Genomic DNA, 115,343 nt, shown 5'->3' on the forward strand with positions numbered 1-115,343 from the left:
TTAAGTAGCCTTTGTAGCCCTCTTCTTGTGGAGTATAGTGTACTTTACCATCCTTATCGGCATAAACGACCTCATCATAAATGCCCCAAAAACCAAGGAAGAACATACGCAAATCGTCAAGTTTAACGGAAGTAAGCGGAATTTCATCCTTTTTCCCGTTACCGTTCGGATCTTCATCTTTAACTCGCTTTAGAAAGGCATAAAGCTCATCTGTTGTCTTAGGCAGTTCGGTTACCCCAAGGGCTTTCAAGAATTTACCGTTATACCACATCGGGCCGCGATACCAGACCGCTGCTAAATCGATGTTGGGTAGCGCATACATATGACCGTCGGGTGTTGTAAACGACTTACGAATATCTGGATTCTCGTCAAAAATCTTTTTCAGGTTAGGTGCGTAACCGTTATCAATATAACCTTCAAGAGGGATAAGAACACCCTGACTGCCGTAGGTTACTTGTTCGGCAGGCTTAAGATCCGCAGCATAGAACACGTTCGGCAAATCGCCGCTGGCAAATACCAGATTTTTCTTAGTTGCGAAGCTGTCGCTCGGTGAATTTTGATATTCCAACTTGATTCCTGTCAATTTCTCCATCTCTTGAAGAACAGGCATTTTATTCCAATCCGCTATACCGACATCTTGTGACATCATGGTCAATGTAAGCGGCTTATTAACAATTGGAAAACCTTCTTTCGTGACACCCTCAGCCGTCTTGGAGGCAGCCGTGTCATTTGTACCGCTAGCAGCACCTTCGTCTTTGGATGATCCGCAAGCTGCCAATAATGACATGAGCAATGTGAAACATAATAACAATACTGAAGATTTCCGAAGCTTTCTCATTATAAATTCTCCCCTTTAGATTAATAAATGTATGAGCAAGATCAGCCCTTAACGGAACCAATCATGACACCTTGCACAAAATAACGCTGAAGGAACGGATAAATAGCAATAATGGGTACTGTTGCCACGATAATGACTGCGTATTTAACCAGCGAGGCGATCTCCGCTTTGTTGTTAAGTGCCGCTGCTGATGACGCATCCATGGCTCCCCCACCCTGTGCCGACATTTCTTGCAGAACAAGAATTTGGCGCAGGACGAGCTGCAGCGGGTATTTATCAGCATCATTCAAATAGATAAGTGCCGAGAAGTAGCTATTCCAGTTGCCTACACCGTAGAACAACCCCATAACAGCGATGATTGGCATTGATAACGGCAGAATGATTTTGATGAACAACCGCATGTTCGTGCACCCGTCGATTTGAGCAGCCTCTTGCAGTTCTCTCGGAATCGAGGACTGAAAGAACGTCCGGGATACAATGATGTTCCAGATCGAAGCGGCTGAAGGAATAACAAGTGCCCACATCGTGTTTACCATGCCTAATTCCTTGACGAGCAAGTAAGTTGGCACTAGGCCGCCGCCGAAGAACATAGTCACCATGAACATGCCCATAAAAAAGTTTCGTCCCACAAAGTCTTTGCGGCTCAAGGCATACGCCGCAGGCAGCGTAACGAATAAATTGATCAACGTTCCTACCACCGTATAGAGGATGGTATTCCCATATCCGATCCAAATACTCTCATTCTCGAAAACTCTCTTATAGCCTTCAAAGGTAATACCTTTAGGCCACAGCCACATCTCACCCGAACCGACTAACTTCGGATCACTTATTGAAGCACTGATTATATACACTAAAGGATAAGCCACGATCAGAAAAGCTAGGAATACATAAATATAGTTACAAATAACGAATACTTTATCCCTACCGGTTTCTTTAACAGCAGAAATCATCTGCCTCACCCCCTTCTATTACCACAAACTGTTACTATCATTGGTACGGCGCACAACCTGGTTCACGACAATTAACAGGATCGCGTTGACTACAGAATTGAACAAACCGATCGCCGTTGAGAAACTGTATTGGGCATCTATTAATCCCGCACGATATACGAAAGTCGAAATGACATCCGACGAGCTCATGTTCAATGAATTTTGCAGCAATAGTATTTTCTCAAATCCTACCCCAAGCATACTGCCCATATTCAGAATTAATAGTATCGTTATTGTTGGAGCAATCGTCGGAATGTTAATGTGGCGAACTCGTTGGAAACGTGAGGCGCCATCGATAATCGCTGCTTCATGCAGTCCTGGATCAACACTTGATAACGCTGCCAAATAAATAATGGTACCCCAGCCTGCGCTCTGCCAGACGCCTGAGAGCACATACATCGTCTTGAACCATCTCGGATCCGTTAAGAAGTCAGGAGCGTTAAATCCAAACCATTCAATAATGTTAATAACAACTCCCGATGAGGGAGACAAGAACGTAATGATCATACCTGCCATAACCACCACAGAAATAAAGTGAGGCGCATACGTAACGGTCTGAGCTGTCCTTTTGAAGAACCCGTCCTTTATCTCATTGAATGCCAACGCTAGTATAATTGGAATCGGAAAGCCGATGGCCAGTTCATACAAGCTGATACTTAATGTGTTCCATATCAAGTCCCAGAAATAATAGGAATTGAAGAAACGGATAAAATGGTCGAACCCAACCCAATCGCTTCCGAATATCCCTTTTGTTGGAACGAAGTTCTTAAAAGCGATTTGTATGCCGTACATCGGTCCATAAGAAAAAATGAGAAAGTATAAAACCGCTGGTGCTATAAATATATATAGTTCCCAGTTTTGCAGGACTCTCTTCCATACTTTACTCTCTTCCTTCTTCTGCTTGGGAAGCGCGCTGCCCGATAAGATACTTTTGGTATCCTGCATAATATCTCCCCCTCCTACTTCTGTTATTGTTCTTCTAGATGCGGTATCAAGGTCAGGATTAATTGTTGATAACGCTTACAAAAAGAATAGCCGAAATCAGAGAGCTTCGTATATATGTCATTTTCGATTAGCCCAACAACCGCATCACAGCGGGGAAACCACGATAATTGACAGCTGAAATAGATCTATATAAGATGTGTAATTTTTGATCAAAACCCTCTATCTTTCCCCCTTGCGCAATTTTGACCTATCCCCCATATCAGGTTAACTATCCCTTCATCATGGACTTTTCATGAGAAATCAAGAATAACATGTATGCATTAATAATCAGGAATGTAGAAGTGTTCACCATTCGATTACTGGATATCGCCCTGGCAAAAAAAGAATCCTGATCAGTTTGCAAGAGGCAGTAATAGCTTCTCACCTGATCGGGATTCTTTTCACCAAAGTTGTTACGATTTCGAAGTTGTGCTTATACCCAATGTAATAATTTCATACGGCTTCACAGGCAACGATAAATTACTCTCAGCATTAACATTTAACGCCATATCAGAGCCTTCAGTCTCCAAAATATTGCTGGTGTAAATACGCGGGGACTTGAGTCCGTGATTCAAAGATAGTTCTGTCTCCTGCGCACTCATATTGTACCAACGAAGCATCATGTCGTTGCTCTCATGATTTAGCTTCATTGAAGAGAACGCAAGCTCCTTGCTCTCCCACTTAATTAGTGAGTAGCAAGCTGGTAAAGCACCCTCATGAACGCCAGTCTGCTTCGTCATCCAAGGAATTTGGAACTGGTAAGCCTCGGCATAAGCGCCGCTGCTAATGCCATTTCCTCTGTGAGGAATTATCTCCATACGTACGGTGCTCTCTCCTAGGCATTGTGCTTCAGGAGTAGGGAAGTAACCCCAATCGCCAAGCTCGCCTGTTGAACGAAGAAGAGTAATCGCGATCGTATTCCGTCCATCGCGCAATACTTCGTATTCATTCAATCCGAAGTTTGCAACGGTAAGTCCAGCTCCAGCTTCACTTACATCGACAAATGCTTGCTGATGTTGGGCATTGCTTGGATTCGTCCACTCCGCCGCAGGCTCATTGCCGCGCTGAGCCACTTCAAACATAGAGTCCACTTGATGCACAGATGCATTCAGATCACTTGGGAACAATGCCCGTAGACGATGATCTTTAGCTTGGTTATTAAATGTTGCCTCGATCTCAACACCCTTACCGGCGCGATTCAATGTGATCACTGTTCTGATTGTCATCGGCACAGTCTCACTTACCCGCTGCGCTTTGCGATCTGGGAAGTAGATTAGCTCATGCTGTTCTTCATCCAGCTTGCTGTCAGCTGACGCTGGTACCGACCAATTATGAATAACCTCGATGGATGCACGGTAAGGAGTATCTTCAAGCACTTGAATAGCCGCTTTGAAACCTTTGGTAGTGCGTGCAGCTTCCCCATCAGGCTGCTTATACATATATTCATTTCCGATATCACCTGTGTCCTCATAAACACCAAGGTCACTGTATGTTCTACCGATTGTTTTGTCTGTTAGCTGGAAGGAGCCATCTTCTGCAACCGAAACCTTCAACAGCTCGTTCTCCATCACATGTTCACCTGTCAACAGTGAGGATCCCGATGCAAGGTTGGACCCAGCCGATGCTGCCAACGCTTCATTACGCACCAGTGCATAGGTCTTCAGTCCAAGTGCCGGAACATTCTCCGCCTCAAACGTAAGTTTCACTTTACGGCACATGTATGGCTGACGGAACTTGTCGTCCGGCAAGTCATAACCAAATTGCAGGCCAAGATCATCCATTGTACATGGAATGACATGACCTTCAGCATCCACCAATACAAGTCCTGAAAGGTCTACTTCCTTGCTAGATTTAGTACCAGCATCCAACGTAGGAGCATTGTTGAAGTAATGACGCTCAGCGTCAACTTCTACCGTCAAGCTGCCAGTCCGCTCCCAGCCTGTTGTATTAAATACAACTACAGGCAGTGGATTTTCTCCAAACTTAGCAAATGGAGTCGTATCGACGGCATCAGCAATTGCCGCTTTACTATCATCGATGATGCTCTCTGCTACATGACGGCTCTTGTCAAAACGAGTGACCATCTCGCGATGCACTTCGTCAACACTACAGCCGCAAATGCTGTCATGAGGATGATTCTGCATTAACGTTTTCCAAGCATAAGTGAACAAATGATGCGGATAGTCCTGACCAAGAGAGTGAGCAAGCGCTGCAAGCGGCTCAGCTACCTTCTCCAGCATAACCTGACCCTGCTGATTCATTTGTTTCAAGTAGACACGAGCAGACGCGGTATTAACCAGCGTTCCCCATCCATCAGTCCGTTGGCTTCGCAGTTCACCCTTGACGGAAGATAGCTGTTGTCCCATTGATTTCTCAACGGCAACTAAATAGTCTTCAAACGTAGAATGAATAAATTCGGTATCTGGATAAAGTTTGCGAGCCGTCTCCAGAGCTTCCGGCAGATCCAGCTGAATAGGCTGGTGATCGCAGCCATTCATGAATAGCAACTGATCTGTCGACGCATACTTCTCAGCATCCGCCAGCTTGCGCTCCCAGAACTCTTTCGCTTGCTCTTCATTCACAGGGATCTCATTACCATTCGAATACCAGTTCGCAAACAAAATGCCCAGCACTTTGGAGCCGTCTGGTCCTTCCCATACCAACTCAGAGAAAGAAGACTCATAACCGCCTTCAGACACCATATTATTAAACCCAGTTGGCTTCACTCCGCGTCCAAAGAAAGCATTCGTGATACCCGACTGCAGCATAAGCTGAGGGGTTTGTCCAACCAATCCAAATGTATCAGGGAAATAACCGATCTTCGCAGGACTTCCGTACTTCAATGAATCCTGATGACCAATCTGCATATTACGTACATTCGCTTCACCGCTAGTTAGAAAAGCATCTTGCAAAATATACCAAGGACCGATAATAATACGGCCTTCTTGGATATATTTCTCCAACCGCTCCTTCTGCTCCGGGCGAACCTGAAGATAATCATCTAAAATAATCGTTTGTCCGTCCATATAAAAGCTTTTATATTCAGGGCCAGCATCAAGCTTCTCAAGCAAGGAATCAACCAGCTTAACAAGGTTTACGTGGTGCTTTTCATAGGGCAAATACCATTCTCTATCCCAATGAGTATGGGAAATGATGTGGGCTGTTCTTTTTGTCATGATACTGATTTGCCTCCTTTTCATTGTATAACTATTTTAGTTATATAGAATGTATAAGCTTCACGCTTATACATTTCTATATAACCATCGCGAAACGAGCTTTGCCACCAGGACGGCGACAGTCGTTTACGCTTGTTCAATCGTAACCTCATGCGGACGGTATACGGACAGAATATTTCCTTTACGATCTGCAGCAAACATAACTGTGCGCTCTTGTTCCAAGCGGAAGCTGTACGATACTTCTGTATCCGTATCTTTCACGGCAATATCAGCATCCCAAGCAAATTCAGATACAAAGATATATAGGAACCCATCCTTGTAGCTAAGCTTACGTCCATAAACGCCGGAAAGTTCGCCGCCCGAAAGCCACTCTATACCGCTTTTCACATCTGTCGCATCAACTGCATAGCTGTACAATTTCACCAACGGCAAAATTCGTTCATTTAATTCAATCGGAAGTGGACTCCAAATGATACGGCCTTTTCCAAAAGGTACATCAACAACACTCGAACCTTTAGCTGCATTACTAGCTTGCTCCGTCGTAGCGACATTTACTTCTTTCACAAGCTCAGCGATTCGACGGTGTCCATAAGAGACGGATAGCGCTTCGCCAGCAAGGACAAGCATTTCTTCCCTTTGAACATTACGAAGCTCAGTCTTGCCAAGGATAGGATGAAGACGATCTGTCACATGCCAGTAAGCATCCAGATTAAGCGCACCCGTTGCAAGCAATGTAGCACCCGTATGTTCTACAATATCCAGAAGCTGCTTCATCGCTTTGTCATCTACATTATGAGCGCTCGGCAGTATGATAAGCTTCGCTGGCTGCGCTTCAAGGTCTGTTAGATGGTACTCTGAAACTGCTCTGAACGGTACATTCATCTCATAAGCTAATGCCCGAGTCAGCTTAGTTGTCGCATCAAAGGCTAGCTTTCTATTTGAAAAATCATTGGAATACGGGAAAACAACAGCCACTTCTTCCAGCTTGCGGTCACTAAAGACGCTTCCGATCTCACGCATAAAGCTTCCAAAATCATAGGATACGTCAGCCTCCGGCTTCTCCGTTCCATCCGCGCGCAGCGCGCCAATTTGTGATTCATTGGCATTGTCCATGTAGAAGTTCGTATTCCAAATCCACTGAACAGCTCCAGCTCCACCAGTTGAAAAGGCATATGCGTATTTACGCTCTAATAGATTGCGAAGCTCGAACTCCGAACGCTTTGCTCTACCGTCAGGCGTCTCAACGTACATAATACCCGTTTCCTGAATGAGATTCGGTTTGTTCGCTGTTTTAGCGAAGATGCCATCCCATAGCAAATAGTCGTTAAACCACCAAGAGTGAACAGTCGTATAATCAACCGCTTCTTCATAGAAGAACGGTGACGGTCTTTGGGCGCCTAGCCCTTCATCCTGCCCGACTGTAACCATATGGTCTGGACATTGCTCTTTAATGGTTGCATAGAGCTGTTTGGCCCAAACATTGTGCATATCCATGGAAAATAGTACATAATCCAGCCAACGGGTACCTTTCTTCCCGGAGTGGATGTCCTGAATATTAAAGTTGATCTCTTCAGCTTTCGGCGGCTTGGCTGAGGCGAAGTCAGGCACCTGCATAGCAGACATATTCCAGTGCTCCTGCAGCTTCTCAATGGATCCATGACGCTCCTCTAACCACTGCGAGAACATAGCCAGCTCGTAAGGATCGTTGCATGATCTTGGTCCATCGGAGAAAATCTGAACGGGATCGAACATCGAAGGCTCGTTAATCAAATCCCAATCAATATTCTTCGTATTCTTATGACGTGATACGATAGAACGAATGAACCGCTTCTGCGCTTCAACACTGCGTGGATCGAGGTAAGGGTTTACACCTTCCCAAGTCTCAGGGGTGAAGGAGAAGAAAGTAAATGTAAGCTGCAAATCATGGCGCTTCGCTGTAAGCACAAACGCATCAATCGCCCGCAGCACTTCCTCTGATGCATGGCCGTCGACTTGCATAATGTTGCGGTAAGCCGTCCAAATACCAGTACGAATCCAGTTGATACCCGCTTTTTTCATTTGCGCCATATCGCGATCCCATACGTCTGCATTAGGTAGGAATAAAAACTTACGCGCCACATCGGATGTCATATACGTCATGCCAACAACCGGAAGAGAAGCTCCATCTTTGATAAAATAATCACGTCCAGCGCTTATCGGCGTTCCTTGCTTCAACAGCTCAGCATCAAAGCCCCAGAAGCCTTGCTTCAGCACACGGATTTCTCCGTCAGGTCCTTCAGCTCTACATATGATTCTATATAATCCGTTTTGGATGTCTATTGGAAGCGAAATACGAACAAAGTTCAGTTCTCTTGTTACATCTTCTTGAAATTCTTTCGTCCAAACAGGTGATGATTCGCCATCACGTTCAACGGAAAGAGCAAATGACCATTTATCCGAAGAAGCGCTATTCGTTGAACGGCTCAAAAGCTGGGTTTGCAGCGTCAACTGCACGCGCTCTCCTGCTTCATAGGAAGCGTAGTTAGGCTTGATCCACAGGTCGGTCATTCCTTTTCCGCTAAAGCCTGCCCACTCAGCAATTGAGCTGGCACCGCCGCGACTCCAGAAATCGGTTGGCAATGATTGGCCTACAAACAACCAACGACCGCCCCCAAAAGGACCGCCGATATGCTCCCATAGAACGACCGGAGCAGAGACTTCCCGGCCCTCGGTTGTAACTCCCTTAAGCAGCGGATATACACGAGTGTCCATCGGTCCTGATGATCCCATTTGATGCGGAAGGTCACTGCTTTTCGTTACATGCGGTACCAAATTCCATGTATCCGAAACGTCTAGCAGTGTCTCTTTTCCAGCAAATAACGGAATGTTTTGCGCAGCCTGATACCCAGCAACACGCGCTCCATCCACCCGCAACGCTTCATGTATATGAAGCTCCTGGTGATAAGCCGTTTGCTCCGCTTCTACAATCCACTCTCCGCCTTCCTGGCGAACAGGGTGTTTAAACGGCGCTCCGCCAATACTGAGCAAACCGCCGCCCCTCTTCAAATAATCCAGTATAGCCGGCCAAGCCGACTTTGGAAAGTATGGAGCATGCATATTAATAAAGCTGCCGCCTTCGGCATGCTGCAAAGAAGCGGCTAGCTCAGCCGCTCCAACAACAGTACCAATCTTCGACAATGCGTCCGATGCCGCTTGAGCATTCAAAGCACCGCTTACCGGAAACCCAGGATCAATAAAAATAATCATTTGGCTCATAGCAAACCATCCTTCATAGCCCGGTATACGAGCTGAGAGAATAAGCTGTTCGACCACGCGAACCAACTTCTTGTGAATACTGCCGGATCATCGGAGTGGAAGCCTTCATGCATGAAGCCAGTATCCGCGTCAGTTGCTTCCAGCAGAGCGATCATTTCGAGCTTTTCCTCGGCTGTCGTTGCTGTAATTCCCTGCATGGATAGAGCCATATGCCAGATATAGCCTGGAGGCGTATGCGGACTGCCAATGCCCTTCGCTGCTTTTCCTTCATAATAGAAAGGATTATGTTTACTAAGCGCAAATCTTCTCGTATTTTGATAAATCTCATCATCCGCCGATACATAGCCAAGATAAGGGATGGAGATTAGTCCAGGTGTACCCGCATCATCCATCAAGCAATGATTGCCGAAACCATCTGTCTCATAAGCATAGATCGGTCCAAATTCCGGATGACGATAAATGCCGTACAATTGAATACCATGATCGATATCCGCTTCTAAATCTTTAAGCTCTTTCAGGAAATCCATGTCACGGAATACCCACTCTGCAAATTCCTGCATTTGGCGTAGTGTAACTACTGCGAACATGTTACCTGGAATATTGTAATGGAAATCACAAGCATCATCGCTTGAACGGAAGCCCGACCAAACCATACCTGTATAATTGACAGGCATTCCGAGTCCGCTATTGCGCAGTGAATCTTCCGGGATACCGTTATCTCTTGTGAAACGGTAAGGCGATTGCTCGAAATGACGCTGTTCCGTCTTGAATAGTTCCAGAATTGTGCGCATCGCTTCTTTGAAGCCCGCATCAAAAATATCCGTTAGCTCTGTTTCTTTCCAATACTGATACGCGAGTCTCATGACAAAGCATAGGGAATCGATTTCGAATTTGCGTTCCCATACCCATGGGGACATCTCCGTCTCATCCGTTGTATTCCAATGCCAATCATTTGCCGTTTCATTGAAAGCATTCGCATAAGGATCAATTCCAATATACATAATATGCCGTTTGATCAGACCGCTTATGATTCTTTGTAGGTCCTTATCATTTTTCGCCAAAGGCACATATTGAATAACTTGCTCAACGGAATCACGAAGCCATAGAGCCGGGATATCACCTGTTATGATAAAGGTAGTACCGTCATCCATCAGCTTCGTCGTCGTTTCCAATGTGTTAGGAAAGCAATTTTTGAAGAGTTGAAGAAGCTTCGGCCGATGCGCCAGCTTCTGCTCTGCTTCCTCTATGATCTCCTGAATGGCCTTAGGCATATCGAGCTTAGGCATTGGTATTTTGGGAAGTCTGAATTGTTCCAAGGCGTTTCACTCCTCTATTTGGTTAAATGATTTAGTTTAATGGTTTTAATCTCAAATGGGGCAAATCGCAGCTCGATGCGGCCTTCTGCGGCTCCCGAGTCCACATTCTCAAGCTCTGCTTCCATTGCGTTCGATAGGAAGATTTCTGATACGGGCTGAGGCCAGCCGATACTCACTTGTTCGCGGCCGCCTGACGATTCGTAAAGACGAATGATCGTACCACGTCCGTCTTCCGAAGGTTTGACCGTATCCAAAATGACATGCTCTCCAGAGAAATGGATCAGTGATGCTGCTGCTGGTCGTTTACCTGGTTTTGCTGTAACTGCCTTATAAATAGGTAGATGGTTTAATTCCGCTGCTTTCCGTAAAGTATGCGCACTTTGCCAATCACCCTCGTGAGGATATAAAGAATAAGTAAATGTATGATCACCCAGGTCGGCCGTAACATCCGGCCATTTGGGTGCTCGAAGCAGCGACAAACGGATTGTACTGCCCAGAACATCATAACCATATTTGCTGTCGTTCAACAGACTAACGCCGTACCCTCGTTCCGATACATCCGCAAAACGGTGTCCGCAAACCTCATATTGCGCTTGCTCCCAGCTCGTATTGCGATGTGTTGGACGCTCTAAAGCGCCGAATGGAATCTCATAGGTCGCCTTGTCTGTAATGACGTTGATCGGAAATGCAACCTTGAGCAATTTATGCGCTTCATTCCAAGACACGGATGTCTCAAAATCAATTCGACGATCCTCATGATAAAAAATAATATCCTGACTGATCTCCGATTTATTCAGCTTCCAGCGGAATTGAAGCACATCCTTGACCTTGCCAGCGAGCAGCACTTTTTTCTCTAACAATACAGCATCTCCTGCAGGCTGCTCCTCGTAGCGGTCGTCGATGTCCCATGCATCCCATAACGTGGGACGATCATGGAAAAATTGAAAATGATTGCCCCGCTCGCCCTCTTGCAGCACTTCACGGCATGCCACTTTATCAAACAAGCTTACCATTTCACCGTTTGGATTAAAACGAATACGATAATGCTCGGTTTCCCACAAATCCTCAAACGGTACCGAGGATGTTGGAGCATCGGAGCGCTTATCAGTGGAAACCGCCTGCTTCAGCCATATCGTCTTGTATCCCAATGCCGGAACTTCTGAAACCTTAATCACCGCTTGCTTTGTGCCGTCAGCCACATCGTTTATTATGTCTAGAACAAGCAGCTTGCCATCCGTATCGCGTGCCTCCACCTGATGTTGCTCTGCCTCTAGTTCTACCTGCAAGACAACATCTCGATTCCATCCGAGACTATTAAATACAATATAAGGCTTGCCTTCGCCTTCTGTTGAAATTGTAGCGGCTAGAGCTTCAATGCCTTGCTTTAAGCTGGAGCCGCCTTTATCGAATATTTCCGTGTATTCCTTCTCAGATGTTTCATATGCTTCCGTTATTGCCGAACCCGGGATAATATCGTGAAATTGGTTGAGCAAAATAAGCTTCCAGCCTTCATGGAGCTTCTTGTTCGTATCCGCCATCTGATCCGCGTTCATAACCTCGGCGGCAAGCGCATTCCACAATTCCGCTTCCCGGTATAATATTTCGGCTTTGCGATTCTTCAGCTTATTGCGCGCATGCGTCGTATAGGTTCCGCGATGAAGCTCCAAATACAAATCACCGCGCCACTTAGGAAGCGCAGGCTGTTCCTTCTCGATATTGCCAAAAAACTCAGCCGCCGTGCTATATTTACTTTCCGGCTGACCAACCATTAAATGAGCGCGGTCAATATATTCAAGCATTTCACGGGTAACTCCGCCGCCGCCATCGCCATGTCCGTAAAGCAGCATCTGTTCGTTATGCTTCTCTTTCTCGCGATAGGATTGCCAGTGATCATGTACATCTTTGGGCAGCGTATTCTCGTTCACACCATGATTGAGGTAGGAGAGCATCGGCGTACCGTCAATGCCAACCCAATGAAATAGATCATAAGGGAACACATTCGTATCATTCCAGCCAAGCTTCGTTGTCATAAAATATTGAATTCCGCCATGCTTCAAAATTTGTGGAAGCGACGCACAATACCCAAACGTATCCGGCAGCCACTCGATTTCCGAGGTTTTGCCGAATTCTTCTTGGTAAAAGCGTTGTCCGTACAGCATTTGACGCATCAACGATTCGCCGCTTGGTATATTTAGATCCGGTTCTACCCACATACCGCCTACCAATTCCCAGCGCCCTTCCTTGATTCTCTCTTTTACTCTCCCATACAGCTCCGGATCGTTATTTTTGAGATATTCAAATAGTAGAGGCTGGCTTTGAGCAAACTTATAATTCGGGTATTCGTCCATGAGCGCATCTACTGTTGAGAACGTCCGGCTTGTTTTCCGAACCGTCTCGCGCGCCGGCCACAGCCAAGCGATGTCAATATGCGACTGGCCGACCATATGAATCGTTCCTTCGGCATTACCGCCAATCTCGCCAGCCTTTTGAACTAATTGTTCTTCAATTCCCTTTAGAGCGCTACCTTCGTCAACCGCATCCTTGTCCAACTGAACAAAGCTATCCATTGCTTCATACAATACCGCCATAAGCCTAGTTCGGCGAAAATCCTGATCCGGCAGCAGCAGCATGCTGTCCCGAATAATCGTTACCGTGTACATCAAGCTTTGCACAGCACGATTCACCTGCACTAGCAAGCTTCGAACGGAGGTGATAGGCGGTTGAATAACCGCTTGCTGGTTAAGTGGATCCACCGGTTCCGGAATCGGGTCGTACAGTTCGATTTCCAGCTCCAAAGGCCAGTTTGATCTGACTGAATCAAGTGTAACGAATGTATGATTGCGATCTAATCCTTGAACAGAGGCTCCATTTACATGAAGCAGTCCTTCCCCTCCGGATTGAAACGAAAGGCCGAAGTGCCCATCGGTCCAAGAAGAGGGCAGATCTATGCTTTTTCTAAAAAAGTATGTCGTCCCCTGCTTGCTAGGAAAGTGATCTAAATCTTTTCCTTCAGTAAATTCGGCAAATTGCTCGTACTTTCCTGGAACCATATACGTGGAGCGGATAATTTCCCAATCGTCTAGCTCTTGGTGCTGCAGCCATTGTCGCTCGGACAGCTCTCTTATAAAACGTCTAATACGTTCCATCACTATTTATCCTCCCGCACTACAAGCTCCGCGCTAAGCGTGTCGTTCACATGCTTGCCTACTAGGATGCGGAACAAGCCTGGCTCAACAACCGGCTTTAAATCTTTTCCTATATATTGAAGCTGTTCTGAACCAACCTTAAATTCCACGGTACGGCTCTCTCCAGCCATAAGCTCTATCTTACGGAATCCCTTCAGCTCTTTGGCCGGCCTTGTAACTACACTTGCTACATCTGAAACATATAGCTGAACAACCTCGGCACCTTTACGGTCACCGATATTTTTCACTTCCACCGACACGACTGCTTCTTCTCCCGGGGTCAAATGATCGGGAGTAACCTTCAGTTCGGAATAGGTGAATTCCGTGTAGCTCAAGCCGTATCCGAACGGATAACGCGGCTGGGAATCCTCCTCGAGGTAACGTTTCCCGCGTGAGCGCTTGCCGTAGTAATAGACCGGAAGCTGACCGACATGCTTCGGAATCGATATCGTCAGCCGACCAGACGGATTTTCATCGCCGAACAAAATGTCCGCAACCGCGTTTCCGCCCTCCTGCCCCGGATACCAAGCTTCTAAAATAGCATGCGCATGCTCATCAACCCATGGCTCAGAAATCGGTCTGCCATTGATATATACAATGACAACAGGCTTGCCCAGCTTGTGTATTTCTTGAATCAATTCAAGCTGTACGCCGGACAGACTGAGCGTCATGCGGTCAATCCCTTCTCCGCAATCCATATCGCTCCAGGAGTGCTCCGTTACTTTGGAGGCACCTGTTTTCAAATCGATACTGCCTTCTCCGAAGTCACGAGCGCTCGAGCCGCCGACGACCATTATGACTGTATCCGCTTGCTCGGCGCATGCCAAAGCAGCTTCAAAGCCTTCTTTCGAATCACCTTTAATCCGGCATCCTGGCACATATTGCACGAGATCAGGCTCGTCCATAAATTTATTGCGAATACCATCCAGCACGGTTACCACTTTGGATTTAGGCTGCGGTGAAGTATAGTCGCCAAGCTGATTATAGCCAACATCCGCATTCGGTCCGATTACCGCTATTTTGCCAGAGGATGTTTTCGATAATGGCAGCAGTCCTTGGTCGTTTTTCAGCAATACCATTCCTTCTGCGGCAATCTTACGAGCAAGAGCAGTATGCTCTTCGCTTCCGATTAACTGCTCGGCTTTTTGTGAATCAGCAAAAGGTCGCTCGAACAAACCAAGCTTGAACTTAAGCTCCAGCACGCGCGACACTGCTGCGTCAACGACTGAAACGCTCAACTTCCCTTCCAAGACGGCCTGGGACAAATATTTTCCGAACATTTCGCCGGACATTTCCATATCAATACCCGATGAAATGGCCTGAACAGCTGCATCCAAGCCATCTTCCGCTACATCATGGCCAGACGCGAGCATATCAATCGCACCGCAATCCGTTATAATCATGCCGTCAAAACCCCACTCCGTACGGAGTAGATCGTGAAGCAATTGCTTGTTCGTTGTGCAAGGAATACCATCAATTTCGTTATATGCGGGCATAATCGACTGTGCCCCGGCCTCAACTGCTTTCTTGAAAGGAAGCAGATCAACTTCAAGCAATTCACGCATCCCCATATGCACAGGGCCGGCATTTCTACCGCCCTCCGAGCTGCCGTATCCGACAAAATGCTTCAATGTAGCGACAACGCTATCCTCATTATCCAGCGAAGTACCTTGAAGTCCTTCCACAGAAGCTACGGCATATTCGCTAATCAGATAAGGGTCTTCGCCGAAGCACTCCTCGGTTCGCCCCCAGCGCGGGTCACGAACGACATCAAGCACTGGCGAATAGGTGACGGCGCCGCCTTGGCTTCGCGTCTCCCTTGCTACAGCGCTGCACATCTCGCGATACAAATCCACATTCCAAGTGCTCCCGAGCGATAGTGGTACCGGGAAGACGGTTGCCCCGATCGCCATATGTCCATGCGAGCATTCCTCTCCGATTAAAATCGGAATACCCAATCTGGAATGCTGCATAGCATAGCGCTGAATTTCATTAACCGCCTCAGCACCTTCTCTCGGAGAGAGTCCCGACTCCAGCGTAACCCCCGTCCATGGATCCGCGCGCAACACTCCGTATAGAGAACCAACACTCCCGTTTTCAATCTGTTTCTTGAACGAATCTGAAATTGTCACTTTTCCATCTATATAGTCATAGGCCTGCCAACCGAACGGCTGAAGCAATTGGCCAACCTTTTCTTCCAAAGTCATAAGCCCGAGCAGATGCTCTACTCTTTCTTTAACCGGCTTACCGCTTTCTTTATAGATCATTCGTTCTACACTCCTCTACGATGCATTTATTCTTTAACAGCCCCTATAGTAAGGCCCTGAATGAAGTAACGCTGGAAGAACGGGTATGCGAATATGATTGGTCCTGTAGCCAGAACGACCATCGCCATACGCGAAGTATCCTGCGGCATATTTCTTAGAGCATCTATACCAAGCGAGCTGTTCTGTGAATTTTGCAAAATGAATTGCAGATTGGTTTCGATCCGCATGAGCATAGACTGCAACGGTACCAGATTAGGGTCTTCAATATAGAGCAGGGCATTAAACCAGTCATTCCAATAGCCAAGCGTACTAAACAAGCCGATCGTCGCGAGACCCGGCAATGAAAGTGGAAGCACTAAACGAATAAATGTCCCAAACTCTCCTGCTCCATCAATTTTACCGGATTCAATAATAGCGTCCGGAACACTTGTGCTATAGAAGGTACGCAATATCATAATATAAAAAGCGTTGACCGCCAGCGGCAAAATCAAGGCCCAGATTGTATCCTTAAGGTGGAGAAGCTGTGTCGCGACGATATAGGTCGGAACAAGACCGCCATTGAACAGCATGGTGAAAAAAGCGAGAAAGGAGAAGAAATTACGGTACTTAAAGCTCTTTCTAGAAACGGCATAAGCATAAAACGCTATCATCAGCAGGCTTATAATCGTACCAACTACCGTTACAAATATAGTGACGCCATAAGCGCGAAGCAGTGTATCCCCGGTCTGAAAAACATATTTATAGGCTTCCAAACTCCATTCGGACGGGATCAATCTATATCCGTCTCTCGCTAGAGCGCCTTCATCGGTAAATGAAATAATAACCACAAACAAAAAAGGGAAAATACATAAAAAAGCGAAAATTCCAGCAAATAAGTTGAACAAGACATTCCATGTCCTAGACAGCTGATGGAAATCGCGTGCTTTCTTTATTCTTTGAGACACTATTCTTCACTCCCTTCAGCAATTTAGAACAAGGCGTTATCCTTGTTGAATTTGCGCACGATGTAATTAGAGAACATAACAAGGGCAAAACCGACAACCGATTGATAAAGTCCCGCTGCCGTACTCATGCCAATTTCGCCGGTTGTTTTAAGACCGCGGTATACATAAGTATCGATAACGTTCGTTACTGAATACAACGTTCCCGAATCTCTAGGCACTTGATAGAACAAGCCAAAGTCCGCATAGAAAATTTTACCGATAGCAAGCAACGTCATAATGGTAATAATCGGACTTAGCATCGGAAGCGTAATGCTGCGAATCTGCTGCCATTTATTAGCGCCGTCAATCATAGCCGCTTCATAGAGTGATTTATCGATCCCCATGATCGAAGCCAAATATACCACACTGCTATAGCCGACCGCTTTCCATAAATAAACGAGTATCAATATATACGGCCAAAATGTAGGATCAGAGTACCATTGAATCGCATCCCAACCAAAATATTCAAAAATCTGGTTTAGCAGGCCGCGCTCTGAGCTCAGAAAACTAAATGCGAAATAGCCGACAATAACCCAGGATAAGAAGTAAGGAAGGAACATACCTGTTTGATAAAACTTGGCCAGCTTCTTATTCGCAATCTCAGACAGCACCACAGCCATTATGACCGAAAGCACCAGCCCGAGTATTATAAAAGCAATATTATAAAGAATTGTATTTCGTGTAATAATGTAGGCATCATCTGTACTGAACAAAAACTTAAAATTATCGAGCCCGACCCATTCACTATTCACAATACTTGCCCAGAAGCCATCTTTACTGAAACGGTATTCCTTAAAAGCGATAACCGTACCAACCATAGGGAGATACGAAAACAAGAGGAACCACAGCGCACCTGGTAAAACCATAAAGAGCATTACTTTATTTTTAACGACGTCTTTGAAAAAATCGCCGAACTTTTTCACGATTATCCCTCCTTTGAAAAAATCAAAAAGATCGGGCAAGGCATTTAACCTGCCCGATCTACACGACTACAATTATTTATTATTTGCTGCTCTCCACGCATCAAGCTGTGCTTGTACTTCAGCCATGACTGCATCTAGTCCAGCTGCCTTAAATTTCTCGTTTGCTCTTGGCAAATATGTTGCTGGATCAACCGTTCCCGTCATAAGAGAAGGCCAGTACTCAGCCCTAACGTTTTGTATAGCTGCAATTTCTTTGGATACTTTAGTAGCATCAAAGTTGAAGCCTAGCAGCGGTGAATTTTTAGCAGAAGCATTAAACTCTTTAAACAAGTCCCACTTGTTTGCTGGATCATTTTCGTTCAAGTAAGTAATCAACATATTACCAAGAGAGAATGTTGGCATATCGTAGTTTTTTGATTCCGGCAAGTTTTTCATAACATTTTCGCTGACTTTCTCATAATGTACACCCTCAATACCGGAGTCCACCATGTTGCGAAGCACTGGATCTGTGTTCAAGAGATTAAGGAATTCCATCGCTTTTTCTGGATGATCAGAGTTAGCGGAAATCGCTTGCATTGAACCCATTACTGACCAGTTAAATGTGATTGCATCGCCAGCCGGAGTTGACGTTACAGGGTAGCCATAACTTGCGGACCATGAATTCTCTGCAAGAGGCTGGGTAGCTGCACGATCTGTAAACCATTTACCGGATTTGTAAAGATCCTCTGCCGAAGTCGTTGTTGCAGCCTCTGGCGAAATATAGCCGGCTTTATAGTATTTATGCATAGTGTCAAGAGCCGACTTCAATTCTGGCGTTTCAAAAATATTAACAACTTTATAGTCCTTAGTATCCAAGTAAACCGCCATTGGCAGTTTTTCGATAACGTAGTCAAACGGCATGAGCGGAGTGAAATCCTTCGTGATCGCTAATGGTACAATTCCTGGTTCGTTTTCCTTGATTGTTTTAAGAAGCGGCTCAAGACTTTCCATCGATTTCACGCTGGAAATATCCAAGTTATGCTTCTTCACAAGCTCATCATTGAAACGCCATACCTCTTGAGCAGGAAGTTCTTTATTAGCAGGCACACCGTAATTGTGTCCGTCAACCTTGGAGCCTTCAAGGAACGCAGGATCAAGTGTTTCTACGATTCCTTTACCTTGGTTCTTAAGCAAATCATCAATTTGCATGAATGCTCCTTTACGTGCGTTTTGCACATAGTCGAACGCCCATGAGCTTGTAAAGACGATATCCATCGGATCGCCAGAAGCAGCCATTACTTGCATCTTCTGTGAATAGTCACCGAAGTCAATCATTTTAATATCAACCGTTGCGTTGATCTTTTCCTTTGTATACTTGTTTATTTCTTCTGTAACACGACTCAAATCCTTTTGAGGCACTCCAATTGTGTACCAGATCAATTCAGTCGTTTTTTCTGAAGTCTTCCCACCATTTGCCGCGCCGTCCGTAACGTTGTTTGTTTTGCCTCCGCCGCATGCGCTGACAACAAGTGTAAGAGCCAGTAGCGTTGTCAACACAAGAGAAAAGCTTTTTCTTTTTCTACTCATTTCTGTGTAGCCTCCCCGATGATTGTGGTCCCTGTACTTACTAAATTGTTGTTTTGATAACCCTTACAAGGACTATCTTTACTTTAATTCATGAAAGCATTTACAAATAGGACATAAACTAAATAAATCATGTTCAAAATAAAGAAAACTGCCTCGCGATTATCGCTTAAGCAGTCCTTTGTATTCTGTAGGGGATATCCCTACATGCTTTTTAAACTGCTTATTAAAATATCCCGTTTCCCAATACCCTACGTTTTTGGAAATTTCATGGACCTTAAGCGCGGTGTTTTGTAATTGAATCTTAGCTTGCTCAACTCGGTACTTATTCATGTATTCGGTAAAGGATTCATTCAATTCCTTTTGAAACAATTGCCCTAAATAAACAGGATGGATGTTATATAGGCTGCCCAACATCTTAAGAGACAAATCCTCGTTGTAAGCACCATGTATGTGATTAAGCACTTGTTGAACAACAGGACTCTTTACATCTTGAATTAAAGAATCAACTGTGATCTCCGCAGCCATTTTAATCGTCGTAATCCAGTCATCGATCTTATCCATGCTTCGCATTCTGCTAAGCGTTCCTTTGTAAAACTCAGGCTCCTCGTCGTACCGGATTTCCTTGAGCAACATTTTAAAACGAATGATCGTTTCCAGTCCAATATCTTTAATATCACTCGGCGTAATTCCATCCTGTTTCTGTAAGTTTGCAAAATCCTCGTCAATTCTACTCAATAATGAGTCCTTATCCTTAATCATAATCATCTTTGTGTATTCAGGCCAATCTAACGGAAATCCCTGCTGCTTCTGACCTACTCCACTTGGCAAATCACTATAAACGATCATGGTCTGGTCCTGAAGGATCATGAAATACTCCTGTGCTTTTCTGGCGTTTTCGTAGCTTGTGAAGGCCTCATGCACATTCTCAACGCTGCCAAGTGAAAAACGAAGCGATTCATAATTAGAGAGCATATGCTTATAGCTGTGTAAGACAGCTTCTGCTTCATGCAGGCCGCTGCTTTGATCTTTGATTTTAAATACAATGACGATATCGCCGTCTATATCACGGAATGATACCATAGACTGGTTATAGACCTGTTGCCTTGAAACGAATTCAAACACTGCTATAGTCTCATGCTCCTGACGCAGAATGGCAATCGCTACATATGGTGTATCCAACTGAATACCTAGAAATGTGGCACGTTCATTAAATGACTCAACATCAATTTGGTGCGTCATCCACCTATACATCACGTTATCTTTTAAAATCTGCTTGTTTTGTTCATTAAAGGTGGATCTTGCTTTCGAAACACTCAACTTGCCTAGCGTGTTCGTTAGCGTAGACTTAAGCTCCTCGAGATTAATCGGTTTGAGCAAGTAATTTTCGATACCAAGCTTCATCGCTTCCTTCAAATAATCAAACTCATTGAATCCACTTAGAACAATGACTTTAAGATCTGTATGAAATATTTCCCTAGCTTTGCGAATGAGGGTAAGCCCGTCCATAATCGGCATAGAAATATCTGTTATCAAAATATCAACCGGAGTCACTTTGATCAGATCCAGCGCATCTTGTCCATTCTCGGCATTTCCGACAATCTCCATTCCCATTGCCGCCCAATCCACAATATCGTAAAGCCCTTCAATAATAAAGGGCTCATCATCAGCAATAAACACTTTATACATAACTTATTTAACCTCCCCTAAATCCGGAAATCTAACCGTAACCGTTGTCCCTTTCCCTAGCTCGCTCTGAAGCGCAATGCCGTATCGGTCCCCGTAAAGCAACCGGAGCCGCTCATGTATGCTTCGGAGTCCAAAAGATTCTGAACTGATGTCGGAATTCTCGAGCCCTTGTTTAATCTCAATGATCCTCTCGGAACTTATGCCCTTACCGTTATCGGTTACAGCCACAACAATATCGGTCCCATCTAGCGTTACTTCAATTACAATAAGATTGTCTGAACTATTTGTACGAAGCCCATGTAGAATATAATTCTCTATAATAGGCTGCAGCGACATCTTCACTATTTCCCTGCCTCTTAGAGCCTGTTCGCAATTCACTGTGTAAGAAACTCTATCTTTATACCTGATCCGAAACAGCTCCAAATATAATCGACAGGCTTCCAACTCATCCTGCATCGTATAATTTGCTTTATTTTTCACATAGCTTTTGAACAGTACGGACAAGCTATATATCATCTCTCCAACGTCGCTAGCGCCCTGCGAGACGGCTCTCATTCGAATAACCTCTAACGTATTGTATAGGAAATGGGGATTAACTCTAGCTTCCAAAGCAGCTAGCTCAGTATGCTTTTGCTTAATTTCCGCCTTATATACCCGTCCAATATACTGATTAAGCTCTTCCAGCATTTCGTTAAAGCTTTGAGAAATTTGACCAAGCTCATCTTCTTTAACATCCTCAATACGAACCGTTAAGTCGCCCTGTCTTACTTTGCGAGTAAAACGGATAATTTTTTGTGTCCTCTTGGCAAAATTACTGATGAATAGTGTTGGTATTAATATGGCAAATGCAATACAAATTAAACTGATTGTCAGAATGGTCGTTCTCAAACCCTTGTACGAGGCGTTCAATTCACTTTTCGTAACCGCGCTAAGAACCGTGAACCCTCCTTGGCTGTGAGTTTGCTTGTTAAAGATCATATCATGATCATTTTTCTCTCCATTGTAGAGCGAATTGACCTGATCGAGATAAGGATACTTCTCGCCATAGTATCTATTCGTAGAATCAAATATGACATTACCGTCTGCGGAAAGCACAACGATCGAGCCCATAATGCTATCTTCATAATTGGAAAGGCTTCCACGAATTTTATCAGTATCGAAAAACACGAGCAGCTGTCCTATATTCCGGAGTGACTGCTTATTGTTAATGGGCACCTGTACGGAGAAAAGCCGCGAATCCGGAATTTGCAGCGCTTTCATTAACCATACATTAGGAATAGATACATGCGAGTCATTCTCCAAATACATCGCATCGGGAATAAAAGACCTTGCTGCATTGGCTGATGTAATTTTAAACTGCTTGTAATGATTGTAGGTATAAAGTTGCTGCTGATCCGCACTGTATAGCATTAAACTGCGTATATCTTGATCATCCTCCTGCTGGTTTTTGAAATATTGAACCGCATCGGCGGAAGAACTATTTTCGCTGTAATATTTATTCAATCTATATTTGACATAATCGGGATAAGGATTCTCCATCAAATAAGCCATATTAAACGACAATTCTTCATCCCTGTATATATTCATCATCATCGTTTGCACAGAATCATATTTATTGCCTATATAAGTGCTTACACTATCGATTGCCCGCCTCTGAATATCTAGCTGTCTCTGGAGAGCCGCTTCTGACATAGACAGGTACATCAGATAGGAAAATGTAATAATCGTAACAATAGTGATAGCAGAAAATAGTAAAATAATCTTCATAAACAAATTATTTTTTATATACTTTACGTAAAATTTATCATATATCATAGTATCCCTCCTCTACCGGCTCCATTATACCATGACTTTTCAGGATGCTAAACTGAATGATCTGAACAGCTCCCACATTTTCGGACAACCGTGAGCTTGCAGCCTTTTTCTTCATACTGATGAGTTTATCTTCTAATGCCGCATGCGTCTATCCAATTAAGCGCGATGAGCACAAGATATTAAGGCCAAATTTAACCCATAATAAAACAAGCTGACATCAGTCTAGACTGATGTCAGCTTGTTTTATTATGCTTTATTTGATGTCATTCAAGTTGCTTTGCGGTGTTTCATTATTTTGTATTTTTAATATATTTTCAACAAAGAAACGATACCTTGTTTCATGAAACTTCGTACCATCCGGCATACCTGCTGTATGAGGAGTTAGTATAACATTTTTCAATTGTCGCAGCTCACTGTCCACGCTTAAAGGCTCTACCGTGAATACGTCCAGACAAGCTCCGCCGATAACGTTATTCTTTAAGGCTTCGATTAAATCCGCTTCACATACAAGAGGTCCTCTCGCCGTATTCACAAGCAGCGCATTCGGTTTCATTTTAGATAAAAAGGTTTTATCTACTAGATTTCTTGTAGACTCGTTCAGAAAAATATTGATTGCAATAACATCGGAATTTTTAATTAGCGTGTCCAAATCAACTAACTCAACGTCATCACTCTGAATATTTTTGTTCGTGTCATACGCCAGCACATTCATCTTAAACGCTTTGGCCAGTTCAGCAACTCGGGTTCCAATCGCACCAAAGCCTATTGTTCCGATCGTCTTCCCTAGCAGCTCGCCGCCAACGTACTCCAGCTTCGTTTCATCTTCCCCATTCTTCAGAGATCGATCCAGAAACGGGATGTTCTTATAGTAGCTCAGAATGAACGCCATAATATGTTCGGCTACCGCATTAGCATTGACGCCAGCCGCGTTGCTTACCCAGATATTCCTTGTGGTGCAGGCTTCAATATCCACATTGTCATAACCTGCGCCTGTCTGAACAAATTTTAGCTTATGCGCTTTATTCAATAGGGCCTCGTTTACTTCGATATGCTCTGGGATCAATACATCCGCATCGACAATGAACGCATCGATGTGCTGAGGCTCAATGATCTGAATCGTCCAGCTCTCCGGGAACGATTGAATGACTCTTTGTTTAGAATAGTCGTTAAAGTAACCTGTTATTAAAACATTCATTATACCCAAACCTCCTGCTTACCCGTTTATTATGCATTGGCCCATGCTTCATAGAAAGTGCGTTTTATATTGGCAAGAACCAGCCCTACCGGTTCATTATCCAGACGCCCTACCTCAAATGTAATCACTGGCCTTCTTGTTGGTTTTGGACTTTTAAAAAAATTAATATCATTCAACGTTGTTAGGAAGCTTGTAAGCTCAGCAACGCCTACTTCAGAATCCTTGACTCCAAACGGGATATGCTTATCGCCGAAATAATTGGCTTGCCTGTCTTTGATATAACTATTTCCGATATGGATATGCGTCAAATAATCTTTGGCAAGCCATAAAGATTTGTTCGGATCTTCTCCCATGATCGGTAGATGGCTTTGATCGAGCAGAAGACCAAAGTTGTTGTATTCGCCTTGGATAATCCGGGCTGCTTTTACCGCTTCATGGGTAGGTCCAAGCAAGTAGTGGCGGTCAACATACCGATCCCCGATCTCCAGAGAGATACAAAGCTCATACGTATCAGCTTTCTCCTTCGCATACTTGCATAGCTGCATGGTTGAATCAATAAACGCGTTGATGTTTTGTTGTTTGTTCTCTTCTCCTTCAAATTTTCCGGTTACAATATGCATCACCTTTGCATCCATCTCATAACAATGGTCAATCAGCATATGACATTGTTGAATAGAATGGCTTCTAATATCCGGATCAAGAGAGCTTAAATTAATGTTTAATTGTCTAAAGGCATCTCCGCCGTTAAACAGAATTTCTACACCGCTGTACTGCATATAGGACTTGGCAAGCTCCCTTGCTCCCTTATCGGCAATATAAGAAACTTCAACAGCCGTAAAGAAAGGGTCTTCCAATATGGTGATGAGACTTGAAATCATTTGTTCAGGCTTGTTTTGCGGAAATGGAAATAACTTAGGCAGCACAATACCGATACTGGCCGTTTTCTCCAGTTGATCCATTAGACAACTTTCCCTGACATGATAAGCTCAGGAAGCTCCTTCACAGTATGGATTACATGCGTATGATAATATTTGCCCCATACTTCAATTGGAGTCGATCCCTGGGTCACGCCAATGATCGCCCTGCAGCCCGCATTGTAACCTTCGAGCATGTCAGCAGGCGTATCGCCGATTTTAATAACATGTCTAACATTTTGTACGTTCAAATATTCCATCGCTTTGAAAACCATGAACGGCGCAGGGCGGCCTTTGCCCTCTGGAACCATATCCAGATCTACCGCATAATCAATCAACCCATCCTTCACCCAGCCAAGCGACTCCATAATGACATTATTGATCTCCTTATGAAAGCCTGTTCCTGTCGCTACTTTGATGCCCTTCTCCTTGCACCATTTCAACGTTTCCGTAGCGCCTTCGATTTCCCGGCAATTTTCTTTGTAGTAGGCAATCATATATTCCGTATACTTATGATAGATTTGGATCGCTTCATCATGAGTCGAAGCATCGATATCAACCTCGAAATTTTTGAAGTCAATTATGTTTCCTTTTGTTCTTGCAATCAAAAATTGGTATAAATGAATTTTGTTTGTTCCCATATGAGTACTAATTTCATCTCTTGTCACGTTCAATCCAAATTCGATAGCTGCTTTGTAAAGACAGTCTCTAACTCCGTTATTATCCTCTACAAGTGTTCCTGCCAGATCAAAAATAGCTAATTCAATATTGTTATACATAATTTATCTCTCCTATTTGTTATTATTTTTTATTCAGAACTTTATCAAGCTCTTCTTGCGCTTTTGCCTTCGCTTCTTTCAGCGCTTCTGCCGCAGGCATATTTTGAATAAGAACTTTATCTTTAGCCAGCTCGATTTCAGCGTAAATTTTGCCGCCTGTCGGGTCTACATAAGGTGCAATTCCATTCGTTTTCGCTTGTTCCAACGGTACCGATAGATAAGGATTTTCTTTTAATTTATTCTGGTAGATTTCTGTATCCACAGCACTGTTCCGAATCGGAATATAACCTGTTTCAACAGCCCAATACGCCGTATGATCAGCTTCCGAGAAGAACTTCACAAACTCCCAAGCACCCTGCTGCTGCTCGATCGGGGAATCTTTAAACAGATTAAACATGACAGAAACAGCTACAGGTCTCGGCTTGCTTCCGTTAAAACCCTTTTGAATCCCTGTTGCTACTTTGGTGAAGTCCAAATCTCCGCCATCACCTGAAGAGCCCGTGTATCCTGCAGATTTTCCATTCATGACATTGTCAATCGTTTTGTACCACCATTCCCAGCCATTTCCGCCATAGATGGTTTCCATCGATTTATCCTCATGAATCAATTTCCGAATAAGATCCCAAGCATAAATCCATTCTTCCGAGTCAATCGTAATCGTCTTGCCATCTTCGCTGACGATATCACCGCCGGCTGAACGCGCGTAATCGATCATATGCTCCGCGTACCACATAACGGACCAACCGTAAATGCCTTCCTTTTCTTTAATCAGCTTCGCTGCTTCAGCAAATTGCTCGAAGCTCTCCAAAGCATCGTAATCAATATTGTATTTCTTGAAAATATCACTTCTGTAATACATCATTTGCGTCGAAACAAAAGCCGGGACACCTAAGGTTGCCTCTTTATATTTGCCCTGCTCCAGCAGAAGAATATCATCCTTGTTATACTCCGGCTTATTAATTTGATCGTCCAATGGAAGCAATACATTGTTATTGGCCAGCTTCATAAATTCAGGGTAGCCATTAATAGCTAAAGCGGGCGGCGCACCTGCCGCAAGTGAAGCTTGCAGTGCCTGCAAAGTTTCACTGTAGCTCCCTTGGACGATCGGCACAATTTCATATTTTTCATTGCTGCTGTTAAAATCTGTAATGATTTTGCTCATCGTTTCCCCAAGCTTGCCGCCAAGGCCATAGTAGAACTCCAGTTTGGTTTTCTCTGAGGTTTTGGATGCTGTATTCGTTTCTTTTACCGGTGAAGCGTTATTCGAGCAGCCAATTACCCCCGTCAAAATGATTGCAAAACACATCAGGGACAAAATTGCGCTTTTGACGTTTCTTTTCCGATTATTCACTGTATACTTCCTCCCAGAAAGATGTTGTGTGGGTCTCATGACGAATAAATATTTCTTAAAATATAGGAAAGTATAAGTTTCGCACTTATACCAATGCCTATATTTCACCGCGAAACGAACTATTACCGCCTGAGGACGGCGACAGCCGTTTACGCTTGATCTCTGGAATAAGCTAAGCTACATCACCACCTTATTTGTTAACATAAAGACTTGCCATTGACTTAATTATTTTTTTATTAAAGACCGCCAATATAATAAACAAGGGCAGCAACGACACAGCACATGCAGCCATGGCTAGAGGGAAGTCCATTCCGTAACCTGCCTGACTCATAAATAATCTTCGCAAGCCGATCGTGACGAACATATTTTCTTCTGTCTTGATTAACAAGGAAGGCCACATATAGTTGTTGTAGCTATAAATAAATGTAATCAATACTAATGAAGCAATGGCATTTTTGGAATAAGGGATATACACGGTGAAGATCAACCGCAAATGCCCTGCCCCATCCAATTTAGCCGCTTGAATCACATCATTGGGCACCTGAACGAAGGTTTGTCGCAAGAAAAATATCGCAAAGATACTTATAAACTCGCTGAAAATATAACCTAAATGAGTATCCAAGAGATTCATTTTGGAGATCAGAATAAATGAAGGAATGTAAGTTACGGCTGCTGGCAGCATGTAGGTTGCCAATATAAGCACGAAACAAAATTGCACCCATTTCTTCTTAATCGCCGTGAATACATAAGCCGCAAAAATAGCTGATAATATTTGAAAAACAATAATGATTATGCTGACATACATACTGTTCCATAAATAAAGCAGCATCTTCGTTTCTGTAAATACTCTGATGTAATTCTCGAAATGAAAGGTTGTCGGTAAAATATGACCGCTATAAATCTCAGTTTTCGGTTTGATAGAAATCATGAACATCCAAATAAACGGAAACACCATGATGATGCTTAACAAAGTTAACGCTGCATAATTGATGACTGTTTTTAATCTTGCCCAGTACAAGTCCTCACCTCATTTCTTAACTAGTAATTTGGATATGAAGTAAAATAAGGCACTGATCAGAAGACAAATACCTAGGAAAATAATTGCCAAAGCAGAAGCTGGTCCTGTTTCATACCACTGAAAAGCTAATACATAGAAGTAGTAGAGAATGGTCGAGGTCGCACCCGCTGGCCCGCCTTGCGTTAAAATATAAATCTGATCATAGGCTTTAAGCGAATCCAAGGTAAACAACATAATCAAAAATATAAGAATCGGAGATATAGCCGGCAAGGTAATTTTAAATAACTTTCTTAGCCCTCTTCCCCCATCCAAATCATTCGCTTTCTCTACTTCCGGATCTAATTTGGCGAGTGCAGAGGTAAGCAACAAGATAGCAAGCCCTAAATACTGCCAAACCGTTACGACGATAACTACGATCATAGCGGTAGTTTCACCACCCAGCCATTCAATAGGCGCTATGCCTACAACTTTCAAAATGGCATTAATAATGCCTGTATTTTTATCAAATATGCTGACCCACACCATTGAAACGACGACAGTCGGTGTGATCCATGATGAAAACATAGTAGCTACAAATAAGGTACGAAGTGCTTTTATTTTGCTCAACATGGTAGCCACGAACAGTCCTATAACGATTGGCGGGACCACTGTAAAGAGAGTAAACACCAGCGTATTCTTTAATACTTTTATAAAAAATGAATCGTCCATAAAATCCTGATAATTGCCCAACTTCACATATTCAAATGTAGGTGAAATGTAGTTCCAATCCGTAAAACTAATTTGGAACGTCTTAACCATCGGATATATCCAGAAAACAACTAATGGAATTAGTGTTGGCAATAGCAGCGCAAGCGACCATAGGTTGTCCTTCACATTTCTGCTGTTTAACCTGACCATCTACTCATGCTCCCTAATGATGTCTTTGATTTCCGTGCTGTCACAATGGTGAGGAATCTGAAACAACTTCGCTATCGTAGGCGCAATGTTCTCTATGCCATGTTGTTCCATCATTTCAGCTTGCTTGATCTGGTCACCGATACAAACCATAAAGCCATTCATTTCATCGACATTGGCGGGATGATACCCGTGCAAGCTTTTCATATCCTTGTATTTCGGCTGCTCCGGCGCAATGATATCCTCTCCGCATACCGTATGATTCAGATCCAATATGCCGACAGGTTTAAATTCTGAACTATACTCATCTTCTACCTCATGAAAGTAATTCACTTGAGCCAAACGATTAAAATAGTCCATAATTTCTTTGTTTTGCTCCTGCCTAAGCGAGCTGTAAAACAACATAGATCCGCTCCCATCGCCGACAAACCTTATTTGCTTGTTAAACAAATGTTCTCGCCAGCGGCTTTGCGCCAAAATCTCATTCGGATAAAAGAAGGACTGAACATCACTTTGTCCATGATCTGAAAATACAAACAAGTTGTATGGGAGTTCAGAATCTTTTAACGCAACAGCAATTTGATCGATATATTCAAGCAGCCTGCCCAGACAACGTTCTGCCTCTGTAGAGTCCTTCCCATATTGATGAGAAAGGGCATCATAACCGACAAACCTTGCAGCGATAAAATCATACGCTCTGGATGCAATCGCCTGCATCGTTTCACGCTGTGCGGAGTTATCGATTTCATCCACAGAAGCGATTCCTTCAATCTTTTTTTTACTGCTTGATTCCGTAACTAAATGATCAATATATGGGTTGCCGGATGTTAACGGCCAATGGATGCAGCAGCTCTTCAATGTATGCCTTGCCAAAGAATAAAATAAGGTTTGGCTGTGTAAGGCTTCATTGCAAATGAGCTCATGGTCGTCGTACAACGATATTCTTTCCATTGTCTTAGAACGAGCCACAATATTATCAAATACGAAATGCTTATTGTGATTGCTTCCCGTTATAGCTGTAGCATGAGCATTAAATGTAACGGAAGGAAAGGTTGTGATCATTTTCTTGCAGTACGAAAATCCATTATTTACAAACTGCTGCGCGTAGCGTTCAAAAATTTTATAACTTAAACCATCTAACGAGATCAGAACATTCATTGGATGCTCCTTACATTTTTTTGCGTACTTTTGTCGAACACCTTAACATGGTTTGCATGTATCCCCACGTTTAACTTTTGGCCCCTTGCATAAGTTTCAGTAAAGCTTTTTTTCACAAGAAAGTTGATCGTCTTATACTTCAGGTGCACTAACACATCCGTACCGATAATTTCAGTGAACAAAACATCCATGACTAATGCATTATTGGTGTCTTCCGTAATGTAGCAATGCTCAGGTCTAATCCCCGCTACAATCCTGGGATGGTTATGAATGGTTTCTGTGGGCAGGTTTGTTTCCAGCAGGACGCCGTCTATATCCACAGCAATTTGTCCATTTCGTTCAACCAGAACAGCATCTAAGTAATTGATTGGAGGTGAACTGATGAAATTAGCGACGAACATATCCACGGGGCTATCGATTATTTCCATGGGAGTCCCAATTTGCCGAAACCTTCCTTCTGCCATAATCGCGATTCGATCGCCAAGGGTAACAGCCTCTACCTGATCATGTGTCACATAAATAAAAGTGGCGTTTAAGCGCTCATGCAGTTTTTTAATTTCAATTCTCATTTCATTTCTTAGCATCGCATCCAGGTTGGATAACGGCTCGTCCATCAAAAAGACTTTCGGTTCTTTCACAATAGCTCTGCCGATTGCAACCCGCTGTTTTTGTCCGCCTGACAATTGGCTAGGCAGCCGTTTCAACAACGGATTGATTTGCAAAATATCCGATGCCGCCTTAATTCGTTGTTCTCTTTCGGCTTTTTTCACCTTTTTTATTTTCAAACCGTAAGCCATATTTTCAAATACCGTCATATGAGGATATAGTGCATAGTTTTGAAAAACCATCGCTACCCCTCGATCCTTAGGCTCTACATCATTTACACAAACATCCCCAATACATATTTGACCTTTTGTAATGTCTTCAATGCCGGCGATCATTCTTAGCAAAGTCGATTTTCCGCACCCAGATGGTCCAAGCAACACCAAAAACTCTTTATCTTTGATATCCAGACTGATATTATCTAGTGTGTGTTTATCATTCGTATATTGTTTTGACAGTGACTTCAAAGTTATACTCGACATAATGAAAACCTCCTATCCAATTTACATAGGCGCAGTTGCGCATTTCCCATTCAATTTTTCTTTTACGTTTGACTAAAATGTCATATTAAGGATTTGTAATTGCCTTTTGTACAAAATTTATTGTACACTCAATGTAACCTTTAATTGTTAACTAACCATCAACCTCATTTTAAGATGTTGTAAATTGACACACACATGCGGGATATTTTTATAAAAAGGAGTGTTAAGAAGCAGATGATTACGAAGACTCAAGATGGGGATTCCCCTCGCCGAAGTGAACTGCGTGCCCAAATCATAGAAGCCATAGCGCAAACAATGGATTTGTACGGCGCTAACCATTCGTTCGGCAAGTTGTACGGCATTATGTTTTTCGAGGATAAGCCAATGACGCTTGAAGACATGAAGGAATATATGAATATGAGCAAAAGTAATATGAGCTACGCGATCCGGTCGCTGCTGGATTCCAAAATGGTCACTAAGCTGAAGGAGAAGAAGGACCGGAAGGATCAATATTTAGCGGAAACCGATTTTTTCTTAGCGTTTCATAACTTTTTCACTATGAAACTGCAGCGGGAGATCGATGTCATGCTAAGCTCGATCAATGAGGTAATTCCTGAGCTTTCGGAAATTATACTTGCGGAGGATACCCCCGATGAGGAGAGGCAGGAATGCCTGAGGGATCTACATAAGCTACGCCACGGCTTCAGTTATTACACCTGGCTTCAGCAGTTCGTGAATCGGATGCGTAACGGGGATTTTATAGATGATCAATTTACCGACCAGAAATAGGGCGCTAGTCCATACCTTTTAAAATTTTATATAAATGATCGACGGATCGCATCGCGTATTCGTATCGCACCGGTTCACCATTCTTCAGCAATACGAGGCATGGAACACTCGTAATTTTCCAAGCATTACGCAGCTTCGGGGCATAATTTATATTTATTTTGTACATGGTTACGGGAACATCGGCAGCAGCAACGACCTCCAGCATCCGTTCCGCGACCTTGCATGTGCCGCAGAGCGGAGTAGTAAATAATAATGCGTCCTGACCATTTCCAATTCGATTCAATTTTAGCCATTCATCTTCTTGTATTTCTGGTATGCCCATAGTTCCTGTATCGTTCCTCTCATTCCATATCGGCGTTCTATTTAGAATATATTTAACATCATAACATCATTAGTTATGTTAAATGTTAAATTTCAGGCTAAATATTAAAACCAATGCTTGAATAATTTATTATATAAATTTGAATAATTAGATCCTAAGGTTAGAGGTTAGTGAGGTGAGGTGAGGTCCCTTTGAGATTAAGGGACAGATAGACAATTAGAATGGATATTGTCCAATCAAACGTTCACTTATTCCCTTTATTTAGTGTTTGAATGGAAAAGATCCAATCTAATAGGCAGATAGGAGCCATTTAAGTGCAAAACGGACGATTAGCCTGTATAAAATACAGCCTAACTCGAACACAACGTTTTGGATGGAGTGCTGATTGGATGGAATACAGTCAAATCAAGTGCACCTTCACTTCCCTCTATACGCTAATCACGTATTTCGACCTTGAGCCACATTTCAATGCACAATTTATTAGGAGTGAGCAGTTCCAGCTCTGCTCCTAAATGAATCAAATCCAAAAAATAACCCAGCACCGCTAAGGGGTGCTGGGCTATCGTGATGCTGAGTATATTGGCCATCATAAATGGCTCGCTTCTCCGTCTCTCCTATTCGTACCAATAGCCTTTATGTCCTTTTTCGAGTCGCATTAACGCCTCTAAATAATAGTAATCGCCCCATATTACGAAGTCATCAGGAGATGAATCGCCTCTAACATGATAGGAGCCATGCTTCAGCAGTCCTTCTACATCGTTGTCATTTATGGTTGAATAATGATTAACTAATCCGCTCATCGAATTTTGCAATCCCATTTCCAACTGTTCACGGGCACTGTCATCCGTATTCAAATGGCTGAGCAATTCGATAATACCGCAAGCAACAATTGCTGAAGCTGAGCTATCCCTTGGAGTATTTGATTCAACAGGCACATTAAAATCCCAATAAGCGACCTGATCCTCGGGAAGCTGTTCCAGAAAATAGAGAGCTAAGCGCTTGGACGTTTCCAAGTATGCGGCGTTTCTCGTATAGCGGTAGGATAAAGCAAATCCATAAATGCCCCATGCTTGTCCACGAGTCCATGTCGATCCATCCAAATAGCCTTGGTGGGTGCCTCCGCGAATAGAGTCTCCTGTTTCTTGATTGAAATAAAAGGTATGGTAGGAGGAGTTATCACCACGTACCAAGTAACGTTGGCTTTTATTGGCTTGGCTTATCGCCACTTGCAGGTATTCGTCATTCCCCGTCTGTTCATAAGCCCAATAGAGCAAAGGTAGATTTAGCAAGCAGTCAATAATGATTCGCCCGCCGTTCACTTCATCGCCTTCAGGACCCCATGCCTGAATAATCCCACTTTTTGGACGCCAACGCGTCATAAGATGATCGGCGGCCTGCAGCGTTAATTGACGCGCAGGCTCATCCTTCTCAATCATCCACTGCGCTTTTGACGACAATGAGTACAGGAAGCCGATATCATGATGATCAAGCTCCACCTTTTGCTCGAGCCTTTTTTTGAAGCTCTCGACTGTGCGACGCGCGGCATTCCGAAATTGATCGTCTCCCGTATATTCGTAACAAAGCCATAGTATTCCTGACCAAAAACCGTCCGTCCAATCTGTATTTGCATTTAATTCATACTTATTTCCACCATCGGTACTGACATGGGGAAAAAGATCACCATACCGCTCTATATTTCTTGCCGTTTTGTTCACAGCATCCTCAATGGCTTGCTTCCATATCATGACTGTATCCCCCTGCTTATTATTAATGAATTATATTGGATTTCAAAATAAAAACGGATCATTTGTTTTTGTTAACCAATTCATGAGTTCTGCCTCAAGCTGCTTCGCCAGATCATGCTCCGCTGCATTAATTATGCGGATAGGATGAACTTGATAGGGATCTTCCTCATTATCATACAATAGTCGCTCTATAGGCTCATCCGGAGCATAGCCTTTATGAATGACATAAGTGTAACGCAGCGTCCGCACGCCTCTCCAACCATATCGTTTATTATCAAGCCCTAAACTCGCAAAATGCTCAATGACTTCCTTTCGTCCAGGGAATGCTGAAATAAAAGCAGATGTCACCTCAACATCCGCTTCCTCAAGCAAAGCGGGAGAATAGTCAGTGCCTTCTACCGTCGCGGGAACCGTAAGCCTCATCAGCCCTAATAGCGTAGGCATAATATCCACACTATTAAATAACAAATCAGTTCTCCCGCTAGCAAGGTGACCCTTCCAGCGCATCACACATGGAATGCCGATCGATTCCTCATGCCAGGAATGCTTGGCCATAAGACCGTGCGAGCCAAGTAATTCACCATGGTCAGCAGATAAAACGACAATCGTATCTTCTTCTAAGCCCATCTCTTTCAGGTCATTCATAATACGAGCGAACTGATCATCCATGCCCGTTATCGCGGCCCAGTAATCCCGAGTATAACGCTGAAGATTATCCATACCACCTGCAATCGGCTCGCCGGTATGCGCCATCAAATGCTCTGCCTTTACATTCGGCCTTAGAATAACTTCTCTATTTTCGTACAGCTTCTTATACTTATCTGGAACGAGCTCGAATGGACTATGCGGAGGATTCCAAGATAGGAACAACGCAAAAGGCCGATCTTTATTATGATTGCGCAAGTAATCTAAAGCTACATCTGTCTCATGCTCTAGCGACCACTGGCTGACTTTAATTTGCTCGTGACTGTCCTTCCAATAATGAGGAGTGAGATGATTGTCATCGGCTCCGTAAGAATACCAGAAATCGAAGCCATGCCGCTTCGGTCCCGGTGGTGTATACGCATCCCAGTCTTTCGCACCGGATAACGGTTCAGATGTTATGTTCTGTTCAGGCAAATCCAGATGCCATTTGCCAATATATCCTGTATCGTAACCCGACTGCTTCAGAACGTCCCCTATGCAAATTTCCTCAGGGCCCAGCATGATGTCAGCACCAATCTTACAATTGGTATAGACACCGGTAGACTGCGGATATTTCCCCGTCAAAAGTGCGGCACGATGTGGAGAGCAAAGGGGGGTACAACTGATCGCATGATCGAATATCAGATTATTGCTAGCAAACTCATCTATATTCGGGGTAAGAACGGGATCCTCGTTGCTGTAGCCAACAGCTTGTTTTCTCCATTGATCGGCGAATATATAAAGCAAATTGGGTTGTTTGCTGCTCATGATCCATCCCCCTTTCTAGCCCTTTACAGCACCGGCAGCGATTCCTTCAATGAAATGATCCTGCGCAATAAAATAAATGATAATCGTAGGAACAATTGCAGACACGGCTGCCGCCATCAGTGGTCCGTAATCGGTACTGAATTCAGATTGAAAATGCTGCATGCCGAGCTGCAGTGTAAATAGCTTGTCATCACTTAAATAGATTAGCGGTGCAAGAAAGTCATTCCAAGCATGCATAAAAGTAAAAATAACAAGGCTTGCGATTGCCGGTCGTGTCAGTGGAAGGATGATGCGCATATAGATTCCAAACTCATTAAGACCATCAATTCGGGCCGCTTCAGATAGCTCTTCCGGTATAGCCATAAAAAACTGACGGAACAAGAAAACGCCGAATGGACTAAATGCTCCTAACAAAATGATCGCCCAATGTGAGTTCATCAATCCAATTTCCTTAATAAGCATGAATTGTGGGATCATCATCACTTGATAAGGAATCATCATTGTTGCGATATAGAGGAAAAACAATTTATCTCTCTCCGGGAACTTCACCTTCGCAAAGGCGTATGCCGCCGATGAACATGTTATAATTTGCAGCACCGTAGTTATTACGGCGATTTTTATCGTATTGAAATAATACACAGGGAAGGGAATCTCACTCCATACCTTCACATAATTCGACCAGTGAAAAGTACTGGGAATCCACTGAATGGGAAAGCTGAATATTTCTGCTTCAGATTTCAATGATGCCGATACCATCCATAAGAGCGGAATAACCATCGAAAGGCTTGCAACAATTAGAACGGCATATAGCAATACTCTTGAAGCGATTTTCAAAATATGATTCTGTTTCTTGGGCAGAGACAATGTTGATGCTTGTGCAATTCTATTCATAGTATGTCTCCTTTCTATCAAAAATCAATAATTGACCCATTTTTTCTGGCCTCTAAACTGAATGATCGTGATCAGCATAATAATCGCGAACAATACATAAGCCATCGATGATGCATATCCGTACTCGTAGCTTTTGAAAGCGGTATTGTAAATGTCAAATACAAGCACGTGGGTAGAGCGTCCAGGCCCGCCCTGCGTTAAGACATAGATCAGATCGAACACTTTGAATGAATTGATAATGGCAATAATAATAGTAAAAAATATAATAGGTGACAGCATAGGCAACGTTACATTTTTGAATTGGGACAGCTTGCCCGCTCCATCAATTTCAGCAGCTTCATACAGATCTCTCGGAATGCCTTGCAATCCAGCTAGAAATAAAACCATATAATAGCCAATCCCATGCCAGATGCTTACGATAATGACAGAGAAAAGCGCCCATTCCGTAGATGCCAGCCAAGTAGGAGGATTATCAATGCCGATACTGCGGAGCAAGCCGTTAATCGGCCCCATTGACGGATTGAATAGCAGCTGCCAAATGACAGCAACCGCGATTGTCGCTGTAATATGGGGCAGAAACATCGCTGTACGAAATAGCTTTAGTCCTCTAACTCCTCTGTTTAATATCGAAGCGAACACAATAGCCAGCAAGATCGTCACTGGAACAAATACAATCGTCATAATTAAACTATTGGCTAGAGAAATACCAAACGTTTCATCGGTCAACAGCCTTTTATAATTATCCAAACCTATGAACTTAATGTCTCCAAAACCGTTCCATTCGGTAAAGCTCATATAAAACGATGCAAACACCGGAAAACAAATAAAAATAAGAAACCCTATTATATTTGGTAATAAAAATGTATAACCCACGAGCCGATTTCGCCTCACGACTGCCTTGGCTGTTTTCATTATTTCAGCTCCTTTATTGATAGCAGAACGTCACTTGGTGCAAGTGACGTTCTGCTATCAAAATTTCCATGATCAAAACATGATTATTTGCTAGATTGGTACTCCTTTTCGTACTTATCTACCCATTCCTTCTGCACACGTTCAGCAATTTTTTGAATAGCTTCTTCAGCAGTTTGCTTGCCCACTAACGCAAGCTCACCTTCTTGCTTATAAGCTCCTTCTACAACAATGTTCTTCACGCCTGGCAGGAACGGATATTCCGGGTATTCTTTTTGCTCAACGAAATATTTAATATGCTCAGGCTTGCGGCTTCCGTCGCCAATATACGTTTTCTTAATCTCATCGTTCGTATAGCCCGTCAAGTAGCCTTTCGAAGCAAACAATTTTGCGCCTTTCGGACCGGTCATGTATTCGATAACCTTGAACGCTTCTTCTTTATTTTTCGAGTTTTTATTAATCATTAGTGAAGTAGGCGCAGCCACACTTGTATTAGCGGGCACTCCTTCAGGATGCGGAATAGGTACGACATCCCAGTCAAAATCTATTTTCTTCTCATCTTCCGCTTCTCTCAATTGAGCCACATGCCAGTCCCCAATAAGATTCATCGCTACATTGCCCTTTTGGAATGCTGAATTGTAGTGTGCTGAAGTTGTAATCTGTTCCATCCATGGCATAATTGAACCGTCTTTCTCCATGTCCATTCTGAACTGAAGCCCTTTTGCAAACGGTGTCAAATCTTTATCGATAATGGATGAGCCGCTTTGCACAGTTTGCAAATACCAGGTTTGAGCCCATGGCTGCAAGAACGCTCCATATATTTTGTCCGCGCCTTCACCCTTTGTCATCTTCTTAGCAAGCTCACGGAATTCATCCCATGTCATATCCGCTTTCGGATAGTCCACTTTCATTTGATCGAACAGCGTCTTATTGTAATAAAGCATCCAGTTCGATTTACGGTAAGGAAGGCCGTAGGATTCATTTTTTATTTTCAACGAATCATAAAGGGGGCCAAAACCAGATACATCTACTTTATTTTCTTTGATGAAACCATCAAGCGGCTCTAGAATACCAGTATCGAGAAGAACATCCATGTTCCCTCCGAAAATATCGATGTCATCGCCAGAGGAAAGCTGCAGCCGAAGCTTCTCATAATATTGTTTTTGCGGAATCGTATCTATCGTTACCGTAATGTTTGGGTTTTCTTTGTGGAAGTCTTCGTATGCCTCTTTGAATGTATCCAGATCAGCTGGCAATACCGTCATTTTTAATGCAACCTGCTTTGCTTCTGTCTTTCCTGAGGCTTCTCCATTCTTGTCTTTATTGGACGTATCCGAGCCGCAGCCGGATAGAAGCCCGATAGCGAGAGTACTCACTGCTAGAAGCGAAAATATTTTTCTCATTTTACAATCCCCCTGATCTTTAGTATTATGTGTGCATTACTTAAGGCACACTTTGATTATAGGGATCATCCTAACATCACATAAGGTGAATGTTTTATACCCCTATTAATTAAATCCCTCTTATCTGTCAAACACTTCACTGCTGGGGGGTTGTCCAAATGATCTACTTAACACTTTTGTTGCTCGTCTTAGCGATATTCTTTACCTACAAAAAATTGAATAATGTTTCTACCCGATTTATGTATGGCATTATTTTGGCGTGGGGACTGTCATTCACATCGTTTATTTTGTATTTAAGCAAGTTTAATTATTATCAAAATATCATCAGCTCATTTTTCAGTTTTAGTCCAGGAACTTGGAACTATCTTGTACTCACCAGTTTCAATCCGAATCTTCTTATCCGTCTGCTCAACGGTGGGGTGATTCTGTTTAACTTCTCACTTCTATGCTTCGCCGTATCCTTTACACGAACGTCAAAAAAGCTGCGTAATACTCGCATTTACACAATCATCACCGCTATTTCGGTTACACAGCTTTTATTTTTCGACCCATCCATACAAATATGGCTGCAGAAGAGTATTGGAGATATGCCAACTGATTTATCTGCTTTTTTCAGAGAAGCTGTGATACTATTGAACCAGCTATTTAAATACGTCAACTACGCGTATTTAATCGTTGCGTTTTTGCTTATGCTTAATTTTTACATTAATTATCCGAAAATCAAATTTATAAAAAATTATGCGCTCTACCATATTCTCATCCTTGCTCCCGTAGCTATTATTCATTTGCTTATTTTCTCTTGGGCACCAAAAAATCTAGTTATAGCAACGGTATTAACCGGATACTACAATTACCTTCAGCCTAATGTTGGTTCTTATCCATTTGTCTTTCGCATTTTTCCTTACTTGGTTATTCTCGCGCTTACCTTTATGATCTATATCATGTACCGATACAGCTCTATTGAAGCTTACAATAGGAGTCATGATATTCAAATCAAGAATAGTATTGATACCGCTTCACTCGGCGTCAAAGCTTTTACTCATTCGTTAAAAAATCATTTGCTGGCTATTCAATTCGAAGCAGAATATCTTAAAGGTATTCATACTGATAAAGAGTCAGCCTACAGTCTTGACCTGATGCTCGCATCCTGCAGCAAAGGAATGGAGAGTATCACTTACGCCGCGAATAAGTTGCAAGATATCAGCCTTAATTTGCAGCCTCAACTGCTCAATGTGCCTGTCAATGAAGCTATGGCAAGACTGAATGTGGGTAATACTAACTTGAAGCTTACTTTAAACTCTGATGAGGAGCTTCCGCTATGCTATGTAGACACCCATTATATGAGCGAGGTTATTTATAATCTATTAGAAAATGCGGTAGAGTCTCTCTCTCAACAAGACACAGGACAGATCGTCGTTACCCTCTCGGAAAGCAATAACTGGGCTATTATTGCCATCAAAGATGATGGACCCGGCATTGCTGAAGAAAATTTAGAACACATTTTCAGCCCTTTCTTCACAACAAAAGCTTCCGTTAATAATTGGGGCATCGGACTTTCTTATTGTCATAAAATTGTTATCGGACATGACGGAAAAATCATTGTTGAAAGTGACCCTGATCAAGGAACCACGTTTAAAATTTTTCTTCCAGTGATTTAATCAGATCTTAAATGAGGTGATTGATTTGGATCAAAACATACAAATATTAGTCGTGGATGATATCGAATCACATCGGCGGCGATTGGAGCGTATTATCGCTGCTTGTGATGATATGGAGGTCATATCATCCGTGGAATCCGGTCATGATGCCATTGAAGCTGCAATCGAGTATCAGCCTTATATTATTTTAATGGATGTAGAGATGGAAGAGCCGCTTGCTGGCATTAACGCTGCCAGACAAATTCACGAGCTGTTTCCGCATATTAAAATCATTATTGTAACCGTTCACAAAGACGATAATATTATTTTTGCCGCCTTCCAGACCGGTATTGTTGATTATCTTCTTAAATCCGCCGCTCAAGAGGAGGTCATAGAAGCAATAAGATCGGCATATCGTGATAGCTCTCCCATTCGGCCGATGATCGCGAAGAGCATTCGTTCCGAATTCGTTCGAATTAAAAGAACGGAAAGCAGCATTCTTTTTGTCATACAAATTATTTCCGAATTGACGCCTAGTGAGCTGCAGGTATTAAAGCTGCTTTGTGAGAAAAAAACGAGGAAACAAATTGCAGAGGAGCGCTGCGTTGAATATGAGACTGTCAAAAAACAAATGACAAGCATATTGAAAAAATTCAATATGGCTAGCTCCGCTGACATTATTAGAACAGTGAATGATCTGAAAATCTTTGAGCTCTTAAAAAAGATATAGAAGTGTTTCCTGTCAGATATTCCTGCCCTTTACTGAGCGTATTTGCTTCGGGGAATGGCCGAAATATTGGCCGAAGGCGCGAGTGAAGGACGCCGCATCGGAATAACCCAAGTGTGTGGGCGGAATTAGGCAAGGAAGCCATGCCTATGCCGCGGGTCTCACACGCCTGAGTCATTCTCAAACTCAAACTAACCAAAAAAGAGACTTTAAACACCGAAAATGTGCTTAAAGTCTCTAGAAAATCGGGGTCCCACTCCGTCAACTTCGATACGAGTCACCCAATGCAGATGGTTTAGCCCTACAAACTCCTTAACTCCTGCTTTTATAACGCCTTACTTCTTCGCCACATATTTGCGAATATCAAATGCTACAGCAACGACGATGATTAGGCCTTTAATGATCAATTGCCAGTTCGGATTAATTCCGATGTAAGTCAGACCATAGTTGATGACGGTGAAAATGAGGACACCTGCGATGATTCCCTTCACTCTACCTACGCCCCCGGTCGTCGAAACGCCCCCAACTACACAGGCTGCAATGGCATCCAGCTCATACATATTACCGTAGTTGTTCGACGCTCCCCCTGTACGCGCTGCTTCAAGCACACCAGCTAGTCCGTACAAAGCGCCAGCAATTGCATAAATCCACATCAAGTTACGCGCTACATTTATACCAGATACATTAGCAGCTTGAATGTTGCCGCCAATCGCGTACATATTTTTACCAAGGCGTGTCTTATTGAATACAACCCAGACCATGAATGCCACGAAAATCGCGATAAGAACGATATAAGGGATTGAGAATTGACCACCACCAATAGCTCCTGATCCTAGCTCTGTAAAGTCCTTGCGCAAGCCGCCGATCGGCTGTGAATTGTTCGGTGGCATGTCGAAATACAGGGAATTCGCGCCATAAACCGCGACCATCGTCCCGAGTGTAGCAATAAACGGCGGTACGCTAAACTTCGATACGATCAACCCGTTCAGAAGCCCGACTAGCAAGCCAACCGTAATAGCAATTATGATCGGAACAATCATCCAGAGCTCCGGCATGTTCGGAAAAAATTTACTTCCGTAATCAGGCATTTGCAGCATGGATGCGGACACGACCGCACTCAAGCCAACTACGCGTCCAGCGGATAAGTCCGTACCAGCAGTAATGAGTACAAAAGCTGCACCAAGCGCAATAATAAGCCTTGTTGAGGATTGCACCATCATATCTCTAAGCGTAGTAATAGACAAAAAGTTTGCATCGATAATGGCGATTCCTAAAATCAATGCGACAAGCACAATCCAAATTGCGTTCTGCGAAAATACATTTTTTATTCTTAAGCCTTTAGCTTCGCCCATTGTCATAAACCTCCTTAAATCCTCATCATTAGCCCGTCTGTGCCGCAAGCCTCATAATACTTTGTTCGGTCGCCTCAATGCTATCTAAAATTCCAGTTGAACGCCCTTCCGACATGACCATTATGCGATCCGACATACCAATCAGCTCCGGCATTTCCGACGAAATCATAATAATGCTCTTTCCTTGCTTCGCAAGTTCAATAATAATGTTATAAATCTCGTACTTAGCGCCGATATCGATACCTCGTGTCGGTTCGTCCAGCAGTAATATATCGGGATCAGTCAGCAGCCAACGTGCCAGCAGCACCTTCTGCTGATTACCGCCCGATAAATTACGAATAAGCTGATCGACAGACGGTGTCTTCGTTTTGAATTTCTCGACGCCTTTGGCTGCCTCTTTTCTCATTTTCGACTCATTCAGAAATCCGAAGCGATTCTGGTACATGTCAAGGTTAGCGATCGCTGTATTCTCCGTCACTGACAATACGGGAAAAATACCAGTTACCCGCCGCTCTTCTGTTAGAAGCGCAATTTTATGTTGTTTTGCATCAATTGGCGATTTAATAGTGATTAGCTTGCCGTCCTTGTAAATCACACCTGATTTCACAGCACGCAGACCGAACAACGCTTCAATCATCTCCGTACGCTGCGCGCCGACAAGACCGCCTACTCCCAGTATTTCTCCCTTACGCAATTCAAACGATACGTCTTTAAAGGAATGCAAGTGTGTCGAAGTTAAACCTTCCACTCGCAGCATGACATCGCCGGGTTTATTTATCCGCTCTGGAAAGCGGTCGGATAAATCACGACCTACCATGCGGGTAATAATCGTATCGATTGTCAATTCAGGAGCCGGCCATGTACCGATGTATTTGCCATCACGCATAATGGTTACATCGTCAGATATCCGTAGTATTTCTTCCATTTTATGTGAAATATAAATGATCGAGACGCCGCGTGCCCGCAGTTTATTAATAATAGCGAATAGATGCTCCACCTCATTGCCTGTAAGCGAAGAAGTCGGCTCATCCATTACGATGATTTTCGAGTTGAAAGATACCGCTTTAGCAATCTCTAGCGATTGAATTTTGGAAACCGATAATTCCCCAACAAGCTGGTTCGGATCAATTGCCATATTTAAATCTTCGAATAGCTCTACCGTGTCACGATACATCTTTTTATGATCTATAAATCGAAAAGGAGGTATGCCTTTCAACGGAAATCTGCCAAGCCAAATGTTCTCCATCACACTTCGCTGCGGTACCGGATGAAGCTCCTGGTGAATCATAGAGACGCCGTAGTTCAACGCATCCTTCGAGTTCTGAATGACGATTTTCTGTTGATCTAGAAAGATTTCTCCGTCATCCGGATTGTAAATTCCAAATAAGCATTTCATCAATGTAGATTTGCCTGCACCATTCTCGCCCATTAGAGCATGAACCGTACCGGGACGCACTTTAAGCGTGACATTGTCTAGAGCTTTAACACCCGGAAATGTCTTCGTAATCCCATTCATTTCAAGCATATAAGGATGCTGCTTTACCATCATATAGCCTCCTATTCTTCATCCCACCAAGTAATTGGGCGAAAAAAAACAGGGGCAACGCATTTGCCGTTAATCCCTGTTTTTTATTCCATTTCTCTACTTGTACTATTTGCTTTCTTGCGTTACTTTTTGATAAGGAATCCAGACATATTTACCATCCGTAATTTCAAAGCCAGTGTTTTCTTTCGTCGGCGTTTCTCCTGCTGCAAGTACACGCATGAGCTCAACCGTTGCTTTACCTTGATTTGTCGCATCGTTGAGAACCGTGCCAAGCAATGTACCTTCTTTTAGTGCCTGCTGCGCGGGATCAGTTGCATCTACACCGACAACTGGCATAAATTTATCATTTTTAAAGTAACCCGCAGCTTTCAATGCTTCAATTGCGCCAAGCGCCATATCATCGTTGTTAGCTATAACTGCTTCGATTTTGTCACCTTTAGAAGAAAGGAATGCCGCCATTTTTTCTTGACCTTTTACGCGATCCCACATAGCCGTATCTTCTGCTACCTTCTCTACTTTAATGCCAGCCTCTTCAATCGCAAGGATGGAGTATTTCGTCCGCAGCTCCGCATCTTGGTGGCCTGGTTCACCTTTTAGCATAACGTATTGCAATACGCCGTCACCGTTCTTATCGGCTTCCGGATGAGCCTTCCAGTATTCCGCAATAATTTCGCCTTCCATCGTACCTGACTCTTCAGCTTTAGCTCCTACAAAAAACGCCTTGTCCCATTTCGCCAAGTCATCTGCAAGCGGCTCGCGATTAATGAATACAACAGGAATATTTGCCTTTTGTGCTTTGTCTATAATAGTGCCTGCAGCCGTACGGTCAACAGGATTAACGGACATCGCCTTCACTTTTTTTGTAATAAACAAATCAACTTTATCATTTTGCGTTGGCTGTGAGTTTTGGCTATCTACGATGTCTACTGCCAATTTCCCTTCTGCAGCTGTTTTGATCGAGCTCCGTACACTACTCATGAAAGTATCGTCAAATTTATAAATCGCGACGCCTGTCTTGGGTAAGCTGCTTGTGCTTCCTTCTCCGTTCGAGCTTCCACAACCTGCAGCCGTAACTGCTAATGCTCCAATAATAAGCCCTGCCGTCCATTTTTTCATGTTGTAATCCCCCCTGATTAGTTAATTATTTATAACCTCATTATGTCGTAATTAGCTATTGATTCACATATATTATCCTCATCACTTTTATTAAAATTCTCATTTATTTATGATTATTGAACGACAGGGAACATTAGCTTTTGATTTTTTAACCAAAACATATTTTGTTCCGTAATGCGCTCCATACTCATTTCCACCCTTGAAGGAACATCATGGCCATACGCTGCTTCAAGCGCATGTTTGACGGCGAGATAGCCCATACTAAACGAATTTTGTACAAATAAAGTCTGCAGTTGATTTTCTTGAAGCAGCTCTAGAAGCTCAGGCGAGCTATCGAAACCTACCAACTTGATCTTGCCGCTAGCCTGTCTACGCTTAATCTCAAGCGCCGCTCCGATCGACGTTTCCGAATTAAGTGACAGAATACCGTCTACCTTCCTCTTGTCTAATATTTCGCTAACCATTTGTTGGCATGCGCCATATTCTTCCGAACAGAGCTCAGTGTCTTCGAGTCGAATGCCCTGATATTCCTCAGCGGCATCTCGAATACCCTGTTCCCGCAGTTCACCGTTTATACCTCCTTTGGTGTATGCAAGTATAGCTATATTACCTTCTCCTCCAAGCTGGTCAGCCATCTCTCGAAAAGCCTCTTTCCCAGCCAAGTAATTGTCAGTACCAATATAAGTTGCTGTCTCGCCCGACGTTAGCATACTATCAATCGCAATTACAGGAATACGCCGCTTTCGGGCTTCCTCCAGAAACGGTTCAAATGCTGCGTCGGCATTCGCACCAAGCACGATTGCATCGGGCTGCGTCTCTAATGAATGCATCGCCATTTGCAACTGGCCATCCACATCTCCTTCATCCTTTGGCTCTGATACGTAAAGATCAATATCGAATTCCTTGACGGCTGCCTGTGCGCCCTTCGCCACGTTCTGCCAGTAGTCTCCCCCGCTTGTTCGAGGAATAAATTGAATCGTCTTCCCTTTATTCTCCCGCTTCGGTTCACCAGCACCCGGATAAAGCGCGGAGTAGAGCAGGAAAGAAGCCAATAGAAGGAGCAGCCCGTTCATTATAAGTCCTTTCTTTCCAATCATTAAGGCCGATCCCCTCCTTCAATTTGCTCTGGCACCAAGGCGGGGAAAGAAATCGTAACGGTTGTGCCGACTTCCAGCTCGCTTTCAAAATGAAGCCCATACGCTTCGCCGAAATAAAGTCGAATTCTTTCCTGTACGTTCGTAATACCTACGCCTGAACCTTTGGAGCTTAGAACTGTTCCTGTACGAATGCGGTTAAGCTGTTCCTCCGACATTCCAAGACCATCATCAATAACCTGAATGACTATCTCACCGCCATCAAGCCGTACGGAAACGGTAATATGCCCTTTGTCGACGGATGGCTCGATACCATGCATCAGTGCATTCTCGATTAATGGTTGTATGATAAGCTTCAAGGTTACATAAGACAGAGCTTCTTCCTGTATATCAAACGAAAAATCGAATTTATTTTTGAAACGCATTTGCTGAATGATTAAATAATTTCTTGCATGTTCTATCTCTTCCGTGAGCATAATCAAGCTCTTCCCTTTGCCAATACTAATTCGGAACAGCTTAGACAACGAGGTAATCGTCTTAATGACCTCTTCATTCTTATTCATGCCAACCATTCGCACGACCGTATTTAATGTGTTATACAAAAAATGTGGATTGATTTGCGCCTGCAGCGCTTCCAGCTCATATTTCCTTTTGCTCTCCTGCTCCGTTACGATCCGGTTCATTAATTGCTTGATAGTCCCGATCATAAGGTTAAACCTATTCGCAAGATTTTTGATTTCAAGTGGCCCCTCACCACTTGCAATCAGATCAAAATCTCCTCTCTCCACACTTTTCATGGATAGCTCCAACCGCTTTATTGGTCTTGAAATACGGCTAGATACCATGCTGGAAAGTATGAAGACAATGAGTACCAAAGCAATAATCAATTGAGACATCGAACGGTTGAACTCTGAGCTTGTCATCATGACCTCGTCTATATAGGATACGCCAACCACCTTCCAGCCAACATTGCCGATGGTTTGAACGCTAATCATTTTCTCCTCCTCATCAGATTCATCAATAAAGCTGCCATAAGTATGCTTGAGTGCAAGCTCGACGTTTTCTCCCTTCAAGTTGGCGTAGATAAGCTCAAGCTGCGGATGAAACACAATGTTCCCCGCCGATTCGTCTAGGATATATATGTATCCTTTTTGTCCAAGACTGATTCGCTCAGACAGCTCATCAATTCGGTTGAAGTTGACATCCATCATCAGAACACCTTGCACGGCCTTGCCATTATGCTGAACTGTTATGCTTTTACTAAACGTTACGACCCACCGGAACTGCTGCTTGTACAAATTTTGTACATGGGGAAGGGAAATGGATAAATGACCGGATGTATTCAGCGCTTTTCGAAACCAACTTTCCTCCGCAACTCGCAACGTGTCCTTCAATTCAACATTTGGCAAGTCAAGCAGAAGATGTCCCTTATCGTCAAATAAAGCAAGCGTTACCGAATCGGTGCGCGTGGACATCATCGTCTCTAGCTGACGACTCATCAAATCGGACTTCACCTCATCACTTTGCCCAATTGCATGATGCATCATATTGAACAGATCAGAAGTGATCTGCACATAATTTTCGAGATTATAGCTGACCTGATCGACGATTTGCTGTGAGTTGCGAAATGCGTTTTCCTTCGCGGTAGTTGAGAATCGACCATACAGCACAATACCGACTATCAAAATAATGAAAATAGAAAACAACGTGAACGATACCGTTAAAATAAACTGAATGCTTCTACGCTTCATTACTTCTCCTGCTGAGACAAGCCTTGTCGGTATTCTTTGGCAGACAGTCCCGCGTATTTCTTAAAGCTAAGGCTAAAATAGTTAGGATCTGCGAAGCCTACCTTATCGGCGATTTCGAAAGCTTTAAGCTCTGTTGTCCGCAGCAGCTCCTTGGCTACCTCCATACGAAGCTGCAGCAAATAAGCGCCGAACGTTATTTTAAGCTCTTTTTTGAATAAACCGCTGAAGTAGCCAGCACTAATATGCAGCTGAGCGCAGAGGCTTGAAATGGATAAATCACTCTCCTGATAATGGCTCTTCGTATAGATGATGGCATCCTCCACGATTTGTTTATACGTATACTGCCTGCTGCTTGCGATACGGCTGCGCACCTTGGAACACAGCTCGCCGAACCATGTCTTCGTTTCCTGTAAGCTGTTCAGCTTTTGATATTGTTTCAAGATGTCCCATCCTCCTGCAAAAATATCATCAGTCTCGCTGTCATTCATCTTTGTCAATTTAATAATCGTCGTCACCATTTCCAGCAAATAACGCTGGAATTCATGTACCGGCGCCTGAACGCGAGTAATTTCGTCGAAAAGCCCGTCAATGACCTCCTCAAGCTCCTTCTCCGTACCAAGCTTGATCGTACGAACCAGTTTCTGTTCCTTCCATTCATCGAAGAGAAGTTTCTCATGAACGCGGTTTTCCATATCATTGATACAAATAATCATGTTGTTGCCGAAAATACGCCGATAATCGAGAGCATCCGTTGCAGCATCGTACGCATATTTCAGGTTGCCGATATCCTGTGTGTGAGTTCCGACGCCAATCATGACCGGAAAGCGCAAAAACTTCTCAATGCTTTGCAAAATTTCCTTCAACGCGTTCTGTGTTTGCTCCATAATCAACATGGCATCCACTAGCGGACTTACAGTGAACAGTACGACCTGATCTTGGTGAATAAACACTTTACCAAGCCCATGTCTCATCCATATTTCACTAGCGATATTACTTACGGAAAATAATTTAAGATCCAGATCAGGAGACAACGCCAATGAATTAGAAGCTAACTTGACAGCCTCCTCATTCTCATTATCCGAATGATTGACAGCGATAATCGACACTACATAGCTCTCACCTTCCAGCTGCAAGCCGTATTTCGCCGCTTTCAGAAAAATATCGTTATGCGAATGCTTACGAGTAATCAAAGAGGAGAGAAATTTCTCGCGCAAGATCGGTAAGCTTGTCCGATAATGCTCCTCCAAAAGCTCCATATTACTTCGCTTCTCCCTCTCTTCATTCATTTGTCTAGCAACTTCCATAATCGTTGATGTCAACTGCTCAGACGAAAATGGTTTCAGAATATATTCCTCCACCTGCAAATGAACCGCTTGCTTGGCGTAATCAAATTCATCGTGACCGGACAAAATAACGATACGGGTTATCGGGTACATCTTCCTGGTCCATTCCGAGAGATCCAATCCATTCATGTATGGCATGCTAATATCAGTAATGAGCACGTCAGGCTCCATTTTCTCAATGATCTCCATAGCTTCTTTGCCGTTTCCAGCCGTTCTAACCTCCGTGAAGCCGCAGCTCTTCCAATCGATTTCTACCATTAATCCTTCCGTAACTTCCGGCTCGTCATCAACAAGTAACAACTTGTACATATAATTCCCCCTATTTAATGCGATACATGCGTAAGAGCTTCACAATTACCCATTTTGACATAAATCTCGACATTGTAAATAATAGATAACTTTATCAGATTATGGTTTGTCTATCTAGTCGTTAATTATTCATTTCTAACTAAAAGTAAAAGGGCCTTCACATTGACTACCGAGGTAGTATTCTGAAGACCCTAAGCTTATTTTTGTAAGGTTTAATTAGAAGCTCCGCAGTCCTATCTTAAAAATAATCCGAGAAGTACGGATGCTCCTGTCTAATCCATTTTTCGAGTAGATCGATAGAGATCTCATCAGACTGAAGACGACCGATCCGAGCCAAATAGGACGGACGTTTGTAGCCCATTAGCATGGTCGTTAACGTGGGAATATCAATGATAACCGAGGGGTTAGAACCGCCCTCTTGCAAGCGCCCCTTCCCTGAAGTGTCTACCGTCAACGTGAATGTACCTCGGTTCCATTCCAGCATCGGATCATGCAGGGTAAAGATAAGTTGGCTCTCTTTCTCCTGAGTTTGAAACGGATATTGCTCGATGAAAAGAGTGATATCCACTATTCTAGCCATATAGTAAGGTACAATGGTTTCCTTAATATCGCCATCATCTAATAAGAATGCGAGCGGCTCATCCTTATAGATATCTCCTTTGACTAGCTTGATCATTGAGAAATGGGCACTAACGAAATTCCACAAGCCAGCACGAGCCTCTTCAATGATGTATACCATCTCTTTTATATAAAATATTTCCTCGGCAACCCAATACAGCAAGTACCCCATCGGCAGATCGTTGCTGTCATAATAGATGGCCACGGTCATATCATCCAGATCCCAACGCAAATACTCTTCCCAGGCCAGCTCATTTCGGAGCATCGCCCCATGATGCCGCAAAGCAAACTGCTCGTAAATGGCTTTGATATCCGGATGCTCAATAGTTACTCGTTCCACATTACCCGGCACATTTCTTTGCTTTGGCAGTTGGGTATCGGGAACTTCAAAAGAAATTTTATCGGATATGATCTCCCAGCCCTTCCGCCTGTAATAAGGGATGGAATACGGATATAGGTAGGAGATCGATTGCTTACGGTCCCGCATTTTAGTCAAAGCATGCAGCATGAGCTTGTTCATTAAACCCAAATTGGCGTACTCGGGATAGGTTCCAACGCCTGTCAGTCCCCCCATCTCATAAATATGACCGAAAATATTTACCTGAAACGGGTAGACGGCAAGCTGAGAGATGAGCTTCTCATCATCGAACCACCCCAGAACATCAGCATACTTCAGAACCGGCAGCTTAGACATAGCAATCTCTCTGTTTTCCCAGCCAAAGGTTTGCAAATCACGATTGGTCACTTGAAACACATAGCGCAATAAATCGTTGAATTGCTCCCCATGCTTCGTTTCCACATTTCCCAGCTTGATTCTGTCATGTAATTTTCTGCGGCTCACTGGTGATAACCCCCATTTATTAACCTTATAACTTGGATATCAGCATGAAAATGGAATGGAATGTATTGCAATTGTTCATATACGCTATGTAGTATACACGACCTCATGGAAAACATACTTTTACATAATGTCTGTTGATTATTCTAATACTGAGCCCCCGTAGTTTCATTTTTTGCATTTAAATGAGGTCGCAAAAGGGAAAGATGCGGTTTAGTGTCAGGGAATGAACTTAATGGCTGGGTCAGCTCGATACGCGCCCTCTTTTCGGTGCATTAGCTGCATATTCTGAAACTAATTCGTCTCTCATTCCATAATGTTGCTCATTAGTTTCAGAATGTGGAACAAATTTAACTGTCGAAAGATGTATATGTACTTTTGTGGAGATATTGAGGGTTAGTCGAGTACAGTTGTTAATCAACAGACATACTTTCACACAACAAGAACCCGTACTTGCAGCAAAAAAAGAGACCTCAAAAGGTCTCTTAAAAGGTCTCTTGTCTCTCATCCAAGCATTTCTTCTACCACTTTTAACAGCTCTAATGGGCTAAACGGCTTAGGAATGAAGCTTCTAACTCCCGCCTCCAAAGCTTTCGCGCGATCCGAATCCTGAGCTTTAGCTGTCAGCATAAGAATCGGCATCTTAGCCTTCTTTGCCTGCGGCAGCTGTTCCAGCACTTCTATCCCAGTCAGCTCGGGCATCATATAATCGAGAAGCATCAAGTCATATTCGGTTTGATTCAATTTCTCTAGCGCTATTTTACCATCCTCTGCGCTGTCAATCTCCACATCCAAGTCTTCAAGTGTATCCGCGATCAGCATGCGAAGTATTTCTTCATCGTCGACAATTAATATTTTCTTCATAGCTTCCTCAGCTTTCGTTATTTATATATTTTTTGAACTAAGCGTTCGACTCTCGACAGCAGTTCTGGCATTTGGAAGGGTTTCACAATGTAATCATCAGCTCCATGCTGAAGCGCATGAATGATATCCGTCTGATTGATTCTCGCGGTAAGCATGGCGATGACAATATTGCGTTCAGGGTATTCATTACGAAGCTTGTTCAACACCTCTACTCCGTCCATGGTAGGCATAGCTCCATCCAGCAAAATAATATATTTATCGTTCTGGCAATACCAATCCGAATGGATAAACTCATAACCGTCCTCATAACCTCTGACAGCCACTTGTATATTTCTATTCGGCTGCCACTGAGTTAACCCCGTGACCACGATATCCCGAATCAACGGATCATCATCCACAACGAGAATATTCAGCTTCTGCTCGCTATGCGTCTGAGCCATATGTGGAGAGTAAATGATCGTCTGATTTCTTCCCGATTCTTTCCCTAAATAGAGCGCTTGGTCCGCCTCTTCAACTAACTTCTCCGGATGCGCGTTGTTCATATGACTATCTGTTACTCCTGCAGTGAAGGTAACTTTATAGTGTTGACCTGCAGATGAGAACATATGAGAGGAGAATTGGTCACGAATATGCTCAATAACGGGCATAGCCTTCTCCTTGCATGTATTAGGAAGAACAAGTACAAATTCTTCCCCGCCATAGCGGCATAAAATATCCTCATCGCGCTTTGAAGCCATAACCGTTTCCGCGAAGCTTATCAGCACTTCGTCACCCACAAGATGCCCATAGGTATCATTGACTCGCTTGAAGTGATCCAAGTCCATAAGCACAACAGTGAAAACATTTCTCGTTCGCTGAAAGTCCGCTATCATCTGTTTCATTGTCCTGTTAAAATGCCTGCGATTATACGCACCGGTCAGCTCGTCAACAATGATAGACTGCTCCCACTGCTGTTTAATTTGAAATCGATTTTCTATTAATGCAAGCATAAGCTCTTGATCTATCGGTTTGGCGAAAAAATCCATTGCACCGGAACGATAGGCATTAATCCGATGCTCTCTCGTATCCTCGGTGCTTATAACAATGATTGGTGAGTGCTCCTGCTGGGATTTCTCGACGATTTGTTTAAGAACTTCCATACCATTCGTATCAGGAAGAAGAATATCAAGAATTATCATATCCGGCTTCCAATCATAGAATAGCTTCAAACCGCGTTCTGCCGTTAAAGCTATATTTACCGGATAGCACTGTTCCTCCAATAACCCCTTTAAATAAGCAGCTAATTCAACATCATCATCAATAACGAGAATTCTATTACCTGCGTGATCCGGAAGCATAACAGATTGAGTCGATAGGGTTTTAGAAGAGCTTTCTACTGCAGAACTCATAGGAATATCAGCTAACAGAGACTTTAACACCTCGTACCATTCACTATAGGTGAAATGACGAGTACTCGTATCCGAAAATAGATTTAACTTATGCTCCGCTTCCTTCTCTATCTCCTGCATTCCTATTGTTCCAGCGGTACCTTTGAGGTTATGTAGAAATCGATAAATCTCTTTCTCCTCTACCACAGCTTTGCTCGACCAATCATCAAGCGTTGTTCGAATTCGTTGCTCGACAAGCCGTTTATATTTTTCTGTAATCAATAGACTTCTCCCCAAAGACCATATTTTCATCAGCTATCAACTATCGCAAATCTAAATTTTATATCCAATTATTTACGAAGAATGTCTTCAATAGCATCAAATAATTTAACAGGCACATACGGTTTTATTAAAAAATGAGTAATGTCCCATTGCAATGCTTTTTCCTTCTCTTCGAAAGCGCTGGAAATAATAATCGGAATGCCCGCCAGCTTCTCTGTCGCTTTCATTCGTTCAATAACTTCCCATCCGCTCATTTCCTGTGACAGCTTCAAATCCAGAACAATGACATTCGGTTGATGATCTTCCATAGCATGAATGGCGCTAATACCGTCTGAGAATACCGTTACCTGATATCCCTTCTCTACAAGCTCGTCTTGCAGCATAACAGATAAGCTGTAATCGTTCTCTACGAGCATAACTTCAAGGGAAGCCGCCGCATGCAAGCTTGGTGAAAATGGTCTTTCGCTCGCCTCAACAACAGAGCTCTTATGAATCGGAAGAGTAATTGAAAATGTACTGCCTTCTCCTAATTGAGAGACTACGCTCACATCGCCGTGATGCTGATTTACAATCTCTTTAACAATAGCGAGCCCTAATCCCGTTCCACCGATTTCTCGCCGATCAGAGTTATCTACGCGATAAAATTTCGTAAAGAGGCTCGAAAGCGCCTGCTCAGGAATCCCTAAGCCTTCATCTGTTACATCAATCCATATTTTATCGCCTTCTAGACGTGAAGTTATACAGATGTCACCACCAGCGGGTGAGTATTTGATTGCATTACTTACAAGATTGACCATCACCTGAAATAGCTTGTCCCGATCGCCGAGTACCATTGTTTTCTCGCGTGCCGATGATGAGTTCCAAATGATATGATGATTGGTTGTTGCGGTTTGTTGAAGCTCCTTCACTTCCTCAATAAGAGGAATGATATCTAAAGGCATCAATTCATAAAATTGCATGCCGTTTTCCATTCGCTGCAGATCTAAAAAATCGTTGACCAATTGGGTCAAGCGCTTCGCTTCCTGATGAATCGTAGACATATATTTGCGTTGACGCTCCGGCTTCAATTCCCGATGCATCAGCAGCTCTGAGAAACCAAGAATGCTGGCTAGAGGCGTTCGCAATTCATGACTGACGGTGCTGACAAACTCCGATTTCATACGGTCCACCTCATGCTCCTTGGTGATGTCCCGATGAACGAGCAAAATACCAAACTTCTGCCTATTGCGATAGATAGGCTCCCAATAGATTTGTATATAGCGAGGCTCTTGATTTGTAAGCATATAGTTCATGCTTTGGGCGTGCTCGCTCTCACCATTTAAAGCATTGCTAATAAACTCAAATAAAGAATCGGAATCCTCCATTTTCGGAGCAAGCATAGCTATGAAGTCTTTCAGAAGCACTCCCTTTAGTTCCGCATCCTCATAGGAGAGCTCCATAAGCTCATACAGCTTTTGGTTAATTTGAAGAGATTGGCCCTCAAGGTTCATCAACTGGACGCCCTCTTGAATCGTATTGAGCATATCCTGAGTCATCTGTCTCTGGCCTTCTGTTATCTCAAACATCTCCAGCTTCTCAAGCGATAGTGAGATTTGTCCAGCCAAGCCCACTATTTCCTGCTCTTCCCTATTGCTGATGCTTCTTCCCACGCGAGTTAGCACCATACAAGCCGCGACATCCCCATTCCCTTTATACAAAGGAACAAAAATATCAAAAGCGTTTAAAGTATCAGAAACATAGCCCTTCTCCCCAACTGTCGCATCCCTTTCCCGGACATACAGCTGTTTGCTATACAAGGAACGAATAGCAGCACTATGCGCGAAGCCTGCCAAAAATTGCTGTGTTTCTTCCTCAGAAATGCCGTAGGCAGCATAGTCATGTGATTGATTCATTAAAAGCAAAATACCTTTATCGGAACGAGTGATTTCCACTACATTGCTAATTATGCTGTTCAAAAGCTCTTTTTTGTCCAACGTGTTCGCTAAGGATTGCATCAATAAATTACGCTTATTCAGATACACTTCGTTTTCTTCCATCTTGCCAAGAGCTTCCTGAAGCTCTTGCTGCTGGGCTTGCAATTCGTCCTGCTGAGCTTGTAGCTCTTCATTCTGAGCAAGCAGCTCCTCTTCCTTCTCTTTAATTTCGTAAATCATGCTGTCTAATGATCTGGACAATAACCCGATTTCATCCTTGCGATCCAAAATATCCGATTGAATGGTTTCACCCTTCGTGTAGTTCATCGCATATAGAGACAGCCTGCTTAAAGGATTTCCAATATCAGTTGCCAGCCTACGGGTTATAAATATCGATATAATAAGAACGATAATAATATAGATGATGAAATAGATGCCCTCGAGAATTAGATTTCGGAGCAGCTTGTCATACTCATTCTCCAGCTTTACTCGGATTTGCTTCTCTGACTGCTTGGCATAGAGAATAATATCGTTAACGGGATTATTCTCCCCTAGCGTGATTAACTTGCGTAGGGAGTCGTAATCGCCCTTCTCGGCGTAAGCAGCTCCTTTAGGCAGCACATCGTTCAAATATCCTTCAAAAAAAGTTTCTACCCGTTCGACAAGATCCTGCTCTTCTGCTGTTAAAGGGGTGCTCTTAAACGTAATGAGAGATTGATCGAGCTCCTTCTTGGCATTGAAAATTTGTTGATACTCATAATTGTCCAAGTAGGCGAAATAACCTCTCACTCGCAAAATAATTTCATTCGTATGGATGGCAATATCCGTAATATGCTTCTGGCTTTGACTAAAGCTGCGAGTTGTTTGATCATATTTATTAATAATCTGGAAAGTGCCCACTGGGACGATAACCGCGCCAACTAGAATGAGCAAAAGACTGGCGACCATCATTAATGTAATTCTTCTTTTAATACTACGCCCGATATAGTCTAGCAATCTTGCCACTAGAATGACCCCCGTCCAGCTCCGTTTTTTTTGAAAGCTTCCCGTTTAGATAATAGAAGACATTATACTAACTGTCTATCCCTTATTCGACAATTAACTAAGAAATTTCGATAAATATTTCATGGATCACTTATTAATTGCAGGGATTTTATGTATTTCTGATATAATTCGACATTATCTGCACTTATCCTTTGGGAAAATGCAAAAAAGGCACCCTCTGGATGCCTTTTTCATTTATTAGCCCGAAAGACGGACGTTCGTATACACTCGGTGGTTACAATCCTTCTCCCGCTCAAGCTGCCATAGCCGCCAATACAATCCTTTCCGCTTTAGCAGCTCCTCGTGCAGGCCGCGTTCACAGACAGCGCCGTTATGCAGCACAATAATCTCATCCATCCGCTCCAAGCCCGACAATCTATGTGTGATCCATAAGACTGCCTTCTCTTGGAGTAGCGGTTCAATATTGACATGAAAAGCCTGCTCGGTCAGAGGATCGAGACCCGTTGCCGGCTCATCGAATAAGATCGCCGGCGCTTTGCGCACTAACGCCCGAGCTAGCGCGATTCGCTGCCGCTCGCCGCCGGATAGCTTCGCTCCCCATTCACCGATAATCGTATCATAGCCATTTGGCAGCCTCATGATCGTTTCATCGATTTCAGCGACGCGCGCGGCAGCTCGAAGCTCCTCCAGCGTCGCATCAGCTTGGCCGAGACGTAAATTATCGGCTACGGTAGCGTTAAACAATTGTACGTTCTGAGAGACGACCGCGAATTGGGCACGTACGGATTCATCCGACAATTCTCTGAGATCAGAGCCATTAATCGATATAGAGCCCTCTTGATAAGGACGCAGCTTCAACAATGCTTGCAGAAGCGTGCTTTTGCCGGCGCCACTTTCACCTACTACCGCGATTTGTCTGCCCTGTGCGAGCGACAACGAAACGTCGTGAACAGCAGCAGGCCCGCCTGGCATATACTCCAGCGTAAGTCCTTTTACCGCCGCAGTCCATTGCTCTGGCCGCTCTTCCACGGAGCGCAGGCTTAGAGACTCTTGCTCCTCGCCCTCGTCCGCCAGCTTAAACAGTCTTTCTCCGGAAGCGATGATCTGCCCGTAGTGCTGGAATGATGCTGGCAACGGCGCAACCGCCTCGAAGCAAGCAAGCGCCATTAACACAAGCATGGGAAGAGCAGCTCCGCTTATAGTTCCAGAAGTTACTAATGGAATAGCAGTAACCAAGACTAGCCACATCGTCAGATGAGTCATACCTTCCATCATACCGCCAGTTACGGCCGTAATTCGGTTATTACTCCGCTGAGTCGCATTGATCCTTGATTGAATTTGTCCAATGCGCAGCCGCATGCTATCTGCTTGACCGAAATTAAGCAGCGTGGATAATCCACCAAGCAAGTCGGATGTTTCTTCATACATATTGGAACGTGCATGCACCAAGGCTTTCCCGTGGCTTTTGCCGAGTCGGTGGCTGATCCATGGAATAGCAAGCCCAGATAGAAGCATCATCCCGGCAAGCAGAAAGCCAAGCTCCAGATGCTGCCTAGCCATCAGCAGGAATCCGAGTATTAAGGATAAGGCAAACACAAGCGGCGGAGCGACGATTCGCAAATAAAAGTTTTGCAGCTGATCCACATCACTTATTACCGAGCCGAGCACATCACCGCTTCGTTTGCTCTCAAACAGCCGAACGCCCTTCGGCTCCAGTTTTCCATACAACCATACCCGCATACGGTGAAGAATACGGAAGGTCAGATCATGGGAAGCCAGTCGCTCCAAATATCGAAGCACACCTCTTGAAATACCGAAAAACCGAACACCCACAATCGGAACATAAAGCAGCAATATATTTTCCGGACGCAGAGCAGCCTGTGCGATCAAGTGACCCGAGGTGCCCATCAGACCAATATTTGCAGCGACTGTAGCGAAGCCAAGCATAATGGCGAGTAGAGCTCTCCACTTATATGGACCAATCAAGCCAATGAGTCGAGTTAATGTTTTGAGTTGACCTTTGCCTGTTTTAGCTGGAGCGTCAGCAGCTTGCGATTCATTGTGCTCAATCCTCTGCGGCAGGACGATAGCTTCTCGTTCCTCCTTGAACAGCGGCAATAAGCGCGGCTCACTTCCCTTATCAGGGTTAGCGGCTAGTATCATCTGCGCGAATAATCCCCTGGCAGCGATCAATTCATCAGGTGCCCCTGTCTCGACAAGCTGCCCCCCGCTCAGCATAACTACTCGATCCGCTGAGCGTACTGTTTCGAGCCGATGTGCTACCGTTACAGACATACGTCCTTGCAGCCAATCGTTGAGACCTTCGATTACAGACCGTTGGTGCATCGCATCGAGTCCTGAGGTCGGCTCATCCAGTAGGATCAGTCTCGCGTCTCTCAGCAAGGTTCTCGCTATTGCAACCCGCTGTGCCTGCCCGCCTGATAAACGATGAGCCTCCCCAAGCGGTGTATCATATCCAAGCGGCAATTGTTTGATAAAAGCGTCTGCCTGTGCAATTCGCGCGGCAGCACTAATCTGCTCATCACTCGCATCAGGCTGGCTTAACCCTATATTGTCGCGAACCGTCCCTTGGAAGAGATGAACATGCTGCGAAAGCACCGATTGCTCATTTCTCCACCAAGCTATCGATATAAGCGACATATCGACACCGTCTATTAGAATTCGTCCTTCTGTAGGTTTAACGAACCCCTGCAGCAAATCGAGCAAAGTGCTTTTGCCCGAGCCTGTCGGTCCGACTACAGCGACTCTCTCACCCGGTTCAAGCGTCAGCCATACATTCGACAATGCATACCGTTCTTCACCCGAATATTGAACACCGACACCTTCAAAGACGATACGGTAGCCGTTAGGCCGAGATGGCAGAACTATCGCATCTTCTTTCTCCGTCCATCCCCGCGGCTCTGTATTGAGAATATCGAATATACGGCCTGCGGCCGTCACTCCGTTCATCCCCGCGTGGAATTGCGTGCCCAGCGCTCTCACCGGAGCATAAAACTCCGGCGTAAGAAGCAGCACCAAAAACGCGTGCTCAAATCCAATCTTCCCCTCCACTAAACGCAGGCCGAGAAAAACAGCTATAACAGCAGTGCTTAACGTCGCGAACAGCTCCATTGCAAAAGCAGACATAAAGGCAAGCCGCAGTGTTCCCATCGTCGAACGACGGTGCTCCTCACTTATCTTCCCAATAATTTCGAGCTGCGCACGGCTGCGATTGAACATTTTCAAAGTTGTCAGTCCGCGGAGCACTTCATGGAAATGCCCGCCAAGACGGCCAAGCATTTTGAACTGTCGATCTGTCTTTTTCTTAGCTGCTTTGCCAATCAGAATCATAAACAGCACCAGCAGCGGAAGTGTAATCATATAAACGACTGCCGAAATCCAGTCTGTCCCTGCCACGACGAAGAACACAGCCATAGGCACGAACATAGATAACGCCATTTGCGGCAAATATTTCGCAAGATAGTTTTCTAACTGCTCGACACCTTCATATACGGTTCCGAGCAGCTCGCCGCTCCGTTCACCTTTCGCATACTGAGGACCTAATTCTGCAAGCTTTCGTACGAGACGGAGACGAAGGTCGCTCTTAATGCTTTGCGCCATTTGGGCTGACGTATAGTCGCTTGCCATATGCAGCAGCCCTCTGAACGCGATAATGCCAAGCAGCATATATAACGCTGGCATTAATGAGTCCAGACTTTTCCCGCGGAGGAATGCCCCATCCACGACTCCGGCGAGATATAAGGCTTCTGCGATTAGCAGTAAGCCCCCCACCGATCCAAAGAAGATACTTGCTGCGAATAGCTTGCGGCTGCCAGGTACCTGTTGGAATAATTTTTTTATCATGCGTTTTACCCTAGTAATCCAAATGATCGTTTATGCTGACCCGTTTGCGGAACACCCAATAGTTCCAAGCTTGATAAGCGATAACTATCGGAACCATAGTAAGGGCAACGAAGGTCATTACTTTCAGTGTATAGGTATTGGATGCGGCATTATAGATCGTAAGCGACCACTCTGGATTTAACGATGAAATCATTACATTCGGATACAAGCACATGAACACGGTAATCGTAGATAGTGTAATTGTTGCTCCCGTCATGATGAATGCCCAGCCATCACGTCCTGCTTTGAGGAAGAAGTGAACGGACAACAAGGCGAAGCCAGCTAAAATCGGTACCGAACCCGGATTAATTCCTTTGCCAGTGAACATATCGGTCTCAAAATAACTTAATACGACAAAGACGAGCAGAACCACACTAGTCAGCGGTCCAATTCGAAGCGCCAGCGCTCTCGCTCTGTCACGCAGCACTCCTTCTGTTTTCAATGAAAGAAACAATGCGCCGTGAAGCAGGAATAGAAGTACAATGCTGACACCCGCCATCACAGAGTAGAACGAAATTAAATCCCAGAACGTACCGATATAGTTCATATTTTCGTCAATCGGCACACCCCTCATCAGATTAGCTAAAGCTACGCCCCACAGCAGCGGCGGGAGCAGACTTCCGAAAAAAATGACCCAGTCCCAGGTGGCGCGCCACTTCGGATTAATCAGCTTGCTCCGAAACTCAAATGAAACTCCTCGTCCAATAAGCGCTATAAGCATAAGAAACAGCGCCATATAAAATCCACTGAACAGCGTTGCGTACCAATTCGGGAATGCCGCGAACATCGCGCCACCCGCAGTGATCAGCCATACTTCGTTGCCGTCCCAGAATGGACCAATTGTATTAATAAGTACTCTTCGTTCGGTATCTGTTTTCCCAAGAAACCGAGCCAGCATACCAACGCCAAAATCAAATCCTTCCAAAAAGAAAAATCCGACAAAAAGCGTGGCGATTAGAAAAAACCACAAGGATTCCAGCATAGCCCTTGCCTCCCGCATTTAAATTCGGCGTCATATCGCCGTGGTATGTTCCTCTTTGGCATTAGAGCTGACATGCGGCTCATCCGCCTCCACGCCCTTGCGTGTATAATGTACAACCAAATAGATAAAGACTGCAGCCAGTATGCCATAAATAAGGGTGAAGCCGATAAGGCTAGTCGCGACCATACCCGGTGACACTAACGGGGATACACCTTCTCCCGTCTTTTGCAAACCGAACACAACCCACGGCTGACGCCCAACTTCAGTCATAATCCACCCTGCCGAATTTGCTATAAAAGGAAGTGCAATCGCCGGGACCATAAACTTCAAATATTTGCGATACTTTTCTAGGCTATTGCGAATGATCGACCATGTTCCGAAGAGAGCGAGAAGAATCATAAGCATTCCTGCCCCGACCATGACCCGGAAGCTCCAGAAAGTCGTCCGTACCGGAGGGATATAGTCGCCTGGTCCATACTTCTGCTCATATTCAGCCTGCAACTCCAGCATCCCTGGCACACTGCCGGTAAGTTTGTTATAGCTTAGAATACTTAGCGCGTAAGGAATCTCTATTTGAAAGCCGTTTGATTGCGCCTTTGGATCAATCGAAGCTATAACCGTCCATGGCGCGCTTTCTCCACTTGTATGCCAAAGTGCTTCGGCAGCTGCCATCTTCATCGGCTGAGAGCTCATCAAGTGCTGCGATTGCGAATGGCCAGCCGTTGCCGTTAAAATACTTGAAATTAGCGCTAAGACAATACCAATGGAGAAGGATGTCTTGAACATGTCTACCTGCTGCTTACGCATAATTTTATAAGCACTAATTCCAACTACGAAAAACGCGCCGGTTGCAAGCGCTCCGAAAATAACATGCGGGAACTCAACCCACAGCTGCTTGTTGCCAAGCAAGGCAAAGAAATTCGTCATCTCCGCGCGTCCGTTCACGATCTCGAAACCAACAGGCTCCTGCATGAACGCGTTCGCGCTTAAAATCCATAATGCCGACAATGTAGCCGCTATCGCTACGAGCCAAATACACGCCAAATGCATCTTCTTCGACAGACGATCCCAGCCAAAAATCCAAATGCCAAGGAAAGTAGATTCTAGGAAGAATGAAACCAGCGCCTCAACAGCAAGCGGGCCGCCGAATACAGCGCCTACGAAACGAGAAAAATCCGCCCAGTTCATACCGAACTGAAACTCCTGCATAATACCCGTGACGACACCAACTGCAAAGTTCAAAAGAAATAGACGACCCCAAAATTTTGCTAACTGTTTGTACTTTTCATCATTCTTGGTTACGTACATCGTCTGCATGAAGGCGATTATATACGCTAATCCAACAGACAACGGAACGAACAGAAAGTGAAATACGGTTGTTACACCAAACTGTAATCTAGCCAAATCTACTGCTTCCACAAAAACAACTCCTTTCATTCGGATTAAGTATAATTACTTGTTTTGCAGTTTACTGTGACTTTTTGCACACCCGCATTATGAACTTTTACTTCCTTTTCTGACAAAACAAGTGCAAACGGCCTTCGCCATCTTTCGCAGCGTAAGCTAGCTCATTTCGCGGCGAAATATAAGCCCCGTATTAGGTGAAAACTTATACTTTCTTATATCAATAGGGGAACAGCTTCCCCTCTTAAAAATGATAAGCTAAGTTTTATTTTCATATATTACCTTATTTAAATTAATCGTCCATTAACAAATAGGCTCTATACTGACTGTAATACATCACACTAAATATTAAACATAGAAAGGAACTACATTCATGGGAATTCATACGTATTTTCAATCACTTAACGATCTCGAACGTATTATTCGTTGTCCAGGCAAATTTAAGTTTGAAGAGCATAGCGTATCCGCTCATTCCTGGAAGGTTGTACAATACGCTAAAACATTGGCCGATATTGAGGAACGCAATGGTGTCACGATTGATTGGAAGAAGCTCTACGAAATAACTAGCAGCCATGATTATGGTGAAATATTTATAGGAGATATTAAAACACCAGTGAAGCATTACTCACTAGAACTGCGCGGCATGCTGCAGCAGGTAGAGGAAGGCATGATTGCTCTTTTTATAGAGGAAAATATTCCAGAGGAATTCAAGCCTATTTTTTTCAGGCAACTGCGTGAGGGTAAGGACGATTCCGTCGAAGGTCTAATTCTTGAAATGGCTGATAAGCTTGATCAAGTCTACGAGGCGCTTACTGAATTGCAAAGAGGCAACACAGAGAAGGAATTTGTAATTATGTATCGCGAAGCACTCGTCAAAATCAAAAAAATAAAGCTGCATTGCGTAGATTATTTTTTAGAGCATATATTACCTGATATGGTTAAGGAAAGTTCCAATTGTCCTGTCGATATCCAAAAGATTACAAAAGAAGCTTTAGAGCTGTAACTTCGACTATAACCTTCTACTTCAACCTCATTACCACTCCTCAAATACATCCTCAATGACATTCTGTCTCAAAATATAACTACAACTTCACAGAAAAACCCAGCCTTCATTCAGACTGGGTACCGGATTTCCTGCTTCGAGGCTAGCCAAAAGTGAACTCGGAGGTCTGGTGGCTTTCACCAAATTGAAGGATGACGGTACAGGAAAACCCTGCACCGCCATTCTTATTTAATTCCTTCCATAAATACCCTGAAGTTTTCAGCGATTTCTTTTGAATGGGTACGATATAAATAATGCCCTGCTTCAAATAACACCACTTTTCCGTGTACAGAATCCTTTATTTGCTTTTCATGCTCTGGTATCCATCTATCAGTTGCTGGTTGATTCGCTTGTATAAAGAAAATAACGGGAAGATTTTTTGGGAATGTTAAATCTTCAGCTGCTCTAAAATTAAAATACATATTTTCGGCTTCATTTAATGTGTTGGAATTATACATGTTTTTGTGTATAAGAATTCTCAATTGTTCTTTTGTTTTATCATCATATGGTAGTGCAGCATAGGGGTCATCACCTAGTTTCACTTGTAATCTGTCGAAACCCGATTTTTTGAGTAGTTTAAGAACTCCTATTATTGAAGAATCAATCTTCCTCTCGCTGAGCGTTGGAACACTGCTGTCGAGCCCGACAAATGCACTCACTTCGTCTTCATATTTGTTCACATAATCTAGTCCGTAAATTCCTGAAATGGAGTGGCCCATTAAAATATAACGGTCAATATCAAGACGCTGCAGCGCTTCATGAATTTCACTTACAATATTGTCTGTGGTTCGTTCCTTTTCGGTTAGATCACTTAATCCATAACCAAAGGGCTCAATCACGACGACTTTGTAAAAAGGTGTTAGCTCATCTAGTAGTAACTTAAAATCAAGAGCGGGTGCTGCTGTTCCATAACCCGGCAATAGCACGATTGTTTCTTCGCCTTGTCCTTGAATCAACACATTCATATTTTTCCCATCTACCATTACAGACTGACCATAGGGTTCAATTTTTCCTTGCTCTGATTTGCTGCTGATCTTATTCACGATAAAAACAATGGCAATAAAAACGACGATTGTTATAACTAATACTGCTAATACTTTAAGTAAAATGATAAGCAATTTTTTCAGCTTACTAGCTGGCCTTTCACTTGGTGCTGTATCCAACTCCAATTTCTTTACCTCCCGTACTTTCACTCACATCTTCTACTGTTTTCATCTCTTTAAAAATCATCTACTTGCCTTGTTTTACTTGTTCCATAAATACCCTGAAGTTTTCGGCGATTTCTTTTGATTTAGTATGGTGTAAATAGTGACTTCCTTCATATGTCATTACTTTTCCATGTACAGAATCTTTTATTTGCTCTTCATGCAGTGATACCCAGTCTTCCCTGGCTGTATTATTTGATTGTACAAATAAAAGAAGAGGAAGATTGTTTGGGAATGTTAAATGTTCAGCCGCTTTAAAATTAGAACCAAGATTTTCTAATTCATTCAAAGTGGTCTTATTAAACATGTTTTTGTGCGTAAGCATAGTCATTTGTTCTTTTGTTTCATCATCATATGGCATTGCAGCATAGGGGTCAGCACCAAATTTCATTGTCAATCTGGCGAAACCTGATTTTTTGTACAATTTAAAGGCTCCTAATGGTAATTCAGCATCCATACCGCCTTGCGTTGGAACACTTGTATCGATCCCGACAAATGCACTCACTTCGTCTGGATATTTGTTCACATAATCGATTCCGTAAATTCCTGTAATGGAGTGACCCATTAGAATAAAACGGTCAATATTAAGAGTCTGCAGCGCTTCATGAACTTCACTTACAATATTTTCTGTGTTTCGTTCCTTTTCGGTTAAATCACTTAATCCATAACCAAAAGGCTCAACTACGACGACTTTGTAAAATGGTGACAGCTCATCAATTAGCGGCTTAAAATCAAGCGCTGGTGTCGCTGTTCCTTGACCAGGCAGCAGCACGATTGTTTCTTCGCCATCTCCTTGAATCAAAACATTCATATTTTTCCCATCTACCTTTACAGACTGACCATAGGGTTTTATTTTTCCTTCCTCTGATTTGGTGCTGATCTTATCAACAACAAAAACAATGGCTATAAAAACAACGATTGCTATAACTAATACTGCTAATACTTTAAGTAAAATAATAAGCAATTTTTTTAGCTTACTAACTGGTTTACCACCTGTTGTCGTGTCCGACTTCCTTTTGATTGCCTCTCGTATTTCCACTCACATCTTCTCCTGTCGTTATCTCTATATTAGACTGCCATATCTGGGCGCTAAAGAAAGCTTATACGACGAAGATGTACTCCACGTGACGTCAATATGAACTGAATATGAACGAGCAAAATAAAATGCTGCGGCATCAAATGCAAGAAAGCTTGCACATGTTGCCGCAGCACGGAGAATACGAAGACGCTTTTAGACGAATGATACAATTTATATCTACTTACTCTGTCGGAGTTGTCATGGGCAAAGTGACAATGAAGGTCGTTCCGCTGCCCGGTTCACTTTCCACTCGGATGTCACCTTGATGAAGCGATACGATCTGCTTAACGATGGCAAGTCCCATACCGCTGCCTTCATATTTACGACTGTGGGAACGATCAGCCTTAAAAAAACGCTCGAATACACGCTTCTGATCCCCTATGGAAATACCAATGCCACTGTCGGATATTCGGACGATCACGTTTTTGATATCTTGTTTGATACTGACTTTAATAATGCCGCCATCCTTGGAAAATTTGATGCTATTGCCGAGTATATTGGTCCATACCTGATTTAACAGGTCTTGATCAGCCGATAGAATAACTGTAGGCAAATTGAGCTCAAAATGGATGTTGCGAGCAGACCATTGCGGCTGGATTGCAACGATCACTCGTCTTATCTGTTCATCAAGTCTGAGCGTGACCAGCCGCATCTGCTGTGACTGCGATTCAAGCAAACTCAGCTTTAGCAGACTATCGCTCATCTTGGACATCCGCTCAGCTTCAGTGATAATAATATCAAGATAACGGCTTCGCTCATTAACTGCGATGTCTTCTTGCTTGAGCGCTATAGCATAGCCGGATATCGAGGTGAGTGGCGACTGAACTTCGTGGGACACGTTCGTTACGAATTCCCTACGCATCTGCTCAAGTTGCTGCAGATCGTGCATCATTTCTTCGAAGCTGCGAGCCAAAGTACCTAGCTCACCCGTTTGCTTAATATTCAGCTTGACGTTGAAATCTCCAGCTGCTATCCGCCTAGTCGCTTTTGTCAGCTTTTTGATTGGTCTTATTAGGAACATGGAGGCAATTAGAATAAATAGGCTTCCTGTAATCAACGAATAGGATGCAAAAGTCCATGCCCACTTTACGACAAAAGAAGTGGACGGGGGGGTGAGCGCCTCCACAAACATCGCTTTCGTTCCCATTTCTGTTTTCAACGGCAATCCTATGAGGACAACAGTGACACCCTTCGTATTGACTTGAACAACTTCTCCATCTAATACCTTCTTTACTTGTTCCATCGTTACAGTAGCAGGCTTGTGTCCGTTAAGCGCTCCGTAAGACTGGAACAGATCCGTTGAATCGTAAATTCGAATATGATAGGAATTGAGCTGCTTCATTCCACTCACGAGCGAGTCCGCTTCACGTAACGGAATTGTCTCGTAAATTCGGACGATGTCTTGTCCAAAATTACGTAAGAGAATTTGCGAGTTTTCACTCAATTTTTCTTCAAATACCCAAGTTGCCACAAAAAAAGCAATGATAGTGCCCCCGATCACGGAGACTAGAAAGATCAGGACTACTCGTGTATATAAAGATTTGATCATTCGTGCACCTCAAGCCGGTACCCAAGCCCACGAACCGTTTCGATATGAAAATCGGTTGTCGCCGCGAACCGTTCGCGCAGGCGTTTAACATGTACGTCTATCGTTCGATCATCGCCTGCGTAATCGATCCCCCAAATTTGATCGATCAACTGCTCTCGCGTATAAATTTGTCCAGGTGTTCCAGCGAGCTTATAAAGGAGTTCAAACTCCTTGAGCGGCAACGTGAGTGACTCCGTCCCTCTCATCACCTTATAGGTCTGCCGATCAAGAATGACGTTGCCGAGCCGAATCGTCTGCGTGGAGCCAATCCGGTATCGCTTCAGCAATGCCCTAACGCGAGCCGTCAGCTCCAACGGATCGAATGGTTTCGTCAAATAATCATCCGTTCCCAGTTGGAAGCCTTTCACTTTCTCCCATGTTTCGCCTCTCGCAGTCAGCATAAGTAGCGGAAGATCAGGGTTGGCTCTCCGGAGCTCCTTGCATAACTCCCAACCATCCATAACCGGCATCATAATATCAAGCACGACAAGATCGACATGTGTCGAGGCATAGACGGCCAGTGCTTCCTTGCCATCCGAGGCTTCAGCTGTTTCGAATCCGTCGTTGCGTAGAAATAAACAGACCAGTTCGCGAATGTTCGCATCGTCGTCAGCAACCAGTATAGTAGGCATCCGTTCCCTCTTTCCCTGTTTTCCATCTCATATAGTAATCACATTATACTATAAATAAATTTGTAACATTGAATAACGCGGATACTACATGCCATAACAAAAATAGCCCGTGAGTTACACGGACGGTGTACCCGAATATTGACATACCATTTAGGTATAGAGATAAACCAAAATACCTGATCTCAATCGACCAGGTTTCCAACATAAAAGTATGTTATAGCCTGGAGTCCGATATACAGCAAATATCCACAACCTCATGCGGTTGTGGATTAACATGGTGGTGGTGAACCGTGGCTGTGCAAAACCACAATTCGCCGGAGTATACCATAAGTGTGAACACAAACGGCGCGCTTAACGGTCTCGGTTAATCATGTAATTTAATAAATGCTGCAAGAATGCGGTGCGGCGCGGCATCTCTTTCAACGCTTCCATGGCAAGACAGTAGTGCTGCCACATCTCTTTCTTAGCGCCTTCCTGCCCCAGAATGGTTACGAAAGTCGAAGTGTTGTTCAAGGCATCCTGGCCAACAGGTTTTCCGAGCAAGTGTACGTCTCCTTCCAGATCAAGCAAGTCGTCCTGAATCTGAAATGCGATGCCCGTATGATAAGCGAATGTTTTTAAAATTGCGATCTCCCGTTCGTTAACCTTCGCGAGAATGGCAGGCATAACTAAAGCAGCCTCAAAGGCCTTTCCGGTTTTATAGAAGCAGATCGTATTCAATTGTTCCGGCGTCATTGCTTTTCCTTTGGAGTTCAAATCCATCGCCTGGCCTATACACAGCTCTTCTGCCGTTCGGGCCGAATATTGTATTAGGGCAAGCACGGTTCTGGGATCGAACTGATCCAGAGACGCTTGCTCCGAAATCGCCTTCTGAATGAGAAAGAGACCCGTTAATTCCGCAGTGGCGCTATTATGCACAAGGTGCAGCGTTGAACGCCCTCTACGGATAGACGCGTTATCCTGTGACGGCAAATCATCGAAGACGAGGGATGCAGTATGCATATACTCCAATGATCGCAATAAAGGCACGATGGATGTCGCCTGCAGTCCATATTCTTGTACGCCCATGACCCAGGTCAATACGGGACGCAGACGTTTTCCGTCTCCTGCCAGACTGTAATTTGCCGCATCGATCAAAGTTTCTTTCATCGATGGAATTCCATCAATCTTAGCTATTTGCAGGGAGCTGTTAATCTGTTCGCGAGCCGTTTTAATGGTCTCGATAAATTCTTCTTTTAACTTTCGTTCGTTTTTTAGATTAGCGATCAATTGATCCCGAAGCAACTTGTCGAAGAAATCCACATCATCCGCTTTTTGAACCAACCGCTGGACGAGTCGATTGAACGTTGGATTTCCGGAAGCAAATATGTCCATAATACGGTTGTACTCTTCAGCGCCGATTCGCGCTTTACAGCGCTTTAGACCGTTGATGACTCGACTAAGAATCACCTCGCGGGCCTTGTCATCGGAATGATACACCTGATGGATCAGATAGTAAATGACCGTCCAGTATAATTCAAAGGGATTGATCAGATCCGAACGCTGATCACGGTACGTTAAATAGTAGGTATAGGGCGTTACCGCGCCGTCTTTTAAATCATCAAACATATCCGCAAAATCATCAGCTAGCTGGTTGTAGATGCCATAAAAGAAGGTTCGAGCCTCAAAACTCTCGTCCAGAGAAGCATGAATGACGGACTTGGCGATCAAGCGGGAAGAAGCTGACTTTAAAATAATAGGAATATAAAGCTCTTCATTTGTGTATGCGGCATGGGATAAATCCTTTGCACGGTCCAACTCCTGGGAGTGAAAAAAAACATAGGCCTGCTCGAAAAACTGGTGCTGCGTCTCTCGTTGATGATGCTTTATATACTCAAAAGCTTCCTGCAGCTCTGCGTGTATATACTGCATCATAGCTTTGTTCTCTCCGGTCCATTCGCCAAATTGCGGCACCGATCCCGTACGAAGCGCGGTCCGAATGATTTGAGAATATTGTGCTTTCTCTTGAACGGTTAAGACCTGCGCATCCAGAAGATCATCAATGAACGGATAGGTCAGTCCATAAGAATAGCCGAGCCTGATCGCTTCATCAAGTCTGCGGGCACGTTCCCCAGACGATTGTTCATCGTTCATCTCTTCTCTCGCATGCAGGACCACGCCTATAATAATCTTAATCAGCTTGCGCTGAGCATGCTCGGCATTCATACCCTCGGGAATATTGGCCGCTACGTTCCTAAGCTTATCTATCACCCAGATCACAGCGGTCTCAACGTTTTCCTTCTGCGCCCACCTATAAAGTTCCACTAAACTTATAAACTCCGGTTGTTTTCCCTGGTTGGCTTTGGTTGAACGAATCAATCGATGTTTAACGTCAGCAACAACACGCTGAATCCTGGCCTGTGTATCAGGCGAATCCATGGCTTTGCCCAGATCCCTCATGTAAATATAGGAGATGCTCCGATCTAGATAATCATCCAATTTACCTGTATGTTTCAGCCATTGAATATGGCTATGATAATCCCCGGCATTCGATTTTTTCTTTACTCGCGATAGAAAGGAGAGCCATGACCCGCGATGGATATGATTTTGTTTCCAGAGTTGGATGTCTTCTGTCAGGTCATGAACATACTTCTTACCCATAACCTGCTCATAAAGAGATGCAAAGTAGCGCGCGGCCTTCTGTTCAGCCAGCCGATAACAGGTATCGGCATCAACTATTAATTCTTCATTCATATGGTGTATACCTCAATTTCGTCAAATCCATTTCATTTCATACTTTCTAATACGGGAAATGACTTATCAGGTTGCGATCGCGTAGCCAATCCGATTTATGATTTGGTCATCGATAACCATATACGAACCAAAAAGATCATATAACTGCTTTATCAAATCAAGCCAGCTTGCATTAACAAGTGAGTTGGCTGATTCTTGCTTCAAAACCCAACATAAAGTAAAAATCCATAACCTCATGCGGTTGTGGATTAACATGGTGGAGACGAGGGGATAAGCGAAATCTTGATCTAACTTGCAGATAAGATTATTTGCCGAAGTAGATCGCAGCGGTAGATTTCGATGCCGTGCTCGTCCACTGATGCAATAGCGCTGATGCATATTCATTGCTCCCTGCGCGCGGGCTGCACCCTGTCCGAAGATCACTCCACACAGGCTGCGCTTCGCGATGGGTGTAGTCACAGTTTTGATGTCACCCAAGTAACGCCCTTGAATGCTTTATTGACATATCCAATGTTGAAAAATGGGTGCTATCCCTTACACTTGTGTCCTCTTGCCAGAATATGATTGTTTAGAAAAGAACCGATAGTGTGACCCATGTTATAAAGGGGAGGAGACGTGGATATGACACAACGTTTAAGTTCGATAAGATATACCAGAAATTTGCAAAGGTTTTCTAGCCACGCATATCTTTTTATTAAAAAACTAGGCTGCAAGCAGAACGAACAATTGCATTTTATTTTGGTCCATGATCCTAAAAACAAAAACAAGAGATTCAGTGCTTCTTCTAATCACCCCGCGATGACACTGCATAAACCTCTAAATCTACTTGAAAGACGTACTCCTCAATTCACACTCTTGTCCAAGAGAAATAAACGCATACATGTTCTCAGCCAAAATATAAAAGGTTATGCCGTATTTATGGAAATCAATTACCGAGAAACAAGGTCTAGTGATTTCAAAAAAATCAGAGCACAGTTCATCGATCTAGATCTAAACAAGATTTCAGTGCATTTAGACACAAAAGAACAAGTCAGGCAGATGATTGAATCCATTCAATCCAATCCTGCAGAACAACTTCAATCTATTACAGTTAAAAAAAACAAACAAGGTCGATATCATCTTTTAGCTTTGCGAAAAAGACAAAGAGTAACAAAGTTGAAGAATGCATTTATAAAAAAGTTCAGGACTAAAATAAAGGATACGATGATTATCGAAACAAAAAACGGATATCACATCTATTGGGTTCTCAAAGGCGGATCCATAAGCAAATTTGTTCCTATTCAAAAAGCTTTAGCCAAAAAATTCGGTTCTGATCCTATGATTACCAATCTATCGAGAGTCATGCGTATACCTGGGTTTTTCCATATGAAAAATCCTCAAAGTCCCTTTATAGTAAGGGTCCGACAATTCGGCAGGAAAAAACCTTTTTCCCAAGAAGAAATTATTCACTCACTGGCATTAGGGCCAATTAAATAGCTGATATAAATTAAACTTAAAACGACGGATCTTATAACTAAGATAGCAAAAACCCCAACCTCATGCGGTTGGGGTTTTACATATTAGTGGAAGCGTTTACCATATTAAATGATGATGTTCAATTTCAATTAACTCCATATGCTAATATTTTTTACAAAGAACAGTATTATCTTTTATACAGAATTAACAAAACTTCAGTACATTTATTTACAACAGAATATTTGCGATAAAAAAAATATCGACGAGTTCGTGTGATTAGAGAAAACTCAAGGATACCTATAGCCAAAGGAATTGGCTTGGTAATTCTTTGCGTTTTCTCTTTTTATTTTGTCTTTTTCAGCCAAATAACATCTATTTTTCTAAACAATTCGATTATTTTGATAAGGGGGGAATGCCTGGCATTAATGTCGCTTGAATGGTTCATTTTAAATCTACTACCAACATGAAAGAGAAGGAGAATCAGAAATGCGTTCAAAGAAATGGATAGCCATATCTCTAGTAATGGCAATAATGGTCATCACCTCCGCTTGCGGCAACAAGACGTCTGATAATGCTTCTAATACTACCAATTCCCCTATTGAAGATGCAAAACCGGATACCGTAACGGTGTGGGGGTATCCGATTCATGCTTCCTATGAAGATGATTTGAAAGGAACAATTGCGGAGTTCAATAAAAAATACCCTCACATCAAAGTTGAATATGAGATTTTATCGTATAACGAAGGTCCTAAAAAATTCGACATCGCTTTAAATGCAGGAGATCCGCCTGATCTCTTCTTTGGTGGCGCGGATGCTCGTTTGGTAAACACAGGCTTGGCCGTTCCCATCGATTCTTACATGACGGATGAAATCAAGAACGACTTCTTGCCGGGCGCTTTGGAAACGATGAATGTGGGCGGCAAGCAGTATGGACTTCCATTGTATCAATCAATGTGGGGTATCGGAGGCAACAAGCGGCTGCTGGAAGAAGCGGGAATCGATTGGAAAGTGATTCAGGAAAAAGGCTGGACTTGGGGTGAGTTTATTGACGCCCTCAAGAAACTGACGAAGAAACTTCCGGATGGGAGCACGCAATATGGGCTCGTAACTTCTGGATCCAGTACGGAATTCATCGATATCGTTACCCGAAGCAGAGGTCTCGTTGATGTCGTTGACGAGCAAGGGGAATTTATTTGGAATGATAATCGGATTCTAGAATCCATGGAATTTATCAATACCTTGCGGAACGAAGGATATATGCCGAAAGAAGTCGGCGCGCTTACGCCGCAGAAGCGCAGCGAAATTTTTAACGCGGGACAAGCTGCCCTAATTGCGAAAGGATTGCCTGCATTCGATATCACGTATGAAAACCGAAATAAAGATATTGATGCGGGAAAAGTAAAGGGCGAAAAGATTGATTACATCTTGTTGCCTGCTCCTCATCATGAAAGCGTTCCAGGTTATGGGAAAATGGTCGGCACCGGTGAAGGATATATGCTGTTCCGTCAGAAGAACGACAAAGGCGAACAGCATCTCAAGAACGCCTTCCTCGTATTGGACGCATTAACCGGCGAAGGTGCAGGAAACGTCGCGAATCAACTCGGTTTACCGTTTGTAAGGCATTCCCAAGCAAAAGCATTTGAAGGGAAAACGCTGGCTAAGCCGCACAATATAGCCGCCGCTCAGAATATGCAAAAGAACTTGTCCCCGGCGGTAGGTTTAAGCATTACTCCTGAAATGGGTTTAAAAGTGAAGCAGTTTAAAGAGCAAGTCATGAAACCAAATTATCAAGCCTTATTGGCAGGCGACAAAACGCCGGAGCAAGCAGTGAAGGAATTTAAAACAAAAGGCGAGCAAATGTTTGGGCAAAAGTAACGACTAACGTATATTCGGAGAACCTTATATGATTATTCATGTAAGGTTCTCCCCATAAGGTGGAGCGGAATGAATACACAAACATTTAAGATCAAGCAAAATGGCTTCTCTTTTAAAAAATTTTTTTCGGAATACGGCTGGGCGTACTTGTTCATCCTCGTTCCGGTTTTACTCTTTTTGACGTTTACGCTTTACCCTGTCGCTTCCGCTTTTCTAATGAGTTTTCAAAAGTATAACGTGTTGAATTCGCAATGGATAGGGTTTGAAAACTACGCGACAATCGCAAATGACTCGATATTTTGGAAGTCCATTCGAAACACGGCCGTTTTCACGATTGCAACTGTACCTGTCAACATTGCGATCACGTTCATGCTGGCTTATCTGATTTTTTATTTGAAAAAATCGTGGCAAACCTTTTTCAAAGCCTCTTTATATTTGCCGTCCGTCGCATCAGGGGTAACGATTTCGATCGTCTGGCTTTCCATATTCGATCCGACGACGACAGGATTATTAAATCGGTTCATAAGCCTTTTCGGTTTTGAATCCGTGATGTGGTTAGGACAGTCCAGCACCGCAATGCCTTCGATAATTCTCATGCACTATTTGGGTTCGCACGGCGCTGGCATCATTCTCTATTTAGCAGCTATGGGCGGGATTCCGAAATCCCTGTACGAAGCTGCGGATATCGATCACGCCACTCGTTGGACCCAGTTCAGGAAAATTACGTGGCCACTGTTAAAGCCGACTACGCTTTACTTGGCGGTCACCGGAGTCATTACTTCATTTCAGGTTTTCGTGAGCATTTATATGATGACGCAAGGCGGTCCGGATTACGCGACGACGACGATCGCTTATCTCATTTATCAGACTGCCTTTACGTTTTACGATTTCGGACTTGCATCCGCGCAATCGTTTATACTCGCGGCAATGATTATCGTCGTGTCGGTCATCCAGTTTAAGTATTTTTCATCCGACATTGAATACTAGGAAGGTGGCTTTTTTTGAATTCTAAACCGAAAATCATCTTTGTTATCGTCGCTGTCACCGTATTGATGGTATGGGTGCTGCTCGCCATCATTCCTTTGTACTGGATGATCATCGGATCGTTTCAGGATTCGCAAGCATCCGAATCGTTTAAGCCGTTATTATTTCCGGAAACTTGGTCGCTCGCCCCCTATGAACGTTTCTTGCTCAATACGGATGCGCCTCGGTGGCTGTTTAACTCTCTATTAGTTTCGACGGTTATCACGATCGGAAACGTATTCCTCGCTTCGCTTGCGGGATACGCATTTGCCAAGTTGAAATTTCCCGGTCGAAAGTCGGTATTCTGGATCCTTCTGTGCACCATGATGATTCCGTCGCAGGTAACGCTCATTCCTTTGTACGTTCTAGTCATGAACGTCCTGAATTTGTCGGACACGTATATTGCGCTTATCGTTCCATCATTGGTCAGCGTCGGCAGTATCTTTTTAATGAAACAATACATGTCATCCCTTCCAAGTTCATTGATTCATGCCGCTCGAATCGACGCATGCAGCGAATTCGGCATCTTTTATAAAATAATTTTGCCGATGGCGAAGCCTGGCTTAGCCGCGCTAGCGATTTTCACGTTCGTCGGTCAATGGAACGAATTTTTCTGGCCGTTCTTGGTTACGCGGACGAGCGAAATGCGTACGATTCAGGTTGGTCTATCCACGTTTCGTTTTGCCGAATCGGCCGATTTCGGCGGAATGTTAGCCGGTGCGACCCTGGGGGCGATTCCGATGTTCATTCTATTTTTTGCATTGCAAAAATATTTCCTTCAAGGCATAACGGTAGGCGCTTTGAAAGGGTAGGGGGTAAACGGAGATGGCAAAAATAGAATTCAAGAATGTCGTAAAGGAATTCAAGGATAAAGTAAGAGGAAACTTTACGGCAGTTAACGATTCAAATTTCATTATTAACGATAAAGAGTTCATGGTGTTCGTGGGACCTTCCGGATGCGGTAAAACGACGTCCCTACGCATGATCGCAGGATTGGAAAAACAGTCGAGCGGTGATATCAGCATCGGAGAGAAAGTCGTGAACGATCTGCATCCGAAAGACCGCGACATTGCGATGGTGTTTCAGGATTACGCCCTATATCCTCATATGACGATCGAGGAGAACTTGTCTTTCGGCTTGAAAAATCTTAAGCGGCCGAAAGATGAAATTAACCGTAAAGTTATGAATGCAGCCGAAATTTTGGGACTTACCTCATTGCTTGATCGCAAGCCGAGGGAATTAAGCGGCGGTCAACGTCAACGAGTCGCCCTTGGCCGTGCGATCGTCCGGGATCCGCAAGTATTCCTGTTCGATGAGCCGTTGTCAAACCTGGACGCCAAGCTGCGCGTTCAAATGCGCGTCGAGCTCTCGGAGCTTCATAGACGCTTGGGTGCCACGATCGTTTATGTAACTCACGATCAAGTGGAGGCTATGACGCTTGGCACGCGTATCGTGGTCATGAACGAGGGGAGGATTCAGCAAATCGCTCCGCCTTCTGAGCTATATAATTATCCAGCTAATATGTTCGTCGCAAGTTTTATCGGCTCGCCTGCCATGAATTTCATCGATTCGCAAATACGTTCCGGCCGGGTGTATTTCGAAGGCGGTTCCTTCCCTCTTACAAATTCGATGGTAGAGAGCTTGAAAGAGTATGAAGACAAAAATGTTATTTTAGGTATCCGTCCTGAGCATATTTACGGCATCGATTATGCGCTGAATGTCGAGGGCGACTGCGTCATTAAAGCGACAGTCAATGTCATTGAAGAACTTGGAGCGGAACATCTATTATATTTTCACGTCGGTTCCCGAATGGTCGTCGCTCGCGTCTCCCCACAAACGGAAGGACGAATCGGTGAAATAAAAACATTTCTGTTGGATGGAAAAAAGCTGCAATTTTTCGATCCTGTTACGGAAGAACGGATTTGCGAGAACGAAAGGAGAATCTGATTTGTACAATTTAAACCGGATGCTTTTACTGAGCGCTCGCCTGATCTATAGGGAAATCGTTTCGATCGCCGCAGTAAGCTTGCTGCTATCTCTCATTTCCATCCCCTTTGTTTTCTTTCTGCCTGTAAGCTTGTCATTGTTCCTGCTCCCATTCGTTTTCATGCCGCTTTACACGGGTGTGTTGCAAGCTTTCAACGATAAGCTGTCCAGGAAGAAAATTAAGGTTCAAACCCTATTTGCCGGGATAAAGGATCATTTCTTTGCATCGTTCCTATCGGCATGCCTTATGTTTCTATTCATACTCATCGTTTCTTCGTCTTGGTGGTTCTATAATTTGAGTCCTGAGCCTTTCCGTTTATATCTAGCCATATTTCAATCCGCGGCGGCAGGAATGTTTATGGTGTCCCAAATCTATACGTTACCGCTCGTTGTTCAAGATAGGATATCTCTTTTCTCTGCGATGCGGCTCAGCCTGAGGCTTTTTTTGGCCTATCCGACATACACGATCGGAGCCTGCATTCAACTCTTATTTCTAACACTGCTTCTGGCGTTTACGGTCGTCGGATTCGCTATTTTATACGCAGGCGTGATCGGGATATACGCCAATCTCATCGCAGCTAATTTAAAGCAAGGCTTGACATTGGATCCTCACCGAAAATCAGAACAGGCTACACCGTTTTACAATGTATTATCCTAACTACGCTTATTAAGGAGTGCGATCTATGACCATCAAGGTTTTTAGCGGAGCGGAACGTCTTCGTTCCATGGAAAAGCAATTGTTGGACGGGGCTAGATTGGGCTTGCTGACAAATCCTACCGGCATTACGTCAAGGTTTGAGAGCACCCTGGATATATGTACTGGATTGAAGGCTTCCAAATTGTCTGTTTTATTTGCTCCAGAACACGGAATTCGGGGGGAGATACAAGCGGGCATCCACGTTGAAGACGAAACGGATCCGATTTTGAACATACCCGTTTATAGTCTATGCGGGCCGAGAAAAAAACCAACAAAAGAAATGCTAGACGACGTGGATATCGTCCTGTTTGACATGCAAGATTTGGGAATGCGCTTCTATACCTATATGTCGAGCATGCTTTACATGATGGAAGCGTGTGCCGAGTATGGAAAGACATTTATCGTTCTGGACAGGCCTAACCCTCTCGGAGGACTTGCATGTGAAGGGGGCCTTCTGCAGGACGGGTTCCAATCTTCCGTCGGGGCATGGCAAGTCCCTATTCGAACCGGGCTTACAATCGGAGAGTTTGCGAATTATGTAAATGATCAATTGAACAAGCGGTGCGATTTGAAAGTCGTTACGATGAGCGGCTGGCAAAGATCCATGGAATTTACCGAAACAGGTTTGCCTTGGATCACCCCGTCCCCCAATATTCCTACCATGGATACCATTCGGGCCTATTCGGGCCAATGTTTTTTTGAAGGCACGAATTTATCTGAAGGCCGGGGTACTACCAAGCCATTCGAAATAATCGGCGCTCCGTGGCTGGACGGCGTTCGATTAAGCCGCGAAGTCAGCGCATTGAATTTACCGGGCATCCATTGCCACCCGGTTTACTTTAGTCCAACATTTTCGAAGCATGAGAAGCAGCAGTGCAGCGGCGTACAGCTGTTTGTGACAGATCGTGACGCTTACCGTTCCGTAACGACGGCGCTGCACCTGCTTCACCTTATCCAAAACATGCATCCGGATCATTTCGAATGGCTCGCGCCGTTTAATGAAGGGCGCAAGCATTTCATCGATTATTTAACGGGCAGCGAGATGGTGCGAACTTCTATTCATGAAAAATCTGGATTGGAACGCATCATCGAACAATGGGACGACCAGGCTGAGGACTGGAAAGCGCAAAGGATGAATGATTTCCTATATAGTTAGGAAAAAGCGATCTAAAACGGGAGGATGAAGCATGAATCGCCTTAAAGTCATGTCTTATAATATTTGCCATGGTAAAGGGTTAGACGGTCAACAAAACTTGGAACGGATAGCCCGTGTAATCGAAAATGCCAATGCCGATATCGCTGGAATCCAAGAGGTGGATGTCCATTTTTCCGAACGCAGTGACTGGGTAGATCAGGCGGAGTGGCTATCCCAAAGATTGAAAATGCATGTTTCCTTTGGTGCAAACAAGGATTCTGACCCGGACAATCCTATAGGAAAAAGAAAACAATATGGTACGCTTCTATTAAGTCGATTCCCTATTCTAAAATCAACGAATCATTGTCTTCCGCAAGTTTTCGACCCGACGGTATGGAACGAGAAACGCGGGGTGTTAGAGGCCGAGATTGAGGTGAACGGGCAGATTATCCGAGTTTTCACAACCCATCTCGGGCTTTCTCAGAAAGAACGGTCCGAACAAATCGAATATCTTTTAAACCTAAGCGATAATCAGGCAACACCCTGCATTATTACCGGCGACTTCAATGCAACTCCGAATAGCGAAGAAATAAATCGGATTTGCAGATCGTACCAGGACGCGTTCCATCAGCCGCCTTTGCCAAATCCCAACACATTTTTGAAGCCGTTCCCGGTAACGGTCGATGGGTTTGGCTCTAATCCGGAATTGCGGCCTTCTGTTTGTATTGATTATATATTCTGTTCATCGCATTTTACCGTCTTTCAAGCGGAAGTTATTCATTCCCAAGCATCCGATCATCTTCCGATTGCCGCTTTACTATCATTTGCATAAATAAGGTACAAACTCGGATAGGAGAATTATCATGGTACAGAAACGTTTGCGGGATATGGCCGCTTTTTATTTTGATTTGGACGGCTGCATTTACTATGGTCGTACGCTGGCTCCCGGGGCGATTGAGCTATTGTCTTTACTGCGCTATGAGGGAAAAAAAGTAATTTTCATTACGAATAACTCTACGGAACAATCATGGACAATTGCTGAAAAACTAACTGATATGGGGCTTCACGTATCATCGGAAAGCATCCTTACCGCTACGGATCGGATTGGGCCTTCCCTTCGCAAGCGTTACGGAACCACATCGGTCAAAGTAATCGGAAGTGGTGAATTGCATCTATCTCTGCTACAAGCGGGACATACCATTCTACCCCTTGAGAGCCCCGACATCGCAAGTATATTGATTATTGGCAGAGATGTAACGTTCACGTATAAAAAACTAGAATCCATCTTTCGGGAAATTGATCACGGCACTCCCGTTATTGCCACCAATCCGGACTTATTCCACCCTAATCTTCAAGGAGGCAAAGTGCCGGAGACCGGATCGCTGTATGCCGCGATTGAAGCCGTTTACGGTAAAAAAATAGAGGTGTTCGGCAAGCCGGAACGACATCTTTTTGTAGATGCCATGGCACAGTCGGGGATTTCAAAACCGGAGGATTGCGTCATGGTGGGTGACAACTTATGGACGGACATCGCCGGCGGCATTTCTTTGGGGCTAAAAACGGTGTGGATTCGCGGGCAAACAAACGTATCGAATGCGACAATTGCGAATAGTCAGCCGGATTGGTCTGTCAATTCATTGCGTGAACTTCTAGACATCTATTGAAAATCGCATGGAAGAATGAAAGATAAGAGAACAGTGGTCACGGAAGAAATCCTCCGAGCACTGTTCTCTAACTTCAAGCTCACGGAGCATTGATGCAAACCAGCGTATCCATACAGTTGCTGCAAAAAGCCTATTGCCTTTATGCTTTAAACTTATATTGGGCAAAGGCTCCTCTTTTTATCGATGTTGATCAACAAGAATTTGATTCCCGTCTGGATCCTCAATTATAAAATGTGATGGCCCTTCATTTGCTTCATCTGCTTCAGTCAACATTTTAATTCCTTTTGCTTTAAGCTGCTTTTGAATTTCTCGAATGTCCGTAAACGGATCGATATTTTCAGCATTTCCATTCCACCCTGGATTAAAGGTCAGGATGTTCTTTTCAAACATTCCTTGGAATAGCCCAATTACGCAATTTTCATTCTTCATAATAAGCCAATTTTTTTATTATTTCTTATAAAAGTGAATGAAGACGAACGATAGCTTGCGCCCGGCCGTTGACCCCTAATTTACCGTAAATGTTGCTTATGTAATTCCGTGCTGTACCTTCAGTAACTTGCAGGGCATCTGCTATCAAACGGTTACTTAATCCCTGAATCATGAGCTTAGCAATCTCATGTTCCCTTTCTGTCAGCTTGATGAGCTCCAGCTGCGTTGATGATAGGGTCTGCCCCTGCTCATAATTATCCGTAAACACATTCATCCTCGTTGCCAATTTGGCCGCGACGGTAGCTGGAAGAATAAATTGGCCAGACACCGCATCACGGATCGAGTTAATCATTTTATCCCCATCCATGTCCTTTAGCATATAACCGCTTGCCCCATTCGCCATTCCATCCACAATATAGTCTGTATCTATAAAGGTGGTTAAGATCAGGATGCAAGTTTCAGGACGACTCCTTTTTATTCGCTTCAAAGCAGCAATTCCGTCCATAATGGGCATTTGAATATCCAAAAGCACCAGATCGGGATGGAGCTCCTCTGTCATCTCACAGGCCTCAACCCCATTCTTAGCTACGCCTACTACTTCAAAATCGTCTTCCAAATCTAGAATCGTTCTGAGACCTTCCCTTGTCAGCATTTGATCATCGGCAATTACAATCGTTATCTTTCTCATTGCTTATCCCCTATCTATCGTACTTGAATACGGCAGATCGATCATCAGCAGACAGCCCTGATCAGGCTTTGAATCGATTGTTAATCTGCCTCCCAGTTGTTCTGCACGCTCTTTCATCGCTTTCAATCCAAATCCTATTACAATCGTACTTGCGCCTATCCCGCGATCTTCGAGTCTGAACTGCAAACGTGACTCCACTGGCACCAAGCTGAAGTTGAACTCCTTACACCTGCCATGACGTATTCCATTGGTCATTCCTTCTTGCAGTGCATGATAGATCATCTTCTTTTGGGCTGTCGACAGCCCAGGCACATCATGTATGGTCGACTGAATAACAACTCCGGTATTCCGCTCTGTATCTCGTATGAGCTGCTTCAGCATTTGTGTAAGATCCGCGAACTTGTCCTCCTTCAGCATATGAACGGAACCGCGAATTTCATTCAGGCTGTGCCGGACAAGATCCTGCGCCTCCTGAAGCCGCTTAACCGCACCCTCCATATCCTTATGCAGCAGCCGTTTTCCCGCTTCAATTTGAAGAATCGTTGATGTAAGCGTATGTCCGACAATATCATGGATTTCATGAGCAATACGATTTCGTTCCTCATAGACGGTAACTTCAGCCAAGGCCGCCGATGTCTCGCGCATCGATTGCTCCAGACTGCGAGTTCTCTCCGCCACTTGATCCTCCAAACTATTGTTTAAGTATTGAATCCCCGAGTAAAGCTTGGCATTCTCGATGGAAATGGCACATTGGGAAGCGAGCAGCTTCAATACATTAAGCCGCTCGGGCGTGAACACTCCAGGCGACAGCTTGTTTTCCATGTAGAGCAAACAAATCAGTTTATTCTGATACAAAATAGGCAGACAGAGCACCGATTTCAACCCATTGTTCCTCACATATGGGATTCGTGCAAACAACCCTTCTCCGGCAGCATCATGCAATACTACTTCTTCTCTCGTTCTTGCCGCATAGCCTATAATGGCGGCTGGAACCAAAACGGAGTCATCTTCAAGCGGGACTGATTCAATGAGGAGCTCCTCTGCTGTACCACGGGCTTCTACGACCCATCTGCCCTCATGGTGGAAAACAAGAGCTCCGAATTCCGCTCCCGCATTGTGGAGCATAATGCTCATCAATGTTTTCAGCAGGCTGCTCATCTCCATTTCGCCTGATAAAGCTTGAGCTGACATGACGATAGATAGAGAATCGACGCGCTCCAATCCAGAGTCTCGCTTGACTTGTAGCAGATGACCGTATTTTTGTTCCAAGTCTGCTGCCTTCTTCATCGCTCCCCATTGCAGGTAGGCTTCATACGCTTCACTCATATAGATTTTTGCGATCTGCATCTTGCCTTGACGAAGCCCGTGTCTGCCATAGCACTCAGCCGCCATCGCCAAATCGTGAATATGGCCGTACATACGAGCAGCCTCAATGGATTGCTCGTAAAGGTCTTCAGCTTGGCGATTCTTTTGCTTCAGCCTGGACATTTCAGCTTGAATCAGCAAATATTTGTGCTGATAATTTTCTGGGCAACGCGCAGCGTACTGTTTCATAATCTTCAGACGCTTTCGCATTTTTATCCAATAATCACTCTTTACCTCGGCCGGTTCTTCCTCATAGAGCTGTGCCCACACTAGCGACTCATAAAAGTATTGAACGGTTCTATCAATGCTGCCTTGACGCGATTCTATGATAGTCGTCGCCCTCTTCAATGCATCATTCGCTTCTCGGTACCGACCGAATAAATAGCCAGGCAAATACTGAAGCGTACAGACTAGCTCTTGAACCATATTAAATTGGTCTCCATGAACCGATATCGCAAAGTCCTCACCACTTACATCTGTTCCCCAAAATGGGTCGTCAGATGCGCGGTACCCGGTCAATCGGACAAGAAGAGCGGCAAATACGGCTGCTTGCTTCCAATGAAGAATGTTGTTATGCCGAAGAAAATCCCCCGAATGGGCAATCAACCGATCGTAGATTTTCCCGAGCGGATAACCGTAATTAAGAAGCATACCACAATTGATCAGTACGCTCTGATTCGCTTGCCACAAATCTCCGGATTCTAGTCCTACTTTACCTGCATACTCGCTAAATGTATCGAGCATAGTCGGATCATAGCGTCGCCAGCTGTCGTAACACAACGTTAATGAAGTTAGCGTCTTAACATGGAGTGATGGATACGGTTTCGATAAATCACATGCAAGCATACCCCACTTGAATGTCTCTTTATAATTACGAAATTGAAAATATTGAAACATAGCATATCCTATAAACCCGATTGAAGCCTCGGGAGTCATTCCGTAGTCCAGCGTCATTTCGACCATCTTGAACGAGGTGGCAAGCCAGCCTTTCTGGTTAACGAAGAAATTGGCATTGCCTGTAGAAGCCAATACGGACATGGCCACTCTGCGTGGTTCATCAGTCATTGGCGGCAAACTGTTCAGTGATTCGAATGGATGCTTGCGAATTTTCCGACTCAGTCTAAGCCATTGGAGAGTAAGTTCGAAGGAACTTGGCTCGAAATTATGGCGTACATTCAACAATTCCAATGTTTGATGCCCTAAGGAAATAACCTCTTCATAGTTATCATTGGTTGACTCTAATTGAATCTTCAAAGCATAGATAAGTGCCTTGTCCATGCTTGTCGCCGCTTTACTGATCAGCAAATTAAATAAAACATTCGCCTCCGTAAAATGAGCGCACAAATATTCCGCCTCCGCGCGTTCTCGGAAAGAAAGGAAGGTCAACGAATATGCTTTATCCCAACCATCTGCCAATAGAGCAGTAGCGTTGCGCAAATATTCCAATGACGTCTCATATGCAGTCGATTGCTTTGCCTTCTGGCCCGCCTGCAAGTTAAGCGTTGCCAATTCCAGCTTCTGTTCCGGGGAATCAATCCTCTCCCATGCCTGATTCAAGTGATTAACCATTTCCAACAGGTTCGCATTTTCGCCTGAATTCACACGCTTCGCTAGAAGTGAGCCGATCATCAAATGCAAATCAGAACGCTCGGCCTCGGGAACCAGAGCGTAGGCAGCCTGATAGATACGATCATGCTGAAAATGGTACTGTATACCTTCCTCACTGCTAATATGCTGCAGCAAACGCTCCCGAACAGCAAATTCCAGCACATCCGACAGCTCTTCTAAAGGAAGCTCGGCAATGAAGTCGAGTGTGACCAAATCGAATCTGTTGCCTAGAAACGCAGCCCGGCCAAGTGTATAAACGATTTGGTGCGGGAATAGCATCATTTTTTCCGATAAGTATGCAGCCACATTGCTCGGTACATTCAATTCTGTAATAAGCTGTACATTCCATTGCCAGCTCCAACTTGATTCATCGAAGGTTATTTGTTCTCCGTCAATCAAGTCCTGAAGCAATTGCTTGAGGAAAAAGGGGTTTCCATCCGTCATTTGCAGCAAGATAGCGGCCAGCTCATCCGTTTCAGCCATTTCACTGCGCATAGCGTCACTCAGCATTTGCTTCAGATCAGCAATTTCAAGAGACTTTAAATGAATTCGATTCAGAGCTGTGCCCCGTTCTGCAAGCTGCTTCTCCAAGCGACTGACCGGGTGCGCCTTCGTGATTTCTCCATCTCGATATGCCAAAACGACGAGTAAATGCTTTGTCTCCCTATCCTCCAGAAGATAAGCTAGATATTGAAGTGATTCTTCATCCGCCCATTGAAGATCGTCAAAAAACAAAACTAAAGGATGATCCTGATGAAGGAACAGCTGGATAAACCGATTCATAAGAAGATGAAACCGATGCTGGGCTTCTATAGGAGGCAACGCTTGCACAGATGGCTGCTCTCCTATCAGCAATTCTAGCTGAGGAATCCGTTCAATTAACAGCTGGCCGTACCCGTCTAACGTATTTAAAATACGAAGCTTCCAGACCTCTGCATGCAGCTTGCTTTCCATCAACAGCTGACTGACCAATTGCCCGATTGCTTGAATCCAAACATCGTAAGGGAGTGCGGTAGGTTGCGGCTCGAACTTACCTATTGTGAGAAGCCCTTCGAAGGACTCAGCCTTTCGAAGAGTTTCCTTAACGAAGGAGGTTTTTCCGATTCCCCCATTGCCGCTAACCCAGACAGCCTCTGCTGCTCCACCCGACGCTCTCTCAAGTGCTTCATTTAAACTTCGTTGTTCTGAGCATCTCCCATAAAAATGTGTCGGGACTACCCATCGCTCTGGAATATCCCGTCTTGCGAGCGGAAACGATTCAACCTCTCCAGAGGCCTGAATCCGGGTTAGACACTCCTCTAAATCCGACTGAATCCCGAACGCGCTGGCATACCTCGCATCAGGCATCTTCTCCATGCATTTGCCGATAATGTTGGAGACTACCTCAGGAATAGAGGGCATCCTAATATGTAAAGGCTCAGGGATACTGGCAAGATGATGATAGACGGTATCCAGTACTTCCTGAGGCTCGAAAGGCAGGCTTCCCAATAACCATTCATATAAAATAACGCCGAGCGAGTAGAAGTCGGAGCGATAATCGGGAGTCATCCCCGTCCGCCCCGTCTGTTCCGGCGAAATGTACGGCAGTACAGCATCCGATCTATCCGTTAATAATGACAACGGGCTCTTGTCGGACTCTGTTGAACACATACGTATATCGATAAATTTCACTTCAAAGGTGTTGGGATTGACGATCATTTGGAAGGGAGTTATTTCATTAAGCGTAATTTTTTCGTTATGTAGCTGCATAAGACTATTAGCCGCTTCGGTAGCTATACCTAGGAGAGCAGGAAACTCTAAACAATTGGCGCGTGTACGCAATATTTGATCGAGAGTATTCCCTTCCATATCCAGCAGAAGCAGGACAGGCCTACTAGTGACAATTTCTAGGGCGAACGCTTCTAAGGCGCCTCGACCGTTCAGCTTTTTAAGAATATCATACTCATATTGGAAAGCGGCAACCATGGCTGGTCCCGGATATTCATCGCATGTCGTTTTGGCGATAACGCTTAAGCGGTCCTCAAGACGCAGCAATCGGTATAATTTAATTTCATTATTACTTCCGATCTCCTCCACCGTTTCATAACCTGGTAGTTCAAACACGATGCCGCACTCCTCTATTGCTTAGATTTACATGTATAGACATCATTTGGGTCACTACTATTATATCATCGGAACTAGCTTTAACTTCTCTTAGTAATAGAAATAAGTAATCATATGATTATCGGCAGATTCAAACAATATCTCTTAAATATATTACAAATCCGATTCGTCAAATAGTGAGTGTTGTCATGATTTTTGTCATATGACAGCTGTAATAATTTCAATACATGAATGTTTAAATCGACGATCCTATTCCAGGAGTCTGATACGAGCAGCGTGGCAAAACAAAAAGTACCGTCCCACTTTTCTCATGAAAGAGGGGCGGTACTTTATTGGTCTTTCTACGTCTTTCTTTGTTACCTTATAGTGCGTCTTTCAGTTGATTTCTGCTATGGCCGTCTAACGATTGCCAATCACGAACCTCACATCTTTTACCGTTAATGTCGGTAAGAATAATCCGGTTAGCACTAGGGTATTGCATATGCTCATGTAGGTTACGCATCACAATACGCGTTGGACCGAGGTTAGTTTGCAGTTCCCAAATCCACAAATCAGCTTTCTGTTTAACGCTATCTATTCGGGTTACAAGCGGCAGAAAGTAACGCAGCTGCAGCTCTTTGTCTATTTCCGCCCGACTTTCTTTATCAAGCTCATCAATGTCACGAATGACACCAACTTCCTCCCCTTTTGTGTTACGGACAGAGATATACTGCGTTGTGTACTGAAAAGGAAATATGCGATATAAAATAATTTCTTCAAATGCTTTACCTTCAATTACTCCTTGAAACACACCGCCTTTACTGCGGCTAAACGAAACAACACCTGGTTCAAGAACATGGATCTCATACGGATCCTTGAGGTCCTCTTCCTTTATTTCCAACACATTAACAGTGCCGCTCAGATCACTCATGCATTTTCTACCCCCTTGATCTTGGACATTTCCTTCTGCGCTTCAACTAGCTTGAAATATGCGCCTTCCGCAGTAAGGAGCTCCTCATGGGTACCGACTTCAATAATTTTACCACGTTCCAGTACGACGAGTCGGTCAGCATTTCGCAGAGTAGATAATCGGTGAGCGATCGCAAACGTCGTCCTGCCTTTGACCAAGCGCGAGATCGCTTCCTGGATTTGACGCTCTGTCACTGTATCCACAGAAGCCGTTGCTTCATCTAAGATGAGAATCCGTGGATCGTGAATAATCGCTCGGGCGATAGACACCCGCTGCTTCTCACCGCCTGAGAGCTTGTGTCCACGTTCCCCTACACGAGTGTCATAGCCGTCTGGCAGCTGAACGATGAAATCATGTGCATTTGCTATTTTAGCGGCACGCATAATTTCTAGCTCTGTAGCGCCTGGTTTGGAGTAAGCAATGTTTTCGGCAATTGTCCCATCGAACAGAAACGTTTCCTGCAGTACTACGCCGATCTGCTTACGCAGCTCCATCTGGCTAATATTACGGATATCCGTACCATCAATAGTTATAGTACCTTCATCGCTATCATAGAACCGGCAGATCATATTAATGAACGTCGACTTACCCGCACCTGAATGTCCGACCAACCCGATCATTTCACCCGCCGCAACCTTTAAATCGACATTTTTGAGCACAGGGTGATGCTTTTCGTATCCATATGTAACCTTTTTGAATTCGACCTCGCCTTTAACGCGACCAATATTAGCTGGATTTGCAGTATCGGGTACTTCTGATGGTGTATCCATAATCTCAAATACGCGATCCGCAGCGGATATCGCATGAGTTGCCCAGTTAATCATTTGGCTCACCCACTGCAAAGGTCCAAGCAGCATGCCAAGATAAGTAACTAAAGCGATCAATGTACCTGTAGATAATCCGCCATTAAGCACAGTCTTGCCGCCAAAATACCAGATCAGCAAGGTTCCCGCGCCAGCAACTAAAGCAAAGATGGGGAAGATGCCCTGCCATAAACCATCAATCCGAATATTATGCCGAACTAATTCCTTATTTGCCGCTGAATAACGTGACATTTCCGTCGTTTCCTGACCAAATGCTTTGACGACACGAATACCTTGCAGAGAATCGCCAACCAATGCATTTAATCTAAAAATAGACCTCCACTGTTGATACCAACGCCTGCCGATCATCGGCCATAATACAGTGGATAGCACAATCATAAGCGGCATAGGCAGCATGGCGAGCAGAGTTAATTTCCAATCGAAACTAAACATAATGATGAAAATACAGATAACCCGCAGCATTTCACCCGAGACCCAAATGACTCCATCGGTCATGAATTGCCGCATTGCCTCCGAGTCATTATTCACACGTCCAATAAATTGCGAGGATTGCCTTCGATCGAAGAAGGATAACGACAGCCTCATTAAGGCTTGATAGACATCATGACGAAGATCTCCCATTAGTTTCGACCCAATCCATACCCCTATAAGCCCACGCACTGTCTGCATAACCGTTACCAGTAACGAAGTGGCAGCCAGGCCGATGACAATCCATAAAAGTGTGGAGCCCATATCCATTGGACCCAGCACATCATCGACAATCATTTTGGTCAAAAAAGGTGGGACCAACTCTACAATTGTTGTAAAAATCAACATTATAGCCGCAGCGGCCATTTGTAGCTTGTATGGTTTCGCATAATTTAACATCCGGAATAGAACCTTGCCGTTGCTTTTGCATACCGGACATGTTTGCGAATCGTCTGGCAGTGGATTACGACATTTCGGACAATTCCTTGGAAATTCTTTTTCAGAGGCGGTTGGACGCTCTTCCCCTTTTGCAACAGCACCTACCAACTTGGAAGCGAATCCAAATATGGAGCTAAGAGATGCGGTGTAACGTATCAATATGACTGGACCGCTCTTAGTATCCGCAAGCAACGATCCGCCGCCTACTCCACCTACAGCTCTTGCATCCGTAATCTCCGAAACCGCAAGTTTGGATACCAGTACCCCGTCGGCACCCCAAACCGTTACTTCCTTCTCAGTCAGTACAAACCACTGTTCACCAAACTGTCCATTATTCATTAAATCAGATACACAATGGAACAACGTCTTTTCTGTAAGTTGTGCTTCTATGACCTTGGGAAGCTTATTAATAGCTGACATACTCTTCCTCCCTTTCTTTACCAATCTATTTACTCACATTTAATGACAGCAGTAAAGATGACAAAATAACTAAAACCATTTATTACCGTCGCTTATTATCGCGTTTTCGGCATAGCAAAAATCCACAACCCCATGGGATTGTGGACTTAACCTTATATATTCTTATTTAGAATCAATGATATTCTTTATATGTATTTCACCTATAAATTATAGAAGTGTAAAATACAGTTATCTAATTGATCAAGGAGGTCTATATGATTAAGAACATTACTGTTCTAGGAGCTGGCACAATGGGGGCCGGAATTGCTCTTCTATTTGCGGAGAACGGCTTCGAGGTAACTTTGTTCGAGCCATCAGAGCGAGCGTTGCCTTCCATTAATACGAAAATCCGTTTATTAAACGATTTGGAGAAAGCGGTTATAGACGCTGATTTGATTGTGGAGGTCGTTCCTGAACAATTGGAGATTAAGCGGGATGTGTTTCAACGTTTGTCGAAAATAATCCCAAGCCATACCATCGTCGCCTCCAACACTTCCACCTTTGCGCTTCAAACTTTGGCGGAGGATTTACCTTTTGCCAATCGAATGGTTATCACCCATTTTTTCAACCCGGCGCATCTAATTCCTTTGGTCGAGATCGTCGCCTTGCCAGCAACTTCACCACAGATTGTAGATGAAATTGTTTCACTTATGCGGAGTTGCGGGAAAACGCCAGTTGTATTAAACAAGGATATTCCTGGGTTCATTGCGAATCGACTGCAGGCCGCACTTCTGAGAGAAGCCCTATACCTGCTTGAAGAAGGTATTGCCGATCCTGCTGAAATTGATACTGTAGTTAAAGATGGGCTAGGGCTGCGATGGGCACTCAAGGGACCGTTCGAGATTGCGGATCTTGGCGGACTCGATATATGGGCTAAAGTTACCGGACACCTATTCCCTGAGCTCAGTACAAGCACACTTGCACCTGAATCGCTGCTGTCAAAAGTAAGTAACGGCACGCTTGGAGTGAAGAGCGGTAAAGGTTATTACAGCTATGAGGATCCCCATGGTACAACGGAGAAAATGAACAATAATCTGGAACAGTTGGTCTACTTCAAAAAAGATAATAAGGAAGATTAAACATAATGACAGAAAAGTACCGTCTTTTTCAGTCATCAGCTAGTTAGGACGAAAAGGCTGTTCGTCGGAAATATATCTGCCTCTTAACAGCCTTTCTGCTCTTTATGGAGTTATAATTACGGAATCATTAAACTCATTGAAATGGGCTGAAATCTCAGTATCACTTAGGGCACGTGAAAATACACGTTAATATAAAGCTTGATTGAGCCGTTCAAATAGCCGCCTGCCTGCTAGAATTCTATATCTGCCTTCTCCTCCTGCATATCTGAGCGAAAGCTCTCAATAAACTGCTGCGCACGCTTTGGCAAATAATGATTCTTCAGCCAAACAACACCCACATCAGACTGAAAGCTTGCATCCACAATATCAAGCATTTTGACAACCGTGCTTGGAAAAGAGGACATGACCGACTTCGGAAACACCGTTGCACCGATACCTCCAGCAATAAGCGACATAATAATCGCCACACTTGAGCATTCGCATATAATGTTAGGTTCAAAGCCGTGGCGCTTGCATTCGTTCACAACCTGCTCATGCATGCGTGTCGTTTTGTCCGTCTTTAAAGTAAGGAACGGAAAATTCGCCAGCTCCTTCATATGAAGCCCCTCTTTGCTGGAGTAATCCGTCCATGAGCTCGGAATGACAGCGACGAACGGATCTGAGGGCAGCCGCAGCACGGAATATTGCTGTGGATGCTTTTCCGCCTCAAACGGCAGTCTCGCCACAACTAAATCAATGGTTCTGTTCTCCAATTGTTCGCCTAAGTAAAAATGATCGCCCTCTGAAATTTTGAATGTAATCTGGGGGTAGCGTTTCCTGAACAGCTCGATTCGCTTGGGCAATATGGAAATACAGGACACGACCGACCCAATCGACAGAACCCCGCGAATGCCCTCCTCCATTCCCTTAACCTCTCTGAGTGATTCATCAAATTGTGCGAGAAGCAATTCAGCCTTCTGCTTGAGCAGTTCGCCCGCAGCGGTTCGTATTAGACCTTTGCCACTGCGCTCAAAGAGCTTAACGCCGAGTTCCTCCTCCATCAGCTTCAACTGCCTGCTAAGGGGCGGCTGTTCCATATTTAGCAGCTTGGCCGCTCGAGTAACCTGCCCTTCTTGTGCTATAGTTAAGAAGTATTTGAGCTGACGCATATCCATGTCGTTCAATCCCTTCGTCTATACCCAAAAGGTATGGACATTCAATAAAATAGATATTATAAATATAGCGTATGAAGTGTTAGCATTCAATTATCGATCATTTAAGGAGTTGGGCCATTTGCTTCAATCATTGGAAATCGAGTTAACCACGAATAAGAAACAACAGCCAGCGGCAGAACAGCTTGGATTTGGCAATTATTTTACGGACCACATGTTTACTATGGATTATTCGACGGACAACGGCTGGCATAAGCCGCGTATCATTCCTTACCAACCGATCGTACTAGACCCGGCAGCGAAAGTGTTCCATTATGGACAAACGATATTTGAAGGATTGAAAGCGTATAAAACCGACGATGGTCGCGTACTACTATTCAGACCTCAAAAAAATATACAAAGAATGAATCGCTCCAACGAGCGTCTTAGTGTTCCTGAGCTGGATATCGATACCGTCATTGAAGCATTGAAGCAGCTGATTGCCGTTGATCAGGACTGGATTCCAACAGCGCCTAGCACGTCGCTTTACATTCGTCCTTTCATTATTGCAACGCAGCCGCAGCTTGGCGTGGCGCCTTCCACTCAATATCAATTCATCATCATCATGTCGCCTGTTGGCGCTTATTATACTGAGGGTGTAAACCCAGTGAAAATCTTCGTCGAGTCGGAATACGTGCGTTCCGTGAAGGGCGGCGTGGGTGAAGCGAAAACTGCGGGCAATTACGCGGCAGGTTTGAAAGCGCAGGAGCTCGCGAAAGAAAAGGGTTATTCCCAGGTGCTTTGGCTCGATGGCGTACATCGCAAATATATTGAGGAAGTCGGCAGCATGAATGTCTTCTTTAAAATCAATGGCATCGTGCATACACCCGCATTAAATGGCAGTATATTGGACGGCGTTACACGCAATTCCATTATTCAGCTGCTTCAGCATTGGAACATTGAGGTTGTAGAGCGTCCAATCACAATTGAGGAGCTTTACGAGGCTAGTCGCAAAGGCGAGCTGGAGGAAGCCTTTGGTACGGGTACTGCAGCCGTAATCTCTCCGATCGGTGAACTGAACTGGCAGGATGAAGTACTGATCATTAACGAGGGGAACACAGGCGAGCTGTCCAAAAAGCTTTATGATACCCTTACCGGCATTCAAATGGGTAAGCTGGCTGACCCCCTTAACTGGATGGTCGAGGCTAGCCCCGTTAAAGTCTAATCACGAAATGAAAAAGGCTGTCGATCGTTGTCGACGGCCTTTTTTTCTATATTTGGCCCTTTCCTCTAACCGTCTGCTATACCATCTGTCCCGACACCTATTTACTTTCATAAATACGTATGATATCTTATTTCTACGCATATAGAAATAACATGACTGGAAAAAGGTGAATTTACTATGGTAGAAGAGCATGCGGACATACGTCAAGCTGTTAAAGTATACAAAGCGCTCGGGGAGCCCACTCGGATTAAAATTGCTCTGCTTCTTACGGAGGAGAAAAATTTGTGCTGCTCCGATATTGGAGTTAAGCTGGAGTCTGTGGCTGGTTCAACGCTTTCTCATCACTTAAAACAATTGACGGAGTGCGGGTTGCTTAATCTCCGCAAGGACGGCACGTATATCTACTACAGCGTAAACCGTGAAATGGCGCAAAAGTACGCGCCATATTTGTTGGAGTAATTTTTTTTCAGCATTATTTCTATATACTTAGAAATATAAAAACATTGGAGTCGAGAGGAGCTTTACTGGTATGTCGAACGCTTGGAAAATTTATATGCTGGCAATAATAAGCTTTCTAGTTGGGACGTCCGAGTTTATTATTGCAGGCATTTTGGATAAGGTGGCTGCAGACGTAGGCGTCTCGGTATCAGCCGCAGGTCAGCTGATTACCGTGTTCTCGCTGGCTTATGCATTCGGTACCCCTATTCTCATGGCTATCACGGCACGTATGGAAAGACGGCAGCTGCTGCTCTATGCACTTGGTGTATTTGCAATTGGCAATTTGATCACCATCGCATTGCCGGGTTTTGCGTTTTTAGTAGTGTCCCGAATCGTTCTCGCGCTTAGCACCGGCGTGTTTGTCGTTACCGCATTGACGGTTGCCGCAAAGCTTGCTGCTCCTGGCAAACAAGGAAGTGCGATCGCAACGTTAGTTATGGGCTTCAGTACTGCCTTAATCATTGGCGTGCCTCTCGGCAGGGTTGCCGCTTCTGCATATGACTGGAAGCTGATCTTCGGAGTTATTGGCCTTCTTGGTCTATTCGCTATGCTCATCATTTTAATGACTATTCCTCGATCAAATGGTGAGGAGCCTGTACCCATATTCAAACAGCTCGCCCTATTTAAGCAGCCAAAAATCGCGATCGCCTTGGCCGTTACCTTCATGTGGATCGGCGGGTACTCCATCGTCTACACATATATTTCACCCTACCTGTTGACCGTAACCAAATTAAGTGAGCAGGGCGTGAGCATCGGTCTCTTCGCCTTTGGGATCGCCAGCTTGTTCGGCTCGAAGTTCGGGGGCTACAGCACTGACAAATGGGGAGCGCCTCGTACGTTAGTCAGTGGGATGCTCTTCCATACGATTGCCCTTGTACTGCTTTCAATAGCAGGGCATTCGCCTTTCATCGTGTTCCCAGTACTTATGTTATGGGCATTTACAGCTTGGTCATCCGGCCCTACTCAGCAGTATCATTTAATGACACTGGCTCCGGAGGCTTCCGGTATCATGCTTAGTTTGAACAGCTCTGTGCTGCAGCTGGGTATGGCGGCCGGTGCCGGACTTGGCGGTGTTATTGTACAGCAAGCATCGCTTACCTCCATCAGTTGGATCGGAGCAACGGGTGTTATCCTTGCTGCTGCAACAGCCGCCACCTTCTTCGGCTTATCCCACACGCGCGCTCGCCGGGAAAAAGTGAAGTGCGGCTTAGTTAAGTCAAGTGCATAAACAACTAAGCGTATCATTGAAAAAACCAGTATTCCATTAATTGGAATACTGATTTTTTTTATTTCATGGTGTTCTATTCAAACTGAATCAGGAAGATCTTTTGAAGGGACATTGAGTAGATTACCTGCACTGAGGTATTCGGCGGCATGGGGACGGGCATTATGCAGATTTTAAAATACCTTTATATTTTTTTGGCTCAACCTCAAAATCAGCGGTTGACAGAAAGTGAGTAAAGCCTACTCTTCATTCGTCGTATTTGACTGTATTTCATACAATCAGCTTCACATCAAAAACGATATGTTTGCCCCAGACTGTATTTCATCCAAGCTAATCGTCTGTCCCGTAGACAAAGAGCTTCTAACTACCTATTTGAATGGAACTTTTCCATTCAAACACATAGGATCATGGAAGTATCAGGTGTTTGATTGGACAATATCCATTTTAATCGCCTATCTATCCCTTTACATTCGTTAAAATAGAATGCTGGTAACTGAATGCCCCGACCTACCCGCATAGGGTTTCATGTAATCAAGCACTGATTTTGGCGTTGAACGAACCCCAGTACCCTCCTTCGGATTCAGAGTAATCGACACCCCTCTATTTCCACACAAAAAAACCAGCCTCTTGCGGCTGGATTTGATGATGGTGGAGGCGAACCTTGGCTGTGCAAAACCACCATTCACCGGGGTGTAGTGCTCTGATTATTAGAGCATTTGTTTGTAAGAGTTAAATAGCCCACTTTGGATAGGTGACAAACCTATGAGAAAGAACGTAACAATATGCTGAGAAGATAATTACCCTCTACAGGACACCTATAGCGACAAGCACCCAGCCTATCATAAAGGAAAGTCCGCCTAGCGGAGTAATTGGACCAAGAAATCGGGCTTTTGCAACACTTAGAACGTACAGACTTCCCGAAAACAAAATAATCCCAGCTACCAAAAACCAGCCTGCCGTTACAAAGAGCTGAACATCCGGATAATTGTTCGCAAGCAGACCGATCAGAATCAAGCCTAATGCATGTGCGATGTGATACTGAACACCAACTTCATACACCTTCAGCTTATCCGGTGCTATTCTGCTTTTTAGCGCATGTGCACCGAACGCACCGATAGCGACCGCCAAAACCATCAAAATACTACCGAGCATGACAAACATTTGCATATGAATCCCGCCTCATTTTTTTATTCGTACGTCAAGCATATCATGATTATGCTAGGGAAGAAAATTTCGGTTGATTTACAGTTGCCATAATAGTAAGGTTGGTTGGAATAGTAATCGAAGGAGTATATATGAACATCATTCAATCTACCGCCATGGAATGGCGAGGCTGGTCTCGAAACATTCGTCTTTTCTTTCTAGCGAATATGCTATATCAAATCGGTACAGGCATGTTCTCGGTACTATATAATTTGTACATCCACGAACTCGGTTACGCCGATTCCATGAGTGGAAAAATCGTCAGTTTGCAATCATTCGCAACAGCGTTATGCTTCATTCCTATTGGTTTGTTCGGTGATCGCGCCAGCCGAAAACGATTACTCGTAATTGGCACTCTGTGCAGCGGTATAGTATTGGCTGGCCGCTCTTTATTTGAGTCAGAGAGCAGTCTACTAACTATGGCTGTTCTAACCGGTTTATTTGCCGCTATCTTTCAAGTACTCGCCATTCCTTTTCTTGCTGCAAGTGTAGCTAAAGCCGACCGGATGCGCATATTCAGCATCTTTGCTGCATTCGTGCTCGCCTCCCAGGTTGCCGGGAGCCTTGGTGGAGGTGTAATTGCAGATGTTTTGCAAGCTGCAGGATTAACTAAACTCCTCTCATTTAAAATGGTTTTGCTCGCAGGTAGTATAGCGACAATAGCAGCATTTCTGCCCTTACAAGCTATAAGGGAATCAGCACGTATACCGAAGAATGGAAATGAAGCATTTAATGAAGATCTTACTGTGAGCCAAACAGCAGCTCAATCGAAGAGTGAAATTTCGTTTATTGCTAAATTTGCCTCTATTCAGCTTTTGATCGGCATTGGGTCAGGCCTTGTCGTTCCTTATTTAAATTTATATTTCACGAATCGATTTTCAATTTCGCTTAGTGCGATGAGCTTCTTACTATCTTTAGGCCAAGTGATGACCATCATTTCAATGCTCATTGGCCCGTCACTAGCCAATCGAATTGGACAAGTGAAAGCAATCGTTATTTTCCAAACACTTTCGCTACCATTCCTGCTCTTAACAGGCTTCACAAATCTACTACTCGTTGCTTCAATAAGCTTTTTATTTAGACAAGCACTAATGAATGCAGCCAATCCACTGCAATCTGCTATTCTAATCGATCGAGTCTCTGAGAAGAAGCGAAGCCTCGCTAATTCCTGTATGCAGACAGCCTTTATGCTTGGATGGGCAACCATGGGACCGATTCATTCTCATCTGATTGATACCTACGGCTATTATTGGGGGTATGCCATTACGTTCAGTATTACAGGCACATTGTACGTCACCGCATCCATGCTTTTCTTTATGTTATTTCGCGAGAAGCGATCGACAGCATTAATGTGAGCAAATATGGAATTCCTCTCTGACCACTCTCGTTGCTTAGCATGATCGGGTATGATAAATCCACAACCTATTGCGGTTGTGGATTTACATGGTGGAGGCGTGGGGCGTCGATACCCTTTATATAGAGAATATTTTCAGAAGCAGTTTTATAAACTTTTAAGCTATAGTGTCCCGTTTAATAAGTCGATCATTTCTTTAAATGGTACGGTACAGTAGTAATAAACACATTTCTCCGATACAGTAAGTGTGCACGAATCAGTAAACTGGATTGGTTGTGTAGAATGTTGTGCCAACCTTTCTTTGGAATGAACTGTGGGATAACAACAGTAACTTGGTAATTTGATTCACTCGCCTTACGTTGAACGGTATCAATGAATTTAGTCAGTGGCTGAATGATGCTTCTATAAGGAGAGTGTAGAGTTACCAACCTCACGTCAGGCTGCCACTTGCTCCATTTTTCTTCAAACAGTCCTTCATCTTCTCTTTCAAAATGAACATGAACTGCAATGATCTGGTATGCTGAGAGCGATTTGGCATAGTTCAACGAATTCTCCACCACATGCGTCATACCCGCCACAGGAAGAATGATTATATTCCCCGCAATCGGAATAGCTGGCTCACAAGTTGTAATTCTCAATTGGTCGGCTACCGCTTCATAATGCTTTCTAATTCGATGAAAGGCATAAATGATAAGGGGTAAGAATATTAAAACGGACCAAACTTGTGTGAATTTTGTTAAGAAAAACATCATGGTGACAATAAAGCTTATAAGAGCCCCCGTTGAGTTAATGATCAGTTTTGGAATCCATCCTTTAGGCCTTTGACGAATCCATTTTATAATCATTCCTGTCTGGGACAGAGTAAAGGGAATAAAAACACCAACAGCATAAAGCGGTATTAAATGTTCGGTTTGGCCTTTAAACACAATAATTAATATAATGGATAAAATACCCAGAATGATAATGCCATTGGAATAACCAAGCCGATCTCCTCTAACCGTAAACATTCTTGGTATGAACTTATCATTAGCAAGATTTACGGCAAGCAATGGGAAAGCTGAATATCCCGTGTTAGCAGCTAGGATAAGGATTAATGCTGTTGTACCTTGAATGAAGAAGTACATAAAATTTCGCCCAAAGGTATGTTCGGCGATTTGTGAGACTACGGTTACTTCGAGATTTGGTGTAATCCCGTAATAATAAGCTAAATATACGATTCCCGAAAATAACAAAGCAAGTAAGATTCCCATCGCCATTAATGTTTTAGCAGCGTTATTAGGAGCAGGATTTTTAAAGTTCGGGATTGCATTCGAAATGGCCTCGACTCCTGTTAATGCAGAGCTGCCCGAAGCAAATGCTTTTAAGAGCAAAAAAAGGCTTATACCTGCTACTGGTGTACCGATTGGAGTGTGTAATTCGGGAGAAACATAACCGGTTATTATGTTATATATGCCTGCTCCTATTAAAATAAATAATGCTAAAACAAACAAATATACCGGATATGCTAAAATCGAAGCAGACTCGGTTACCCCCCGCAGGTTCAGGATTGTTATGAAAATTACAAATATTACAGCTATGATTACCGTATGTTCGTGCAAACTTGGAAAAGCGGAAGTAATGGCATCCGTACCGGCGGATACACTTACTGCCACGGTTAAAATATAATCAACCAACAAGGAACCTCCGGCTATTAACCCAGGGTACTTGCCTAGATTCTCTTTTGACACCACATAAGCGCCTCCGCCATGTGGATATGCAAAGATAATTTGCCTATAAGATAAAATAAGTGCTAATAATAAAATCAATACTCCAATTGCGATAGGTATCGAATACCAAAACGCTGCTACACCAACTGTTATTAAAACAATTAATATTTGCTCAGGACCATAGGCCACTGAAGATAAGGCATCTGAAGAAAGAATGGCAAGAGCTTTCGTTTTATTAAGTTTCTGCTCGCCTAATTTATTTGATTTTAACGGTCGTCCGATTAAAAATCTTTTTAAAGAGAGCATTAGTTTCACTCCACATTTTTTATTTTTAAATTTCCTGTACTGTTAAAATACCCTGAAAATGAAATATAAAAACACAATCCCTAATCATGGCTTTTTGGCAAACAAAAAACACAGGTAAGAATCCGTGTTTTGAACACATGTAACAACCCTCCCTCAATCAACGCTTACGAGGTTAGCTGTCGGATTCGGACGGTTAAGTCGCCCTACCTAATTTTAAACTTGCAAATTGTATATTACGCCTGCTAATTTGTTTTGTAAAACATACAATCGCACTGGCTTCAGTCATTTATTATAAAAAAAGACTTTAAAAACGCTTACATAAACTACATACTTACCAAAGCTCACGTTCTTACCATTTTACTTATAAATTCATTATTTCGAAAAAGATTGTATGTGTCCCGGTCCAATATATCTGTTGTGATAATGGAGTAGGGTGGTACTCGTACAGCTACAGGTAACAAGATCATTATAATCCATGTCTAGAATAGAATTTAAATCATGACTCTAATTAAAGTATTCTGCCCTTTCGCTTAACAAAGAAAGGGAGCAGCTGCCTTAGCAAACTGTCCCTTATTTGTTCAACTAACGTGTCCCGTTAGCCTAATTGTCATTACCGTGTGATACGGTTTGGTTCACCGCACTTTCTTAATACTCTCACGGTCTCCTAATACCTCATTATAGGAAATCTTAAAACAGTTCTCATCTTCGACATATCAGTCTTACGGGGGTCGGATAGATAAATTTCCCTATGAGTTTTATCAGTACGCACATATCCTTTTTCCTTACAAAACACTTCCATCTTTGCAAAGCTTGCTGGTTCATCATCAAAACTTCCTATATGCATCATTTGGCAGCATAAACCATCTCTAATTTTTTCGAATTTTAACTCCTCAAGGTATGGGTTTGGCTTTTTCTTTTTGGTCTGCTCTACAAATTTTTTGAATAACTCATCTGTCAGAAAATCTGGTTGGCGTATCATAATTGTGTATTTCAAATTACATTTATCTATTGCCGACTTTGACTTATCGATCAAGTCCCAAATTCCCTCAAGTGGGAAAACTGTATATTCATAGTAACCGACAGGAACATCTTCACTTTTATATGACATTTTAACTGCATAACTTAGGCTATATAATGCTTCTGTCTCTCGAGCAAACTCATCTCTATTGGGATCACCTGTGCCACTAATTTTAATAAATGGCATCTCAGCGATATCAATAATATCCGGGATGGTTTTTGGTAGATAAAATTGTTTATAATCTTTTTTATATTCTATTTTTTTGCTCATAACTAATCTCTCCTTAATACACATTTGACATTAGTATAGAACTAATAATAGGACAACTGTATGTCCTATTATCCATTGTATTCCCGCAAAGTTTCTTCTAATGGCTTGCATTTTTTTTCATAATATCATTGCCATCAAATTTATACACAAGAAGCAGCCGAAATTTACATGAATAAGCTTTCGGTATGGCATACTGTACCTTTTTTGTTCAACTATAGTTACCGTTAGCTTAATACCTTCTCGTAACATTCCCGTATTCACGACGTCCCACCGACTTAAGGCTTTATATGTATTATTAATATTGAAAACTAATTGCCGGGCAGTTGGATGCCACGCCAGCCGTTTACATCGCATTGGCCATATTCATTATCACCCACAGCAACCACCGTGCCGTCCGATTTAAGGCCGAGAGTATGAGCGCAACCCGCCGCTACCGCCACAATATCGCGCCAGCCACTTACATTGCATTGGCCATGCTCATTCCTACCCACAGCCGCCACCGTGCCGTCCGATTTAAGCCCGATTGTATGATTACTACCCGCCGCTATCGCCACAATACCGCGCCAGCCGCTTACAACGCATTGGTCATGCTTATTCCAACCCACAGCCGCCACCGTGCCGTCCGATTTAAGCCCGACGGTATGAAGGTAACTCGCCGCTGCCGCCACTATGTCGCGCCAGTCGCTTACATTACATTGGCCATACCGATTATTACCCACAGTCGTCACCGTGCCGTCCGATTTAAGCCCGACGGTATGCCAGTCACCCGACGCTACCGCCACCATATCACGCCAGCCGCTTACATTGCATTGGCCTTCATTATTTCGACCCACAGCCACCACCGTGCCATCCGATTTAAGCCCGACGGTACGACGCCAACCCGCCGCTACCGCTACAATATCACGCCAGTCGTTTACATCGCATTGGTCATGCTTATTCCAACCCACAGCCGCCACCGTGCCGTCCGATTTAAGCCCGATTGTATGAGCATTACCCGTGTTCGTCGCCATATGAACATTACCAGCCGCAACCGCCACAATATCGCGCCAGCCGCTTACATCACATTGGCCATATTTATTATCACCCACAGCCGTCACCGTACCATCCGATTTAAGACCAACGGTATGACGACGACCCGCCGCTATGGTATCTTTAGGCCACCGTTTCACCTTTAACGCTGCTTCAATCGGTGAAGTGTAATCCATGTTTTACCTCCTTGAAAACAAGACCTATTTTATTATCAGGTCATGCTCCTTGCGAACTTCGCAAACACCTCAACATTTTAAATATTTCGCGCATCCATTAAACTAACCTCCAATTAGCTCAACGAGGCTGCCGTTCATGTCGGCAACCTCGTTATGGTGATTGTTAAGCTTTAGTTACCCGTTAGCTTAACCAATTTTAGTTTCGAACAAATTCAGCAGATACAATGGTTTTGTTCCAATCCATATGTATTGTGTATGAGCCAGGCTCCAATTTCGAAAATGTCTTTATATCTGTATAGTCCTGACCAGGCTCCAAATCTATGTAGTCTTTTATTGGAACCCCACCTTCGTCTACTACATTGTTGTCCTTTAACAACTTATATCTTGCTCCGCCAATAACAGTCACTATTTTTTCGCTTTGATTTTTGAAAGTATAAGTTATTTTAGTATCGGAACCTAAGTTTTCTACCTTAACGGAACCGACTAAATCAGATTGATTTGTATTACTGTTTGAATCTGATGGTTTATTTGTAGAAGTATTCGTGGCTGATGGTTCAGTGTGTATTGGTTCTGACTCAGTATTTGCCTTTGTACAGCCTGCAAATATCATGCACACTACCAAAACTAACATTATGCTGAAGCTATCCATTTTCGTCATTAATATCACCTTCCTCGATATAATCAGACGAACACTTTCTTGAATAGGTTGCTAATTCCAAGGCTTAGTCACCATTCAGTTAATCTACCCGTTAGCGTAATGATCGGTACTACTATCTTGGACTTTCTCAGAATGAGTAACCACATTATGCGGCGAATTTAATTATTGTTCCTCTCCTACGACCTTAACGCTCATATCCGCCATTTTCCGTACACTTTATGGTTTTTTTGCTGCTTCGCGGAAATGTGGAACAACATCGGTCAATATGTCGTAGGCTTCTTGCAGCGTTTCAACCCCTGCTCCGTCGTTATACTTCATAATTAGTTCGGCAGCAAAGCGTAGGTCGTTTGCGGTTCCTTCGTCGGGTGCAATGGTGGCTGCATCTACGTATATTTGCGGTTCAAGGTTCGCGGTCATTAGTTGAACGGGCGTAAGTGAATCGTAGTTATCTACAAAGGTTCCTAGGCGTTCGGTGGCGTCAGCTATGCGGGTTATGTGCGTCGTATCATTGACCGTCCTAGATACCCAAGTAACAAGGAAGACAAGCCCTATAACCACCGCTACTAGGACAAGGGCGATAACATCATGCTTTAGGTCTTTTACTTCACCGCTAGTCATTGGCGAATCCTCCCCATTATCTACGGAAAAATATTTCTATAAGGTCATTATACATAAATACACAACAATAATGTAATTTTTTCCATTAACTATCCTGCCTCATGACTTATGCAATTCACGAGATTAATCGGAAATTGTGTGAATCTAGGCTCGTTTTCCTCATCAGTATAATACCTGGTTGGGATATGGACATACAATCCCCAATTACCAGGACTATGAACCCTATGCCGACGGAACGGGTTTGAATGGGGTTGTATTCTATCAATTAAAAGAAGAGATCAGCATCATCCCAGCCAAGGACGGTAATAAGGTTCATACCTATTTCTTGATTCCTCTGTATAAAGAGGAGATGGATTATAAATTAGAACATAGCATGGATGCACTGATGGAAAGATTATCAGATTTAGAAAATGAAGCGCTCGTGTTACATGCGAACAGAAGAAATACCTGCAAATCGTCATAAATACCCTAGGTGTTAATAACCGATGAATATCAATACATCGACCTGAGCGAAAGCTAAACAAACTGCCTTCTGTTCAATACAGAAAGCAGCTTGCAGGATCTGGTGTTTTTTTACTGTCTATTACTGTTTAATTTGAGTAAAAATTCACCAATCGTTGCTGCGTTAAAATATTCTATTGATCTTATGTATTCGGGCGTTGCCCGTAAAATTTCCTTAGAAATGCAAAAGTGAGCTGCCTTTTTCAAAAAAGGCAACCCACTTAGGGGGTGAACAGTTTATACCTGGTTATCGTTTTAACGAACGAATCACTTCTAGAAATTCTTGACGGTATTCTTTCTGTTCTTCCATCATTGATTTTAAAAGTGGGATTAGTGACTCTGTCGAAATACTAGAACCTTCCCCATCTTTCTTTTCATTGGTGAACATGAGTATAAGCGTATATACCAGCATTAACATTGAATAATTATCTACATAGGTTACGTTAAGTGCCTGACCGCCGGTACCCCCTGCACCACCAATACCGCCGGCACCGCCAGTTGCAGTAGCACTTGCGGTAGTGCTAACACGAGGAGCTTCATCATCAGCAGAGTCATTGGCTGCAGTTATTATTTTGTTAATATCATGAGGTTCTTGATGATTTTCATCCACTATTACCACCCCGTATATAAATGTAAGCCTGATAGAGTTAGTTAAGGTTATAGTTTAATCTTTGATTTTGGCTTTTTGTTCGACTTCGCCTTCTTCTTTGATTTCGGCTTCTCCTTCGCCACCTTTGCCGCCAACATTTGAGGCACCACCGCCTGCTGTATCACCGCCAGTAGTATCGCCTCCATCACCGCCAGTTGCATCGCCTCCGGTTGCATCGCCGCCAGTTGCGCTGCCAGTAGTTGCATCACCAGCAGTTGCATCACCACCAGCTGGATCACCACTAGATACGGTATTATCAGTTGCAGAAGCACCACCTACTGCGGCAGCATCACCACTACTTGTAGAACTATTACCACCAGTTGCAGTACCACCGGAACCACCACTTCCAGTACCAGCGGTTGCATTACCGCCAGTTGCAGAACCTCCGGCGGCGCCTGAGCCGCCTGCACCCCCACTTCCACCTGTAGAGCTGTTGTTGTCAGCGCTAGATGTAGACGTTCCGCTTGCCACGGCTGTGGCAGCAAGAGCGGAAGAACCACCAGCACCGCCAGCACCGCCAGCACCACCAGCACCACCAGCCGCGAAACCGCCAAGTGCACTACCACCTGTTCCAGAACCACCATCACCGCCTGTTGCATCACCGCCTGCTGAAACGGGAGCAACTAAAACGTTAGTATCACCGCCAGTTGTAGTACCTCCTGTTGCAGCAGTATTCGCAGCACCACCAGTTGCACCACCGCCTGTTGCACTACCGCTAGTTGCACCACCGCCTGTTGCAGGACCGCCAGTTGCACCACCGCCCCCACCACCAGTTGTGGTGTCACTCGCGCCACCACCTACTGCAGGACCCGCACCGCCACCTTTTCCACCATTTCCGCTCTTTTCTTGTTCGTTTTCTTTTCTGATTTTTATTTTCTTCTTGTCTTCACTACCCATCTTCATCACCTTCTATTCTAATAAAATCGAATCTTACTTTCAGCAACATGACCACAGTCGTTTTACTTCATACCATTAGGGAAAAATTGTTTAATGAGGTTGGGAATATTTATTTTAATATTTCCAGCATCAATATTGATAGAATTATCATCACCAGAAATAGTAATAGTTTGCCCTTTAGCACCGTCTTTGCCACTAGCTCCATTAATACCAGCAACTTCCTCACTGATAGCTGCTTTACCTGCAACTACTTCACCTACAGCATCTTCACCGACGACATTTTCACCGACAGCTACTTCACCTACAACTACTTCACTTACAGCATCTTCACCGACAGTTACTTCACCTGCAGCTTCTTCACCTACGGCATCCTCACCGACAGCTACTTCACCAGCAGCTTCTTCACCTACGGCATCTTCACCGACAGCTACTTCACCTGCAGCTTCTTCACCTACGGCATCTTCACCGACAGCTTCTTCACATGCAGCTTCTTCACCTGCGTCTTTCTGGAATTTACTGACATTGTTATTCAACATATCACCCACCTTTTCATATTAACAATAGGAAACTACAATCATACTATGTAGATGGGTAGGGACGAGTGTTGGTTGAAAATCTATTTTTTTGTAAATTGGATAGAAGCCGAAAAAATAACGAAGCAAACAACACCACGAAAACCTCTGATTCCAGAGAGGTCTTCGTGGTGTTAGCGTGGGTTTCTCATGTTTGGGAGAAATCAAAGCAAAGCCTCTGGCCCTTTCCAAGTCATTAGTGGTTAAATACTCGCAATCGAAGTCGATGCAAAAATAGTAGTAATATACGATGCTATTCATTAAGGAAGACATCGAACAAGCAATCACTATAGGAGATCAAAGAGGATATGAAAGGTTTCACTTTAATAATTTGCATATCTTATCATTGCTAGCGGTAGAAAAACATAAAATCTGGCATTGTGAATATTTTTTTAAATGAAGCACAGCAAATGAGAAAAAGAGTGATATTCGGACTTATCTCTTCGAGTAGGCCGATGCGCAACTGCATGGGCCTCTCACAGAACGGACGTGCGGATCATCGCATCTGGCTCCTCCATGATTATCCCCGGTGGGTCAGCCCAGTCCGTATGCCTGCTCATAGAACATGCCCCTAACCCGAAGGACCAGACTTGCCTCGCCCTGTGCTTCCATCGGGAGGTTCGTCGTTAGTGCCGTCGCTGGACCACTGCCGTTACGCAGCTCGATTTTCAAAACGGTATTGAACGTCGCCATTTTATAAGGAACAGTGGGAGCCGAGTAGGCTGCCGCTCTTGCCCACAAACCGGTATCCGCCGCTCGCGACTGAACAACTACTAGCTCCGCCTCCTGATAGTCGGCATGATTATCGAAAGTAACGCTGGTGACTAGAGCATACTTGGCTTGGAATGCTTTTTCACCGAGAAATATGCCCTTACTGTAATCATCGTTCACTATGCTCCCGGGAACAGGTGTCGGCGTCCATACTTGGTAATCCCAGCCCGCTTCCTTGATCGCATAACGGAACAGGGCTTCAACATCTTTACTTTTGGCGTTGGCGCTTATGGCAAAAGGCTTGGTCAGACGGTGCTCGATAATCCCGTTGTTGTTGCGGAGCTCAATCTGAAATTGGTACTCCTTCAAGTGAATGTGCGCTAATCTGCGGAAAGAAGGCGTAATGAGTGCGCCTTGACAATGCTCAATTTCCTGGTAGATTACATTCGTACGATTATAGGGAAACTCGCAGTTGATCAGCCGCGGTAGCACGGTATGTTTTGAAGCGCGGATCGGACCGCTTTCCGCCCGGCAATTGATAAATGTGGGACGGATAACCCGGTCGAGTATAATCGATGCGCTTTCCCGCGTTTGAATCGAACAGTTGACGAAACGCGGATGATTGATACGGTAAGGAACGCCGCTGCCGATAAAGCCGTCGATTTTGAGCGGCGTACTGTCGGGAGCGATCCGGCTTTGCCAACCGGCTGCGAACCCGTTCGAGTGATGGTCGGTTCCGGAGAAAAAGCATTCGGACACGAACAAATGGGACAGGCCGAACGCTCCCTCGGTCAAATCATCTCCGGTCGGCTTGAGGAATCCGGTTTCGTCAGGCGGAGCCCCTTCATCGCCGCCAAGTACCGCCATCCCGATTTTCCCCTGAAATATGGAATTGCTGACTACGCAATACTCAATCGCGCCGAATTCCTGTGTGGCCCCAAGGCGCCCCGAAGCGTCCAAGAGGATTCCAGCCTTCTGCCAGTAGCCGACAACGCCGATTCCATTTAGCTTGACATGATCCGCATTGTCGATCCAGAGTCCCACATCGAGCATGGCATGCTGATCTGTATCTGGAGTTGTAATGTTCCCGTTCTCGTCCCGAATGCGAAACGACGACAATATTTTGAGATCGGACAGCTGCACCCCGTCCGCATCCGGCTCAAGCTTTACGGCGCAGGTGAAGCTTTGAAAGTCGGATCGGTTCGTGGAGAATGAAGAGGAACCGTTTCCAACGAACTTCAAGATGGTTCCGTTCTCCATATCCAAAATACTGTTCGGTACGTTGTTACGCAGTTGGCCGAACGGAAACCACGAGGAACAACCAGCTCCCTTCACGAACGTATTCCGCGGGATCGTGATCGTATCCGTCAATTTGTAGATTCCTGCGGCAAAACGGATTTCCTTACCTCTCGCAGCCTGCATCGCTGCGCGGACAGACAGCGTATCGTCCGTCTCCCCGTCTCCCTTTGCCCCAAACCATTTGACCTGCAAAGCTCCTTCAAATGTACGCTTGAATCGACCGCCTGCGACAGCCGCAATGACCGTCCCCGTATTGTCAGGCGTTGTCGTATCCGAGGGATCGTAGCCGAACATGCCTTCCTGTCCGGAATCGATCACATAGTAAACATAGTCGGAGTTCGGACTCGCCTCCGCTCTCAATTCGGCGATCGTCACCGCGATGACGAAATCCATGTCTTTCAAATCTTTCACCTTTACCTTATCAAGACCGTAGACGGACTCAGTTACCGTTCCTCCTTTGGCTTCCGCCGTTTCCGGAAAATTGCCCTTCCATATGCTTTCCGTCAAAACGACCGCTCCCGCCATTCCCATCGATGCCAACAAAGCTCTGCGGCTTATCTTGTTTTCCGACATCTAATCCCCTCCACCAAGTAATTCAATACTTCCATTAATCCATACGACTATGATTGTAAAACAGCCTTCAACACCGGCAGTAGCCGATCCGCCATCATCATAAATCCGAGATCATTTGGATGTACGCCATCCACCGTACACTCGTGATCTCGCTCGCCAATCAGGCTCGTTCCGTCCACGAATGTCAGTTTTAGCTCTCCCTGACTCCACAAACTTGCGACTAGCTCCTGTTGAAACCTGAGCCTTTCTGCGCGCTCTGCCTGTTCGGTACGCTTCTGAAACTCGAAACGAATCGCGATTTTGGACATCAGCACGATCGGTACCTCGGGGTGACGATTTCGGTAAATCCGGATGAAATCGGGCAGCGTCTGCCTGTAATAAGCGGTACTTAGACAGTTGGCTTCGTAATCAAGCAGAAGACAAATAGGATTGTCGACCTGACTGACCAATTCCGCGAGTTCTGGCTCACCACGCCCATTCCCGGAGAAGCCTAGATTGATAAATTCAAGATTGAAGCTCCGGCTCAAAATGTTCGAATACGCCATTCCCGGCCGCGAAGCGCTGGCCCCTTGCGTAATCGAGGTACCGTACAGCACGACCCGTTTCTCGCTGTCGAAAGGAGGAGGAGGCAGCACCTTCGCTCCTTCTTCCAAGCCAACGCTAATGTCATCCACGCCTTGATATAAAGGAAAATTGAGCGTAATCGTTCGAATCTGGGACTGCCCCAGGTCAAGCTCCAGTACAGTGCTCTCGTATTCCTTCAGTCGCGGATCGAACTTGACCGTCCCGCCATATACCTTGGAGCCGGTCTCGCCAACATAGCTGTCGAAGCCGCACTGGCCCGTAGCAGGCATATGATACATTAGAGCGGGAGCCTTCAGAGCAACTCGTACTTCGACTCGCCGTGAATCCGTGCGGAAACAAATTTGGCCACCCGCCGTGCAATCCGCTAGCTTATCTACAGGCTCCCGTACCGCCCCTTCCGGTAGATGGGGGAGCCTGCGATAACCACTCCCATCGCGCAGCCAAGCGAAGCCTGATACCCGGAATGGTGACTGAAGCGGAGAGTGCCATGCAATGGCACCCTCCCCGCTTCTTCCGTCAGTTCTCATAAAACGATCCAGTTTATGAATGTCCATGCCAGACATCCATCGCTTTCTTTGCCTCTTCAGTCAACGTGCTATCCGCCCGGCAATGCATTTCTATTGGAACGCCTTGAAGCGAAACCAAATATTTGGCGGATGCCGGATAGGAGAACCGGAGCAGAGCGTCAAGATAAACAAGCCTATTATGCAGAGCGCTTGCTTCATGCGCTTTGAGTACAGCAGCGTTCCAGAAATCAATAACCATTTTGCCTGAAGCCGCCGAAACGATCGCCATTACACCTTTAACGCCTAGTGAAACCGACTCCAGCAAATATGACGTATTCGCCTGGTACACGATGGAACCCGGGGCGGCCTTCACTTTTTGCGTAATGCCCTCAAGCGTACATGTCGTATCCTTGAGTCCGAGTACCCCATGCGATGAAACGAGCTGTCCATAAATCTCGGGCTCGATATGGTAGGGATGAACGAGCGGCCACTCATACACAATGACTGGGCAATCGGCTAAATCTGCCATCCGCGCCATGTAAGCATATAACCGACGCTGATCCTCTCCCATGCCGTTCGGTGGCACGAGAACGACGCCAGATACGCCTGTTTCAATCATCCTCCGAAGCTCCTCCGGGTGATCGTCCAAGTTTGGCTCCAGATTTGCCGTAGCCACGACAGGTGTAGTTCCTGCGAGTTCGACCGCCCTGCGAGCTAACTCCAAACGCTCCTCGAGCGTCAACCACTTCATTTCACTGCTTCCGCAAACGGCGAACAGCCCCGCCGGTTGAAACGACAGCTGCCAGTTCACATATTGTTCGTATACATCCCAATCGATTTCCTTGTTTGAACGGAATGGCGTAAGCAACAGTGAAAAAACGCCGGTAAAATTTTGATAATTGGTACTATTCAAAGGTTCGTCCTCCCTAAACGCTAATAAATCAAATCCCGGAACCTCAAAATCCGGTGAAACGTAATCAGATTACCGTTATGCGCGTCCTTGGCCCTCGCGTCTCCTGAACGGCTCAACACACAGAGATCGTCACCGTCGATTGCCATGCTGGCATAATGCCGTGATTGTCTTGGAGTATTACCTGCCGTCACCAAGCCTGCAAAACACCAGTCGATGCAGTTCTTCGAAAAATGCAGCTGCAAGCGATGCCGTTCGTTGTTAGGCAAATCGAACCGTTCCGCCGGAAGGCGATCCGCCCTTGTCATGCTGTCGGTCGCTTGCGAGCTTAACAACCAGTACATTTTCGTTATTTCATCATACAAAATATGGAATTTCATCTGTCCGCCGGGACATGGCAAGAATGCAATCGTTTTACCCGAAGGCGTCTGCTCGAGCGTCGTCTCCATACTTCCATCCTCGTGTTCGACCACCTTGGCGATTGCAGCGTACCCCGTACCACCCGTATGTGCCCGCATCCAGAGATGGAATGTGCGGCCTGAAGGATCATGCCAATAATGATCCGGGTCGGTAAACTGCACGACATTCGTTTCCAGCCAGCCGACCAAGGCGCTATTCACTTGATTCTGCTGCACTGTGCGCTGCTCGGTAAAAAAAGGAACGCCGAAATAGTCGAGGCGCTCAGACGGTATTGCCTCCTCAGCGACCAAACCGGCGGCGTACGTCCAGCTGTCCGCAAGCGTCAAATCGGCATCCGCCCTTGCGCGCATCAGGATCGGCTCGATTTGACTGACGGGCCAGTTCGTCAATTCATGCTTCCGGATGTTTTCCATAACCAGATAGACGTGTCCGTTCGCCTCATGCACATTGCACGGAGCCTGATGCCAATCGCCCGAATCCGTCAAACGAACCGGCTCTGACCAAGAGTCTCCCCAATCATCTGAACGTAGGATCAGGATGTTTTCACACTGGCCGACAACGTACAAGGACCCGCCTGCGACGAACGGTCTGGCGTGCATGAATGGAAAATCGCGTACATGCTGCCACGTCCGACCCTTGTCGTCGGAGCTGAATATTTTGCCCTGGGTGATGTAGCCATGTCGAGAGCCTTTCGGACCTTCTAGAACCTTGACTCCCTTACCTCCGAGGTCCATCGTAGCTATCAACCGACCGTTCGGGAGAACGACAATGCCCGGACTGTAACAGTAGACCGAATGCGGATCGGGCGATTCGAACAGGACGACGTAATCGTCGGCCAAGGGGTGGATTCGGTTTCCGCTTCCACTACTTTTAATAACCTCGTTCAACGTTATTCCCTCCAGTTCAGTTTTTGATAAACGCATCGTACGCATCCTGCTTGATTTTGACCATTTCGTCAATGCCCATCTTCTTTAGCTCTTGCGTATACCCGTCCCACTCTTTCTCGACATTGCCGTCGATAATCCATTTCGCCTCCATTTTTCGAATATACGTACTTATATCTGCATTAAGCACACTCATCCGGTTGTTTTGCTCCACAGTCAAATAAAGGTTCGGGTATACACGATCCTCTTTGACGATGTTTGGCTTATAATTTTCATAAAAACTTTGCCTCAGCTGGTCGCTCTCATTTTTAACGAGCTTATTTACCCAATCTTTCGGAATCATTAACGGGAGTGCCGTCGAAGGCGTTACGCTGCCGATCCAACTGCTCGTATCCGTTCCCTTCGGTGCGTCGATTACCTCGAACATTCCGTCCGAGCTCTCTTTCAAATGCGTACCGATCGGACCACGTTGGAACTGCAGCACGGATTTGGGATCGTTCATCGTATCGACGAGGCGCATCGTTACTTCCGGATTTTTGTTGGCCGATGTAATGGAGAAGAAGTTCTGTATAATCCGATTGTCCTGTCTGCGCCACAATTGATCGCCATTCGGCCCTTTCAATGCGGGAATCGCCACGTAATCCTTCACACCTTCGTTACCGAACTCATAAACGCCATTGAACGAGGCAACGAGCCCGACTAACTGAGGATTGTTTTGCGTCTTCGACAGCATCTGCTTGGCGTCCTGGGTGAACGTTTCTACGTCGAACAGCCCTTCACTGTACAGCTTGTTCAAAAATTTGATGCCTTCCTTGTAGCCTGCCTGCATCGGATCGAAAACAACCTTCTTGTTGTCGACGGAGAACATCGTCAAAGCATCGACGACTCCGAATGCGCCGAACAATTCATAATAACCGTTCGTGGAAGCGCCGTGCCGGAAGGTCGACGGAATCTCATCCACTTTGCCGTTGCCGTTCGGGTCCTTCTCCTTAAACGCTTTCAATACCTGATAGAGCTCTTCCGTTGTCGTCGGGACCTTCAACTGCAGCTTGTCAAGCCACTTTATGTTAATCAGAAACGCATTGCGGAACTCAAAAAAAGATTTGTCCTCAAACCACGGGATCGAGTAAATATGACCGTCTTGCGCGGTAGCCAATCTTCGTACCTGGGGATTTTCGTCCAATATTTTTTTGATGTTCGGGGCGTATTTATCGATCAGCTCTTCAAGTGGAATAAGCACGCCCTGAGAGCCATATTTGACGACATCCTGCGAATTCAACCCATTAAAAAACGCGTCGGGAATGTCCCCGCTAGCAAACATCAAATTTTTCTTTTCCTGAAAGCTGGCCGCGGGTATCTGCTCCCAGTTGACATTGACGTTCGTTTTGTCTTCCAGATCGCGAATAGTGGGCATCTCATCCCAGTTTTTGTGGTAATCCGCTTTGACGACTGGTATGCGCAAGCTAACCTCCTTTTCGACGATCGGCAGTCCTGTCTTATGGAAATTTTCCGGTGAATTGCTGGTAGCAGCCGGTTCCGTTTTAGAATTCTGGCTGCAGCCAGTAACCACTGCAACGGCAACAATCGTAGTGATGAGCAAAGTTTTTTTCATCGTTGGTACATCCCCTTTTAGTTTGATTGAAAATAGAATTTCGGTCAGCCCTTTAACGAACCGATCATGACGCCTTTGGCGAAATATTTTTGCACGAACGGGTACAGAATGAGAACGGGCAGACTGCCGACGATGATGACCCCGTATTTGATCGTCTCCGCCATGTTGCGTGCTTCCCCGCCCTGTCCGAGGTTAAGCGTTTCCTGAACTTCGTTTTGGAGCAATATATTTCGTAATATGAGCTGCAGCGGATACATCCGCTCATCATTCAGATAAATGAGCGCACCGAAGAATGCATTCCAGTGACTAACCCCGTAAAACAACACCATGACCGCCGTAATCGCCTTGGACAAAGGCAGCACAATCCGAATGAAGAAGCCAAAATCGGAGCATCCGTCGATTGCCGCCGCATCACGCAGTTCGCCAGGAATCATATGCTGGAAAAACGTGCGCGTCACGATCAAATTCCACACGCTGATTGCACCGGGCAAGACGAGCGCCCACATCGTATGGATCAGGTGCAGTTCCTTTATCAGCAGATAAGTCGGAATCAAACCGCCGCTGAAAAACATCGTGAACGTGATCATAATCATGAACACGTTTCGTCCGTAAAAATCTTTACGCGACAAGGGATATGCGCCTGTCAGCGTCATCACCACGTTAATTAGTGTCCCGACCGTCATGTACAGCAGCGTGTTTCGGTATCCGATCCAAATCGCATCGGTTCGGATGATATTCCGGTACCCTTCTAGTGTGAACTGCTCAGGAAAGAGCCAAACTCTCCCTCCGTTTATGGCGTTTGGATCGCTGATAGAAGCGATAGCAACAAAATAAAGCGGATACAAGACAGCGATCATCACAATCGATAAAAAGAAAATGTTCAAACGATCGAAAATTTTGTCAGACTTCGTACGTAAATCCACATGACAGCTCCTTTCCTACCACAAGCTTGTTTCCGTCAGTTTCCTTGCCCCCCGGTTGACGAGGACTAGCAGAATAAAGTTGACCACCGAGTCGAACAAACCTACTGCGGCAGAGAAGCTGTACTGCGTGCCGAGAAGTCCCGTTTTGTACACATAGGTGGAAATAATTTCGGATGAATCGATGTTTAATGAGTTTTGCATCAGAAACGTCTTCTCGAAGCCTACGGTCATGATGCTACCCAAGTTGAGAATAAGGACAATAATCGCCGTCGGCATAATCGACGGAATGTCAATGTAACGGATCCGCTGCAGCTTACTCGCACCGTCCATAACGGCCGCTTCATGTAAACCGGGATCAACGCCGGCTAAAGCTGCCAAATAGATAATTGCTCCCCAGCCTGCCCCTTGCCAAACGCCCGACAG

The 115,343-nt window shown here is 44.3% G+C and carries 85 protein-coding genes and 2 pseudogenes (2 of these 87 cut by a window edge); 19 read left to right on the plus strand and 68 right to left on the minus strand.

Features of this window, described 5'->3' with window-relative positions:
* From AC0YN7_RS16060 to AC0YN7_RS16160, 21 genes are all read right to left on the minus strand, one after another.
* On the minus strand, window positions 1–838 hold the 5' portion of the coding sequence (locus AC0YN7_RS16060) for an extracellular solute-binding protein (RefSeq protein WP_475811032.1). It extends 788 nt beyond the left edge of the window; the window shows 838 of its 1,626 coding nt (coding positions 1–838); the start codon lies at window positions 836–838; its stop codon lies off the left edge, out of view.
* A 41-nt stretch (window positions 839–879) separates the two neighbouring features.
* Window positions 880–1,788: a carbohydrate ABC transporter permease gene (locus tag AC0YN7_RS16065; RefSeq protein ID WP_475811033.1), complete on the minus strand. Its 909-nt coding sequence runs from the start codon at window positions 1,786–1,788 to the stop codon at window positions 880–882.
* Window positions 1,789–1,806: 18 nt separating this feature from the next.
* Window positions 1,807–2,775 carry an ABC transporter permease gene (locus tag AC0YN7_RS16070; protein WP_475811209.1) on the minus strand — a complete coding sequence of 323 codons (969 nt, stop codon included), beginning with the start codon at window positions 2,773–2,775 and terminating at the stop codon, window positions 1,807–1,809.
* A gap of 449 nt (window positions 2,776–3,224) precedes the next feature.
* Window positions 3,225–5,990: an alpha-mannosidase gene (locus AC0YN7_RS16075; protein WP_475811210.1), complete on the minus strand. Its 2,766-nt coding sequence runs from the start codon at window positions 5,988–5,990 to the stop codon at window positions 3,225–3,227.
* Window positions 5,991–6,113: 123 nt separating this feature from the next.
* Window positions 6,114–9,242: a beta-galactosidase gene (locus AC0YN7_RS16080; protein ID WP_475811034.1), complete on the minus strand. Its 3,129-nt coding sequence runs from the start codon at window positions 9,240–9,242 to the stop codon at window positions 6,114–6,116.
* A complete protein-coding gene (locus AC0YN7_RS16085) occupies window positions 9,239–10,558 on the minus strand; it encodes a glycoside hydrolase family 125 protein (protein WP_475811035.1) in 1,320 nt (439 codons plus the stop codon). Before AC0YN7_RS16085 ends, AC0YN7_RS16080 begins: the two co-directional genes overlap by 4 nt.
* Before the next feature lie 14 nt (window positions 10,559–10,572).
* Entirely contained in the window at window positions 10,573–13,704 is a 3,132-nt protein-coding gene (locus AC0YN7_RS16090) for an alpha-mannosidase (protein ID WP_475811036.1), read from the minus strand.
* Window positions 13,705–13,706: 2 nt separating this feature from the next.
* The gene (locus tag AC0YN7_RS16095; RefSeq protein ID WP_475811037.1) at window positions 13,707–16,010 is read right to left on the minus strand and encodes a glycoside hydrolase family 3 N-terminal domain-containing protein; all 2,304 of its coding nucleotides are present in this window, start codon (window positions 16,008–16,010) and stop codon (window positions 13,707–13,709) included.
* A 26-nt stretch (window positions 16,011–16,036) separates the two neighbouring features.
* Window positions 16,037–16,954, minus strand: a complete 918-nt coding sequence (locus AC0YN7_RS16100; protein WP_475811038.1) for a carbohydrate ABC transporter permease — start codon at window positions 16,952–16,954, stop codon at window positions 16,037–16,039.
* Between the two features lie 23 nt (window positions 16,955–16,977).
* A complete protein-coding gene (locus tag AC0YN7_RS16105) occupies window positions 16,978–17,868 on the minus strand; it encodes an ABC transporter permease (protein WP_475811211.1) in 891 nt (296 codons plus the stop codon).
* Between the two features lie 120 nt (window positions 17,869–17,988).
* Window positions 17,989–19,482: an ABC transporter substrate-binding protein gene (locus AC0YN7_RS16110; protein WP_475811039.1), complete on the minus strand. Its 1,494-nt coding sequence runs from the start codon at window positions 19,480–19,482 to the stop codon at window positions 17,989–17,991.
* 159 nt (window positions 19,483–19,641) lie between these two features.
* Window positions 19,642–21,168: a response regulator gene (locus AC0YN7_RS16115; RefSeq protein WP_475811040.1), complete on the minus strand. Its 1,527-nt coding sequence runs from the start codon at window positions 21,166–21,168 to the stop codon at window positions 19,642–19,644.
* Between the two features lie 3 nt (window positions 21,169–21,171).
* Window positions 21,172–22,983, minus strand: coding sequence for a sensor histidine kinase (locus AC0YN7_RS16120; protein WP_475811041.1), 1,812 nt, complete (start codon window positions 22,981–22,983; stop codon window positions 21,172–21,174).
* Window positions 22,984–23,236: 253 nt separating this feature from the next.
* Entirely contained in the window at window positions 23,237–24,178 is a 942-nt protein-coding gene (locus AC0YN7_RS16125; protein WP_475811042.1) for an NAD(P)-dependent oxidoreductase, read from the minus strand.
* 29 nt (window positions 24,179–24,207) lie between these two features.
* Entirely contained in the window at window positions 24,208–25,137 is a 930-nt protein-coding gene (locus AC0YN7_RS16130) for a sugar phosphate isomerase/epimerase family protein (RefSeq protein ID WP_475811043.1), read from the minus strand.
* Window positions 25,137–25,871 carry an HAD hydrolase-like protein gene (locus AC0YN7_RS16135; protein WP_475811044.1) on the minus strand — a complete coding sequence of 245 codons (735 nt, stop codon included), beginning with the start codon at window positions 25,869–25,871 and terminating at the stop codon, window positions 25,137–25,139. The genes AC0YN7_RS16130 and AC0YN7_RS16135 overlap by 1 nt, the downstream gene beginning before the upstream one ends.
* Before the next feature lie 22 nt (window positions 25,872–25,893).
* A complete protein-coding gene (locus AC0YN7_RS16140) occupies window positions 25,894–27,222 on the minus strand; it encodes an extracellular solute-binding protein (protein ID WP_475811045.1) in 1,329 nt (442 codons plus the stop codon).
* A gap of 190 nt (window positions 27,223–27,412) precedes the next feature.
* Window positions 27,413–28,240, minus strand: a complete 828-nt coding sequence (locus tag AC0YN7_RS16145; protein WP_475811046.1) for a carbohydrate ABC transporter permease — start codon at window positions 28,238–28,240, stop codon at window positions 27,413–27,415.
* A 9-nt stretch (window positions 28,241–28,249) separates the two neighbouring features.
* A complete protein-coding gene (locus AC0YN7_RS16150; protein ID WP_475811047.1) occupies window positions 28,250–29,137 on the minus strand; it encodes a carbohydrate ABC transporter permease in 888 nt (295 codons plus the stop codon).
* Window positions 29,138–30,292, minus strand: a complete 1,155-nt coding sequence (locus tag AC0YN7_RS16155) for an alkaline phosphatase family protein (protein WP_475811048.1) — start codon at window positions 30,290–30,292, stop codon at window positions 29,138–29,140.
* Window positions 30,289–31,377, minus strand: a complete 1,089-nt coding sequence (locus tag AC0YN7_RS16160) for an ABC transporter ATP-binding protein (RefSeq protein WP_475811049.1) — start codon at window positions 31,375–31,377, stop codon at window positions 30,289–30,291. Before AC0YN7_RS16160 ends, AC0YN7_RS16155 begins: the two co-directional genes overlap by 4 nt.
* A gap of 234 nt (window positions 31,378–31,611) precedes the next feature.
* Between AC0YN7_RS16160 and AC0YN7_RS16165 the strand changes: the two genes are divergently transcribed.
* Window positions 31,612–32,166, plus strand: coding sequence for a GbsR/MarR family transcriptional regulator (locus tag AC0YN7_RS16165; protein WP_475811050.1), 555 nt, complete (start codon window positions 31,612–31,614; stop codon window positions 32,164–32,166).
* Window positions 32,167–32,170: 4 nt separating this feature from the next.
* Here the strand turns inward: AC0YN7_RS16165 and AC0YN7_RS16170 are convergent, their stop codons facing one another.
* From AC0YN7_RS16170 to AC0YN7_RS16200, 7 genes are all read right to left on the minus strand, one after another.
* Window positions 32,171–32,488 carry a thioredoxin family protein gene (locus AC0YN7_RS16170; protein WP_475811051.1) on the minus strand — a complete coding sequence of 106 codons (318 nt, stop codon included), beginning with the start codon at window positions 32,486–32,488 and terminating at the stop codon, window positions 32,171–32,173.
* A 434-nt stretch (window positions 32,489–32,922) separates the two neighbouring features.
* Complete coding sequence (locus AC0YN7_RS16175; protein WP_475811052.1) at window positions 32,923–33,078, minus strand: hypothetical protein; 156 nt, start codon at window positions 33,076–33,078, stop codon at window positions 32,923–32,925.
* A 24-nt stretch (window positions 33,079–33,102) separates the two neighbouring features.
* Window positions 33,103–34,233, minus strand: a complete 1,131-nt coding sequence (locus AC0YN7_RS16180) for a glycoside hydrolase family 88 protein (RefSeq protein ID WP_475811053.1) — start codon at window positions 34,231–34,233, stop codon at window positions 33,103–33,105.
* Between the two features lie 42 nt (window positions 34,234–34,275).
* Window positions 34,276–35,685, minus strand: a complete 1,410-nt coding sequence (locus tag AC0YN7_RS16185) for a sulfatase family protein (protein WP_475811054.1) — start codon at window positions 35,683–35,685, stop codon at window positions 34,276–34,278.
* A 15-nt stretch (window positions 35,686–35,700) separates the two neighbouring features.
* Complete coding sequence (locus AC0YN7_RS16190; protein ID WP_475811055.1) at window positions 35,701–36,576, minus strand: carbohydrate ABC transporter permease; 876 nt, start codon at window positions 36,574–36,576, stop codon at window positions 35,701–35,703.
* Window positions 36,577–36,600: 24 nt separating this feature from the next.
* Window positions 36,601–37,488 carry a carbohydrate ABC transporter permease gene (locus AC0YN7_RS16195; protein ID WP_475811056.1) on the minus strand — a complete coding sequence of 296 codons (888 nt, stop codon included), beginning with the start codon at window positions 37,486–37,488 and terminating at the stop codon, window positions 36,601–36,603.
* Between the two features lie 83 nt (window positions 37,489–37,571).
* Window positions 37,572–38,888 carry an ABC transporter substrate-binding protein gene (locus AC0YN7_RS16200; protein ID WP_475811057.1) on the minus strand — a complete coding sequence of 439 codons (1,317 nt, stop codon included), beginning with the start codon at window positions 38,886–38,888 and terminating at the stop codon, window positions 37,572–37,574.
* A gap of 158 nt (window positions 38,889–39,046) precedes the next feature.
* Here AC0YN7_RS16200 and AC0YN7_RS16205 point away from each other — a divergent pair, with 158 nt between their 5' ends.
* Together AC0YN7_RS16205 and AC0YN7_RS16210 are read left to right on the plus strand one after the other, a co-directional pair.
* Window positions 39,047–40,546: an ATP-binding protein gene (locus AC0YN7_RS16205; protein ID WP_475811058.1), complete on the plus strand. Its 1,500-nt coding sequence runs from the start codon at window positions 39,047–39,049 to the stop codon at window positions 40,544–40,546.
* 25 nt (window positions 40,547–40,571) lie between these two features.
* Window positions 40,572–41,255 (plus strand): response regulator transcription factor, encoded by a 684-nt coding sequence (locus AC0YN7_RS16210; RefSeq protein WP_475811059.1) that lies wholly within the window; start codon window positions 40,572–40,574, stop codon window positions 41,253–41,255.
* Window positions 41,256–41,587: 332 nt separating this feature from the next.
* Here the strand turns inward: AC0YN7_RS16210 and mglC are convergent, their stop codons facing one another.
* The 13 genes from mglC to AC0YN7_RS16275 form a co-directional block, all read right to left on the minus strand.
* The gene (gene mglC, locus AC0YN7_RS16215) at window positions 41,588–42,604 is read right to left on the minus strand and encodes a galactose/methyl galactoside ABC transporter permease MglC (RefSeq protein WP_475811060.1); all 1,017 of its coding nucleotides are present in this window, start codon (window positions 42,602–42,604) and stop codon (window positions 41,588–41,590) included.
* Between the two features lie 28 nt (window positions 42,605–42,632).
* The gene (locus AC0YN7_RS16220) at window positions 42,633–44,150 is read right to left on the minus strand and encodes a sugar ABC transporter ATP-binding protein (RefSeq protein ID WP_475811212.1); all 1,518 of its coding nucleotides are present in this window, start codon (window positions 44,148–44,150) and stop codon (window positions 42,633–42,635) included.
* A 105-nt stretch (window positions 44,151–44,255) separates the two neighbouring features.
* The gene (locus AC0YN7_RS16225) at window positions 44,256–45,266 is read right to left on the minus strand and encodes a galactose ABC transporter substrate-binding protein (RefSeq protein WP_475811061.1); all 1,011 of its coding nucleotides are present in this window, start codon (window positions 45,264–45,266) and stop codon (window positions 44,256–44,258) included.
* A gap of 113 nt (window positions 45,267–45,379) precedes the next feature.
* Window positions 45,380–46,363: a substrate-binding domain-containing protein gene (locus AC0YN7_RS16230; protein ID WP_475811062.1), complete on the minus strand. Its 984-nt coding sequence runs from the start codon at window positions 46,361–46,363 to the stop codon at window positions 45,380–45,382.
* A complete protein-coding gene (locus AC0YN7_RS16235; RefSeq protein WP_475811063.1) occupies window positions 46,363–48,111 on the minus strand; it encodes a cache domain-containing sensor histidine kinase in 1,749 nt (582 codons plus the stop codon). The genes AC0YN7_RS16230 and AC0YN7_RS16235 overlap by 1 nt, the downstream gene beginning before the upstream one ends.
* Window positions 48,111–49,763 (minus strand): response regulator, encoded by a 1,653-nt coding sequence (locus tag AC0YN7_RS16240; RefSeq protein WP_475811064.1) that lies wholly within the window; start codon window positions 49,761–49,763, stop codon window positions 48,111–48,113. Before AC0YN7_RS16240 ends, AC0YN7_RS16235 begins: the two co-directional genes overlap by 1 nt.
* Before the next feature lie 238 nt (window positions 49,764–50,001).
* Complete coding sequence (locus AC0YN7_RS16245) at window positions 50,002–51,222, minus strand: GNAT family N-acetyltransferase (RefSeq protein ID WP_475811065.1); 1,221 nt, start codon at window positions 51,220–51,222, stop codon at window positions 50,002–50,004.
* A 501-nt stretch (window positions 51,223–51,723) separates the two neighbouring features.
* Window positions 51,724–52,083, minus strand: coding sequence for a response regulator transcription factor (locus tag AC0YN7_RS16250; RefSeq protein ID WP_475811066.1), 360 nt, complete (start codon window positions 52,081–52,083; stop codon window positions 51,724–51,726).
* A gap of 17 nt (window positions 52,084–52,100) precedes the next feature.
* Entirely contained in the window at window positions 52,101–53,732 is a 1,632-nt protein-coding gene (locus AC0YN7_RS16255) for a GGDEF domain-containing response regulator (RefSeq protein WP_475811067.1), read from the minus strand.
* Between the two features lie 68 nt (window positions 53,733–53,800).
* Complete coding sequence (locus AC0YN7_RS16260) at window positions 53,801–56,650, minus strand: ATP-binding protein (RefSeq protein WP_475811068.1); 2,850 nt, start codon at window positions 56,648–56,650, stop codon at window positions 53,801–53,803.
* A gap of 237 nt (window positions 56,651–56,887) precedes the next feature.
* Window positions 56,888–60,514 carry a thiol reductant ABC exporter subunit CydD gene (gene cydD / locus AC0YN7_RS16265; RefSeq protein ID WP_475811069.1) on the minus strand — a complete coding sequence of 1,209 codons (3,627 nt, stop codon included), beginning with the start codon at window positions 60,512–60,514 and terminating at the stop codon, window positions 56,888–56,890.
* 10 nt (window positions 60,515–60,524) lie between these two features.
* Window positions 60,525–61,535: a cytochrome d ubiquinol oxidase subunit II gene (gene cydB, locus AC0YN7_RS16270; RefSeq protein ID WP_475811070.1), complete on the minus strand. Its 1,011-nt coding sequence runs from the start codon at window positions 61,533–61,535 to the stop codon at window positions 60,525–60,527.
* A 30-nt stretch (window positions 61,536–61,565) separates the two neighbouring features.
* On the minus strand, window positions 61,566–62,954 hold the full coding sequence (locus tag AC0YN7_RS16275) for a cytochrome ubiquinol oxidase subunit I (protein ID WP_475811071.1): 1,389 nt from the start codon (window positions 62,952–62,954) through the stop codon (window positions 61,566–61,568).
* A 358-nt stretch (window positions 62,955–63,312) separates the two neighbouring features.
* Here AC0YN7_RS16275 and AC0YN7_RS16280 point away from each other — a divergent pair, with 358 nt between their 5' ends.
* The gene (locus AC0YN7_RS16280; protein ID WP_475811072.1) at window positions 63,313–63,942 is read left to right on the plus strand and encodes a YfbR-like 5'-deoxynucleotidase; all 630 of its coding nucleotides are present in this window, start codon (window positions 63,313–63,315) and stop codon (window positions 63,940–63,942) included.
* Window positions 63,943–64,166: 224 nt separating this feature from the next.
* On the opposite strand, the gene AC0YN7_RS16285 is transcribed toward AC0YN7_RS16280, so the two are convergent.
* The 5 genes from AC0YN7_RS16285 to AC0YN7_RS16305 form a co-directional block, all read right to left on the minus strand.
* Window positions 64,167–65,150 (minus strand): alpha/beta hydrolase, encoded by a 984-nt coding sequence (locus AC0YN7_RS16285; RefSeq protein WP_475811073.1) that lies wholly within the window; start codon window positions 65,148–65,150, stop codon window positions 64,167–64,169.
* Between the two features lie 61 nt (window positions 65,151–65,211).
* The gene (locus tag AC0YN7_RS16290) at window positions 65,212–66,219 is read right to left on the minus strand and encodes an alpha/beta hydrolase (protein ID WP_475811213.1); all 1,008 of its coding nucleotides are present in this window, start codon (window positions 66,217–66,219) and stop codon (window positions 65,212–65,214) included.
* Window positions 66,220–66,445: 226 nt separating this feature from the next.
* Complete coding sequence (locus AC0YN7_RS16295) at window positions 66,446–67,813, minus strand: sensor histidine kinase (RefSeq protein ID WP_475811074.1); 1,368 nt, start codon at window positions 67,811–67,813, stop codon at window positions 66,446–66,448.
* Complete coding sequence (locus tag AC0YN7_RS16300) at window positions 67,810–68,484, minus strand: response regulator transcription factor (RefSeq protein ID WP_475811075.1); 675 nt, start codon at window positions 68,482–68,484, stop codon at window positions 67,810–67,812. Before AC0YN7_RS16300 ends, AC0YN7_RS16295 begins: the two co-directional genes overlap by 4 nt.
* 351 nt (window positions 68,485–68,835) lie before the next feature.
* Complete coding sequence (locus tag AC0YN7_RS16305; protein ID WP_475811076.1) at window positions 68,836–71,217, minus strand: polyprenyl synthetase family protein; 2,382 nt, start codon at window positions 71,215–71,217, stop codon at window positions 68,836–68,838.
* A gap of 621 nt (window positions 71,218–71,838) precedes the next feature.
* On the opposite strand from AC0YN7_RS16305, the gene AC0YN7_RS16310 reads away from it, so the two are divergent.
* The 9 genes from AC0YN7_RS16310 (at window position 71,839) to AC0YN7_RS16350 (ending at window position 81,052) form a co-directional block, all read left to right on the plus strand.
* Window positions 71,839–72,693: a DNA-primase RepB domain-containing protein gene (locus tag AC0YN7_RS16310; RefSeq protein ID WP_475811077.1), complete on the plus strand. Its 855-nt coding sequence runs from the start codon at window positions 71,839–71,841 to the stop codon at window positions 72,691–72,693.
* 465 nt (window positions 72,694–73,158) lie between these two features.
* A complete protein-coding gene (locus AC0YN7_RS16315; RefSeq protein WP_475811078.1) occupies window positions 73,159–74,547 on the plus strand; it encodes an ABC transporter substrate-binding protein in 1,389 nt (462 codons plus the stop codon).
* A gap of 69 nt (window positions 74,548–74,616) precedes the next feature.
* Complete coding sequence (locus AC0YN7_RS16320) at window positions 74,617–75,534, plus strand: carbohydrate ABC transporter permease (RefSeq protein WP_475811079.1); 918 nt, start codon at window positions 74,617–74,619, stop codon at window positions 75,532–75,534.
* Between the two features lie 14 nt (window positions 75,535–75,548).
* A complete protein-coding gene (locus AC0YN7_RS16325; RefSeq protein ID WP_475811080.1) occupies window positions 75,549–76,382 on the plus strand; it encodes a carbohydrate ABC transporter permease in 834 nt (277 codons plus the stop codon).
* A 13-nt stretch (window positions 76,383–76,395) separates the two neighbouring features.
* Window positions 76,396–77,517, plus strand: coding sequence for an ABC transporter ATP-binding protein (locus tag AC0YN7_RS16330; RefSeq protein WP_475811081.1), 1,122 nt, complete (start codon window positions 76,396–76,398; stop codon window positions 77,515–77,517).
* A 1-nt stretch (window position 77,518) separates the two neighbouring features.
* Window positions 77,519–78,214 (plus strand): hypothetical protein, encoded by a 696-nt coding sequence (locus AC0YN7_RS16335; RefSeq protein WP_475811082.1) that lies wholly within the window; start codon window positions 77,519–77,521, stop codon window positions 78,212–78,214.
* A 25-nt stretch (window positions 78,215–78,239) separates the two neighbouring features.
* Window positions 78,240–79,409 carry an exo-beta-N-acetylmuramidase NamZ family protein gene (locus AC0YN7_RS16340; RefSeq protein ID WP_475811083.1) on the plus strand — a complete coding sequence of 390 codons (1,170 nt, stop codon included), beginning with the start codon at window positions 78,240–78,242 and terminating at the stop codon, window positions 79,407–79,409.
* A gap of 31 nt (window positions 79,410–79,440) precedes the next feature.
* The gene (locus tag AC0YN7_RS16345) at window positions 79,441–80,220 is read left to right on the plus strand and encodes an endonuclease/exonuclease/phosphatase family protein (RefSeq protein WP_475811084.1); all 780 of its coding nucleotides are present in this window, start codon (window positions 79,441–79,443) and stop codon (window positions 80,218–80,220) included.
* Window positions 80,221–80,251: 31 nt separating this feature from the next.
* Window positions 80,252–81,052: an HAD-IIA family hydrolase gene (locus AC0YN7_RS16350; RefSeq protein WP_475811085.1), complete on the plus strand. Its 801-nt coding sequence runs from the start codon at window positions 80,252–80,254 to the stop codon at window positions 81,050–81,052.
* A gap of 177 nt (window positions 81,053–81,229) precedes the next feature.
* On the opposite strand, the pseudogene AC0YN7_RS16355 reads toward AC0YN7_RS16350, so the two are convergent.
* From AC0YN7_RS16355 to AC0YN7_RS16375, 5 genes and pseudogenes are all read right to left on the minus strand, one after another.
* A pseudogene (locus AC0YN7_RS16355) lies at window positions 81,230–81,496 on the minus strand (VOC family protein); the annotation flags it as partial.
* A gap of 10 nt (window positions 81,497–81,506) precedes the next feature.
* Window positions 81,507–82,169 (minus strand): response regulator, encoded by a 663-nt coding sequence (locus AC0YN7_RS16360; RefSeq protein ID WP_475811086.1) that lies wholly within the window; start codon window positions 82,167–82,169, stop codon window positions 81,507–81,509.
* A gap of 3 nt (window positions 82,170–82,172) precedes the next feature.
* Entirely contained in the window at window positions 82,173–87,245 is a 5,073-nt protein-coding gene (locus AC0YN7_RS16365; RefSeq protein ID WP_475811087.1) for an AAA family ATPase, read from the minus strand.
* 361 nt (window positions 87,246–87,606) lie between these two features.
* Window positions 87,607–88,155: a DUF1854 domain-containing protein gene (locus AC0YN7_RS16370; protein WP_475811088.1), complete on the minus strand. Its 549-nt coding sequence runs from the start codon at window positions 88,153–88,155 to the stop codon at window positions 87,607–87,609.
* Complete coding sequence (locus AC0YN7_RS16375) at window positions 88,152–90,344, minus strand: ABC transporter ATP-binding protein (protein ID WP_475811089.1); 2,193 nt, start codon at window positions 90,342–90,344, stop codon at window positions 88,152–88,154. The genes AC0YN7_RS16370 and AC0YN7_RS16375 overlap by 4 nt, the downstream gene beginning before the upstream one ends.
* 254 nt (window positions 90,345–90,598) lie before the next feature.
* Between AC0YN7_RS16375 and AC0YN7_RS16380 the strand changes: the two genes are divergently transcribed.
* Entirely contained in the window at window positions 90,599–91,462 is an 864-nt protein-coding gene (locus AC0YN7_RS16380; protein WP_475811090.1) for a 3-hydroxyacyl-CoA dehydrogenase family protein, read from the plus strand.
* 230 nt (window positions 91,463–91,692) lie between these two features.
* Here the strand turns inward: AC0YN7_RS16380 and AC0YN7_RS16385 are convergent, their stop codons facing one another.
* Window positions 91,693–92,616: a LysR family transcriptional regulator gene (locus AC0YN7_RS16385; protein WP_475811091.1), complete on the minus strand. Its 924-nt coding sequence runs from the start codon at window positions 92,614–92,616 to the stop codon at window positions 91,693–91,695.
* 118 nt (window positions 92,617–92,734) lie between these two features.
* On the opposite strand from AC0YN7_RS16385, the gene AC0YN7_RS16390 reads away from it, so the two are divergent.
* From AC0YN7_RS16390 to AC0YN7_RS16400, 3 genes are all read left to right on the plus strand, one after another.
* Window positions 92,735–93,817, plus strand: a complete 1,083-nt coding sequence (locus tag AC0YN7_RS16390; RefSeq protein ID WP_475811092.1) for a branched-chain amino acid aminotransferase — start codon at window positions 92,735–92,737, stop codon at window positions 93,815–93,817.
* 177 nt (window positions 93,818–93,994) lie between these two features.
* The gene (locus tag AC0YN7_RS16395) at window positions 93,995–94,276 is read left to right on the plus strand and encodes an ArsR/SmtB family transcription factor (protein ID WP_475811093.1); all 282 of its coding nucleotides are present in this window, start codon (window positions 93,995–93,997) and stop codon (window positions 94,274–94,276) included.
* Window positions 94,277–94,346: 70 nt separating this feature from the next.
* A complete protein-coding gene (locus AC0YN7_RS16400; RefSeq protein ID WP_475811094.1) occupies window positions 94,347–95,543 on the plus strand; it encodes an MFS transporter in 1,197 nt (398 codons plus the stop codon).
* Between the two features lie 801 nt (window positions 95,544–96,344).
* Here the strand turns inward: AC0YN7_RS16400 and AC0YN7_RS16405 are convergent.
* Window positions 96,345–96,707, minus strand: a complete 363-nt coding sequence (locus AC0YN7_RS16405; RefSeq protein ID WP_475811095.1) for a DUF423 domain-containing protein — start codon at window positions 96,705–96,707, stop codon at window positions 96,345–96,347.
* A 128-nt stretch (window positions 96,708–96,835) separates the two neighbouring features.
* Between AC0YN7_RS16405 and AC0YN7_RS16410 the strand changes: the two genes are divergently transcribed.
* A complete protein-coding gene (locus AC0YN7_RS16410) occupies window positions 96,836–98,098 on the plus strand; it encodes an MFS transporter (RefSeq protein WP_475811096.1) in 1,263 nt (420 codons plus the stop codon).
* A gap of 187 nt (window positions 98,099–98,285) precedes the next feature.
* On the opposite strand, the gene AC0YN7_RS16415 is transcribed toward AC0YN7_RS16410, so the two are convergent.
* The 5 genes from AC0YN7_RS16415 to AC0YN7_RS16435 all read right to left on the minus strand — a co-directional run bounded on the left by AC0YN7_RS16415 (window position 98,286) and on the right by AC0YN7_RS16435 (window position 103,878).
* Window positions 98,286–100,109, minus strand: a complete 1,824-nt coding sequence (locus tag AC0YN7_RS16415; RefSeq protein ID WP_475811097.1) for an APC family permease — start codon at window positions 100,107–100,109, stop codon at window positions 98,286–98,288.
* 664 nt (window positions 100,110–100,773) lie between these two features.
* A complete protein-coding gene (locus tag AC0YN7_RS16420) occupies window positions 100,774–101,397 on the minus strand; it encodes a GyrI-like domain-containing protein (protein ID WP_475811098.1) in 624 nt (207 codons plus the stop codon).
* Window positions 101,398–101,705: 308 nt separating this feature from the next.
* Entirely contained in the window at window positions 101,706–102,602 is an 897-nt protein-coding gene (locus AC0YN7_RS16425) for an RCC1 domain-containing protein (protein ID WP_475811099.1), read from the minus strand.
* A gap of 196 nt (window positions 102,603–102,798) precedes the next feature.
* Window positions 102,799–103,260 (minus strand): hypothetical protein, encoded by a 462-nt coding sequence (locus tag AC0YN7_RS16430; protein ID WP_475811100.1) that lies wholly within the window; start codon window positions 103,258–103,260, stop codon window positions 102,799–102,801.
* Between the two features lie 216 nt (window positions 103,261–103,476).
* Entirely contained in the window at window positions 103,477–103,878 is a 402-nt protein-coding gene (locus AC0YN7_RS16435) for a hypothetical protein (protein WP_475811101.1), read from the minus strand.
* A gap of 148 nt (window positions 103,879–104,026) precedes the next feature.
* Between AC0YN7_RS16435 and AC0YN7_RS16440 the strand changes: the two are divergent.
* Window positions 104,027–104,341, plus strand: a pseudogene (locus tag AC0YN7_RS16440) (suppressor of fused domain protein); the annotation flags it as partial.
* Between the two features lie 285 nt (window positions 104,342–104,626).
* Here AC0YN7_RS16440 and AC0YN7_RS16445 read toward each other — a convergent pair.
* The 10 genes from AC0YN7_RS16445 to AC0YN7_RS16490 all read right to left on the minus strand — a co-directional run.
* Complete coding sequence (locus AC0YN7_RS16445) at window positions 104,627–104,989, minus strand: hypothetical protein (protein WP_475811102.1); 363 nt, start codon at window positions 104,987–104,989, stop codon at window positions 104,627–104,629.
* A 54-nt stretch (window positions 104,990–105,043) separates the two neighbouring features.
* Window positions 105,044–105,925, minus strand: a complete 882-nt coding sequence (locus tag AC0YN7_RS16450; RefSeq protein WP_475811103.1) for a hypothetical protein — start codon at window positions 105,923–105,925, stop codon at window positions 105,044–105,046.
* 62 nt (window positions 105,926–105,987) lie between these two features.
* Window positions 105,988–106,461, minus strand: coding sequence for a hypothetical protein (locus AC0YN7_RS16455; RefSeq protein ID WP_475811104.1), 474 nt, complete (start codon window positions 106,459–106,461; stop codon window positions 105,988–105,990).
* 570 nt (window positions 106,462–107,031) lie between these two features.
* Window positions 107,032–109,080 (minus strand): hypothetical protein, encoded by a 2,049-nt coding sequence (locus tag AC0YN7_RS16460; RefSeq protein ID WP_475811105.1) that lies wholly within the window; start codon window positions 109,078–109,080, stop codon window positions 107,032–107,034.
* A gap of 47 nt (window positions 109,081–109,127) precedes the next feature.
* Entirely contained in the window at window positions 109,128–110,219 is a 1,092-nt protein-coding gene (locus tag AC0YN7_RS16465; RefSeq protein WP_475811106.1) for an SGNH/GDSL hydrolase family protein, read from the minus strand.
* Complete coding sequence (locus tag AC0YN7_RS16470; protein WP_475811107.1) at window positions 110,206–111,084, minus strand: dihydrodipicolinate synthase family protein; 879 nt, start codon at window positions 111,082–111,084, stop codon at window positions 110,206–110,208. The genes AC0YN7_RS16465 and AC0YN7_RS16470 overlap by 14 nt, the downstream gene beginning before the upstream one ends.
* Before the next feature lie 20 nt (window positions 111,085–111,104).
* On the minus strand, window positions 111,105–112,424 hold the full coding sequence (locus AC0YN7_RS16475; RefSeq protein WP_475811108.1) for a WD40/YVTN/BNR-like repeat-containing protein: 1,320 nt from the start codon (window positions 112,422–112,424) through the stop codon (window positions 111,105–111,107).
* Window positions 112,405–113,997, minus strand: a complete 1,593-nt coding sequence (locus AC0YN7_RS16480; RefSeq protein WP_475811109.1) for an extracellular solute-binding protein — start codon at window positions 113,995–113,997, stop codon at window positions 112,405–112,407. The genes AC0YN7_RS16475 and AC0YN7_RS16480 overlap by 20 nt, the downstream gene beginning before the upstream one ends.
* Window positions 113,998–114,041: 44 nt before the next feature.
* Window positions 114,042–114,920, minus strand: coding sequence for a carbohydrate ABC transporter permease (locus AC0YN7_RS16485; RefSeq protein WP_475811110.1), 879 nt, complete (start codon window positions 114,918–114,920; stop codon window positions 114,042–114,044).
* 15 nt (window positions 114,921–114,935) lie between these two features.
* On the minus strand, window positions 114,936–115,343 hold the 3' end of the coding sequence (locus AC0YN7_RS16490; RefSeq protein ID WP_475811111.1) for an ABC transporter permease. The gene runs 507 nt beyond the window's last position; only the last 408 of its 915 coding nucleotides appear in the window; its start codon lies off the right edge, out of view; the stop codon is at window positions 114,936–114,938.

It is taken from the genome of Paenibacillus sp. J31R122 (assembly GCF_056269185.1).

What these genes read in the sequence shown, in the direction of transcription:
- AC0YN7_RS16205 (WP_475811058.1), top strand. Translation starts at nt 39,047, where the DNA reads ATGATCTACTTAACACTTTTGTTGCTCGTCTTAGCGATATTCTTTACC.
- AC0YN7_RS16065 (WP_475811033.1), bottom strand. Translation starts at nt 1,788, where the DNA reads ATGATTTCTGCTGTTAAAGAAACCGGTAGGGATAAAGTATTCGTTATT.
- AC0YN7_RS16395 (WP_475811093.1), top strand. Translation starts at nt 93,995, where the DNA reads ATGGTAGAAGAGCATGCGGACATACGTCAAGCTGTTAAAGTATACAAA.
- AC0YN7_RS16405 (WP_475811095.1), bottom strand. Translation starts at nt 96,707, where the DNA reads ATGCAAATGTTTGTCATGCTCGGTAGTATTTTGATGGTTTTGGCGGTC.
- AC0YN7_RS16385 (WP_475811091.1), bottom strand. Translation starts at nt 92,616, where the DNA reads ATGGATATGCGTCAGCTCAAATACTTCTTAACTATAGCACAAGAAGGG.
- AC0YN7_RS16115 (WP_475811040.1), bottom strand. Translation starts at nt 21,168, where the DNA reads ATGTATAAAGTGTTTATTGCTGATGATGAGCCCTTTATTATTGAAGGG.
- AC0YN7_RS16120 (WP_475811041.1), bottom strand. Translation starts at nt 22,983, where the DNA reads ATGATATATGATAAATTTTACGTAAAGTATATAAAAAATAATTTGTTT.
- AC0YN7_RS16240 (WP_475811064.1), bottom strand. Translation starts at nt 49,763, where the DNA reads ATGTACAAGTTGTTACTTGTTGATGACGAGCCGGAAGTTACGGAAGGA.
- AC0YN7_RS16380 (WP_475811090.1), top strand. Translation starts at nt 90,599, where the DNA reads ATGATTAAGAACATTACTGTTCTAGGAGCTGGCACAATGGGGGCCGGA.
- AC0YN7_RS16175 (WP_475811052.1), bottom strand. Translation starts at nt 33,078, where the DNA reads ATGATGGCCAATATACTCAGCATCACGATAGCCCAGCACCCCTTAGCG.
- AC0YN7_RS16430 (WP_475811100.1), bottom strand. Translation starts at nt 103,260, where the DNA reads ATGACGAAAATGGATAGCTTCAGCATAATGTTAGTTTTGGTAGTGTGC.
- AC0YN7_RS16095 (WP_475811037.1), bottom strand. Translation starts at nt 16,010, where the DNA reads ATGATCTATAAAGAAAGCGGTAAGCCGGTTAAAGAAAGAGTAGAGCAT.
- mglC (WP_475811060.1), bottom strand. Translation starts at nt 42,604, where the DNA reads ATGGGCGAAGCTAAAGGCTTAAGAATAAAAAATGTATTTTCGCAGAAC.
- AC0YN7_RS16480 (WP_475811109.1), bottom strand. Translation starts at nt 113,997, where the DNA reads ATGAAAAAAACTTTGCTCATCACTACGATTGTTGCCGTTGCAGTGGTT.
- AC0YN7_RS16415 (WP_475811097.1), bottom strand. Translation starts at nt 100,109, where the DNA reads ATGCTCTCTTTAAAAAGATTTTTAATCGGACGACCGTTAAAATCAAAT.
- AC0YN7_RS16475 (WP_475811108.1), bottom strand. Translation starts at nt 112,424, where the DNA reads ATGCGTTTATCAAAAACTGAACTGGAGGGAATAACGTTGAACGAGGTT.
- AC0YN7_RS16455 (WP_475811104.1), bottom strand. Translation starts at nt 106,461, where the DNA reads ATGTTGAATAACAATGTCAGTAAATTCCAGAAAGACGCAGGTGAAGAA.
- AC0YN7_RS16370 (WP_475811088.1), bottom strand. Translation starts at nt 88,155, where the DNA reads ATGAGTGATCTGAGCGGCACTGTTAATGTGTTGGAAATAAAGGAAGAG.
- AC0YN7_RS16420 (WP_475811098.1), bottom strand. Translation starts at nt 101,397, where the DNA reads ATGAGCAAAAAAATAGAATATAAAAAAGATTATAAACAATTTTATCTA.
- AC0YN7_RS16155 (WP_475811048.1), bottom strand. Translation starts at nt 30,292, where the DNA reads ATGAATGTTCTGATCTCGTTAGATGGTTTAAGTTATAAAATTTTTGAA.
- AC0YN7_RS16220 (WP_475811212.1), bottom strand. Translation starts at nt 44,150, where the DNA reads ATGGTAAAGCAGCATCCTTATATGCTTGAAATGAATGGGATTACGAAG.
- cydD (WP_475811069.1), bottom strand. Translation starts at nt 60,514, where the DNA reads ATGATAAAAAAATTATTCCAACAGGTACCTGGCAGCCGCAAGCTATTC.
- AC0YN7_RS16425 (WP_475811099.1), bottom strand. Translation starts at nt 102,602, where the DNA reads ATGGATTACACTTCACCGATTGAAGCAGCGTTAAAGGTGAAACGGTGG.
- AC0YN7_RS16185 (WP_475811054.1), bottom strand. Translation starts at nt 35,685, where the DNA reads ATGAGCAGCAAACAACCCAATTTGCTTTATATATTCGCCGATCAATGG.
- AC0YN7_RS16465 (WP_475811106.1), bottom strand. Translation starts at nt 110,219, where the DNA reads ATGGACATTCATAAACTGGATCGTTTTATGAGAACTGACGGAAGAAGC.
- AC0YN7_RS16280 (WP_475811072.1), top strand. Translation starts at nt 63,313, where the DNA reads ATGGGAATTCATACGTATTTTCAATCACTTAACGATCTCGAACGTATT.
- AC0YN7_RS16235 (WP_475811063.1), bottom strand. Translation starts at nt 48,111, where the DNA reads ATGAAGCGTAGAAGCATTCAGTTTATTTTAACGGTATCGTTCACGTTG.
- AC0YN7_RS16305 (WP_475811076.1), bottom strand. Translation starts at nt 71,217, where the DNA reads ATGAATGAAGAATTAATAGTTGATGCCGATACCTGTTATCGGCTGGCT.
- AC0YN7_RS16090 (WP_475811036.1), bottom strand. Translation starts at nt 13,704, where the DNA reads ATGGAACGTATTAGACGTTTTATAAGAGAGCTGTCCGAGCGACAATGG.
- AC0YN7_RS16190 (WP_475811055.1), bottom strand. Translation starts at nt 36,576, where the DNA reads ATGAATAGAATTGCACAAGCATCAACATTGTCTCTGCCCAAGAAACAG.
- AC0YN7_RS16195 (WP_475811056.1), bottom strand. Translation starts at nt 37,488, where the DNA reads ATGAAAACAGCCAAGGCAGTCGTGAGGCGAAATCGGCTCGTGGGTTAT.
- AC0YN7_RS16160 (WP_475811049.1), bottom strand. Translation starts at nt 31,377, where the DNA reads ATGTCGAGTATAACTTTGAAGTCACTGTCAAAACAATATACGAATGAT.
- AC0YN7_RS16170 (WP_475811051.1), bottom strand. Translation starts at nt 32,488, where the DNA reads ATGGGCATACCAGAAATACAAGAAGATGAATGGCTAAAATTGAATCGA.
- AC0YN7_RS16460 (WP_475811105.1), bottom strand. Translation starts at nt 109,080, where the DNA reads ATGTCGGAAAACAAGATAAGCCGCAGAGCTTTGTTGGCATCGATGGGA.
- AC0YN7_RS16080 (WP_475811034.1), bottom strand. Translation starts at nt 9,242, where the DNA reads ATGAGCCAAATGATTATTTTTATTGATCCTGGGTTTCCGGTAAGCGGT.
- AC0YN7_RS16360 (WP_475811086.1), bottom strand. Translation starts at nt 82,169, where the DNA reads ATGAGAAAGATAACGATTGTAATTGCCGATGATCAAATGCTGACAAGG.
- cydB (WP_475811070.1), bottom strand. Translation starts at nt 61,535, where the DNA reads ATGCTGGAATCCTTGTGGTTTTTTCTAATCGCCACGCTTTTTGTCGGA.
- AC0YN7_RS16320 (WP_475811079.1), top strand. Translation starts at nt 74,617, where the DNA reads ATGAATACACAAACATTTAAGATCAAGCAAAATGGCTTCTCTTTTAAA.
- AC0YN7_RS16375 (WP_475811089.1), bottom strand. Translation starts at nt 90,344, where the DNA reads ATGTCAGCTATTAATAAGCTTCCCAAGGTCATAGAAGCACAACTTACA.
- AC0YN7_RS16435 (WP_475811101.1), bottom strand. Translation starts at nt 103,878, where the DNA reads ATGACTAGCGGTGAAGTAAAAGACCTAAAGCATGATGTTATCGCCCTT.
- AC0YN7_RS16315 (WP_475811078.1), top strand. Translation starts at nt 73,159, where the DNA reads ATGCGTTCAAAGAAATGGATAGCCATATCTCTAGTAATGGCAATAATG.
- AC0YN7_RS16130 (WP_475811043.1), bottom strand. Translation starts at nt 25,137, where the DNA reads ATGGATCAACTGGAGAAAACGGCCAGTATCGGTATTGTGCTGCCTAAG.
- AC0YN7_RS16250 (WP_475811066.1), bottom strand. Translation starts at nt 52,083, where the DNA reads ATGAAGAAAATATTAATTGTCGACGATGAAGAAATACTTCGCATGCTG.
- AC0YN7_RS16340 (WP_475811083.1), top strand. Translation starts at nt 78,240, where the DNA reads ATGACCATCAAGGTTTTTAGCGGAGCGGAACGTCTTCGTTCCATGGAA.
- AC0YN7_RS16150 (WP_475811047.1), bottom strand. Translation starts at nt 29,137, where the DNA reads ATGGTCAGGTTAAACAGCAGAAATGTGAAGGACAACCTATGGTCGCTT.
- AC0YN7_RS16300 (WP_475811075.1), bottom strand. Translation starts at nt 68,484, where the DNA reads ATGCCTACTATACTGGTTGCTGACGACGATGCGAACATTCGCGAACTG.
- AC0YN7_RS16330 (WP_475811081.1), top strand. Translation starts at nt 76,396, where the DNA reads ATGGCAAAAATAGAATTCAAGAATGTCGTAAAGGAATTCAAGGATAAA.
- AC0YN7_RS16125 (WP_475811042.1), bottom strand. Translation starts at nt 24,178, where the DNA reads ATGAATGTTTTAATAACAGGTTACTTTAACGACTATTCTAAACAAAGA.
- AC0YN7_RS16295 (WP_475811074.1), bottom strand. Translation starts at nt 67,813, where the DNA reads ATGATCAAATCTTTATATACACGAGTAGTCCTGATCTTTCTAGTCTCC.
- AC0YN7_RS16110 (WP_475811039.1), bottom strand. Translation starts at nt 19,482, where the DNA reads ATGAGTAGAAAAAGAAAAAGCTTTTCTCTTGTGTTGACAACGCTACTG.
- AC0YN7_RS16310 (WP_475811077.1), top strand. Translation starts at nt 71,839, where the DNA reads ATGACACAACGTTTAAGTTCGATAAGATATACCAGAAATTTGCAAAGG.
- AC0YN7_RS16105 (WP_475811211.1), bottom strand. Translation starts at nt 17,868, where the DNA reads ATGCTCTTTATGGTTTTACCAGGTGCGCTGTGGTTCCTCTTGTTTTCG.
- AC0YN7_RS16165 (WP_475811050.1), top strand. Translation starts at nt 31,612, where the DNA reads ATGATTACGAAGACTCAAGATGGGGATTCCCCTCGCCGAAGTGAACTG.
- AC0YN7_RS16400 (WP_475811094.1), top strand. Translation starts at nt 94,347, where the DNA reads ATGTCGAACGCTTGGAAAATTTATATGCTGGCAATAATAAGCTTTCTA.
- AC0YN7_RS16410 (WP_475811096.1), top strand. Translation starts at nt 96,836, where the DNA reads ATGAACATCATTCAATCTACCGCCATGGAATGGCGAGGCTGGTCTCGA.
- AC0YN7_RS16345 (WP_475811084.1), top strand. Translation starts at nt 79,441, where the DNA reads ATGAATCGCCTTAAAGTCATGTCTTATAATATTTGCCATGGTAAAGGG.
- AC0YN7_RS16135 (WP_475811044.1), bottom strand. Translation starts at nt 25,871, where the DNA reads ATGTATAACAATATTGAATTAGCTATTTTTGATCTGGCAGGAACACTT.
- AC0YN7_RS16180 (WP_475811053.1), bottom strand. Translation starts at nt 34,233, where the DNA reads ATGATATGGAAGCAAGCCATTGAGGATGCTGTGAACAAAACGGCAAGA.
- AC0YN7_RS16225 (WP_475811061.1), bottom strand. Translation starts at nt 45,266, where the DNA reads ATGAAAAAATGGACGGCAGGGCTTATTATTGGAGCATTAGCAGTTACG.
- AC0YN7_RS16350 (WP_475811085.1), top strand. Translation starts at nt 80,252, where the DNA reads ATGGTACAGAAACGTTTGCGGGATATGGCCGCTTTTTATTTTGATTTG.
- AC0YN7_RS16230 (WP_475811062.1), bottom strand. Translation starts at nt 46,363, where the DNA reads ATGATTGGAAAGAAAGGACTTATAATGAACGGGCTGCTCCTTCTATTG.
- AC0YN7_RS16450 (WP_475811103.1), bottom strand. Translation starts at nt 105,925, where the DNA reads ATGGGTAGTGAAGACAAGAAGAAAATAAAAATCAGAAAAGAAAACGAA.
- AC0YN7_RS16200 (WP_475811057.1), bottom strand. Translation starts at nt 38,888, where the DNA reads ATGAGAAAAATATTTTCGCTTCTAGCAGTGAGTACTCTCGCTATCGGG.